This is a genomic window from Mesorhizobium sp. M0663, assembly GCF_040320585.1.
GTDB lineage: Bacteria > Pseudomonadota > Alphaproteobacteria > Rhizobiales > Rhizobiaceae > Mesorhizobium.
Window position 1 is genome coordinate 57,255 of the sequence record NZ_JAMYPX010000014.1, and the last position, 94,924, is coordinate 152,178.

92 protein-coding genes and 4 pseudogenes (1 of these 96 running past the window's edge) are annotated in these 94,924 nt (G+C 61.5%); 43 read left to right on the forward strand and 53 right to left on the reverse strand.

What is annotated here, in order from left to right; all coding sequences use genetic code 11:
- From cysN to NKI54_RS22295, 3 genes are all read left to right on the forward strand, one after another.
- On the forward strand, positions 1–1,808 hold the 3' portion of the coding sequence (gene cysN / locus NKI54_RS22285; RefSeq protein WP_352692413.1) for a sulfate adenylyltransferase subunit CysN. The gene continues 130 nt to the left of window position 1, outside the view; only the last 1,808 of its 1,938 coding nucleotides appear in the window; its start codon lies beyond the left edge, outside the window; it ends in the stop codon at positions 1,806–1,808.
- Positions 1,809–1,818: 10 nt separating this feature from the next.
- A complete protein-coding gene (cysQ, locus tag NKI54_RS22290; protein ID WP_352692479.1) occupies positions 1,819–2,607 on the forward strand; it encodes a 3'(2'),5'-bisphosphate nucleotidase CysQ in 789 nt (262 codons plus the stop codon).
- Positions 2,608–2,914: 307 nt separating this feature from the next.
- Positions 2,915–3,139 (forward strand): hypothetical protein, encoded by a 225-nt coding sequence (locus NKI54_RS22295; protein ID WP_352692480.1) that lies wholly within the window; start codon positions 2,915–2,917, stop codon positions 3,137–3,139.
- Between the two features lie 98 nt (positions 3,140–3,237).
- On the opposite strand, the gene NKI54_RS22300 is transcribed toward NKI54_RS22295, so the two are convergent.
- Positions 3,238–4,824, reverse strand: coding sequence for an adenylate/guanylate cyclase domain-containing protein (locus tag NKI54_RS22300; RefSeq protein ID WP_352692414.1), 1,587 nt, complete (start codon positions 4,822–4,824; stop codon positions 3,238–3,240).
- A gap of 324 nt (positions 4,825–5,148) precedes the next feature.
- Between NKI54_RS22300 and NKI54_RS22305 the strand changes: the two are divergent.
- Together NKI54_RS22305 and NKI54_RS22310 are read left to right on the forward strand one after the other, a co-directional pair.
- Positions 5,149–5,333, forward strand: a pseudogene (locus tag NKI54_RS22305) (inositol monophosphatase family protein); the annotation flags it as partial.
- Positions 5,334–5,499: 166 nt separating this feature from the next.
- Positions 5,500–5,733, forward strand: a complete 234-nt coding sequence (locus NKI54_RS22310) for a DUF6429 family protein (RefSeq protein WP_352692415.1) — start codon at positions 5,500–5,502, stop codon at positions 5,731–5,733.
- Positions 5,734–6,033: 300 nt separating this feature from the next.
- Here NKI54_RS22310 and NKI54_RS22315 read toward each other — a convergent pair whose 3' ends face one another.
- Both NKI54_RS22315 and NKI54_RS22320 read right to left on the reverse strand, forming a co-directional pair.
- Positions 6,034–6,582: a class I SAM-dependent methyltransferase gene (locus tag NKI54_RS22315; protein WP_352692416.1), complete on the reverse strand. Its 549-nt coding sequence runs from the start codon at positions 6,580–6,582 to the stop codon at positions 6,034–6,036.
- Between the two features lie 124 nt (positions 6,583–6,706).
- Positions 6,707–7,537, reverse strand: coding sequence for a PA3715 family protein (locus NKI54_RS22320; RefSeq protein ID WP_352692417.1), 831 nt, complete (start codon positions 7,535–7,537; stop codon positions 6,707–6,709).
- 186 nt (positions 7,538–7,723) lie between these two features.
- Between NKI54_RS22320 and NKI54_RS22325 the strand changes: the two genes are divergently transcribed.
- Complete coding sequence (locus NKI54_RS22325; RefSeq protein ID WP_352692418.1) at positions 7,724–7,873, forward strand: hypothetical protein; 150 nt, start codon at positions 7,724–7,726, stop codon at positions 7,871–7,873.
- Between the two features lie 230 nt (positions 7,874–8,103).
- Here NKI54_RS22325 and NKI54_RS22330 read toward each other — a convergent pair whose 3' ends face one another.
- Complete coding sequence (locus tag NKI54_RS22330; protein WP_352692481.1) at positions 8,104–8,778, reverse strand: protein-L-isoaspartate(D-aspartate) O-methyltransferase; 675 nt, start codon at positions 8,776–8,778, stop codon at positions 8,104–8,106.
- Positions 8,779–9,346: 568 nt separating this feature from the next.
- Here NKI54_RS22330 and NKI54_RS22335 point away from each other — a divergent pair.
- Together NKI54_RS22335 and NKI54_RS22340 are read left to right on the forward strand one after the other, a co-directional pair.
- A complete protein-coding gene (locus tag NKI54_RS22335) occupies positions 9,347–9,736 on the forward strand; it encodes an antitoxin Xre/MbcA/ParS toxin-binding domain-containing protein (RefSeq protein ID WP_352692419.1) in 390 nt (129 codons plus the stop codon).
- The gene (locus NKI54_RS22340; RefSeq protein WP_352692420.1) at positions 9,733–10,251 is read left to right on the forward strand and encodes an RES family NAD+ phosphorylase; all 519 of its coding nucleotides are present in this window, start codon (positions 9,733–9,735) and stop codon (positions 10,249–10,251) included. Before NKI54_RS22335 ends, NKI54_RS22340 begins: the two co-directional genes overlap by 4 nt.
- A gap of 93 nt (positions 10,252–10,344) precedes the next feature.
- Here the strand turns inward: NKI54_RS22340 and NKI54_RS22345 are convergent.
- Positions 10,345–10,486 (reverse strand): annotated as a pseudogene (locus NKI54_RS22345) (integrase); the annotation flags it as partial.
- A gap of 74 nt (positions 10,487–10,560) precedes the next feature.
- Between NKI54_RS22345 and NKI54_RS22350 the strand changes: the two are divergent.
- Entirely contained in the window at positions 10,561–11,022 is a 462-nt protein-coding gene (locus tag NKI54_RS22350; protein WP_352692421.1) for an AI-2E family transporter, read from the forward strand.
- Positions 11,023–11,131: 109 nt separating this feature from the next.
- On the opposite strand, the gene NKI54_RS22355 is transcribed toward NKI54_RS22350, so the two are convergent.
- A complete protein-coding gene (locus NKI54_RS22355; protein ID WP_352692482.1) occupies positions 11,132–12,136 on the reverse strand; it encodes a Tim44 domain-containing protein in 1,005 nt (334 codons plus the stop codon).
- A 341-nt stretch (positions 12,137–12,477) separates the two neighbouring features.
- Here NKI54_RS22355 and NKI54_RS22360 point away from each other — a divergent pair, with 341 nt between their 5' ends.
- From NKI54_RS22360 to NKI54_RS22380, 5 genes are all read left to right on the forward strand, one after another.
- Positions 12,478–13,197: a FadR/GntR family transcriptional regulator gene (locus NKI54_RS22360; RefSeq protein WP_352692422.1), complete on the forward strand. Its 720-nt coding sequence runs from the start codon at positions 12,478–12,480 to the stop codon at positions 13,195–13,197.
- Positions 13,198–13,211: 14 nt separating this feature from the next.
- Positions 13,212–14,417 carry a mandelate racemase/muconate lactonizing enzyme family protein gene (locus NKI54_RS22365; RefSeq protein WP_352692423.1) on the forward strand — a complete coding sequence of 402 codons (1,206 nt, stop codon included), beginning with the start codon at positions 13,212–13,214 and terminating at the stop codon, positions 14,415–14,417.
- 39 nt (positions 14,418–14,456) lie between these two features.
- A complete protein-coding gene (locus NKI54_RS22370; RefSeq protein WP_352692424.1) occupies positions 14,457–15,440 on the forward strand; it encodes a sugar ABC transporter substrate-binding protein in 984 nt (327 codons plus the stop codon).
- Between the two features lie 197 nt (positions 15,441–15,637).
- Entirely contained in the window at positions 15,638–16,618 is a 981-nt protein-coding gene (locus NKI54_RS22375; RefSeq protein ID WP_023678771.1) for an ABC transporter permease, read from the forward strand.
- Positions 16,619–16,620: 2 nt separating this feature from the next.
- Positions 16,621–17,352, forward strand: a complete 732-nt coding sequence (locus tag NKI54_RS22380) for an ATP-binding cassette domain-containing protein (RefSeq protein WP_023678772.1) — start codon at positions 16,621–16,623, stop codon at positions 17,350–17,352.
- 52 nt (positions 17,353–17,404) lie between these two features.
- Here the strand turns inward: NKI54_RS22380 and NKI54_RS22385 are convergent, their stop codons facing one another.
- The 12 genes and pseudogenes from NKI54_RS22385 to NKI54_RS22440 form a co-directional block, all read right to left on the reverse strand.
- Entirely contained in the window at positions 17,405–18,403 is a 999-nt protein-coding gene (locus NKI54_RS22385; protein ID WP_198023607.1) for a sugar-binding transcriptional regulator, read from the reverse strand.
- Positions 18,404–18,500: 97 nt separating this feature from the next.
- A complete protein-coding gene (locus tag NKI54_RS22390; RefSeq protein ID WP_352692425.1) occupies positions 18,501–19,556 on the reverse strand; it encodes a hypothetical protein in 1,056 nt (351 codons plus the stop codon).
- The gene (locus NKI54_RS22395; protein WP_352692427.1) at positions 19,557–20,639 is read right to left on the reverse strand and encodes an ABC transporter ATP-binding protein; all 1,083 of its coding nucleotides are present in this window, start codon (positions 20,637–20,639) and stop codon (positions 19,557–19,559) included.
- A 77-nt stretch (positions 20,640–20,716) separates the two neighbouring features.
- Positions 20,717–22,042 (reverse strand): iron-containing alcohol dehydrogenase, encoded by a 1,326-nt coding sequence (locus tag NKI54_RS22400; RefSeq protein WP_352692428.1) that lies wholly within the window; start codon positions 22,040–22,042, stop codon positions 20,717–20,719.
- Positions 22,035–23,564, reverse strand: a complete 1,530-nt coding sequence (locus tag NKI54_RS22405; protein ID WP_352692429.1) for a xylulokinase — start codon at positions 23,562–23,564, stop codon at positions 22,035–22,037. The genes NKI54_RS22400 and NKI54_RS22405 overlap by 8 nt, the downstream gene beginning before the upstream one ends.
- 65 nt (positions 23,565–23,629) lie before the next feature.
- Positions 23,630–25,159 (reverse strand): ABC transporter substrate-binding protein, encoded by a 1,530-nt coding sequence (locus NKI54_RS22410; RefSeq protein ID WP_352692430.1) that lies wholly within the window; start codon positions 25,157–25,159, stop codon positions 23,630–23,632.
- 47 nt (positions 25,160–25,206) lie between these two features.
- A complete protein-coding gene (locus tag NKI54_RS22415; RefSeq protein WP_031212286.1) occupies positions 25,207–26,106 on the reverse strand; it encodes a carbohydrate ABC transporter permease in 900 nt (299 codons plus the stop codon).
- Positions 26,106–27,017 (reverse strand): carbohydrate ABC transporter permease, encoded by a 912-nt coding sequence (locus NKI54_RS22420; protein WP_023678780.1) that lies wholly within the window; start codon positions 27,015–27,017, stop codon positions 26,106–26,108. The genes NKI54_RS22415 and NKI54_RS22420 overlap by 1 nt, the downstream gene beginning before the upstream one ends.
- A gap of 347 nt (positions 27,018–27,364) precedes the next feature.
- On the reverse strand, positions 27,365–28,411 hold the full coding sequence (locus NKI54_RS22425) for an NAD(P)-dependent alcohol dehydrogenase (RefSeq protein ID WP_352692431.1): 1,047 nt from the start codon (positions 28,409–28,411) through the stop codon (positions 27,365–27,367).
- A 151-nt stretch (positions 28,412–28,562) separates the two neighbouring features.
- A pseudogene (locus tag NKI54_RS22430) lies at positions 28,563–29,100 on the reverse strand (SDR family NAD(P)-dependent oxidoreductase); the annotation flags it as partial.
- The gene (locus NKI54_RS22435; protein ID WP_352692433.1) at positions 29,101–29,940 is read right to left on the reverse strand and encodes a succinate dehydrogenase/fumarate reductase transmembrane subunit; all 840 of its coding nucleotides are present in this window, start codon (positions 29,938–29,940) and stop codon (positions 29,101–29,103) included.
- 424 nt (positions 29,941–30,364) lie between these two features.
- Positions 30,365–31,156, reverse strand: a complete 792-nt coding sequence (locus tag NKI54_RS22440; RefSeq protein ID WP_352692434.1) for a class I SAM-dependent methyltransferase — start codon at positions 31,154–31,156, stop codon at positions 30,365–30,367.
- A gap of 143 nt (positions 31,157–31,299) precedes the next feature.
- On the opposite strand from NKI54_RS22440, the gene NKI54_RS22445 reads away from it, so the two are divergent.
- From NKI54_RS22445 to NKI54_RS22455, 3 genes are read left to right on the forward strand one after another with little or no spacing between them, the layout of a single operon-like run.
- Positions 31,300–32,409, forward strand: coding sequence for an ABC transporter substrate-binding protein (locus NKI54_RS22445; protein WP_352692483.1), 1,110 nt, complete (start codon positions 31,300–31,302; stop codon positions 32,407–32,409).
- Complete coding sequence (locus tag NKI54_RS22450) at positions 32,399–33,478, forward strand: FecCD family ABC transporter permease (RefSeq protein ID WP_352692435.1); 1,080 nt, start codon at positions 32,399–32,401, stop codon at positions 33,476–33,478. The genes NKI54_RS22445 and NKI54_RS22450 overlap by 11 nt, the downstream gene beginning before the upstream one ends.
- Positions 33,472–34,311: an ABC transporter ATP-binding protein gene (locus NKI54_RS22455; protein ID WP_352692436.1), complete on the forward strand. Its 840-nt coding sequence runs from the start codon at positions 33,472–33,474 to the stop codon at positions 34,309–34,311. Before NKI54_RS22450 ends, NKI54_RS22455 begins: the two co-directional genes overlap by 7 nt.
- Positions 34,312–34,399: 88 nt before the next feature.
- Here NKI54_RS22455 and NKI54_RS22460 read toward each other — a convergent pair whose 3' ends face one another.
- Complete coding sequence (locus NKI54_RS22460) at positions 34,400–35,278, reverse strand: GNAT family N-acetyltransferase (RefSeq protein ID WP_352692437.1); 879 nt, start codon at positions 35,276–35,278, stop codon at positions 34,400–34,402.
- A gap of 242 nt (positions 35,279–35,520) precedes the next feature.
- Here NKI54_RS22460 and argE point away from each other — a divergent pair, with 242 nt between their 5' ends.
- The 5 genes from argE (at position 35,521) to NKI54_RS22485 (ending at position 40,664) form a co-directional block, all read left to right on the forward strand.
- Positions 35,521–36,645 carry an acetylornithine deacetylase gene (gene argE, locus NKI54_RS22465; protein ID WP_352692438.1) on the forward strand — a complete coding sequence of 375 codons (1,125 nt, stop codon included), beginning with the start codon at positions 35,521–35,523 and terminating at the stop codon, positions 36,643–36,645.
- A gap of 15 nt (positions 36,646–36,660) precedes the next feature.
- The gene (locus tag NKI54_RS22470) at positions 36,661–37,584 is read left to right on the forward strand and encodes a 2-hydroxyacid dehydrogenase (protein WP_352692439.1); all 924 of its coding nucleotides are present in this window, start codon (positions 36,661–36,663) and stop codon (positions 37,582–37,584) included.
- A gap of 14 nt (positions 37,585–37,598) precedes the next feature.
- Positions 37,599–37,955, forward strand: a complete 357-nt coding sequence (locus tag NKI54_RS22475; RefSeq protein WP_352692440.1) for a cupin domain-containing protein — start codon at positions 37,599–37,601, stop codon at positions 37,953–37,955.
- A 171-nt stretch (positions 37,956–38,126) separates the two neighbouring features.
- The gene (locus tag NKI54_RS22480) at positions 38,127–39,170 is read left to right on the forward strand and encodes a tartrate dehydrogenase (protein ID WP_352692441.1); all 1,044 of its coding nucleotides are present in this window, start codon (positions 38,127–38,129) and stop codon (positions 39,168–39,170) included.
- A gap of 18 nt (positions 39,171–39,188) precedes the next feature.
- Complete coding sequence (locus NKI54_RS22485; RefSeq protein ID WP_352692442.1) at positions 39,189–40,664, forward strand: NAD-dependent succinate-semialdehyde dehydrogenase; 1,476 nt, start codon at positions 39,189–39,191, stop codon at positions 40,662–40,664.
- A 157-nt stretch (positions 40,665–40,821) separates the two neighbouring features.
- Here the strand turns inward: NKI54_RS22485 and NKI54_RS22490 are convergent, their stop codons facing one another.
- Positions 40,822–41,511 (reverse strand): haloacid dehalogenase type II, encoded by a 690-nt coding sequence (locus NKI54_RS22490; protein ID WP_352692443.1) that lies wholly within the window; start codon positions 41,509–41,511, stop codon positions 40,822–40,824.
- 427 nt (positions 41,512–41,938) lie between these two features.
- On the opposite strand from NKI54_RS22490, the gene NKI54_RS22495 reads away from it, so the two are divergent.
- A complete protein-coding gene (locus NKI54_RS22495) occupies positions 41,939–43,315 on the forward strand; it encodes an aspartate aminotransferase family protein (protein WP_352692444.1) in 1,377 nt (458 codons plus the stop codon).
- A 309-nt stretch (positions 43,316–43,624) separates the two neighbouring features.
- Here the strand turns inward: NKI54_RS22495 and NKI54_RS22500 are convergent, their stop codons facing one another.
- The 3 genes from NKI54_RS22500 to NKI54_RS22510 form a co-directional block, all read right to left on the reverse strand.
- On the reverse strand, positions 43,625–44,101 hold the full coding sequence (locus NKI54_RS22500) for an Lrp/AsnC family transcriptional regulator (protein WP_023678802.1): 477 nt from the start codon (positions 44,099–44,101) through the stop codon (positions 43,625–43,627).
- A 10-nt stretch (positions 44,102–44,111) separates the two neighbouring features.
- Complete coding sequence (locus NKI54_RS22505; RefSeq protein WP_352692445.1) at positions 44,112–45,185, reverse strand: tartrate dehydrogenase; 1,074 nt, start codon at positions 45,183–45,185, stop codon at positions 44,112–44,114.
- A gap of 84 nt (positions 45,186–45,269) precedes the next feature.
- The gene (locus NKI54_RS22510; RefSeq protein ID WP_352692446.1) at positions 45,270–46,595 is read right to left on the reverse strand and encodes an NAD(P)/FAD-dependent oxidoreductase; all 1,326 of its coding nucleotides are present in this window, start codon (positions 46,593–46,595) and stop codon (positions 45,270–45,272) included.
- 157 nt (positions 46,596–46,752) lie between these two features.
- Between NKI54_RS22510 and NKI54_RS22515 the strand changes: the two genes are divergently transcribed.
- The 6 genes from NKI54_RS22515 to NKI54_RS22540 all read left to right on the forward strand — a co-directional run bounded on the left by NKI54_RS22515 (position 46,753) and on the right by NKI54_RS22540 (position 54,038).
- Positions 46,753–46,956, forward strand: a complete 204-nt coding sequence (locus NKI54_RS22515; RefSeq protein ID WP_352692447.1) for a hypothetical protein — start codon at positions 46,753–46,755, stop codon at positions 46,954–46,956.
- Positions 46,957–47,372: 416 nt separating this feature from the next.
- Complete coding sequence (locus NKI54_RS22520; RefSeq protein WP_352692448.1) at positions 47,373–49,037, forward strand: ABC transporter ATP-binding protein; 1,665 nt, start codon at positions 47,373–47,375, stop codon at positions 49,035–49,037.
- A gap of 23 nt (positions 49,038–49,060) precedes the next feature.
- Entirely contained in the window at positions 49,061–50,731 is a 1,671-nt protein-coding gene (locus NKI54_RS22525; RefSeq protein WP_352692449.1) for a peptide ABC transporter substrate-binding protein, read from the forward strand.
- 84 nt (positions 50,732–50,815) lie between these two features.
- Positions 50,816–51,766, forward strand: coding sequence for an ABC transporter permease (locus tag NKI54_RS22530; protein ID WP_352692450.1), 951 nt, complete (start codon positions 50,816–50,818; stop codon positions 51,764–51,766).
- Positions 51,767–51,798: 32 nt separating this feature from the next.
- A complete protein-coding gene (locus NKI54_RS22535) occupies positions 51,799–52,677 on the forward strand; it encodes an ABC transporter permease (RefSeq protein WP_023678809.1) in 879 nt (292 codons plus the stop codon).
- 29 nt (positions 52,678–52,706) lie between these two features.
- Complete coding sequence (locus NKI54_RS22540; protein WP_502898239.1) at positions 52,707–54,038, forward strand: NAD(P)/FAD-dependent oxidoreductase; 1,332 nt, start codon at positions 52,707–52,709, stop codon at positions 54,036–54,038.
- A gap of 146 nt (positions 54,039–54,184) precedes the next feature.
- Here NKI54_RS22540 and NKI54_RS22545 read toward each other — a convergent pair whose 3' ends face one another.
- On the reverse strand, positions 54,185–55,123 hold the full coding sequence (locus tag NKI54_RS22545; protein WP_352646227.1) for an ornithine cyclodeaminase family protein: 939 nt from the start codon (positions 55,121–55,123) through the stop codon (positions 54,185–54,187).
- Positions 55,124–55,177: 54 nt separating this feature from the next.
- On the opposite strand from NKI54_RS22545, the gene NKI54_RS22550 reads away from it, so the two are divergent.
- From NKI54_RS22550 to fghA, 5 genes are all read left to right on the forward strand, one after another.
- The gene (locus tag NKI54_RS22550; protein ID WP_352646225.1) at positions 55,178–56,215 is read left to right on the forward strand and encodes a GNAT family N-acetyltransferase; all 1,038 of its coding nucleotides are present in this window, start codon (positions 55,178–55,180) and stop codon (positions 56,213–56,215) included.
- 11 nt (positions 56,216–56,226) lie between these two features.
- A complete protein-coding gene (locus NKI54_RS22555) occupies positions 56,227–57,405 on the forward strand; it encodes an alanine racemase (protein WP_352646223.1) in 1,179 nt (392 codons plus the stop codon).
- A gap of 56 nt (positions 57,406–57,461) precedes the next feature.
- Positions 57,462–58,736, forward strand: a complete 1,275-nt coding sequence (locus NKI54_RS22560) for an NAD(P)/FAD-dependent oxidoreductase (RefSeq protein ID WP_352692452.1) — start codon at positions 57,462–57,464, stop codon at positions 58,734–58,736.
- On the forward strand, positions 58,733–60,187 hold the full coding sequence (locus tag NKI54_RS22565) for an aldehyde dehydrogenase family protein (RefSeq protein ID WP_352692453.1): 1,455 nt from the start codon (positions 58,733–58,735) through the stop codon (positions 60,185–60,187). The genes NKI54_RS22560 and NKI54_RS22565 overlap by 4 nt, the downstream gene beginning before the upstream one ends.
- Before the next feature lie 926 nt (positions 60,188–61,113).
- Positions 61,114–61,965, forward strand: a complete 852-nt coding sequence (gene fghA / locus NKI54_RS22570) for an S-formylglutathione hydrolase (RefSeq protein WP_352450659.1) — start codon at positions 61,114–61,116, stop codon at positions 61,963–61,965.
- Between the two features lie 21 nt (positions 61,966–61,986).
- On the opposite strand, the gene pqqE is transcribed toward fghA, so the two are convergent.
- The 8 genes from pqqE to NKI54_RS22610 all read right to left on the reverse strand — a co-directional run bounded on the left by pqqE (position 61,987) and on the right by NKI54_RS22610 (position 69,419).
- A complete protein-coding gene (gene pqqE / locus NKI54_RS22575) occupies positions 61,987–63,108 on the reverse strand; it encodes a pyrroloquinoline quinone biosynthesis protein PqqE (RefSeq protein WP_352692454.1) in 1,122 nt (373 codons plus the stop codon).
- Positions 63,105–63,401 (reverse strand): pyrroloquinoline quinone biosynthesis peptide chaperone PqqD, encoded by a 297-nt coding sequence (gene pqqD, locus NKI54_RS22580; RefSeq protein ID WP_352578031.1) that lies wholly within the window; start codon positions 63,399–63,401, stop codon positions 63,105–63,107. The genes pqqE and pqqD overlap by 4 nt, the downstream gene beginning before the upstream one ends.
- Entirely contained in the window at positions 63,398–64,156 is a 759-nt protein-coding gene (pqqC, locus tag NKI54_RS22585) for a pyrroloquinoline-quinone synthase PqqC (protein ID WP_352692455.1), read from the reverse strand. The genes pqqD and pqqC overlap by 4 nt, the downstream gene beginning before the upstream one ends.
- Positions 64,153–65,091 (reverse strand): pyrroloquinoline quinone biosynthesis protein PqqB, encoded by a 939-nt coding sequence (gene pqqB, locus NKI54_RS22590; protein WP_352692456.1) that lies wholly within the window; start codon positions 65,089–65,091, stop codon positions 64,153–64,155. The genes pqqC and pqqB overlap by 4 nt, the downstream gene beginning before the upstream one ends.
- A 411-nt stretch (positions 65,092–65,502) precedes the next feature.
- Positions 65,503–65,913 (reverse strand): rhodanese-like domain-containing protein, encoded by a 411-nt coding sequence (locus tag NKI54_RS22595; protein ID WP_352692457.1) that lies wholly within the window; start codon positions 65,911–65,913, stop codon positions 65,503–65,505.
- Positions 65,914–66,099: 186 nt separating this feature from the next.
- Positions 66,100–66,963, reverse strand: a complete 864-nt coding sequence (locus tag NKI54_RS22600; RefSeq protein ID WP_352692459.1) for a substrate-binding domain-containing protein — start codon at positions 66,961–66,963, stop codon at positions 66,100–66,102.
- 1 nt (position 66,964) lies between these two features.
- The gene (locus tag NKI54_RS22605; RefSeq protein ID WP_502898240.1) at positions 66,965–67,489 is read right to left on the reverse strand and encodes a c-type cytochrome, methanol metabolism-related; all 525 of its coding nucleotides are present in this window, start codon (positions 67,487–67,489) and stop codon (positions 66,965–66,967) included.
- Positions 67,490–67,643: 154 nt separating this feature from the next.
- On the reverse strand, positions 67,644–69,419 hold the full coding sequence (locus NKI54_RS22610; RefSeq protein WP_502898242.1) for a methanol/ethanol family PQQ-dependent dehydrogenase: 1,776 nt from the start codon (positions 69,417–69,419) through the stop codon (positions 67,644–67,646).
- 195 nt (positions 69,420–69,614) lie between these two features.
- On the opposite strand from NKI54_RS22610, the gene NKI54_RS22615 reads away from it, so the two are divergent.
- Complete coding sequence (locus NKI54_RS22615; protein WP_352683999.1) at positions 69,615–69,854, forward strand: hypothetical protein; 240 nt, start codon at positions 69,615–69,617, stop codon at positions 69,852–69,854.
- A 362-nt stretch (positions 69,855–70,216) separates the two neighbouring features.
- Positions 70,217–70,570, forward strand: a complete 354-nt coding sequence (locus NKI54_RS22620) for a hypothetical protein (RefSeq protein WP_352665692.1) — start codon at positions 70,217–70,219, stop codon at positions 70,568–70,570.
- Positions 70,571–70,674: 104 nt separating this feature from the next.
- On the opposite strand, the gene NKI54_RS22625 is transcribed toward NKI54_RS22620, so the two are convergent.
- From NKI54_RS22625 to NKI54_RS22640, 4 genes are read right to left on the reverse strand one after another with little or no spacing between them, the layout of a single operon-like run.
- Positions 70,675–71,415 carry an ABC transporter ATP-binding protein gene (locus NKI54_RS22625; RefSeq protein ID WP_352622942.1) on the reverse strand — a complete coding sequence of 247 codons (741 nt, stop codon included), beginning with the start codon at positions 71,413–71,415 and terminating at the stop codon, positions 70,675–70,677.
- On the reverse strand, positions 71,384–72,181 hold the full coding sequence (locus NKI54_RS22630) for an ABC transporter permease (protein ID WP_352455605.1): 798 nt from the start codon (positions 72,179–72,181) through the stop codon (positions 71,384–71,386). Before NKI54_RS22630 ends, NKI54_RS22625 begins: the two co-directional genes overlap by 32 nt.
- The gene (locus NKI54_RS22635; protein ID WP_352692461.1) at positions 72,178–73,164 is read right to left on the reverse strand and encodes an ABC transporter substrate-binding protein; all 987 of its coding nucleotides are present in this window, start codon (positions 73,162–73,164) and stop codon (positions 72,178–72,180) included. Before NKI54_RS22635 ends, NKI54_RS22630 begins: the two co-directional genes overlap by 4 nt.
- A 43-nt stretch (positions 73,165–73,207) precedes the next feature.
- Positions 73,208–73,417 (reverse strand): hypothetical protein, encoded by a 210-nt coding sequence (locus NKI54_RS22640; protein ID WP_352692462.1) that lies wholly within the window; start codon positions 73,415–73,417, stop codon positions 73,208–73,210.
- A 364-nt stretch (positions 73,418–73,781) separates the two neighbouring features.
- Between NKI54_RS22640 and NKI54_RS22645 the strand changes: the two genes are divergently transcribed.
- Complete coding sequence (locus NKI54_RS22645; RefSeq protein ID WP_352692463.1) at positions 73,782–74,162, forward strand: c-type cytochrome; 381 nt, start codon at positions 73,782–73,784, stop codon at positions 74,160–74,162.
- A gap of 59 nt (positions 74,163–74,221) precedes the next feature.
- Here NKI54_RS22645 and gph read toward each other — a convergent pair whose 3' ends face one another.
- The 10 genes from gph to NKI54_RS22695 form a co-directional block, all read right to left on the reverse strand.
- The gene (gene gph / locus NKI54_RS22650) at positions 74,222–74,923 is read right to left on the reverse strand and encodes a phosphoglycolate phosphatase (RefSeq protein ID WP_352692464.1); all 702 of its coding nucleotides are present in this window, start codon (positions 74,921–74,923) and stop codon (positions 74,222–74,224) included.
- Positions 74,920–75,477 carry a thioredoxin family protein gene (locus NKI54_RS22655; RefSeq protein WP_023678832.1) on the reverse strand — a complete coding sequence of 186 codons (558 nt, stop codon included), beginning with the start codon at positions 75,475–75,477 and terminating at the stop codon, positions 74,920–74,922. The genes gph and NKI54_RS22655 overlap by 4 nt, the downstream gene beginning before the upstream one ends.
- 40 nt (positions 75,478–75,517) lie before the next feature.
- Positions 75,518–76,204: a ribulose-phosphate 3-epimerase gene (gene rpe, locus NKI54_RS22660; protein WP_352692465.1), complete on the reverse strand. Its 687-nt coding sequence runs from the start codon at positions 76,202–76,204 to the stop codon at positions 75,518–75,520.
- Between the two features lie 62 nt (positions 76,205–76,266).
- On the reverse strand, positions 76,267–77,205 hold the full coding sequence (cbbX, locus tag NKI54_RS22665; protein WP_023678834.1) for a CbbX protein: 939 nt from the start codon (positions 77,203–77,205) through the stop codon (positions 76,267–76,269).
- A 7-nt stretch (positions 77,206–77,212) separates the two neighbouring features.
- A complete protein-coding gene (locus tag NKI54_RS22670) occupies positions 77,213–77,647 on the reverse strand; it encodes a ribulose bisphosphate carboxylase small subunit (RefSeq protein ID WP_352692466.1) in 435 nt (144 codons plus the stop codon).
- Between the two features lie 18 nt (positions 77,648–77,665).
- Entirely contained in the window at positions 77,666–79,159 is a 1,494-nt protein-coding gene (locus NKI54_RS22675) for a ribulose-bisphosphate carboxylase large subunit (protein ID WP_502898241.1), read from the reverse strand.
- 21 nt (positions 79,160–79,180) lie between these two features.
- Positions 79,181–80,260, reverse strand: coding sequence for a class II fructose-bisphosphate aldolase (gene fba / locus NKI54_RS22680; RefSeq protein WP_352455612.1), 1,080 nt, complete (start codon positions 80,258–80,260; stop codon positions 79,181–79,183).
- 10 nt (positions 80,261–80,270) lie between these two features.
- Positions 80,271–82,292 carry a transketolase gene (tkt, locus tag NKI54_RS22685; RefSeq protein ID WP_352692467.1) on the reverse strand — a complete coding sequence of 674 codons (2,022 nt, stop codon included), beginning with the start codon at positions 82,290–82,292 and terminating at the stop codon, positions 80,271–80,273.
- A gap of 10 nt (positions 82,293–82,302) precedes the next feature.
- A complete protein-coding gene (locus NKI54_RS22690; RefSeq protein WP_352692468.1) occupies positions 82,303–83,175 on the reverse strand; it encodes a phosphoribulokinase in 873 nt (290 codons plus the stop codon).
- A gap of 5 nt (positions 83,176–83,180) precedes the next feature.
- Positions 83,181–84,227, reverse strand: a complete 1,047-nt coding sequence (locus NKI54_RS22695; protein ID WP_352692469.1) for a class 1 fructose-bisphosphatase — start codon at positions 84,225–84,227, stop codon at positions 83,181–83,183.
- 123 nt (positions 84,228–84,350) lie between these two features.
- Between NKI54_RS22695 and NKI54_RS22700 the strand changes: the two genes are divergently transcribed.
- Entirely contained in the window at positions 84,351–85,310 is a 960-nt protein-coding gene (locus NKI54_RS22700) for a LysR family transcriptional regulator (protein ID WP_352692470.1), read from the forward strand.
- A gap of 223 nt (positions 85,311–85,533) precedes the next feature.
- Here NKI54_RS22700 and NKI54_RS22705 read toward each other — a convergent pair whose 3' ends face one another.
- Complete coding sequence (locus tag NKI54_RS22705; protein WP_352692471.1) at positions 85,534–85,992, reverse strand: nuclear transport factor 2 family protein; 459 nt, start codon at positions 85,990–85,992, stop codon at positions 85,534–85,536.
- Between the two features lie 111 nt (positions 85,993–86,103).
- Positions 86,104–86,466 (reverse strand): hypothetical protein, encoded by a 363-nt coding sequence (locus NKI54_RS22710; protein ID WP_352692472.1) that lies wholly within the window; start codon positions 86,464–86,466, stop codon positions 86,104–86,106.
- 79 nt (positions 86,467–86,545) lie between these two features.
- Between NKI54_RS22710 and NKI54_RS22715 the strand changes: the two genes are divergently transcribed.
- From NKI54_RS22715 to NKI54_RS22730, 4 genes are all read left to right on the forward strand, one after another.
- Entirely contained in the window at positions 86,546–87,124 is a 579-nt protein-coding gene (locus NKI54_RS22715) for a TetR/AcrR family transcriptional regulator (protein ID WP_352692473.1), read from the forward strand.
- A gap of 46 nt (positions 87,125–87,170) precedes the next feature.
- The gene (gene fabF / locus NKI54_RS22720) at positions 87,171–88,475 is read left to right on the forward strand and encodes a beta-ketoacyl-ACP synthase II (RefSeq protein WP_352692474.1); all 1,305 of its coding nucleotides are present in this window, start codon (positions 87,171–87,173) and stop codon (positions 88,473–88,475) included.
- Positions 88,476–88,541: 66 nt separating this feature from the next.
- Positions 88,542–89,357, forward strand: coding sequence for an oxidoreductase (locus tag NKI54_RS22725; RefSeq protein WP_352692475.1), 816 nt, complete (start codon positions 88,542–88,544; stop codon positions 89,355–89,357).
- Between the two features lie 295 nt (positions 89,358–89,652).
- Positions 89,653–89,853 carry a hypothetical protein gene (locus NKI54_RS22730; RefSeq protein ID WP_023678847.1) on the forward strand — a complete coding sequence of 67 codons (201 nt, stop codon included), beginning with the start codon at positions 89,653–89,655 and terminating at the stop codon, positions 89,851–89,853.
- Between the two features lie 27 nt (positions 89,854–89,880).
- Here NKI54_RS22730 and NKI54_RS22735 read toward each other — a convergent pair whose 3' ends face one another.
- From NKI54_RS22735 to NKI54_RS22755, 5 genes are all read right to left on the reverse strand, one after another.
- A complete protein-coding gene (locus tag NKI54_RS22735; protein WP_352458842.1) occupies positions 89,881–90,510 on the reverse strand; it encodes a hypothetical protein in 630 nt (209 codons plus the stop codon).
- On the reverse strand, positions 90,510–91,370 hold the full coding sequence (locus NKI54_RS22740; RefSeq protein ID WP_352458846.1) for a lanthanide ABC transporter permease protein PedC: 861 nt from the start codon (positions 91,368–91,370) through the stop codon (positions 90,510–90,512). The genes NKI54_RS22735 and NKI54_RS22740 overlap by 1 nt, the downstream gene beginning before the upstream one ends.
- Before the next feature lie 11 nt (positions 91,371–91,381).
- Positions 91,382–92,170, reverse strand: coding sequence for a lanthanide ABC transporter ATP-binding protein PedB/LutE (locus NKI54_RS22745; protein ID WP_031212311.1), 789 nt, complete (start codon positions 92,168–92,170; stop codon positions 91,382–91,384).
- Between the two features lie 98 nt (positions 92,171–92,268).
- On the reverse strand, positions 92,269–93,234 hold the full coding sequence (locus NKI54_RS22750; RefSeq protein WP_352541893.1) for a YVTN family beta-propeller repeat protein: 966 nt from the start codon (positions 93,232–93,234) through the stop codon (positions 92,269–92,271).
- A 21-nt stretch (positions 93,235–93,255) separates the two neighbouring features.
- Positions 93,256–94,506, reverse strand: a complete 1,251-nt coding sequence (locus NKI54_RS22755; protein WP_352692476.1) for a lanthanide ABC transporter ABC transporter substrate-binding protein PedA1 — start codon at positions 94,504–94,506, stop codon at positions 93,256–93,258.
- Positions 94,507–94,746: 240 nt separating this feature from the next.
- Between NKI54_RS22755 and NKI54_RS22760 the strand changes: the two are divergent.
- Positions 94,747–94,924, forward strand: a pseudogene (locus tag NKI54_RS22760) (alcohol dehydrogenase catalytic domain-containing protein); the annotation flags it as partial.

Consider the following 94,924-nt stretch of genomic DNA (forward strand, 5'->3'; position numbering starts at 1 on the left):
TCGGGCGCCTGCTTTCCGACACCAAGCAGATTTTCGAGGACCAGCTGGCCACGCTCGAGCGCGATTCGCGCAAGCACGGCACCACCGGCGACGACGTCGACTTCGCGCTGCTGGTCGACGGCCTCGAGGCCGAGCGCGAGCAAGGCATCACCATCGACGTCGCCTATCGCTTCTTCGCCACGCCAAAGCGCAAGTTCATCGTCGCCGACACGCCCGGCCACGAACAATACACGCGTAACATGGCGACAGGTGCATCGACGGCGGATCTCGCCATCGTACTGATCGATGCCCGCCAGGGCGTGCTGCGTCAGACCAGGCGGCATTCGATCATTGCCTCGCTGCTTGGCATCCGCCACATTGTGCTCGCCGTCAACAAGATCGATCTTGTCGGCTTCGACGAGGCGGTTTTTAAAAAGATCGTCGCGGATTACGCGCAATTCTCACGTGAGCTCGGCTTCCAGACAATCGTGCCCATTCCGATGTCGGCCCGCTATGGCGACAACGTTACCGGCCGTTCCGATAGGACGGACTGGTATTCCGGCCCGACGCTGATCGAACATCTCGAAACCGTCTCGGTCGACGAGGCCGCGGTCGAACTGCCATTCCGGTTTCCGGTCCAATATGTGAATCGGCCCAATCTCGATTTTCGCGGTTTCGCCGGCACCATAGCCTCCGGCTCGGTTGCGCCGGGCGACGAGGTGGTCGTCGCCAAATCCGGCAAATCCTCCCGTGTCAGGCGCATCGTCTCGCATGGCGGCGATCTTCAGCAGGCTATCGCCGGCCAGGCCATCACCCTTGTCCTCGACGACGAGGTGGAAGTCTCGCGCGGCAATATGCTGGTATCGCCGGCGGCGCGGCCGCAGGTCGCCGACCAGTTCGCCGCCAACATCGTCTGGTTCGACGAACATGCGCTGCTGCCTGGCCGCTCCTACATCCTGCGCACCGAGACCGACCAGACCAGCGCCACCGTCACCGACCTGAAATACCGCGTCAACGTCAACGACTTTGCCCATGAGGCGGCCAAGTCGCTTGAAATGAACGAAGTCGGCATCTGCAACATCTCGACGCGCTCGCCGATCGCCTTCGATCCGTTTGCCGAAAACCGCACCACCGGCGCCTTCATCCTGATCGACCGCATCACCAACGCCACGGTCGGCGCCGGCATGATCCTGCATTCGCTGCGCCGCGCCGAAAACATCCACTGGCAGTCGCTCGATGTCGGCAAGCGCGCGCGTGCCGATATGAAGAACCAGCGGCCGGCCGTGTTCTGGTTCACCGGGCTTTCGGGCTCGGGCAAGTCGACCATCGCCAATCTGTTTGAAAAGAAGCTCTTCGCCACTGGACGGCATACCTACATTCTGGATGGCGACAACGTCCGTCACGGACTCAACCGCGATCTCGGTTTCACCGACGCCGATCGTGTCGAAAACATTCGCCGCGTCGCCGAAGTGGCACGCCTGATGGCCGACGCCGGGCTGATCGTCATCGTGTCGTTCATCTCGCCGTTCAGCGCCGAGCGGCGCATGGCGCGCGAATTGATGGCCGACGGCGAATTCGTCGAGGTGTTTGTCGATACCCCCTTCGAGGAATGCGCCAGGCGCGATCCGAAGGGTCTCTATGCGCGGGCGTTGAACGGCGAGATCAAGAATTTCACCGGCGTCGATTCACCGTATGAGGTGCCGGAAAAGCCCGAAATCCATCTCAAGACCCTCGGCAGATCGGCCGGGGAGATGGTGGACGCCCTGGAACACTGGCTGAACGAGCGGGACATTGCCGAAGACCAATATGATAGCGGCGGCGGTATCTGACGACGAAGCGATGCTCGCCGTCTTCGAGCACCTTGCCTTGGCGGCAGGGCGCGAGGTGATGCGTGTCTTTCGTGTCGGCTGTGCGGTCGACAGCAAATCGGACAATTCGCCAGTGACGGAGGCGGATCGCGAGAGCGAAAAGATCATCCTTGCCGGGCTACGCGCCGCATTTCCAGAGATTCCATGCGTGGCAGAGGAGGAAGCCTCTGCCGGCATCATGGCGCCGGATCTCGGCGACGCCTTTTTCCTGATCGATCCGCTCGACGGCACCAAGGAGTTCGTCAACCGGCGGACCGATTTCACTGTCAACATCGCGCTGGTTCGCCATGGCGTGCCTGAGATCGGCGTCGTCTTCGCGCCTTGCACCGGCCGCTTCTTTTCCGGCCGGCCGGGCAAAGCGGAAGCGATCGCGATCAATGACGACTACGAGATCGTCGACCGCCAGCCGATTTCGGCAAGGGCCGGTATGGTGCCGCTGACCGTCGTTGCCAGCCGCTCCCACAACACGCCGGAAACCGAGGCCTATATCCGCGCGCTGGGCGCTGCGGAGATCGTTTCGGTCGGCTCCTCGCTGAAATTCTGCCTCGTCGCCGGCGCCGAGGCGGACGTCTATCCACGCTTCGGCCGCACCATGGAATGGGACACTGCCGCGGGTGACGCAGTGCTACGCGCTGCCGGCGGCATGACGCGCACGCTGGATGGTGCGCCGCTCGCCTACGGCAAGCGCAACCAGAGCGATGACGCGGATTTCGCCAACCCGCATTTCATCGCCAGCGGCAAGGTTGCTGGATTTGGCTAGACGGTGATTGCGCAGTTCCAGACCCGTACGAAAGTGCGGGTGTTGCAAGTGACTTATGCAAGCGACCTCAGATACTGCTCGAGATCTGTAAACACAGCGGTACGATCCCTATCCAGCCGACAGTTGGGTCGGCGTGGCCGATTCGCTTCGTGTCCGGTCGATGCTGCGGGGCCTTCACACGGGTGTATCCAAATTGCTGTATACCGAAACACTTGAACGGCTATACGAGCGAGTGATGGCGTTCCACATCTAAAATCCCGAGACCGACGCACTGGCCCGCCGGGTCGCCGCACTTAAGAGGACTGGTCTGACAGAGGCCGTCCATGCCGCGCTCAAGCATGAGCTTGAGCGCGAACAGGCTAGACCGTCCCTCGTAGAGATCGGCGTCAGATTCTGCCGTGATCTGCGAGCCCCCGGGGCAAGCCTGATCACGGCAGGCCCGCCGACAAGGCGTTTCGCGACAGCCTGTACGAGAATGACTGATGTTCATCGACGCCTCGGCCCTGACGGCGCTGATGACCAACGAGGATGATGCGCGCGAACGCCTGGCCGGGACCCGGCGCGGCTGAACGGTGTTGAACCGGACTTTACTTGGCTGGCCACGGTCCAGATTGGATCACGTTCAAGAACCTAAAATGCGGCGGGCTTGCTTCGGATGGTTAAGGCCAGGAGCGCCTCCGAAAGTCGTTTCTTCGCCCGCTCCACCCCGTTCTCGTCGATTGCCTCAACATCGAGGAACAAGTCGAGACCAGTCGCATGCTCGCTGATGACCTGAGGGCGCTGGGCGAGTTCACCCAGGAGGCCCTCGACTTCGTAGGGGACAACCTCCCGGCTGATCCCCTTCATGGCAATCGGGGCTAACGGACGCGCCCGGACAAGGTCGCGCACGAGCGCGTAAGTCTCATAGCTGAGGCAGATGCCGCCGGGCTCGGCAATCGATTGCAGCCGGGCCGCCAAGTTCGCTTCGGCTCCAATGATCGTGTAGTCCATCCGATCATCGGAACCGAAGTTCCCAACATTGCAATAGCCCGTGTTGATGCCCATGCGAGCTCGGAAGGGCCGTTCAACTCCGCGGTCATGCCACACCCTGTTCAACTGCTCCAGCCGACGCTGCATGTCGACAGCCATGCGCAAGCAGGCTCTCGCGTCTTCCTCGACGCCTTGTGTCTCGGGGTCTCCGAAGAACACAAGAAGCGCGTCGCCGATGAACTTGTCGACGGTGCCGCCGTGTTTGAGCGCGATCGTCGACATCTCGGTGAAGTACTCGTTGAGGAGAAGCGTCAGGTCCTCGGGCTGGAGCCGTTCCACGATCGCGGTGAAATCCTTGACGTCGGAGAAAAAGATCGTGAGCTTCTTGCGCTCGGTCGCGATGGTGACGTCCTTCTGGCCGCTGAAGATGCTTTTGTAGATTTGAGGCGAAAGATATTTGGCGATCTTCAATGAAATCGCGGCCAGGAAGTCGTTTGCCTCGGAAAGCTCCTTGTTGATGCCCTGAATCAACGCGGACTGCCGACGCTGCAGGAGAATGAACGTCAGGCCCGCCGCCGCCGCGAAACCGAAATATAGGAGCAGATACTTGAAGGTCAGCACGTTCGCGGCGATAGGCTGATTGACTGATATCTCCTGGATCCCTCGGACATCCCCTACCTTCCAGTCCGTCTTGGGGCTGTCCGGGTGTGAGTTATGGCAGGTCACGCACACTTGTCCCATTATGACAGGGGCCGCGGCGCGGACCTGCCGGTCAAACAGTGAACCCGAGACCTCGATGATCGGCTCCTTCGGGTTGGCGCGCAAAGCCAAGATTGCATTCCGCTCGAACGCATCGAGCTGGTGGGGCGCGCGACCTTTGAAAGGCAGATCCGAGACGAACCGATATTTGACCGACCCGTCATGAGCGCTGATGCGCTTGCCGAGTTCGATCGAGAGGGTTGCTGGAATAGGGATCGCGCCTGGCACGTCCCGGTAGTTGTGCGTCGCAGTCACAGCGCCGTTAGCTTGCAGCACGCGTCCCACGACGTCGCTGCCGTAGAATCCGCGCATTTCGTCGATGATGCGGCTGATTTCGCTGGCTTGCCTGCGCAGCATCCGTTCCGACAGGTCTCGGAGGTCGAGCCAGGCTGCGACGGGCAGACCGACAAGGCCGATGCCCACTGCCGCCACCAGGAGCGGTCCCATGGTGCGCTGCTGACGCGCAATCTGTTCACCCAGTCCAGCCATTGTGCAAGCGCCCGGCCGTCTTAGTATGTGAACTATAGCTCATTCCCGGCACGGTACCAGAGTCAGTCTTGGCTCGATGAAAACACGTCAGCCCTGCAATGACGGAACGACCTTGAGCGGTTGTCGCGAGGCCCCGACCCTCACAGCGGATTTCGCATTCTGGCGCTGGACGGGCAGTGAATCAGTGAAGGGATGTCGCAAAGTCGGTTGTGGCCCGGAATGCGCTCCGCGATTAACCGCTCAGGGGTCAAAAATTCACCTCTGGCAAGGTTGAGACTTCTGCGGTCGGAGAGCGGGTCGGAAAAGAAAGCGTCCCGCAAAACGTATCCGCGCTTCGGCCGCACTATGGAATGGGACCCTACGGCGGGTGACGTGGTACTGCGCGCTGCCGGCGGCATGACGCGTACGCTGGACGGTCAGCCGCTCGCCTGCAGCGCAACCAGAGCGACGACGAGGATTTCGCCAATCCGCATTTCATTGCCAGCGGCAACGCTGCTACGGCCGCTTAGGCATCATGATGAACTCCAATCCCGTTCCCGGCTCGTCGCCCCCCAATGACGCCGTCGCGGATGCGACGCCTGAGTGAGGCACTTGTTTTCAGGCGAACGCTCGTGGCAGGGAGCAACCATCCGGTGTGGATCGTGCAGCGGCGCTTTCGCGTGTTAAACTGCTTGCATGGAGATCGACACCGACAAGATCGACGATGCCGTTATGGGCCTGCTTTGGCTGACGCTGCATGAAGAGAGGCGCGCCTGGAAGGGGTTGGATTGGAATGCTCTGGATCGCTTGCACGAGAAGGGGCTGATCGCGAATCCGGCAAACAAGGCGAAGTCAGTGGTTCTGACAGATGAAGGACTGCGGCGTGGTGAGGAGCTATTCCGAACCCTGTTCACTCGCCCGGCGCCCTGAGCCAGAGCGCTGGACGGGCGCCTGCGAGCTGATAGCGCACATGGCTGAATTTCAACACCGGCGGCGCGCTGACCGCAGGCGGGACGGGCAGTGCTCTCGCCGTGGCGGCCAAACTCGTCTTCGTCACCTACGCCAACGGGCGCCAGTCTGTTAAGGCAGTGGCAGGGAACACCGCAGCCGCGACATGCTTCTCCCGGCGAATGGGCGTTCCCGGGCCGAGTTGCAGTCAGCAGCGGGTCGGCGCCGCTGCTGACACATGGGATGTTAGTGGGGCAGATTGCCACTGGCGATGCGAAATCTCTATGGCTGCGGATTTCCTAGGGTGGGTTTCTCAAGCACCAGCACATGACTACCAAGAGGCGACGTGTGAGTGCTCCTAACCTGGAAACCCTCGTCAGAAAGCGTGTCGATAAATTCGCCATCCGTTCCAGGCGGAACGCGGGCAACAACGTTTGAGGTGCGCCTCACAATATTGGAAAGCACCCTTCGCGCCTTGCCTGGGCCGATGTTGCGCTGCATGTGCTGGTAGACGGCCAGCAGCAGGACGATATCGTATTTCGGTAGAAGGATATTGCCGAGGCGCCGGCTGCCGAGGTTTAGGCGATCGAACCTGGCATGTACCGGGGAGCCACTCAATAACATTTTTGCAGTCTCGATATGCGGCTTGGCAATGTCGATCCCATGGATCGAGCTGGGTCTCAGCTTGGATATCTCATAGGCGACAACACCCATATTGCAGCCAACATCGAGAATGGATTTTCCGGCGTAGTCGACCTTTGCGGAGAATAGCCCGTCAAGTCTGTCGTCCCACGTTCCTGCAAAACCCCTTTTGAATCTTGACCACCACAAATCATCAGCTCCTTTGGGAAGAGCCCCCTTGAGCGCCTCCTACCACGAGAGAATTAATGGTCGATACCCATTCAACTGGAATTGATCACATTGACGAACCAAGGCAGGGATGTGTGCGGCGGCGTTACAACCCCATCACCTTGAGTGCCGCGGGAACCGGATAGCGGCTGCCGTCATAATGCAGCCGGTAGGTCCGCTTCACAGCCTTGCCGGGATGGGAATGGCATTCGCCATCCTTGTCGGGGGAGGGATTGTCGGTATCCGTCCGCTCGACCGCGGTGATATCGTGATAGCCATGATGGCGCGCCGGGCTCATCGCCAGGCTGACCTGGCTGGAATGAAACGATCCGGCGCAACTGGCATCGCTATCGCCGCCATGGCCGGCCACCACGAGGCCGTCGAGCACCAAGCGAAGCGCATCGTCGGCAAGGGCGTAGAGCCGCAGGTCGGTTTCAGTGAAGGGAGTGGCCTGCGAATGGTTTGCCATTTCGATGCGCAGGCCGAAGGCGGTGACCTCAGGGGCCAGTGCATAACGGCCGGTGTCGAATTCCACCTTCTCGATGACAATCGCGTCATCGGTCATCAGTCCAGGCTGGAGCAGGCGCTGGCGCACCCGCAGGCTCTTTCTATCGACGACCAGTAGCTCGATATCGCCGACATGCAGGTGGTCGCCGTTAGCCCTGTCAATCAGCGGCACTGCGACCAACAGCAGGTCGACATCGGCGGGCCAAATCTTGCAGACCAGGCCGAACGGCGCATCGCTCTCCGGGAGCGTTGAGGTGATGCTAGTATGAGGTTCAAGCGTGAACGAGGTGCCGTCGGCGCTCTTTCGGGCCTCGGGATAGGCCTGCTGCACCAGCGCGGCGGCATCGCCGCAATCGCCCGCCGCGGCCTTGGCGGGCGACAGGCCGGCGGAGGCCAGGCCGAGCAACAGGACAGGCAACACTATTCGCATGGAGTTTCTCGCCTCGCAGGGCCGGGTTAGGCCAGGGGCTTTCTACGCGAGATTGGTGGCGGCGCACAGTGCCGATCCAAGGCAAGCACCTGCCCCATTTGCAGATGGATGTTCGGAAGGGCGTCCCTACGCAGGAAGAGGCGGATATGCTGGCCTATGCCACGAGGCGCGCAAGGTGAACAGATCATGGCCTCGCTCGAGGCCGAGCAGAAGCAGAACGCGCTGGAGGGCGGCATTCATATCACCGGTAAGGCCGAGGCGCTCAAAAACCGAAATTTCAACATTCCCGTGGGTGTCGGTCCGGTTGCGCTGAACCTAGACCTTCCCGACAGATGATCCCGCGGTCAGCCTGAACTTTTCGGGTTATCCGGCACGGGAACGCTCTCGCTGCCCGATCGAATCCTGTCGCCCGACTCGAGCCTGAGTTCCGGTGAAGTCAACCGAGTGCGCTAGAGCCCCAGATCGGCGCCGAAGCCACGGTCGAGATTGCAAGGGCGAAGAAACGCGGAAGGCTGGCATCTGATTGACGGTCGGAAAAGCGCGGTCGCGCCAGTTGTCGCACCTCACTAGACGGTTTCGAGCCGGCTGAACCGAACCGGGATGAGTTTCCGGGTCTCGAGCTGCCCTGCCGCATCCTTGTCGATGACGGTCAGAAACTGTGCTTCTTTAGCTCCCAAAGGCAGAACCAGCCGTCCCCCCGGCTTGAGTTGCTTCAGGAAAGCGGGCGGTGTCTGCTCGGCCGCCGCCGTGACCAGGATCTTGTCGAATGGGGCGTGCTCGGGCCAGCCGCGAGACCCGTCTCCGACACGAATGCCGACATTGGATAAGCCTAGCTCCTGCAGGAGAGCCTCCGCACGGCTTACGAATTCCTCGATGATTTCTACGCTCCAAACCTGCCCGGCGAGTTCCGCGAGGATTGCGGTTTGATAGCCCAGGCCAGTGCCGATCTCGAGCACCGCCTCGTGCGGTTGGGGAGCAAGGAGATCGGTCATGAGAGCGACGATGAATGGCTGCGAGACGGTTTTATTGAAGCCGATCGGCAGCGGCATGTCCTGGTAGGCATAAGGTGCAACCGAGGCTGGCACGAAGAGATGCCGCGGCACTCGCCGCATCGCTGCCATCACCCGCTCATCGAGCGCCGCCTTGCCGAGTTCTTCGCTTGCAAGGTCGGTATGGATTGCAATCATCTCGACCATGTGCCTGCGTAGGACCGCGAGGTGCTCTTCGTTCATTGGCTTCATGACGGTGGGGCTTTCCTCAACCAGCTTGCTGCCGGTGAGTATTATATACTGTTCGTCACGGTAGCGCCCGCCATCGTTTCCATTACGGGTGCCCAGGGCAAGCGTGGGTGACCGTCTTGGCAGGCTATCGCCGGCGGCGACCCTGGAGCTTCTGGGCGCTATATCGCCATAGCGGTGTGTCCCCCATGCGGCTATCTCGCGCATCAGCTTCGCCAGCACCGGCCGGGAGGGCGAGGCGCCGGAGCCGTGCTCCTGGTGGACGAGGCGGCAGCCAGCCGCCTTGACCTCGTCGACTTGGGCGTCGGTCGCCCGATCCTCGGTCGAGACGCGGGGTTCGCCAATGGGCGGCCGATCGGGAGAACTGGACGTTGTGCGTGCATTTGGCCGGTTTCGGGGCCGTTTTTTGGGGTTTTTGTACACACAAGGAATGTGCCAGAACACGAACGTGTGAATGCGTCTGGTGAGGCCTCAACGACGTCTCATCAGCCAGCCGAGGCTTGTAATCCGTCGCTAATGCCATATCTTATGCACAAGAAATGTGTTTCTGGATATGGCAAGGGGGACAGGGATGATCCAAGCGTTGAAAGTTCCAGTTCAGAACGAACCGTTGGTGCTGTCCTATATGGATCGGGCTGGGAAGATCGCTGTCGCCCAGGTTGCGGATGGATTCGGTATGTCCAAAGGTCAGCTTGCCGAGACGGCGGGTCTTGCGCGGGAAACCCTCTATAGGGCTGAGCGTAGCCGTGCTGCAAAGACGCAAGGTCGCCTTCGTGAAATGCTTGAGATCATCAGCAGGGTGATCGACTGGGCTGGAGGCAAGGAGCAGGCGATGGCCTGGTACCGGGCCCAGCCGATACCGGCATTCGGCGGGCGGACGGCGGAAGCTCTGGTTAAGGAAGGCAAGGCCAGCGCGGTTCGCGACTACCTGGATCATGTCGCCGTTGGTGGCTTTTCTTGAGGTTTGCCGGAATTTGCCACCGCGCCCATGATCCGCGGTGGTCCTTCCAGCCTATCTCAGGCGACGGAGCGGCTATTCGGGGTGCCAGGTTCAACCCGAAAGGTGTGCGTACGCTTTATCTGGCGCTCGACATCATGACGGCCGTGAAGGAGGCCAATCAGGGTTTTGCAAATCGCATTCATCCCTGCGTGCTTTGCTCATACGAGATCGATTGCGATGACATTGTCGATCTGAGGACGGCGCAAGGCCAGGCCGACGCCGGGATCCGGTTCGAAGATATGGCTTGTGCCTGGATGGATTTTCTCGCAGATGGCAAACGGCCGTCGTCATGGAGCATCCATGACCGCTTCGTTGCTGAAGGGAAGTTCGGCATTCTCGTGCCCAGCTTCGCGCCAGGTGCCGGCACATCCGATCAGAACCTCGTGCTATGGAGTTGGGGGGAGGTGCTCCCGCACCAGGTCAAGGTGATCGATCCGGGACGCCGGCTGCCTCGAAACCACTTGTCCTGGAGCTAACGCCGAAAGGGTCGGATCGAATTGCGACTCAGGCGATTATCCGCGCCGCCCGCCCGAGCGTGCGTTCCGTCATTGTAGTAGTTCGAGGCCTGCTGCGGCGTGCGGTTTCGGTGAGATAGCCGGAGCGCAGGCTGTGGGCGGAGAAGGCTTGCGGATCGAGCCCGGCCTCGGCGATGCGCCGCTTCAGGATCAGATTGACGGCCTGCGGCGTCAGGGCGCGCGCTTCGAGATTGCCACAGTGTCGATGCCGCCAAACACGGCGCCTTCAGTGGTGCCGGCGAGACCGTCCATGCAACACTACTCGGCACCGTGTTCGTCGCCGCCGTCCAGGGAACATTGGCTGGCCTGATGTTCTGGTGGCTCGGCCTGCCGACGCCAATCTTTTGGGGCCTTGTCATGGGGCTTCTTGCCATCGTGCCTGTTCTCGGGGCATTTGTGATCTGGGTGCCCGCAGCGGTCTATCTCGCACTGCAGGGAGCTTGGGCCAGCGCGGCGATATTGACCGTCTGGGGCGGCGTCATCGTCGGCGGCATCGACAATCTGCTCTATCCGATGCTTGTCGGGAACCGGTTGCGCCTCCACACGGTGGTGGCCTTTATCGGCTCGGTCGGCGGCATCGTCCTGTTCGGAGCATCCGGCCTTGTCCTCGGCCCCGCGGTGATCGCCATCACCGTCAGCCTCATCGACGTGCTGAAGAATCGATTGACTGATCAGCTCGACACGGCGGCAACGCCGCCTACCGAGTTACCGCACCACTCAGTAACGGATTGACAAGTACAAGTACGTTGCATGACCGTGACCCTATCCAAGACCCAGCGCGCCGCAAAGGCGGGCTGGCTGTCCAGTGGTAGCGGGACCCCTTCAGTCGAGGCAATGCACATCAGCCAGGCTGCTGTATTGCGGCGAGTTTCCACTCACCGCCGTCCTGGCGCATGAAGGTCCACAGTTCGGTTGTCTCCGTCGGCCGATCGGCCTGGCCCTCAACGATCTTGCCGCTGATGCGATCGCGGGTCACGTCGCGAGATTCATAGCGCAAAGCAGCCGTCGCGTAGTCGCGATCACCCTCCCGCCAACTTTCCGCAATATCGGCCTCCAGCAGGCCCACATCCGATACCTCGTTCCTGAGGCCCTTTTTGGCGTTATCGGCAAGTTCCTCGGACAGATAGGACACCATCTCGGGCGTCACCAACCGGCGCAATGCAGCATGGTCCTCACGCCCGAATGCTTCCTGAACTTCCGTCAGCCGCTGTTGGAACGTGTCGAGATCGGTTTGGGTGAGTGTGATCTCATCGGAAGCACTGGCTTGGGAAGGATTGCCTTGGCTCGTTCCGCCATATCCTGACCCAATAGCCCGAATGGGGAACGCTGTGGCGTTGCTTGGCTCGGGCCGGGCTGCTGCGTTGCGCCCAAAGCTCGCTGTACCGCGCGAGACACCCGCCATAGCGGGCGCTGGGCTTTGCGCCGCCTGCGAGCGGAAAAAGCGGATCGCCAGCATGATCGCGCCGCCGAACAGCAGTACTTGGAGCAAAAGACCCAACATGCCGGCCAAGCCGCCGAACCCATGGCCCAGAAGAACGCCGATCAAACCGCCGAGAAGCAGCCCACGCATCATCGATCCGCCTAGACCGTTGAAGAAGCCCGGGCGCTGGAATGCCTGCGGCTGACGGGTCGCATTGTTCGTGGCCGCATTGGGCGTCATCGAGCGCTCGACCGGTGCGGCCGGTTGCGGCGCAACTCTGGTCGGCGGGACCGGCTGGAAAGTGCGCATGCCGCGACTGCCGAAGCTGCCGCCACGGCGCGCATCGGCGTGATCCACAGCGACTATGGAAAACGCCAGGAACAACCCCGCAAACAAAACTGCAAACCGTCCCCAACGCGAAATCAGCATAGGCAAATCCTCAAGCGATACCCTGTCCACCCATATGGGGTGCGTCGATCGAAATATCAGTGAATCGTCCGCCGAGATATTTCGGGCGGCATGGTCGGCCGCCCGCCGGTGTTCACGACGAGAAATCCAGCCCACCCAAGCGAGATGATCGCCTGTTCGATCCCGCAGGCGCCGCCCCGGCCGACCGGCCTCCGTCGCGTCAAGAGCATCGGTCATGCAAGCTCTGGTCACCAGTTCCCGGCGACGATGGCCACTGGATGTTGACATACAGCTTTGCTAAGTACTAACGGCACATCTAGAAAACCTGCCATACAGGTTTGCCTTGAACTGGAGATTGCGTGAGCACGGCCGTACCCGCAACACATTCCGACGCAGCGAGCCTGGTCAGCAATACGATCAGCGAGATCACGCGCCATATCCGCGCGAATGAGCTCGGGCCCGGCGACCGGCTGCCCAGCGAGGCCGCGCTTTCGAGACAATTGAGCGTCTCGCGTACCGTGGTTCGCGAGGCCTTCAGCTCGCTCGCCGCCATGCGGCTTATCGACCTGAGGGCGGGCAGACGGGCTACCGTCGCCGAGCTGGATTATGGCGCCATGTCACTGGTGATCGAGCATGGCGTCCACACCGAGCAGATCACGGTGCAGCAAATCTACGACGTGCGCCGCACGATTGAGACCCGCACCGCCATGCTGGCGGCCTTGCGCAGAACAGCCGACGAAGTGGAAAGGATCAGGACGCACGCGCTCGCCATGCGCGAGAATTTCCAGCGGCCGGAACAGGTCATGGAGCACGATCTCGCCTTTCACCTCGAAATCGCCAAGGCTGCGAAGAATCCGGTTTTCAGCCTCATCGTCGGCGCGTTCGAGCGCGTATCGCGGCAGACCTGGCCGATCGGCTGGCGGAGCCGCCCTTCGGATGCCAAGCAGTTGGAGATGATCCAGATCCATATCGACCTCGCCGAAGCAATCGAGACCGGTGATCCTCAGTCCGCTCGTGACCTGATGGCAAGGCATTTTGACGAGAGCGTCAAGGCCCTGCTGGCGGCCGGCATCGCCTGAGGAGCGAGGGCGCAATGAAGATCACGAAACTGGAAACGCTGCGGCTCAAGGAGCGGCCGAACCTTCTCTGGGTTCTGGTTCACTCGGACGAAGGTCTCGTCGGACTGGGCGAGACCTTCTTCATGGCTGAAACCGTCGAGACCTATCTGCACGAATACGTCGCGCCGTGCGTGATCGGGCGCGACCCCTTGCAGATCGACCTGCTTGCCACCGACCTCGTCGGCTATCTCGGTTTCCGATCGACGGGCGCGGAAGTCAGGGGCAACTCCGCTTTCGATATCGCGCTTTGGGATCTGTTCGGAAAGGCGACGGGTCAGCCGATCGCACAGCTCCTCGGCGGTTTCACACGGCACGAGATCAGGACCTACAACACCTGTGCCGGAACCGAATACATCAAGAAGGCCACCGGGCAGACGACGGCCAACTACGGGCTCGACAAGGCCGGCGACGCCTATGATGATCTGAACGGCTTCCTTCACTGCGCCGACGAACTGGCGCATTCGTTGTTGGAGGAAGGCATCACGGCCATGAAGATCTGGCCCTTCGACATGGCCGCCGAGAAAACGCGCGGCCAGTATATATCGCAGCCCGACTTGAATTCCGCGCTGGCGCCATTCGAGAAAATCCGCAATGCGGTCGGCGACAAGATGGACATCATGGTTGAATTCCATTCAATGTGGCAGCTGCTGCCGGCCATGCAGATCGCTCGCGAGCTTGCCCCCTACAAGACCTTCTGGCACGAAGATCCGATCAGGATGGACAGCCTGTCCAGCCTGAAACGCTATGCCGAGGCTTCGCTGGCGCCAATATCGGCCTCGGAAACGCTCGGTTCCCGGTGGGCCTTCCGCGACCTTCTCGAAACCGGAGCGGCCGGTGTCATCATGCTTGATATCAGCTGGTGCGGCGGGCTCTCGGAGGCGCGCAAGATCGCTGCCATGGCTGAAGCATGGCACCTGCCGGTCGCGCCACACGACTGCACCGGTCCAGTGGTGCTCGGCGCATCGACCCACCTGTCGCTGAATGCGCCGAACGCGCTTGTCCAGGAGAGTGTCAGGGCCTTTTACAAGACCTGGTACCGCGACCTTGTGACCGCTTTGCCGCAGGTGAAGAACGGCATGATCACCGTGCCTCCCGGACCGGGCCTCGGCATGGAACTGAACCCGGAGATCGATCGCGCCTTCACGGCGCTTCGACGGGTGACTGACGCATCTACTCTCTGAAAATGAACCTGAAGCAGCTTTCTACGGAGGAGGAGAACCATGAAGAAGCTACTTATCTCGGCAGCCTTGGGAGCAGTACTGGCTGGAGGCTCGGCAATCGGCTCACGCGCACAGGAGCCGATGAACATCGTCTTCACGCATCATTCGTCGGCGTCGAACCCGTTCTGGCAGGCGGTGAAGAAGGGGTTTGACGACGCCTGCGCCAAGATCCAAGCCAATTGCCAGATGGTCTTCACGCAGACCGAAGGCTCGATCGAGCAACAATCGGCCAACATGCAGGCGGCACTCGCGGCAAAACCGGACGCGCTGATCACCTCGATCGTCGACAACAATGCCTTCGACCAGATCATCGCCGACGCCCGCGCTGCCGGCGTCACGGTCATCGCGTCCAACGTCGACGACACCGAGGGTGCAGCCGGCAATGCCCGCCAGGCTTTCATCGGCCAGGGCTTCATTCCCGCCGGCTACGAACTCGGCAAGAAGATGTCCGAGTTCTTCCCCAAGGAAGGCAAGATCAGGGCGCTCGTCGGCGTCTCCGCGCCCGGTCAGAACTGGTCGGAACAGCGCGCTGCCGGCGTCATGAAGTTCCTTGAGGAATACAAGGCCGCGAATGCCGGACGCGAAGTGGTCATTGAACGGCTCGACACCGGCACAGATGGCGCCGTCGTCGCCGATCGTGTTGGCGCCTATCTGTCTGCCCACCCGGACACCACGGTGTATTTCGACACCGGCCTTTGGCATGCCTACGTGGCCCAGGTCCTGATCGATCGCGGCATCGAGCCGGGCAAGGTGCTGATGGGCGGCTTCGACATCGTCTCGGAAGTCCTGCAACAGATGGAAGCGGGTTACATCCAGGTCCAGGTCGACCAGCAGCCCTACATGCAGGGCTTCATGCCGGTGATGGAAGCCTATCTCGCCAAGACCGTCGGTCTGCTGCCGGCAGACATCGACACCGGCAAGGGCATCATCGTCAAGGAAGACGTGCCAAAGCTCAAGGAACTGGCCGCACAAGGCGTGCGGTAGGCGCGAAGCCGGCGTCCTCTCCTCGTTCTTTACGCGGAGAGGGCAAGGGGGAGGGCCAGGCAGCACGGCCCTGGGCGTTGGGTCCGTCCCATCCTCCAACGGCATCTCCCCCGTCAAAGGCGGTAGAAGACACACTGCCGCCATCCCCCTTGCCGATGCGACAAGCCAGCGCAAACAATCCCAAGCCGGAGCGAATGATGAAGCGCTTGATGAAGATTTATCTGGAGAAGCCGGAGCTTGCGGCGGTTGTGTTCCTGCTCCTCCTCCTCCTCGTCTTTCAGATCCGCTCGAACGGCGTATTTCTGAACACACAGAACGTGCGCGGAATGCTTGGGCTGCTGCCCGAAATGGGGCTGGTCGCGATCGGCGTGACCCTGCTGATGATATGCGGGGAGTTTGATCTTTCCGTAGGCTCGGTCTTTGCGCTGACCCCGATGACCATGGCGGTGATGCTGGCGGCAGGCGTGCCGTTCGCGCCGGCCTTTGCCGCCGGGCTCGCGATCGCCGCCCTGATTGGCTTCTTCAACGGGTTCATAACGATTCGTTTCGCGATACCAAGCTTCATCACCACGCTCGGCATGCTGTTCATCGCGCGTTCGCTGACAGTGGTAATCTCCGGTGGCTTCCCTCCTGTTATCCCAGCCAACGCTCTGCCCAAATGGCTGTTTACGATCTATGTGGGGCCGGGCGACCTCTTTCGCATGTCGTTCTTCTGGTTTGTCGCCGTGGCAATCCTGGCGACGGTGCTTCTGTCACGCACGAATTTCGGCAACTGGGTGCGCGCCACCGGCGGCTTTCTACCCGCCGCGCAATCGATGGGCATCCCGACGGCCCGGGTGAAGGTCGCCTGCTTCATGATCTGTTCGGTGCTCGCCGGCTTTGCCGGCACCATTCAGGTGATGCGGCTCGGCGCGCCGCTGCCTTCGATCGGCGAGGGGCTGGAGTTGCAAGCTGTGTCGGCTGCCGTCATCGGTGGCGCCTCGCTGGCTGGCGGCATCGGCACCATCTTCGGCGGCATCATCGGGGCTGCCCTGATCCGCGTCATCGACAACGGACTGGTGCTGAGCCAGGTTGACGCCAACTGGTTCAAGATGGCAATCGGCTTCCTGACTATCTTCGCGGTCGTCGTGAACGCCTGGCTTCGAAAGCGGGGCAGGGCAATGAAGGTGGAGACCTGATCATGGCGGCACCCATCATCGCGATCAAGGGACTCCAGAAATGGTATTCCGGCGTCCACGCCTTGAAGAACGTCACTCTGGACATTTATCCAGACGAGGCGCTGGGCCTCGTCGGCGACAACGGCGCCGGCAAATCGACGCTGATCAACATCTTGTCAGGCACCCAAAAGCCCGATGGCGGCGAGATCAGGATCGACGGTGAACCGGTCCGCTTCTCGAACCCGCGCGACGCCATGGATCGCGGCATCGAGACGATCTACCAGTACAATTCGATGGTCCCGACCATGACCATCGCCCGCAATGTTTTCATCGGACGCGAGCCGGTGAAGGGCTCGGTTTTCGGCATCGGCATCCTGGACCAGAAGCGCATGCGTGACGAAAGCGTCAAGGCGATCGCCGACGTCGATCTGCATCTGAGGTCGCCCGATGCGCTGGTCGGCGAACTGTCGGGCGGCCAGCGCCAAGGCGTCGCGATCGCCCGGGCCATGCACTTCAAGTCGAAAGTCATGATCCTCGACGAGCCGACCAATCATCTCTCGGTGAAGGAGACGCGAAAGGTGATCGGCTTCGTTCGCGCCCTCAAGGCCCAGAACATCACCAGCGTCTTCATCAGCCACAACATGCATCATGTTTTCGAATGCTGTGACCGGGTCGTGGCGATGGCGCGCGGCGAGATCGTTCTCGACAAGCGGATCGGCGAGACTTCGATCGAGGAAATCCACGAGGTTCTGTGACGCGAAGAAGCGATCACTCGCGAGCCGCTCTGCTGGTAGAGGTCAGTCTGCGCTACGGCTTTTCCGCAAGGATCGCCTCAGCGGTTTTCTCGTCGGTGATCAGCACATCGACGACTCCCAGACGCAACACGGCGCGCAGCACCGGAACCTTGTCGAGGCCGCCGGAGGGCAGAATCACAGTGTCGACGTCGCGCAGATGTTCGGGGGCGAGGCCGATGACACGGCTGTTTAGCGGGTGATCGACGAGTTGTCCGTCGGCGCCGATCCAGTGGCCGCAAATATCGCCGACGGCTCCGGCTTCGCGCAGCGATCTGAGATCATCGTCTCCTACCAGTCCGATCCGAAAGATGGTGGCGTCCTTGTGCACCGCGCCTACAGAAACGAAAGCGGCGTCAACGTCGCGGGCATGGGTGAAGGCGTCTTCCAGAATGGACTGGCGCATAAGCAGATCGCGCGTGGCCTCCGTATCCGTGAACACCGGTGCCGCGATGTAGAAGCATTCCGCATCGAAAAGCGCCGCGAGCCGCGAGGCGATTTCATAGATGTTGATCGCCGATCCACGCGTGAGCCCGCCGAGCAGGGAAACGACCGACATCCCTCTGACGGGGCGTACGGTCACTGACCGCAGACTAAGCTGGAGCGTCCGTCCCCATCCCACGCCCACCGATATCCCGTCACGGATTCTATGCGACAGGGCTTCACCGGCAGCGGCTGCGATGACCTGTGGCACCAGGGTAGGATCGGGCGGTGTCGGAACCACGATTGGGTCGGAAACGCCATAGGCGTCCCGCAGCCGGTTCTCCAGCTCGATGCAGTTCGCCACCTTGGAATTGATGCGAATCTGAACGATCCCCCGCTGACGGGCATGCGCCAGCATCCGGTTGACGCGAAGGCGTGTCAGGCCAAGAGACTTGGCGATTTGCGCCTGGGTGAGGTCACCGACATAAGCAAGCCAGGCGGCGCGCACGAGCAGCCCTTCCTCGCGATCGGACGTGACGGAACTCGTTACGGCTTGGCGGCCGTCGCGTTTCTTTCGTGCGGGTTTCTCCATCAGATCATCCTGTCCACTCCGCGGCAGCGGGTCCAGAGCGGCTCGGCGGAGCCATGTGCTCATCGATATGAGGCATCAATCGAGTTTCCCGGCTCCGCTAGCCTCGATGATAGCGGTCGAAGGACAAAACCAGCGGAGCATCATGGCAAATTGCGTCGATGATGGCAGTCGTCAGCGGCAGGCGATCGTGGGGAAGCACACCCCGGGCCATCATATTCTTCAAAGTCGGACCAAGGTCCAGCGCCAGTTGCGCGCCCTCGACCGTGTCCGAACTCATATGTTCGCGCTTCGCCACCGAATATGGCAGGCCGCGGCCGAGCAGGCGCCCCATGCGACCGTTACGGCCCGCCTGGCAGGTCACATAAAGATCGCCGGAGCCGGCCAGCCCCAGCACTGTTTCGACCTTTCCACCCAGAGCTTCGACCAGAATCGCCATCTCGGCGAGGGACTGCGAGAAAAGCGACGAGGCTAGGTTGTGCATGAGTGCGCCATTGGGCGCCTTGCCGTCGCGCTCGAGCAGCCCGACGGGAGCCCCAACGGCGAGTGTGTAGAAATTCTTGAAAGCGGCGCAGATCTCGACGCCGACGAGATCGGATGACGATCGCGCATGATAGAAAGGCGCGCGCAGAATGCGCGACGCCGCGGCGACCTGGTCGGGATCATGCCCGGCCACGATCACAGAGGTGTCGCGCTGCGCCGCCAGTTCGCCGGCAATGCACGGTCCGCCGACGGCCATCACCGGGACAGACAAGCCAGTGCGTTGCTCGATCTCGTGGGCAAGCAGATGTGGCAGGATTTCCACGCCTTCGTCGCTTGCTGCAAGTCCTTTCGTAATCATCAGTATCGGCACGGGCGACTTGATGCTTTCTGCAATGCGGTCGATCGCCCAAGGAATGCCGGCCGACGAGACGCCGAGTACAAGCAGATCGGGTCCATCGTTCATCGCCGCCCCGAATTCGGTCCAGGAACAGGCGGTTACCACATCAGGCAGAGTGATGTTGAGGCGTGGGTGATGACTTGTGCTGGCCACCGAGCCGACGATCTCCTCATCGAGATGGGTCCCGACAAGAGTGATGCGGTTACCAGCGTGAGCGGCCGGAAGCGTCATGGCAGAGCCCATGACGCCGGCGCCGAGGATGATGATCCGCGCCATTCAACTTCTTCCCTTGTCCAGCCGCTCGCCGCTGCCTTGGTCGAACAGGTGGATTCGCTCAGGCGCCGGCTCCAGATGAATCACAGCTCCAGGAGAGAGCTCCATGCGGTCATGCAGCACCGAGCAGATTGCGACGTTGCCCATGCTGGCAAAGATGTGGATTTCGGGGCCAGTCGGCTCGACAACCGCAATCCTCGCCGGAATGCCGCGCCCGTCGGCCACTGGTCGAAGATGTTCGGGGCGAATGCCGTAGATCACCTTTTGGCCGGGCCGGACCGCAGCCCCTGGCGGGAGCGGGAGGGATAGCTCGTCGGTCCGCACCACCCAGGCGTCGCGCTCGGAAGCCACCTCGCCATGGAACATGTTCATTGCGGGCGAGCCGATGAAAGAGGCGACGAAGAGGTTTGCCGGGCGATCGTAGACATCGAGCGGGCGCCCGATCTGCTCGATATGGCCGTCGCGCATGATGACGATGACATCGGCCATGGTCATGGCCTCGATCTGGTCATGCGTGACATAGACGGTGGTGGTCTTCAGCCGCTGGTGGAGTTCCTTGATTTCGGTGCGCATCTGCACCCGCAGCTTGGCATCGAGATTGGACAGCGGTTCGTCGAACAGGAACACAGTTGGGTCCCGCACGATGGCGCGGCCCATGGCGACGCGCTGCCGCTGACCGCCCGAAAGCTGGCGGGGGTACCGTTCCAGATAGGGGGTCAGATTGAGGATCGCCGCCGCCCATCCGACCTTCTGTTTGATTTCTTCGGTTGGGCGTTTCTTCAACTGCATGGAAAAGGCCATGTTGTCGAAGACGGTCATGTGCGCATAAAGCGCGTAATTCTGGAAGACCATCGCGATGTTGCGGTCTTTGGGATGGAGCGTGTTGACGACCCTGTCGCCTATGGCGATCTCACCGGATGTGATGGGCTCGAGACCGGCTATCATGCGCAACAGCGTGGACTTGCCGCAGCCGGACGGCCCCAACAGAACGACGAACTGGCCATCCTCGATCGAGAGATCGAGTCCATCGATAATCGAGAGGGCGCCATAGTCCTTCTTTATGTTGCTGATGGTGACAGACGCCATAAATTGCTACCCTTCGATTGCCCTTGCCGGTTGGATCGCATTTTCGCCATGCGAGCTATTGGCGATCGGATGCGCTCTCACCATTCGCTCTCCAGAAACTCTTCCAAGAGTCCCGCATCGGCGGCCAGATTGATGAAGGACCATCGACCGCGGATTTCCCGCGAATAGCGAACGGCGTCGTGCCAAAGCGCGCGCGGCAGGCCTAGTTCCGCGCCGGTGACCGGCCCTCCCGCAGCCTTGAGTGCTGCCTCCATGCGGGCGACCGGCATTGCCATGGGCCGAACCTCCTGGCGCAGCGCCGGCCAGATTTCCGCAAGCCTGCGGTTGAAGATTTCCGTCTGGCTGGCGTCGAGTGCCGTCTTCTTCGTCTCGGCAATGCAAAGTGGTCCAAGCTGCGCGCCATAGCGGGCCAGCATCGCCGCTTCGTCGATGGCGGTCGGCTTCACCTGCGGCGGCTCTTTCATGTCCAGCAGCCGCGCTTGCAGACGCGCCATGACCAGCGAGGCAACCCCAACCTGCTGGCCGTGCGTGGTGCCGGGATGATGGTCTTGCGCGAACATGTCGACCCAATGGGAAATCTGGTGCTCTCCCATGGACCCGGGATGGGAAACGCCGGCAAAGCACACGCCCATCGAGCACAGCGTCAGGACGCGCTGGAGATGCCCGACAGCGGTGACGTCATGCCTGGCAAGGCCAGGCGCATGGGCCAGCATCGGCTCCTCATCGCCCGCCTGCAGCAGGTAGGGCACCTCAGAATAGTAAGTGTCGAACAGCCGATGCGAAGCCCACCAGTCGATCTGGGCGGTGGAGCGGCAGAGGCTGTCGCCAAGCCCGGCGGCGCTGAGCCAGGCGGGCGCTGCGGCCGACACGCCAAGGTCCAGGAAGATGCCCCGGGGCGCGTGTGAGGGCAGCGAGATCTTGAGCCCGGAGGCCAAGGTCACCGACGCTGTCGAGGCGCCGTAGCCATTCATCGAGGCTGCCGTGCCGAAGACGGCATAGGGCCGCTCGTCGAGGAAGGTTGCATGCTTGCAGCTGTCGTTGAGGACACCCGACCCGACGGCCACGATCCCGTCGGCGTGACGCGTCTTCTCCCTGACCATCTGGATCGTTGCCTCATCGCAGTCGAGGCCTTCAGGCAGCACGATTTCGTCGATGTCGGCGATGGCACGCAGCGCCTTCGCGACGCGCCTGCCCATCACATCGACGGTGTTGATATCGGACACAACTGCGATGCGGCTGCCTAGCGCCAGGGGTGTAACGAGATCCGCCTCGCGGCCCTCCGTCGTCTCCAGCAATTCGATCGTCTGGAACGGCAGGTCCGCTGCCGCGCCTGTCTTGGGATCTGTCCAGCGTCCCGCGACAACGTCCTCGATCAACGCGTTCCAGTTGGTCGTTTCAGCCATGATCGGCCTCCATGAAGGCAGCGAGGCGCTGGTTCCAGGCTGAAAGCGTTGGCCAAAGATCGGCATGGATCGCAAGAAGTTCGGCGTAGAGCGCGGCCCGTTTCGTGTCCGGTTCGAAGGTTTTGGCCGGCTCGCTGGCCATTGCGAGCGACGCTTCGGCGATGGTGGAAAACCAGCCCACGCCCTTTGCCGCCGCCATCGCCGCGCCAAGCGAGGAGGCTTCGACGGTCGTCGAACGCTTTATGGGACGATCGAGTGCATCCGCCAGAATTTGCATCCACAGGTCGGACTTCGCTCCTCCGCCGATCGCTATGAACTGGTCGATGGTCTGGGCGGCAGCCGCAGCCGCCCGCTGACTTGTCGCGGCCTGATGCAGCGCTATGCCTTCCAGCACGGCGCGATAGATGTCGCCGCGGCGGCTGGAGCCCGAAAGCCCGGCAATCACACCACGGGCCGCACTATCCCAGTGTGGGTCCATGACGCCCTGCCAGTAGGGCAGGAGCATTATGCCGCCTGCGCCGATCGGGCTGGCAGCGGCTTCGGCCTCGAGCGTCTCCAGGGCATCATTTGCGCCATGCAGATCGACGCCAAGCATCTCGCGCGCCATCCAGTCGACGAGAAAAGTGCCGGCGCGAAGGCACGTCTCGTAGATATAGCCATCATCGGCGACCGCCGTTTCGGTGCGGAAGGCCTGGTCGTGGACGTAGTCCGTGCCGAAGCTGCCGGAGACGACCGCCGTGCCGAGGTTGATGTAAGCGCATCGCGGCTGCAACACACCCGCGCCCGTGCCGGCGCATTGACCGTCGCCGCCGCCGGCGACGATCGGCGTGCCTTCCCGCAAGCCCGTCAGCATGGCCGCTTCCGAAGTCAGTTGGCCCAGAACGGTGCCGGGCCGCGCCAGGTCCGGCATCATGCGCCGGGCGACGCCGGCTGCGTCCAGTATATCGTTCGACCAGTCCATAGCTCGCATATCGAGTATTCCCATCGGGTCCGCGGATGCGGTGGACGTCACCCACCGGCCGCTCAAGCGAAAGACCAGATAGCCGTGGACTTCGGCCATTCGCTCCACCCGGGCAAAAATCTCGGGCTCTTGCTCGCGGAACCAGATCATGCGGTAAAGGCAAGGAATAACGTCCAGCGGCTTGCCGGATATTGCGTGGACGCGTGTCGCGCCGAAACTCTGGCCGAAGCGCCGTGCTTTCCCACGGGCGCGCTCATCGAGCCAGAGCGTTGCGGGCCCGACCGCCTGGCCCTGCTCGTCGAAAAGGCCGAAGCTCTCGCGTTGGTTGGCAATCGCAAGGGCGGCAATGCGTCCCGGCGAAACTGTTGCCGCGACACCACGAAGCGCCGTGACCGTCGAGGCCCACCATTCGGCCGGATCCTGCTCGAAATAGCCCGAACGCGGGTTGGACATTGCAAGCGGTGCACGACCTTCGGCTACGGCCAGACCATTGCGGTCCCAGGCGATCGCCTTGGTTGCCGAGGTCGAGGAATCGATGCCGATGACGAGATCCGGAACCATTGCCGCCACATTACCAAACGGCGAGGGCGGCCGAAGCCGCCTTCGCCCAAATCACCGATTACCCGCTAAAGACCGGCGTCCTTGACTTTGCCGTCGACAATGCCGGCAATGGCATCCAGGCATGCCTTGGCATCACCGCCATAGTCTTGGCCCGTAAGCAACTTGCCGAGCTCAACCGGAATGTCGTTGTTCGATAGATCCGCCCAGATCGGCATGTCCGGCTCCGATCCCATCTGGTTGTCGATAGTGTATTTGATCGCGTCGAAATGGCGTGTCGTTCCGGGGCCGACAACGGCCTTCGCCTTGACCCGAGGATCTGTAAAAGAGGAATTGCGCATCGGCGAGGCGCCGCCGCCGAGCGTCGATACCCGCGCCATCACATCCTTCGAGCAGACCCACTGCATGAACAGCCATGCTGCTTCCTTGTTCTTGGAATACTGCGACAGCGAGATCGTCGAGCCGCCCTGGTGGCCGACGGCCGGGATTTCGTTGAAGCCGCAATCGGCGGCGGCGCGACGGCCAGGAACCTCCTTGGGCGCGGGCAGGGCCTCGAACAGGCCTTTGACCTTGGAATCATTGGCGTCGAAGCCGGGGAAATCCTCGCCCCAGGTGATTGCCATGGCGGCCTGACCCTGTGTCAACGCCTGCCCCTGACCGTCCCAGGTCCACGTCGTCGCCGAGGGCGGCGAGTTCTTGACCAGCTCCTGATAGAATTGCAGCCCGGCCACGCCGCGTTCGTCATTGCCGACAAACTTCTTGTCTTTGTTGAAGATCGAACCGCCATGGCCCCACAATGCGAAGGTCCAGTCGCATTCCAGCGAATAGTGGCCGGACTTCGCCTGGCACGCGGTGCCGAAGATGCCGTTGCTTTTTTCTGCCTCTGTGAGCGCCTGCACGGCCTTGAGGTAGGCGTCGAGGTCTGTCGGCAGCGCAATGTTGTGTTTGTCGAAAAGATCCTTGCGGTACATCAGGATGAAGATCGGAATATCGAATGGAATTCCGCACTGTTTGCCGTTGTACATGGCAATGCCGTCGACCAGCGGCTTGGAGAAATCGTCCCAGTCGAAGTTGGGCATCGCCAGTTCTTTGTTCTGGTCATAATACTCGCGCGGATCGACGACATCCTGGGCAAACGTCGCCATCCAGGACTGGTCGAGATAGTAGACGTCGTAGGTGCCCAGCTGGCCCTGTACGTCTTGCGTCGCCTTGGCGAGAACCTGCTCCAGCGGCACGATCTCGACTTCCACCTCAATGCCGGTTGCCTTGGTGAATTCACCCGCGACAAGCTGGTTGGCAACGATCGTTGGCGGCGTCGCTTCCGAGGTGTAGCGGATTTTGGTGCCGGCATATGGTTTGCCGACGTCGGCCAGCCACTTCAGCATATCGGCGTCCTGGGCGCGGGCTTCCTCAACCCCGAGGCCCAGCATCCCCCGACTGGTGCGGCCGCCACCTAGCATGGCTGATCCGAAGGCGGAAAAGCCGACACCAGCGAGCGCCATCTTCCTCATGAAGTCGCGTTTGGTTATCCGGCGCGCCGTAAAGTCATTGCAGGTATCGGCGACGAATGTCTTCTTGTCGTGTTCACTGAAGCTCATGATCGTTCCTCCATTGCGTTTTTGTCGTCGTTCTTCTCGTCTGCGCCTCACTCCTTCAGCGATCCGAGGGTGAGGCCGCGGACCAGATGCCGTTGAACCAGCAGGATAAAGATGAAGCTGGGTATGATCGCGGACGTGCCGAGCGCCGTGATGTAGCCCCACTCGGTCGCGGTCGAGGTGACAAAGGTCGAGATCTTCACCGGCACAGTGCGGATCGACGTTGTCAGGAACAGTGAGAGCAGAAACTCGGTCCACGAAAAGATGAAACACAGCACAGCCGTCGCAGCGATGCCGCCCTTGACCATGGGAAGGACGACGCGTCGAAACGTCTGCCAGCGCGTCGCGCCGTCGATCAGCGCCGCCTCATCGACCTCGCGCGGAACATCGTCGAAGAACGACTTCAAAAGCAAAACCGCCAGCGGCAGGTTAATCAAACTGTGAACGAGGATGAGCCCCGTATAAGTATCGCGCAAGCCGAGATCGCGGAACATGAAAACGATCGGAATGACGATCGCGATTGGCGGCATGAAGCGTTGCGAGAGAATCCAGAACAGGAAGGACTGCTGGCCGCTGAACTGCATTCGCGACAGGCAATAGGCGGCCAGCGTGGCGAGCAGCAGCGTCAGCGCCGTCGATCCGACGGCTATGATGGCGCTGTCGAGCAACGACTGGCGGGAATCGTAGGAACTGGCGCCCCCCTTGATGACCCCGGCCGCCTCGCCGCCCTGTTCCATGCCGATGTCGACGCGCGAAACGCCAAGCAGCGTCACACGGTAATTGTCCGGCGTCGGCGTGAAACCGGTGTAGACCGGTCCGCTGCGATCGAAGATCGCCGAATAGGGTTTGATGGACGACAGGGCCCACCACGCGATCGGGAACATGAAGATCGCCACCACCAGGACGGCAAGCACGTCACGGGCGATCGTTTGGGCGCGCGACGACTCCATCAGAACCTCACCTTGAACAGCCTGACGAAGAGGTTCGACACGACGATCAAGACGACGAGCACGATCAGCGACAGGGTCGCGGCATAGGGAAAGTCTCCGGTGAAGTAGATACGGCCAGCGTAGAATGAAAGCGTCTCGGTGGCCGTGCCAGGCCCGCCGGCGGTGATGATGTAGACGTAGTCGTAGATGCGAAAGAGATCGACGCCGCGGATCAGCACCGCGACCGCTATCACCTTGCGCAGCATCGGCAATGTGAGGCGCAAGAACGTCTGGATGCCGTTGGCACCGTCGATCGCCGCGGCCTCGAAAGGTTCCTTCGGCAGCGCCCTGAGCCCTGCCAGGATGATGAGCACCATGAACGGCGTCCACTGCCATATGTCTGCCAGCAGGATCGCCGCCAATGCGGTTCCGGGCTGCGTCAGGATCGGCTGTGCCGGCGAGATCAGGTCGAGGGCATAGAGGTAGAACGACAGGACACCGAAAGAACCGTCCTGCATCAGCAGGAACATCATTCCGGTCACCGCAGGCGGCACCACCAGCGGCAGTGTCATCAGCGCCCGGAGCACGCCGTAACCTTTGCGATCGGTGTCAAGCAGAAGCGCGATGAGGATGCCGAGCGCAAGCTGAACCGCAAGCGCGACGAAGGTGTAGATCAGCGTGGTTTCCAGCGAATGCCACATACGCGCATCCGAGAAGGCGCGCGTCCATTGGTGGAGCCCGGCGAAGTCGAGCTGCCGGGAGACGACATTGCGTTTGTGAAACGACAGCCAAACCGAATAGGCGAGGGGATAAATGCCGAAAACGAGAAGCATCACCGTGATCGGCGCGAGCCAGGGGAAAGGATGCTCGGCCGTCATGAACCGGGGCAGGGCCCATCTGGGCGTTTCGCGGGTCACGGTCACCGTGCTCACGCGCAAATCTCCGCTCGGTCACAGAGACGCATCGGCCTTCTCCCTATCGGCCAGATTGTGCCAACTTGAACTTTTGTAAGTTTGTTGTGCCTTTTGTTAAGAACGTGTCGGACGGCCGCCGATTTGTCAAGTGTCGGTTCCGTCAGGCTCAGGGGTTTTGGTCGTAGTCCCAGAGGATGCCGTGATCGCCGGGTACGGGGTTGTTTTTGGAGGGAGCGCCGCCGGCAAATGCCGTGTACCAGCATCAAAAGCGCTCAGGGCCGCCGTCAGCCAGCCTTGGCTGCCCAAGAAGCTACGCAACGCATTGAGGAGATCGGGAGGACAGCCCGGGGGCTTTGGAACTCGCCTTAATCCCGCAATCGGATCTGAAGCTTTACGTCCGCCGGCCGGGCTTCGACTGCGCGGTCGAAGGCGGTGATGGAATCTTCGAAGGGGAAGGTCGCCGAAATGAGTGGCTTTAGGTCGACCCGGCCCGACCCCATTAGCGCGATTGCCCGCTCATATTGGTGGGCATATCGGAACACAGTCTCGATGCGAACTTCCTTGGTCGAGGCGGTGGCGACATCGAATGCGATCGGCGCCACCGGCAGGCCGACCACCACCACCGTGCCGCCGGGCCGCGGCAGATCGAGCAGGGTCTCCCATGCCTTGGACGAGCCCGAGCATTCAAACACAACGTCGGCGCCCCAGCCATCGGTCAGGCGCTTTACCTCCGCCGCCAGGTTCTTGTCGCGGACGTTGATCGGGATCACGCCTTGATAGCCGCCGGCGATGTCGAGCTTGGGTTGGGCGAGATCTGCAACAACGGCGCGGGCGCAGCCGCCGGCGAGCGCCGCGATCGCCACCATCGTGCCGATCGGCCCTGCGCCAATCACCACCGCCGTGTCGCCCGGCGCGATCTTTGCTTTGGCAGCCGCCTGCATGCCGACAGCGAAGGGCTCCACCACGGCGCCTTCGGCGAAGCTGACATTGTCGGGCAGTTTGAAAGTGTAGTTGGCGGGGTGGACGACATAGGGCGTCAGCACGCCGTGGATCGGCGGCGTTGCCCAGAACCTGACCGCTGGATCGATGTTGTAGAGGCCGAGCCGGCTCGCCCGCGAATTGGGATCGGGGATACCCGGCTCCATGCAGACGCGGTCGCCGACCTTCAGATGCTCGACGCCTTCCCCCGTTTCGACGACGGTGCCGGCGGCTTCATGGCCCAAGACCATCGGCGCTTCGACCACGAAAGGGCCGATGCGGCCATGCGTGTAGTAGTGCACGTCGGAGCCGCAGATGCCCACCGTATGGATCTTGATGCGAACTTCGCCCGGGCCGACGGTCTGTGGCAGATCGATGTCACGCAGCTTGAGTTCGTGCTGGCGTTCGAGGACAAGGGCGCGCACGTTCGTCATCGACGTAGTCTCCTCTAAAGCTGATTGTAGGGGCCTTCGTGACCTTCCACGGGTATACACACCGTCCATTTCGCGGCAAGCGAAAGCGACCACCCGTCCGCAAACGAACATGTGAAGCACTGCGCTGCCCGGAGAAGATAGAGATCGGCTGCTATCCGTAGCGGGCGGCGGGAAGTTTGAGGGAAAGGTTAGGCATCATTATTCTCCGGGCGCCCTCGTATGGGTCCCAATCGGCCGCATCGGGGAGCGAGGAGATGGTGATCGATTCACCTTGGCCGAAACTTGCGAATGCAGCGTCGACCATTGCCTCTGCCTTCATGACGACTTCGCCGGGAAGATGGTCACGCGACATTCCGGCTGTTTCCCAGAATCGGCAGCCGTGGCCCCCGGAAGCACGGCTTGAACCCGGACGTTTCTCTCGCCGAGTTCCTTGTGAAGCGAGAGCCCAAGGGCAAGGACGAAAGCCTTTGAGGCGCCGTAGACTCCGTTCAGGATCTCCGGGTTATGGCCAGAACGGAAGCGAGGTTGATAATCGCCCCGCCACCCCTGCTCACGAGTGCTGGGGCAATGGCATAGGTGAACCGCATCAGTGCAACAACGTTCAGGGCGATGATGTCGTCCATCCGGTCCACATTTGACGCGAGCAGTGGCGCTGTGGCGCCGATAGACGCGATCGAGTGCAGGCGGGTTCAGTTGGTGCTGGTTGTGGCGGTGAACCCGCACTGCTTCTGTTCCATATCGATCTGCTTCGTGATGCGGACGGCGTTCTGTGCGTAGGCCTCCGTCACGGAGCCACTATTCACAGTCTTGGCCTTCAGCGGGCTCACGCCTGCACAGAGGTGGAAAACATGCGGCTCGGTGGACTTCGCGGCTCCGTTTTCGGGCGCGATCCAGTAGACGACATCCTGACCGGCGGGGTGGCTCGCGTCCCGCGTCGCCGCCGTCACGGCGGCGGTGTCCGTCGCGATCGCCTGCGCCTGAGCGGCGACATCGGGCGAACAGGCGGTGGTGGGCTGCCCCGACTTGATCTGGGCTGCGCATGCGTTCATATCCTGGGTGTACTGTTCGACCGACGGGGGTTTGAAACTGATCCCCATGACCGTCGCGAGCACGGCCAGCGCAGCGCCGACGCCGCCGGCAACCTTCTTGGTCCGCGGATCCATGTTTTTGTCGGTGAGGATCAGGAAAACCAGCGGGAGGAAGGCAATCAGTGTGATGATTGCGCCGAGCTGGTTTTGGAAGAAGAACCTGGCCGCGTCGGATGCACGAGCCGGATCGTGCCTGTTGGCCGCCTTCCATAGCAAGTTGCCGGCGATTGCGAAAATCGCGATGCCGACCAGAAGGCCGATGACCAGCGGCAGGTGTTCCTGGTCGAACTTGTTCTGGCGAAGCAGCATAATTCCGTAGATCTCGCCGCCAATGGCGACGACCCACGAGAGTGCGGCGAAAAGGCGAAGACGCGTGGCGGAGGACTTCTGGCCCTGCGTCGCTTGCCAATCCTTGGTAACGTCTGGCTTGTTGTCGGTCATTGACCAGATCCCCTGATATCGACACTTCTGCGGGCGGCGTTAGACCAGAAGGCGAACCCGCCCTGCGCAGCGTCATTGAACGAGCATCACCTGCCTCAGCGACACGGCGAAAATGTGAGCGCCACGGCAGGCCTCATCTCCATTCATAATTCATATTGCGCATGAGTGAATCCGTCCATACCCACGCAGGCAGACGCCTATGCGGCGATGGCTTCGTTCTTCTTAATCTCTGGCTCGAACTTGACGTAGCGGACTGACAACTTACGGCCCTATAAACGCGACGTAGAGTATCGGCTTGGCAAAGAAGCCTCCTGCGCACCTCCGACGTCGCATATCTGCGGTTCGGATGTCAGATGAAGAATGGCGCGGTGAGAGCCGATAATCGTCGATAGATGGGTTGTGGAAATCGTTAGAAATTTCCCAACTACGAGGCCGACTTGGTCGCGCAGATCGCGTAGCGATGCTGCGTCGAGCGTTCCAGCGCCCTGAGGAAGTTCATGTGCCGTGCCTGCGCGCGATGAATCGCGCCGAGCCGGGTGTCGACCACAGGCATCTCAAAGCCAGCCTCCACGAGAAGCGCGCAGACCTCGTCCGCTTTGGCGCCGTGCGAAAAGTGCAGCCGCGACAGGATGCTGCGATGGCGGTCCGCCATCACCTGATCCAGTCCGTGGACCGGCCCGACTGTCCGGCCAACGGCCCTTTCCAGGACTTGTCGCAGAGAGGTTACCCAGGTCTTACTGGCGAAATCACCATCAATGATCAGCAGCCGTCCGCCAGGCTTGAGCAGCGAGAACCATTCGGCGAATGCCGCTCGCGGATCCACCAACGTCCAGACGAGATGACGAGTGACGAGGACGTCATAGCTTTCTCCGTTTTCAAGGGTGCGCTCGGCGTCGCCGATCAGAAACCGGATGCCGCTTTCCCTCTGCATCGCCTTTGCACGCGCGCGGGCAAGCATAGTCTCTGACCAATCGAGCCCGGTCACGGCATAACCCAGGTCGTGCATGAGATGAGATACGACCCCAGTGCCGCAAGCGAGGTCGAGCGCGCGACGCCCATCCCCGCGCCCCAAGTGCTTGAGTATCAGCCTGTGCCAGGCCAAGCGTTCCCGCGGTGAGAAGATTTCATGCCCTACCGAAAGATCGAATGTTCCGGCGCGCGTCGACCAATAGTCGCGTATCTCGTCCCGCAGCGAATAATTGGGCTCGCCTGCCATTCCTGACCCCTTGTCGTCGTACCAGTCTGGAATGGCTCTAAAAGATATTTCTTGAGAATTGAAGTCATCTTTTATAAGGCACCTCTGGCTAATCCACTTCAAAAGAGGGCGCGATGAATTTTGGAAAGATCCCAGCACGGACGATGTCGGCCGTTATCGTCGCCCTGTCGATGACGCTGGCCGCCAGGGCCGAAATGGTTGCAGTGACTGACATCACGGGCCGCCAGGTCGAGGTGAACGTCCCGGTCGAGAAGGTAATCCTGGGTGAGGGCCGGCAGGTCTATCTCGTCGCGGCACTCGACACCGAGGATCCGTTCAAGCGCATCGCTGGCTGGCGCGAGGATTTCAGCCAAGCGGATCCGGACAATTACGCCGCCTATCTGGAAAAATTCCCCAGGATGGCGGAGATCCCGACTTTTGGCGGCTTCAAGGACGGTACTTTCGACGTCGAGCAGGCGGTGTCGCTCAAGCCCGACGTCATCCTGATGAATATCGAGTCGAAGCAGGCTACGGAAGACGGCAAGTATATCGAGAAGCTCGCCGCTGCCGGCATTCCGTTGGTCTATGTCGATTTCCGCGAGCGCCCCTTCACCAACACCGAACCCAGCATGCGCCTCTTTGGCAAGCTGTTCGGCAAGAAGGAGCGCGCCGAGGAATTCATCACCTGGCGCGCCGCCGAGATCGCGCGCGTTACCGATGTCATCGAGAAGGCCAAGCCGGAAAGGCCCAAGGTCTTCATCGAACGCGCCGGCGGCTATTCCGATGACTGCTGCATGAGCTTCGGCGACGACAATTTCGGCAAATTCGTCGAGATGGCAGGCGGCGACAACATCGCCAAGGACATCATCCCCGGCACGTTCGGCACGCTCAATCCCGAACAGATCATCGCATCCGACCCGGATCAGATCATCGTCACCGGCGGATGGTGGGAAGCCTATGTGCCGGGCGGTGCCTGGGTCGGCGTCGGGCCCGGCCGTGATCAGGCAGAGGCGCTGCGCAAGCTGAAGGCGCTGACCGAGCGGCCGGCGCTGACCGGCGTGAAGGCCGTCGAGGACGGCGCGGTGCATGCCATCTGGCATCAGTTCTACAACAGCCCCTATCAGTTCGTGGCCATCCAGCAGATGGCGAAGTGGCTGCATCCGGATCTTTTCGCCGATCTCGATCCCGAGGCGACCTTCAGGGAGTTGCACGAGAAATTCCTGCCCGTCGCATACCGGCCCGGCCACTGGGTCTCGCTGACCGATGTCGATTGAATCGACGGCCGTCAACACCGCGCTCGACAGCACCGATGGACGAGGGCGTTACCGCGCTCTCGTCTGGCGGCGGCAGTTGATCCTTGCCGGCCTCGGCGCTGCCCTGCTCTTCAGCCTGTGCGTCGACCTTGCGGTCGGTCCCGCCCGCTACGGACTTGGCGAGGTCGTGCGGGCACTTGTGTTCCCCGACACCGTGCCGCACCAGGTGCGCGTGGTGCTCTGGGAGATCCGCATGCCCGTAGCCCTGATGGCCATTGTCGTCGGGGCGGCGCTCGCCGTGGCCGGCGCGCAGATGCAGACTATCCTCAACAACCCGCTGGCGAGCCCCTTCACCCTCGGCATATCCGCCGCCGCGAGCTTCGGCGCCGCGCTTGCACTTGCCTTCGGGGTGAGGCTTCTTCCCGCCGCAGTCGAGTATGTAGTGCCGATCAACGCCTTCGTGATGGCGATGCTGGCGGCCTTCCTTATTCACGTGCTGAGCGTAAAGCGCGGCGTCAGCGCGGAGACCATCGTGCTGCTCGGCATCGCGCTGGTTTTCACCTTCAACGCGCTGCTCGCGCTCGTCCAGTTTTTCGCGCCGGCGGAAGCGCTGGCGGCGGTCGTCTTCTGGACAATGGGCAGCCTCACCAAGGCCACCTGGCCCAAGCTTGCAGTCACCACATTCATTCTTCTGGCAGTCTTACCCATTTTCGCGCGGCGCGCCTGGGCGCTGACGGCGTTGAGGCTCGGTGAGGACAAGGCGGCCAGCTTCGGCGTCAAAGTCGGTCGCCTGCGGCTCGAAACGCTCATCCTGGTGAGCCTCCTCGCCGCCATTCCCGTCGCCTTCGTCGGCACCATAGGTTTTATCGGTCTCGTAGGCCCGCACATTGCGCGCATGGTCATCGGCGAGGACCAACGCTTCTTCCTGCCCGCTTCGGCCCTTGCGGGCGCGCTCATCCTGTCGGCTAGCTCGGTCGTCAGCAAGTCGCTTATCCCTGGGACGGTCTTTCCGATCGGCATCGTCACCTCGCTGATCGGCATCCCGTTCTTCATCTCGCTCATCCTGTCCAGCACGAGGCGCTCATGGTGACGATCCGGCTCGAGGCGCTCGGCGCGCGCTACGGCACGAGCCTCCGGCTTCGCAATGTTACGACGCCTGCGTTCGAGGGCGGAGACATCGTGGCCGTGATCGGTCCGAATGCCGCCGGGAAGTCGACGCTCTTCAGGCGCATCGCCGGCCTCCTGGACGGACCGGGAGCAATGCATGTCGAGGGGGCCATTCGCGGGAAGAGTGGCATCTGCTACATGCCACAGGAAACGTCCGCCAACGCGGTGCTCACCGTCTATGAGTCAGTGTTGCTCGCCCGTAAGCAGGGTATGGGCTGGTCTGTGGGCGACGATGATCTGGCTCGCATCGATGAGACGCTGGCGGCGCTCGGCATCGCCGACATCGCTTTCCGCAACATTAGCGAGCTTTCCGGCGGCCAGCGGCAACTGGCCAGCCTGGCACAGACGCTGGTGCGCGAGCCGGAGATCCTGCTGATGGACGAACCGACATCAGCACTCGATCTGTCGCGGCAGGTGGAAGTGCTCGGCCTCGTGCGGGGACTTGCTCAGGCGCGAGGCATGGTCGTGCTGATCGCCCTGCACGACCTCAATCACGCCCTGCGCTTCAGCGATCAGACAATGGTCATCGCGGACGGCCGGCTGATCGCATGCGGGTCATCGCCGGACGTCATCACATCCGATCTGCTGCGGGACATTTATCACCTCAACGCCCGCATCGAGCCGTGCTCGCGCGGCATCGGCCATGTCATCGTGGATGGCGTGGCGGATGGGCGTCGGACGGCCATTATGTCGGCAGCGGAAACTGAATCCTGGATTAGGAGCAGATTCGAAGCGGCAGCCGTTCCGGCCGCGTGACGGCAACCGCATTATGCCGGTGGATCGACGCGCGCACTGATCGACCTGATTCTCTGACCGCTGGTTGAAGGCGACAGTATGCTTGCATTCAGCTCAAGGCGTGGCCGGCCAATCCATAGACCCAAGGCCCATTGTCTTGCCGGTTCAGGAAGCGGCGCCCTTTGGACATGGTCGTAACGGTCTCGGCAATGCCGAGGCCGCACTGCTGGAGAAACGCGGCAAACACGCCATCCTTCTCGCGGGTGTCGACGCGGGCGAATCGTCCTGCCAGTTCCTTCAGATGCACGGCTGTAAGATGGACTGCGTCGAGATCGTTTCGCGCGACCATGGGGCCGATCACGTGACCACGCCCGAACTCGCGACACATGGAATAGCCGACGATTTCGCCGCCGCGGCTCAAAGTGCAGATTGAGGCATCCGCTGCGAGCAACGCGAGCAGCCTCTCGCGGTTTATCCCTAACGCGCGCGTATCCAGCGGCGTGATGTCCTTAAGCCTGTCGCTCGACAGCGCCTGCAATTCACCGTTCAAGGCCGGCATAGCCGGGAGTGTTTGTGGGACCTCCCCCTGGCGCTGGTATACGATCGCCTCGGTCGTGAAGCCGAGTGAAACGTAGAGGGGGTAGGCAGCATGGGTCGCGTTGAGCGCCAAATTGCGATCGCCGCACTGCTCAAGGACTAGGTCCATGAGCCATCGGCCGCCTCCTTGCGCTTGTGTGCGTGGCGTTGTGATCACCAGGCCAATGGTGGCAAAGTCGTCCCCGTGGGGAAACCACATCGCGCTCCCGAAAACGCGTCCAATACCATCAACGGCAACAATGCCGCGGCCGGCACGGCGCAGAAAGTCCCAATCCTTCGGCCGGTGAGGCCAGCGGACTGAGATCGACAGCGCGTGCAGTAGCTTGACGTCGACATCATCAATGTCCCGCGCGACCAGTTCGAAGGATTTCAGGCGTACTGATCTCTGCATCTCAATCGATCCGCTTCTTCAACGAATGCGCAAGGCACGCGGTGTTGATCCTGTCATCGATCGCCATGTCGCGACATACCTCTTTTGCCGCAGCATTATACGGGAAAGCCAGCAGGTTTCGCTGGTTCGAGGTGCTTTTTCGCAATCTTCGGCCAAAGCACGACGCAATTCGGCAGGGAACACTGCTGCCTGCGGATAGGCTGGTTGTACCCGGTGATAGTGTGCAAGCAGAGCGGACCGCCATGAACGTGGAAGAAATCCTCGCGACCCTGGTTGCATTTCCCTCTGTTGTGGGCACGCCAAACGGCGCGATCGTCGATTGGATCCGCGACTATTGTCAGGCAGCCGGAGCCGAGGTGACGGTTCTCCCCGGTCCCGAGGGCGACCGGTCCAACCTTTTCCTCACGATCGGCCCGCGCCAGGGTCGGGGCTACATCATCTCCGGGCATATGGATGTCGTCCCGGCCGGCGAGCCGGAATGGAGCTCGGACCCGTTCGTTCTGCGCCGCGAGGGCGGCAGGCTTTACGGCCGCGGCACCTCCGACATGAAGGGCTTCCTCGCCTGCGCATTGGCGGCGCTCCCAGGACTTGCGGCGATGAACCTGCGGCAGCCAGTTCATCTCGCATTCTCATATGACGAAGAGGCGGGGTGCCGTGGTGTGCCGCATCTCCTAGCCGCGTTGCCGAGCTTATGCGAGAGGCCGCTTGGCGCGATTGTCGGCGAGCCGAGCCGGATGCAGCCTGTGCGCGCGCACAAGGGGAAGGCCGCCGCGCGGCTCGAGGTGATCGGGCGATCCGGCCATTCCTCACGCCCCGATCTCGGACTCAACGCCGTCCACGCCATGGCCGGCGTCATCGCGCACGCCGTGGCCTATGGCCGATCCCTCGCCGACGGGCCGCTCGATGACAATTTCGAGCCCCCGTATTCTTCCTTGCAGGTGGGCGTCATCGCCGGTGGACAGGCGGTCAACATCATCCCTGGCCACTGCACAGCCGATATCGAGGCGCGCGCCGTGCCCGGCGTTTCTCCAGCCTCCCTGCTTGAGCCGGTCAAGGCCCGGCTTTTCGCCCTGCGAGACAGCGGCTTCGATGTGGCGTGGCACGAGTTGAGCACCTATCCCGCCCTTGCGCCCGCCAACGGGAGCGAGCTAGCGGCCGTTCTGACGGAGCTGACGGGGCAGGAGCCGCTGACAGCTGTGAGTTACGGCACGGAGGCCGGACTTTATCAGCAGGCCGGCATCGATGCGGTCGTTTGCGGACCCGGCGACATCGGCCGTGCCCATCGTCCCGACGAATATATCGAGATTGGTGAACTCGCCGCTTGCCGGAAGATGATCGAGGGGCTCGGCGCGCGTCTTGCGGCCTGAAGGAAGGGCGGTCACATGGCGTTTCTTTTCAATTCCGATGCGGCGCGTGCTGCGGTCTTCCGCGAGATCTTTGCGCGCCAGCTCCCGGATCTGGAATTCGTCCATTCCGGGGACGAGATGGAGCCGGAGAAGGTGCGCTATCTCATCACCTGGACGGTGCCGGACGAGATCTCGCGCTACCGCAATCTGGAAGTGCTGTTTTCCATCGGAGCGGGCGTCGACCAGTTCAAGCAGGACGTGGTGCCAAGCCATGTGAAGCTTGTGCGCATGGTCGAGGACGGCATCATACGCATGATGCAGGAATACGTCGCGCTCGGCGTGTTGGCGCTCCATCGGGAGATGCCCGCCTATCTCGAGCAGCAGAAAAGATGCCTCTGGCAACCGATTGCCGCTCGACAGGCGGCCGAACGCCGGGTTGGCTTTCTCGGCCTTGGGATGCTGGCGCAGGCGGCTATCGAGCGCTTGAAGCCCTTCCGGTATCCGCTTGCCGGGTGGAGCCGCAGCGAAAAGCGGATCGAGGACGTCGCCTGTTTTCACGGCACGGACCAACTCGCGGGCTTTCTGAAGCAAACGGATATTCTCGTCTGCCTGCTTCCGCTCACGGAACAAACGCACGGCATGCTCGATGCAGGGTTCTTCGACTTACTGCCCGTCGGGGCGCAGCTGCTGCATGTCGGCAGGGGTCCGCAACTGGACCAGGCCGCGCTGATCAACGCGCTCGACACCGGTCACGTATCTGCGGCGATGCTTGATGTCACCGATCCAGAACCGCTCCCGGAAGACCATCCGCTGTGGTCGCATCCGAAGGTGATGATAACGCCGCACATCGCCTCGGTGACGCAACCGCATACGGCGGCACAATCCGTCGTTGACAACATCCGGCGCCACCGCGCCGGAGAAGAACTGATCGGCCTCGTCGATCGGACACTCGGCTACTAACCAGGAAACATCACATGTCACTTCTGATCACGATCGACACAGTTCCAGACTTCGCGCCGAAGGAGGCACTACCGGCTCCGGAGCGGCTCATTTCCGGCAATCCATCCTTCAAGACCTGGGCGCAGGATGCCTCGAAGGGAGAAAAGGTGCTCACCGGTGTCTGGGAGGCGACGCCCGGCGAGACGCATTCGATCAAGGGCACGATCTACGAGTTCTGCCTCATCGTTTCGGGTCTCGTCGAAATCGAGGAGAAGGGCGGTGAGACCAAGACCTACCGCGCCGGCGACAGTTTCGTGATGAAGCCTGGTTTCGTCGGCGTCTGGCGCACTATCGAGACCGTGCGCAAGATCTACGTCTGCGTCTATGACTGAGTTCAGTGCTTAAGGTCCGGCCGAATAGCGCGCGGCGGTTCCAGAACAATCGGCTTTTCAAGTTCCGCCTGACGCGATTCGACGCCGCCGGGCGGCTCATCCTCGACGGAAAATGCGGCAGGCGGTCGACTATTCTTCCGATGACGTTAGTGCGAATGAGGACCTCCATCAATGAAGACCTACAAGATAGCGCTCATCCCCGGCGACGGCATCGGCAAGGACGTCACGCAGGCGGCATGGCAGGTGCTGCAGGCGGCGGCTAAGCAGGGCGGTTTCGCCCTTGATGACACAAGATTCCCGTGGTCGTGCGCCCACTACCTGGAGACCGGTGCAATGATGCCGTCAGACGGCATCGAGACACTTCGAAAATTCGATGCTATCTATCTCGGCGCTGTGGGCTGGTCCGCGGAAGTGCCCGACTCAGTATCGCTTCACGGACTGCTCCTGCCGATCCGGAAAGGGTTCACGCAGTACGCCAACATACGACCGCACCGGCTGTTGCCGGGCGTTCAGGGGCCGCTCCGCTCCGATGGCTTCGATATCCTGTGCATCCGCGAGAATACGGAAGGCGAATATTCCGGCGCCGGTGGGCGCGTTCATTCCGGCACGGCCGATGAGGTCGCGGTAGAGACCGCGATCTTCACGCGTACGGGTGTCGAACGGATCATCCGTTTCGGTTTCGAACAGGCGCGGGCGCGTCGCAGGAAGCTCGCATCTGTCACCAAATCCAACGCGCAGAAACACTCTATGGTTTTCTGGGATGAGGTCACGCGCGAGGTGGCGAAAGACTATGCCGATGTGGAGGTCTCGCACTACCACATCGACGCCATTGCCGCCCGCATGGTCCTGGCGCCTGAAAGCCTCGACGTAATCGTCGCATCGAACCTTTTCGGCGACATCCTCACGGATATTGGAGCGGCCATTCAGGGCGGGCTGGGTTACGCCGCCTCCGCCAATATCAATCCCGATCGCAGCGCGCCTTCCATGTTCGAGCCGGTCCATGGTTCGGCGCCCGACATCGCGCATCTCGGTGTCGCCAATCCGATCGCCGCGATCTGGTCCGGTGCGATGATGCTCGAGCATCTGGGCGAGGGGCAGGCTGCGGCAGAAGTGATGTCGGCAATCGAGTCCGCAACCGGGCGGGGGATTGGCACGATCGCAGGCAAGGACAGGACTGAAACAATCACGCAGGCCGTGCTGGCACGATTGAGCTGAAAGGGCAGAGGAAAGACCATGAATGCGATGACGAAGATTGGCATGTTCAACGACTCCGACCTTTTCCGCCAGCAGGCGCTGATTGGCGGTGTCTGGCGGGATGGCGAAACGAAGGGCGTGGTCGATGTCATTGACCCTGCCAGCCAAAGTGTTCTCGGCACCGTTCCCGCAATGGGCGAGAACGAGACGAGAGCGGCAATCGATGCCGCGGCCGAGGCCTTCAAAAGCTGGAAGAAGAAGACCCATGCCGAGCGTGCAGGACTTCTGGAGCGCTGGCACGACCTCATTCGTCAGCACGAACAGGATCTCGCGCTCCTGCTGACGCTGGAACAGGGCAAGCCGCTTGCCGAGGCGGTGGCGGAAATCCGCTACGGCGCATCTTTTGTGAAATGGTTTGCGGAGGAGGCGCGCCGGATCGGTGGCTCGACCATTCCGTCACCCACGGCCGATCGCCGCATTCTGGTGCTGAAAGAACCCGTCGGCGTCTGCGCCATCATCACGCCGTGGAATTTCCCCAACGCGATGATCGCACGCAAAGTAGCACCGGCGCTGGCCGCAGGTTGTACGGTTGTCATCAAGCCGTCGGAATTTACGCCATTCTCGGCGCTGGCGCTCGGGGTTCTGGCGGAACGGGCAGGTATCCCTGCCGGCGTGATCAATATTGTGACCGGCATGCCCGTCGAAATCGGCAACGAACTGATGGCCAACGAGACGGTGCGCAAGATCTCGTTCACCGGTTCGACCCGCGTCGGTGCGCTGCTCATGCGTGGTGCGGCCGATAGTATCAAGCGGCTGAGCCTGGAGCTTGGCGGCAACGCACCCTTTATCGTCTTTGACGACGCCGATCTGGATAAGGCAGTTGAAGGGGTGATCGCATCCAAGTTCCGCAATGGCGGTCAAACCTGCGTCTGCGCGAACCGGATTCTTGTGCAGGAAGGCGTTTACGACGCTTTCGCCGAAAAGCTGAGCCGGCGCGTCACGCGGATGAAGGTTGGCGCAGGGACCGACGAGGGCACTGAGATCGGCCCGATGATCAACGCGGCCGCGATCGACAAGATCGAGCGTCACATCGCGGATGCACGGGCGAAAGGTGCGCAGATTATCGCCCAAAGCGAGACGATGCCGGAGGGTAAGCAATATGCACGGCCCGTCGTGCTGGGAGAAGCTACTACGGGGATGCTCCTGGCATCGGAAGAGACGTTCGGTCCGGTGGCGCCGCTTTTTCGCTTCGAGACGGAGGAAGAGGCCATCGCCATTGCGAACGGTACGCCGTTCGGCCTTGCCGCCTACTTCTACACCGACAACCTCAAGCGCTCATGGCGTGTTGCCGAGGCGCTGGAGTTCGGTATGGTCGGGCTCAACACAGGCATGATCTCGACCGAGGTTGCGCCTTTCGGCGGTGTCAAGCAGTCCGGAGTGGGGCGCGAAGGATCGCAGCTCGGCATCGAGGAATATCTCGAGGTCAAGGCGCTTCATGTTGGCGGGCTTAACTAGTTATCTTGCAAGCAGGTGGAAACACTTGCAGCCCCTAAAGCGTTGGAACAACAAAGAAAGGGGCGGTGAAAACCGCCCCTTTCTCTATTGCGACCAGTGAGCATTAACGTTTTTGGGAGCGCCTCAGTCTGGTGCGACTGCGCCAGCAAACAAACGTTCAGGCGAATTCCCGAACGGGCTCCAGTCCGACGGCGCCGGCCAGACCGCCGATATCCTTGATTTCGGTATATTCGTAGAAGGGGTTCGCAGGCTCGTGGCCGCGGTTCACCCAGACCTTGCTCTTGATACCGAGATCATAGGCGGTCATGAGATCGTAGCGAAATGAGGACGACACGTGCGTAATGTCCTCCGGGCCGCAGCCTAGTTTGTCGAACATATATTCGAAGCCCTTCATCTGCGGCTTGTAGGCGCCCGTCTCTTCGGCCGTGATGACCATGTGAAAGGGTGCGCCGAGTTTCTCCACGTTCGACATGATCAGGCTCTTCATGGAGTTCGACAGGATCACCAGCGGAATCTCCTTGGCGACCTTGGCCAGGCCCACCGGGACATCCGGGTGCGGACCCCATGTCGGCACTTCCGCATAGATGCGCTGGGCATCCTCGGGCCGGAATGCGACGCCGTTGCGCTTGCAGGTCCGTTCCACGGAATTGTGCACGATCTCGCTGTACGGCTTCCAGGCGCCAAGGACCTCATCGAGGCGATAGGCCGAGAAATCCTTGATGAACTGCGCCATCCCAGCTGGGGAGAGCTGCGCACCATATACGCGTCTCGCCGCGCCGGCCATGTCGAAGTTGGTCAGTGTACCGTAGCAGTCGAAGGTGATGTATTTCGGTCTGAACTGGGTCATGAGCGTCGATCCTTCCAATCCTGTCGGCACTGCGTGCCTTTAACAGCAAGGATCATAATGAGGACCGGAGAAGACTAGTCGCCGCATTCGATGCGCCCTGAAGCAGATTGTTTTGTATTGCGTGAGAGCTTTGGCAGAGAGTTGCGCCTGAGTTCGTTTCGAGCTTCGGCGGGCGCGCGATCTCTCAGCCGTGCGTGGCATAAGATGCGGTGCCAGCGGCAAAGGAAAGTCAAAACGCCTATCGCTCAGGTTCTGGTCGGGAGGAACTGCTGCCCGCGGCAGCCTATCTTGGACTTAGAGAATTCAGGCCCGGAATGAACCATGACCGCGCAGCAGATCATGCTGGAAAACGAGCTGAAGGACGAAACCACACCACACCGGACTTATGCTCTCGTCAGTCAGGCACTGCGCTGAATCGGAGGAAGAAATGCTGGCAAACTCACTGATCGAACTCGATCGCGCACATCTGGTTCACCCGTTTTCATGCTATCGGAGCCACGAGGAGACGGGCGTGCGGGTGCTCAAATCCGCCAAAGGCGCAACCGTGACCGATGCAAGCGGGAAAACCTTGCTGGACGGATTCGCCGGTCTATGGTGTGTAAACATCGGATACGGCCAGGAAAGCGTCGTTGAAGCAGCAGCAAAGCAGCTAAGAGAGCTTCCCTATGCGACGGGATATTTCGGACTGGGGTCCGAGCCTGCCATTCGCCTTGCTGCCAGGCTTGCCGAACTGGCGCCCGGCGATTTGAACCATGTCTATTTCACGCTTGGCGGCTCCGACGCAGTCGACAGTACGATCCGCTTCATTCGCTATTACTACCATGCCAAGGCTACGCCGCAAAAGGACCAGTTCATCTCGGTCGAGTATGGCTACCATGGATCCTCGACGGCAGGGTCAGGTCTGACCGCGATCCCGGCTTTCCACGCGGGTTTCGGCGTGCCTTACGACTGGCAGCACAAAATTCCTTCGCACTACGCCTATCGCAATCCGGTCGGTTCCGACCCGCAGGCGATCATCGCTGCATCGGTCGCGGCGCTGCGGGCCAAAATCGCGGAACTCGGCGCGGGCCGCGTTGCGGCCTTCTACGCCGAACCCATCCAGGGTTCGGGCGGTGTCCTCGTTCCACCGACAGGTTGGCTGAAGGCTCTGCACGCCGTGTGCAAGGAACACGACATTCTGTTCGTTGCCGACGAAGTCATCACTGCCTTTGGCCGTACCGGCCCGCTCTTCGCGTGTGAGGAAGACGAGGTCGTGCCGGATTTCATGACCACGGCGAAGGGACTGACCTCGGGCTACGTGCCGATGGGCGCCGTTTTTATGTCGGCCCAGGTGTACAATACGATCGCGGACGGAGCCGGCAAAGCGGCTGTCGGCCATGGCTATACTTATTCGGCCCATCCCGTTAGCGCGGCGGTCGGGCTCGAATGCCTGCGTCTTTATGAAGATGGCTTGCTCGAGAATGGGCGGAAGGCGGGCAAGCGCCTGATGCAAGGCCTTCGCTCGCTCGCCGACCACCCGCTGGTGGGCGACATTCGCGGTCGCGGCATGCTGGCAGCAATCGAGTTGGTCACCGACAAGGCACGCAAGACGCCGCTGCCGGTGGCGGCCGATCCGGGGCGCCGCATCTTCGAGCGCGCGTGGGCGAACGGCCTTGTCATCCGCGCCTTCAACAGCGGCATCCTCGGCTTTGCGCCGCCGCTCTGCTGCACCGAGGACGATATTGATGGAATCCTCGAACGTACCCGAATGACGCTGGATCAAACGCTCGAAGACAAGGACGTGCGGTCAGCGATGCAGGGATGATCATTGCCATCGCCGAAGCGACCTCGGTCAAATGCGGTAGACGCCTAATGCATGTCGCGCAAAAGTGTGCAGCGGTTTTGCGATAACGACATGCATCAAAACAAGAACCTAAAGCGCGTCGCATGAGGCCGGTCGAACGCGACGCGCTTTAGCGGCCCCGAAACAAATCCTCAGGTGATGCCGCCGTCTGCCAAGTGCCAAGCATTTGCCGGTATGTGGAATCGCTTGCCGTTGCACAAGCGCAGCGAAAACAGCAAGAGGGAACGCTGGCGCGCGGCTCTCCAGGTCCAAGACTGCGGAGCAGCTTTCTCATTTGTCGAAAATGATGTCGAGAGGCAAATGGGATTTCACGATCGGTGACTTCAGCACGACGAAGCTGAAATATTTGTCGATTCCGATATCCAATTCGATCATGCGCTCCATGATCGTCTGGTACTCGCTGATGCCCGCTGTGACAAACTTCACAAGATAGTCGTAGCCGCCTGAAACCAGATGGCATTCGATGACAGAATCGACTTTCTGAATTGCGGTGAGAAATCTCGCGAAGTCGTTCTGTTGATGGTGCTTGAGCGTGACTTCGGTGAAGATCGTTAGAGTCTGTCCGAGCTTGGACACATCGATCTGGGCGGAATAGCCGGTGATGAAGCCTTCCGCCTGAAGCTTCTTCACCCGCATCAGGCAAGGGCTCGGCGAAAGGTTGACCAGGTCGGCAAGCTCGACATTCGTGACCCGCCCGTTCTTTTGCAGTTGGGATAAGATCTTGATGTCGATCCTGTCGAGCTTCATTGGAAACCTGTCAGACGTTCGAACCGCGGATCGCCCGACAGACGGCGTCCGTCACCTCCTGCGTGGTCGCTGTCCCTCCTACGTCCGGCGTCAGCACGCCTTCACTCGTCACCGCTTCCACAGCGCTCATCAACCGCACGGCCGCTGCGCTCTCGCCCAGATGTTCGAGCATCTGGGCAGCGGTCCAGAAGGTGGCGACCGGGTTGGCAATACCTTTGCCGGCGATGTCGAATGCCGAGCCGTGAATTGGCTCGAACATCGAGGGATAGCGCCGCTCGGGATCAATGTTGGCGGTCGGTGCAACGCCGAGACTGCCCGCGAGCGCGCCTGCAAGGTCCGACAATATGTCGGCGTGAAGATTGGTGGCGACGATCGTATCGAGGCTCCGAGGTTTCAACGTCATACGCACTGTCATAGCATCGACTAGCATCTTGTCCCACGCGACGTCCGGGAATTCCCGCGCCACCTCGGCTGCGATTTCGTCCCACATTACCATGCCGTGACGCTGCGCGTTGGATTTCGTAACAACTGTCAGGAGCTTTCGTGGCCGTGACTGCGCCAGCCGGAATGCATAGCGCATGATGCGGGTGACGCCGACGCGCGTGAAGATCGCGACCTCGGTTCCGACCTCCTCGGGGAGTCCGCGATGGGCGCGGCCGCCGTGGCCCGAATACTCACCCTCGGAATTCTCCCGCACGATCACCCAATCCAGATCGCCAGGGCCAACGCCCGCCAGCGGCGAAACAATCCCGGGCAATATTCTTGTCGGCCGCACGTTCGCGTATTGATCAAAGCCTTGGCAAATCGGCAGCCGGAGGCCCCAGAGCGTGATATCGTCGGGCAGGTCGGGAGCGCCGACCGCGCCAAAGAAGATGGCGTCGAAGCGCTTCAGTTGCGCCACCCCATCTTCGGGCATCATCCGACCATGGGCCTTGTAATAGTCTGAGCCCCAGTCGAAGTGCCGGACGCGGAGCTTGAAGTCGCCGCAGCGCTGCTGCAGCACCTCAAGCGCCTGGAGACCTGCGGCAATCACCTCTGGGCCGATCCCGTCGGCAGGAATGGCGGCAATCTCATATTCGCGCATCGTCACTTCCCTGTTTTTTGGTGCTGGCCGCCTCGTGACCTCAATCTCGTGTGCGATCGATTGTATGTTGGCAAGACGGTCTTCTCAGAATTCAGCGACCTTGCCCCACGCAGCAGTCTTCAGGCGCTCGGGCCTATAAGGACGCGGATCGACGATAGGCTCGCTGCCTGTAATGATGTCGGCGATCATATGCCCCGCGCCGGGGCCGATCCCGAAGCCGTGACCGCTGAATCCCGCCGCCAGGATGAAGCCCGGAATCCCCTCCACTTCGCCGACTGCGGGAATGCCATCGGGTGTACTGTCGATATAACCCGCCCATACATCGGAGATCGCGACGCGTTGGAGTTCGGGGATCAATTCGCAGGCTCTTCGATATGTCAGCCGAATCTGTCCCATGTCGGGCTTCGGGTCGAGAATGCGGTTCCGTTCCATTGGCGTGATGTCGTCGAGGGCCCATTTGCGCAGGCTTTCATGGCCTTGACGCCAGCCCTCGAAGGCGCCCGGGGCGAGATTGCGCCAGCGGCGGGCGAACATAGGTACAAACTCGCGGCTGAACCTGAACTGCTGCAGCGTTGGATCGACACGCGCCCGCCCGCTGATCGCCAGCGCGTATCCACCGTTGCTGCGCCGCGTCAGAGAGACGCGCGTGGTATGCAGGGCATCCGGCAGGCTGTTTGCGCCGGGTGCCACGGCCAGAATGGACGAACGCACGGCAGCTTGCGGGAAACGCACACCAAGCTGGTTGCAGAAGGAAGAAGCCCACGCGCCCCCGGCCATGACAACAGTCTTTGTATGGATGGTGCCCGCTTCGGTCACCACAGCGCTCACCCGGCCGGCGCTCAATTCCAGCCCGCGCGCCGCGCAATGCTGATGTACGGTGCCGCCCGCCGCCATGATGCCGCGCGCCGCAACCGGCACTGCCTTGGAAGGGTCCGCCGTTCCGTCAGTTGGCGAGAACACGCCACCTTTCCATTTGCGGCCCGTCGCTTTGCCCCGTTCGGTGGCTTCTTCCGCGCTCAGCATGTGCGTGGTGATCCCGACCGTTCTCGCAAAATCGCGCCACTTCGCCCAGCCTGCCAGCTCATTTTCGTCTTGTGAGAGATAGAGGAGCCCGCAGCGGCGAAAGCCGGTGTCTTGGCCGGTCTCCTGTGCCACCTTGTCCCAGAGGTCGAGACTCTTGGTCGCCATCGGCAGCTCGCGCGCATCGCGGTTCTGCTGGCGGCACCAGCCCCAGTTGCGGCTGGACTGCTCGGCCGCGATGCGCCCCTTCTCGACCAGGGCGACCTTGAGGCCACGGCGCGCCAGATAGTATGCGCTGAACACGCCCACCACGCCGCCGCCGATAACGACGACGTCCGCCTCGCGAGGGAGGGAAGGGCTGCAGTCGATGTGCATGAGCGGCGCGGGCATGGATGGGACTCCGGTAATTTGAAGCATCCTAACCTGCCGCCCGCAGAGGCAGGCTGCCGGAGTTTGTGCCTGGACGGAATTTCCTGCGTTTAGCAGCCTCCAGGACAGGCAATTATTGCGCGAAAAGCTCGCTGCGAGCCAAGCAGGAGTACACTTCATGCAGTCGCGTCATCTGCGGTATGGGCGGCACACGGCGCAGTTGTCGACCTTGATCGGCAGCGCCTTGGCCGACATTGTGATGGGCCGCACGGTCACCAATCCGCTCGGCGGCATGGCCTGCACATGTGCCGATGTACACCGGAAAGCCTTGGTCCTATCCCTCTTGGGCGCGTATTGCCGGATGAAGGATATGGTTGCCTGATCCCGGTTTCCGCGCCGAAACGGGAACAGAGTGAAATGCCGAACTGGATGTTCTTTTCAGAAGTTCCTGCCGCGCGAGGGCCAAGTTTCGAAGACTCTGCGGAAACAGAACAGTCAAACTGGCTGGAAGAACGGAGCAACCCTTCCTTATGGTAGGCAGGCTCCAGAGGACATCCGACAGGCAGGGCTTGCCCCTTCGGAGAGTTCTCCAAGAAAAAAGGGAACAGAGTCCGGTACACGGACCGGATTTCATAAGGGAACCGCCAGGATGAGCAGAACCCGTCTCTCGCAGACTCAGCGCGCGAAGCGCCGAGAAGGCCAGACTACGGCCGCTACGGTGAGGCGCTTCTGCTCAAAGGGCGATGAAGCGGTCCGCAACAGGGTGGACGCGCTCGGTTGAAAGGGGAGGTGATCTCGATGGTCGCAAGCATCCAGGCTGTAGCCCCCCACGATGTGGCGCTTTCGGTGCGCGACCTCACGGTGAATTTGCCGCAAGGCATGGAACGGACCCATGCTGTCAAAGATATTTCCTTCGATCTGAAACGCGGCCAGATACTCTGCATCATAGGCGAGTCCGGATCGGGTAAGTCGGTCACGGCGAACGCGATCATGGGGCTACTGCCCAAGGTGATCCGCCTCTCATCGGGAATAATCCAGCTGGAGGGGATGAACATCGTCGGCATGTCGCCAGACAAGCTGCGCAATCTGCGTGGACGGGTCGTGTCGATGATCTTTCAGGACCCGCTCTCGGCGCTCAATCCCCTGATGACGGTGGGCGCGCAGATTGACGAGGTCATGGCAGCGCATGGCTTCGGCACGCCACAAACCTGTCGAAGCCGCGCAATCGAACTGCTCACTGAAGTAGGCCTGCCAGATCCCGAACTCATGTATTACCAGTACCCTTTCCGGCTTTCGGGCGGGCAGCGGCAGCGCGTCATGATCGCCATGGCCCTGGCGCTCGAGCCGACGGTGCTGATTGCGGATGAACCAACCACCGCGCTCGACGTCACCACCCAGGCTCAGATCCTGCAACTGATCCGTGACATTCAGCGGCGCAAGGGCATGAGCGTGATGTTCATCACCCACGATTTCGGCGTGGTGGCCGAGATCGCCGACAGCGTCGTGGTGATGGAAAAGGGCCATGTCGTCGAACAGGGCAGCGCCGAGCAGGTGCTGAAGTCGCCCAAGCACCCTTATACCCAGCGCCTGATTGCAGCCGTACCGCATTTGACCGGCGAAGATCGCCCTCGTCCGGAGGCTGCCAGCAAGGAGCCGATCCTGAAGGTTGAGGGTCTGGTGAAGACCTATCGCGGCGGCAGCGCGCTGTTCGGCGCGCAACGAGTTGTGACAGCGGTCAACGAGGTTTCGTTCGAACTGGCGCCCGGCCGCACGCTTGGGGTCGTAGGCGAGAGCGGTTCGGGGAAATCCTCGCTGGGCCGGCTGCTGATCAAGCTGCTGGACAATGACGGCGGCGGGATCTTGTTCGAGGGCTGTGACATAGCCAGGCTTTCCGAAGCGAAGTTCCGCCCGCTTCGACCGCGGATCCAGATGATCTTCCAGGATCCCTTCGCTTCTCTGAACCCACGCTCGACGGTCGGTCACATCATGACGGTAGGCCCGATGGCACACGGGATGCCTTATGTCCAAGCGCGCGATGAAGCGCGTGCGCTTCTGGCCCATGTCGGTCTCGATGCCGGCGCTTTTGGCCGCTACCCGCACGAGTTCTCGGGTGGGCAACGCCAGCGCATCGGCATCGCTCGTGCGCTGATGTTCAAGCCGAAGCTGTTGATTGCCGACGAGGCGGTCTCCGCACTCGACGTGTCGATCCAGGCGCAGATCCTGCAGCTTCTGGACCAGATCCAGCGCGAGACGGGCGTGTCGATGGTCTTCATCACGCACGACCTGCGCGTCGCCAGCCAGATCTGCGACGAAATCGCGGTGATGCAGAAGGGCCGGATCGTCGAGCGCGGACCGCCCTCGCAAATATTCCTGAACCCGCAAGCAGCCTACACGCGCCAACTGGTAGCGGCAATTCCAGGAGAGCGGCCGGGCAATGCCCGTTCAGTAGCAGCAAACGCATAAGCAATAACAAGAGAGGAACTACCATGACCAAAAATTCATCGACTACGTCCAACTACTCGAGGCGCGAAGCGCTGCGACTGATGGCGATAGGTGGGGCTGCAGGCCTCATCGCGCCCAATCTCTTGGGCAAGCCCGCCTTCGCCAAGACCCCTCCTGCAGGCCCGGCCGGTCGCGTCATCGTCGGCCTCTCCCAAGAGCCGACCGTGTTCAATCCGCTGATGGCGCATATCGAAGTCGATGACGCGGTCCATTTCTCGGTTTTCGACGCGCTGGTCCGCATGGATCCCCAAGGTGGCCTACATCCAAACCTCGCAGCCGAGGTGCCAAGCCAAAAGAACGGCGGCATTTCGGAGGACGGTCTCAACTGGCGCATTCGGTTGCGTGACAATGCCCGCTGGCACGACGGTGAGCCCTTCACGGCCGAGGACGTGAAATTCACCCTTGAACTCATCACGAACCCGAAGTTTCGCGCTTGGCGCACGAGCGGCCATTCGCTCGTGCAGGACATCACAGTGGTTTCGCCCACCGAGATCACATGGCGGATGAAGGAGGCTTTTGCGCCCTATCTTTCGTTCTTGGCCGAAACGTTCATCGTGCCCAAGCACATTCTGGAGAAAGAGGCCGATCCGAATACAGCCGCGTTCAACCAGGCGCCGGTCGGCACCGGCGCATTTAAATGGAGCGAGCGCGTCGCAGGTGATCACATCGAGCTCGTCGCCAATCCTGAGTACGCGGGCGAAGGCCCCTATGTCGAGCAGCTCATCTTCAAATACATCCCCGACATGACAGTGCTCTACACGCAATTCAAGAGCGGCGACGTGGACCTGGTCGATCAGTCGTACATCACCGCCGACCATTATACTGAAGCCCGCGAACTAGCAGACCGCGTGGTGACACTTGAGACCGGGTCATCCCTGGAGTCGATCTACCTCAATTTGGGCCGCCCGCAGTTCAAGGAGTTGGCAGTGCGCCAGGCGCTCTACGCCGCCTTGGATAGGAAAGCGATCGTCGACACGATCTATTACGGCGTGGGCACTCTCACCGAGACCTTCATGCCGAAGGAGTCCTACTACTACGACCCGAACCTGCCGGTTCAGGAGTTCAATCTGGACCGGGCGCGCCAAATCCTTGATGAGGCCGGCTGGGTGCCGGGGCCGGATGGAATCCGCGCCAAGGATGGGGTGCGACTGTCCTTCTCGAACTCGACAACTTCTGGCAACAACCTCCGCGAGCAGACGCAGCAGTTCCTGCAGCAGACGTTTGCCGAGATCGGCGTCGAGATGACGATCTCGAATTTGCCGGCTGCAGTCATGTGGGGCGAGTTCTGGCTGAAATCGCAATTCGACACCGCCATGGTGGGCGTCACCTATCTGATTGCCGCGGACCCCGACGCCACAAACCGGCTCCATACGAAGGCAATCGCCGCTCAAGGCGGACACGGTTCGAACACCGGGCAATATTCCAACCCTGAGGTCGATGCCCTGCTCGAAAAGGGCGCTCGCAGCTTCGATCCGGAAGAACGACGCGGGATCTATAATCGCGTGCAGGAAGTGGTGCGCCATGATCTGCCCTTCCTGCCGCTGTTCGCGTACACAATCGTCCTCGGGCGCAAGAAAGGGTTGGACGGCTTCGAGCCCAACGCCAACACCCGCACCGCGTCGTGGGATGCCGCAGCCTGGCAGTGGAAGGCCTAATCCACGCAGTTGCCGCCGCCCCGCCGATTCCGCCGCAGCGGCGGCAACAGACTAAAATCATCAACCCACAATGGAGGGACTCGAATGCGCGGCTTCCTGCTCAATCGCCTCTCGCAGAGCCTGGTGCTGCTTGTGATCGTTTCGATCATCGGCTTCGGCATTCTGAACCTCCTTCCCGGCGGCCCGCTGGCGCAATTCGGGCTCGATCCCGGAATGACCCAGCAGGATATCGAGCGTCTCAAGGGGCTGCTGGGCCTCGATCGACCCATATGGATCCAATATCTGGACTGGGCATGGCGGCTGGTGCGGGGCGACTGGGGTCACTCCTTCCGCGACGGAGCGCCGGTATTGGAGGTGATCGGCAGCCATCTCTTTGCCACGCTGCTGCTGATGGGGTCCTCAACCGCAATTGCGATCTCCATTGGCGCCTGGATTGGAATCCGAGGCGCCACGCGCCGCTACTCGCTGTTCGATTATCTTGCAACTGTCGGGGCCATGGTTGCGTTGTCGGTCCCCACCTTCTGGTTCGGACTCGTCGGCATCTACGTCTTTTCCCTGAAGTTGGGTTGGCTGCCTGCGGGTAATATGTCCGAGATCGGCGACGCCTCAATCCTGGGCTACCTCCACCATCTGATCCTGCCAAGTATCGTGCTGTCGCTGGTCCATGTCGCGATCTGGAGCCGCTACATGCGGACGGCCACTCTCGACGCCATTAGCCAGGACTTCGTCAAGACGGCTCGGGCCAAGGGGTTGAGTGAACGCCGGATTCTGATGAAGCATGTCGTCGGCAACGCACTTTTGCCGATGATTACCCTGGCCGGGATGCAGCTTCCCAGTGTCCTCACTGGCGCGCTCGTGACCGAAACCGTCCTTACCTGGCCAGGAATGGGACGGTTGTTCCTCGATAGCCTTGGTTACAGCGACTATCCGGTTGTGATGGGGCTGCTGATGTTCTCCGCCATCCTCGTTCTGCTTGGAAACCTGATCGCCGACATTGTCGTCGCTATTGTCGATCCGCGCATTCGTCTGGCTTGAGCGCGCAACTTCCCCGACAGGAGACAGCCGATATGACCGCTTTCACCGCAAATGCAGCTCCAAGCCGATGGAGAAACAACCGCGCGGCACGTCGTTTCATGCGTCATCGCTTGGCGCTGCTCGGGTTGGCGATGATCATCTTCCTGAGCCTCGCTTGCGTCCTCGGCCCCCATCTCCTGCCTTATGACTCACTGTATATCGATCTGCGGGCCCGCTTTGCCCCTCCGCTGACGGGCTACCACTTTCTAGGTACCGATCCGCTTGGCCGCGACGTGGCGGCAAGGCTTTTGATGGCGGGACGAATCTCGCTGCTGGTGGGTTTCTTTGCCATGGTTTTGTCGACACTCATCGGCACCCTGGTCGGCGTAATTGCCGGCTATCGCGGCGGCTGGGTCGGGGCCACGCTGATGCGCACGGTCGATGGATTCCTGTCATTCCCATCGATCTTTCTGCTGCTGGCGCTGGCTGCCGCACTGAAGCCCAGTCCTGTGATGATCACCGTCATTATCGCCCTCACCAGTTGGATGGAGGTTGCCCGCATAGTCGAAGCGGAAGTCCGCTCGTTACGCGAACGCGAGTTCGTCCTAGCCGGGCGAATGCTGGGATTGAGCGGCACCCACATCATGTTCCGCGAGATACTGCCCAACGCCATGGGGCCGATTATCGTCGCTTCCACCTTGACGGTCGCGCGCGCCATTCTCATGGAAGCCTACATCAGTTTCCTCGGCTACGGGATCCAGCCGCCACTGCCCAGCTGGGGCAACATGCTCAATGGCGCCCAGCAATATCTGGGCAGCGCACCTTGGCTGGCAATCATTCCCGGAGCTGCAATCACCATCGCGGTAACCAGTTTCAATTTCATCGGTGACGGGCTGCGTGATGCGCTCGACGTCCGAGACGACCACATCTGAAGTTTCACCGACCGTAGATTACCCCTGCAATGCAGCGAGAAGTCAGCCACGTGCAAGAGCCTCATATCGCCGACAAGAACACACCCTACTGGTGGGAAGCAGCGCCCGTCATGCCGCTGCCGCGGCAGCCAGTCGCAAAGAACCTTGACGTGGCAATTATCGGCGCCGGTTATGCCGGGCTTTCGGCCGGGCTTGCGCTGGCGCGCGAGGGACGCTCGGTCGCCGCTTTTGATGCGATGAATCCGGGCGAGGGTGCTTCCACGCGCAACGGCGGGATTACGAGCGGGACCATCCGGCCGGACCATGCCACGATCACCCGGCGCTTCGGTGAAGAGAAGGCCTTGGCGATCGAGGCCGAGGGCAAGGTCGCACGCGAATTCCTCTACGACTTCATCAAGACCGAAGGGCTCGACTGCGACTTCCGACTGGTTGGCCAATTCAAAGGCGCATTCGGATATGAACAGTATGAGAAGATGGCGCGCGGCGCCGAGACGCTGGCGAAGAAACTGGGAATCGAGTCCTACGCGGTTCCGCATGCCGAGCAGCGAAATTATATCGGCACCGACTTCTACCGCGGCGGAACCGTTCGGATGGACATTGGCGGGCTGCACCCCGCAAAATTCCATGCTGAGCTCCTGCGGGTGGCGCTCGCATCCGGGTTGACGGTTCATTCGCATACGGTGGTCAAGTCGATCGAGAGGAACGGTTCGGGCTTCCGGGTCGCGACTTCGGCAGGGACGGTGGACGCACGGCAGGTTCTGGTCTGCACCAACGGCTATACCGACGGCGCCGCTCCCTTCCTGCGCCGCCGCCTGGTTCCGGTCCGCAGCCGGATCATCGTCACCGAGGAACTTGCGCCCGATATCATGGCGCGGCTGATGCCGAAGCTGATGACGATCACCGAGAACCGGCAACTCGGTTTCTATTATCGCCCGTCGCCCGACGGGAAACGTATCCTGCTGGGGGGCCGTGACAGTTCCCGCGTCGGCGATCCGGCGGCGCCGAAACTTCTCCTTCGCAAGGGCCTGGTGAACCTCTTCCCGGAGTTGAAGAACGTGCGCCTTTCGCATTGCTGGTTCGGCAACGTGGCGATGAACCGAGACATGCTGCCCCGCATCTTCGAGAAGGACGGCGTGGTCTATGCAACTGGCTTCTGCGGTTCGGGCGTGGTCTGGGCGCCATGGATTGGCATGCGTGCGGCCCACAAGTTGATGGGGCATGGCGAGCAGTCGCGCACTGCGTTCGACTTTCGACCGCCTTCGGCCGTCCCGCTCTATCGTGGCAATCCGTGGTTCATGCCGGCGATTATCCAGGGCTATCGGTTGCAGGACCGTCTCGCCTTCTGGCGCGCCAGACGCTAGTCGCCGACATCGGGGGCGATCCGTGGTTCATGCGGGCAACCCTTTGGCGCGCCCGCCGCTGACACGACTGCAGGATCGCGCGGGGTCACCTTGTTGCCGGAGAGTGTCGAAAAATCCGTCGGGACTGGGGCCTGGTGCGAAACTGATCAGCGGTGGGACGCCTTTGCGCGGATCAGCGCGTCGGCCATGTAGAGGTCCTGCAGGGAGATGCCGGAACTGTCGAAGACCGTGATCTCATTGTCGAAGCGGCGTCCGGGCGCACGCCTTTCAATAACGTCGCCGATTGGTGTTACCACAAGCACGCCGACGTCGATCTCGTCGCGCACATATTGGAACTCGCCGATCTGGACGGACTGGGAAAGCAGATCACAAAACAGACGTGCCTTGGGAAATAATTCGCTCGGCAATTCGCGTTTACCCGGAGCATCCGACCCGATGCTGACGATATGGGTTCCGGGGCCCACCCAAGCGGCATCGAACAGCGGTTCGCGTGCGGGTGTCGCCGTCACCACGATGTCGGCCGTGCGCACGGCTTCTTCGGGCAAGGCAGCGCGCGCCTTCAGTCCCCTTTCGCCGATCTGATCGACAAAAGCGTCGCGCCGCGGCGAAGGCCGGGCCACGACCAGCACGGTTTCGATTGGGCGGATGCGTGCCAGCGCCATCACTTCGAAGCTCGCCTGGTTGCCGGCCCCGAAGATCGCCAGAACCTTGGCTTGCTTGCGCGCAAGAAGATCGGCCGCAACCGCGTCGGCGGCGGCCGTCCTGTAGGCGTTGACCTTCCCGGCCTCGACTACGGCGCCGAGCCGACCTGTATGCTGATCGAGCAGCACGATGGTCGAGTTGTGGCGGGGAAGGCCACGTGCCGAGTTGCCCGACCAGAAGGAGCCAATTTTCACGCCGGTCAGCTCGCCCGACGAACCGGATTTGATTGAGAAGGTATTGGTCACCTCCTGTGTGCGCCCGAGAACAGCCGGAAAGACCCAGCTCTGCCGCGATGCTGCCGCCACGAGAGCCTCGCGCGCCGCCTCGAAAGCAAGTTCATGCGTGACGAGGGCGGCTGACTCCTCTTCGCTGATGTAGATCATCCAAAATTCCTCCTGGGCATCGCCGATCGGGCAACCACGAAGCGGCGATTCAAGGTGCCAGGTATTCCTCGCCCGATTTGCACGATTTGGCATGCCGAGGAACTGCATAAAACGAATAATACCGCTGATTTGAAGGGGCAAAACAGCAGCGAAATCTGTCCGCCGGGCGCGACTCTAAGATCCGACTTCAATCCGACTCTGGATCAACTGACAGCGTTGCACCTTATGGCCTTTGAGCATGACAGAGATATCGTCAGCGCCCCGATCGAGCTGATGAAATTGGAAACCCGCCATTTGCCGAGCGCACTGAAGCTGTCGCAGGAGATGGCCTGGCCCTACCGTCAGGAGGATTGGGAATTTGCCCTGATGGTCGGCAATGGCCTGGTCCTTGAGCGGGCAGGACAGGTGATTGGCACGGCCATGTCCTGGAATTACGGACAGTCCTATGCCTCGGTCGGGATGATCATAGTTACTGGCTCCGCGCAAGGCGGTGGCAACGGCGCCCGGCTCTTTGATGGATTGCTTGAGGCGACACACGGTCGCAACCTGCTGCTCAACTCAACCGAAGAGGGGCTGGCGCTCTACAAGCGACGCGGCTTCACTGCATGGGGCACGGTGCTTCAGCACCAGGGCTCGCTGGCTGTCGCCGTGACGCGGAGTACCCGCGACGACATCCGTCAAGCGACAGCCTCTGACCTCGCGGCAATCCAGGCCTTCGACGAACGGGCCACGGGCATGCCCCGGCTGCCGATGGTGGCTGCGCTCGCCAATGTGGGCAACGCATTGGTCATTGAGCGCAGGGGACGGATTGCAGGCTACGCTGTCGCGAGGAGGTTTGGCCGCGGCTATGTCGTCGGCCCTTGTGCAGCCGAGAGCGACCACGACGCGCGGCTTCTGATCCTGGCCCAGCTTTCGAAGCTTCACAATCAATTCGTTCGCATCGACGTCTATGCCGAGGATGGATTGGGCGACTGGCTTGCGAGCCTTGGCCTGCAGCGGTCCGGCAGTGCGACCGCCATGGTCAAAGGACAACGACCCGTCGCCGAGGGGCCAGCCCATATGTATGCGTTGGCAAACCAGTCGTTCACTTAGGAAACGAGACTATGAATAAGATGGCGGCAAGCTTGGCGGTGAGCGAGACGGCTAGGACGATCGACGCCTTGGTCACCCCGACGCTGCTTCTAGACCGTGGCCGGCTCGAGCACAACATCAAGGGTCTGGCTGAGCGCGCCAGGAAGCTTGGCGTGGTGCTGCGCCCGCATATGAAGACGGCCAAGAGCATCGATGTCGCCCGATACGCGTTCCATCGCGAACGCGGTCCGATCACGGTCTCGACCATCGCCGAGGCGGAGTATTTCGCGGGCCATGGCTTTCGAGACATGACCTACGCGGTCGGCATCTCGCCGGCCTCGGCCAGGCGGGCCATGGAGCTTTGTCGCCGCACCGGCGCTGATGTGAAGCTGTTGCTCGATTCGGTCGGGCAGGCCGATGCCCTGGCCAGCGTCCGCCAAGCCACCGGTATGACCCCATCTGTTTTCATCGAACTGGACTGCGATGACCATCGCGGTGGCTTGAGGCCGGACGACCCGAAGTTGCTCGACGTGGCCGGCAGTGTCGTCGCGGCCAGTGCCAATCTCGTCGGCGTTCTCGCCCATGCAGGCGAATCCTATGGCTTGAACACGCCCGATGCGCTGGTCAAGGCAGGCGAGAACGAGCGTTCAGCCACGGTGCGCGCCGCTGAAATCCTGCGCGCCCATGGCCATGCCTGCCCGATCGTCAGCGTCGGCTCAACGCCGACAGCGCATTTCGCCAGCAATCTTGAGGGGGTCACGGAGCTGCGCGCCGGGGTCTACATGTTCTTCGACCTGGTCCAGCACGGCGTTGGGGTGTGCGAACTCGACGATATCGCGATTTCCGTATTGGCCACGGTGATCGGGTCCAAGCCGGAAAAGGGATGGGTGCTGGTCGATGCAGGGTGGATGGCGCTTTCGCGCGACCGGGGAACCGCAAACCAGCAGATCGACCGGGGTTACGGCGTAGTCTGCGACGAAAAGGGGCGGGTGCTTGAAGATGTGATCGTGGCCCAGGCCAGCCAGGAACACGGTATTCTCGCCATTCGTGCCGGCTCTGGAAAGTCCATGCCCGAGTTGCCGCTCGGGACTCGGGTCCGCATTCTGCCCAACCATGCGTGTGCGATGGCCGCCCAGCATGATTTCTACAGCGTTGTCAACGGGGACAGCCCCAAGATTGAAGCGCGTTGGGAGCGGATGCGCGGCTGGTAGGCGCGCGACTACGCTCGGATGTCGCCCCACTCAAATCAACACTGGTGGTCAAGAAAATGATGTTTACCTCTTACTGGCTGGATACGTCTCAGCCGTTCAATGAAGGGTCGTCCAAACCGCTCGAAGGCCACTACGACGTGGCGATTGTGGGCGGCGGCTTGACCGGCTCCTCCGCCGCGCTGGCCCTTGCCAAAAAGGGCGCCCGGGTTGCCCTGTTGGAGGCCGAAACGATCGGCAATGCCGCGTCCGGCCGCAATGGCGGCATGTGCAACAACGGCTTTGCCCAGAACTATGCAATCATGGCTGGCAAGCACGGCAAGCCGGCCGCAAATGCGCTCTACAAGGCTTTTGACGCCGGCGTCGATATGGTCGAGCGGCTGGTGCAGGAAGAGAAGATCGACTGCAGCTTCTCCCGCGTCGGCAAGCTCAAGCTTGCCGCCAAGCCCGAGCACTACGACATGCTGGCGCGCAGCCAGGAACTACTGGCTGCCAATGTCGATCCCGACACCAGGATGATCGCGCGCGAGGACCTGCGAACCGAAGTCGGCACCAACCGCTACCATGGCGGGCTGCTCTTTCCCAAGAGCGCGGGCATGCATGTCGGCCGGTTCGTCCGGGGCCTCGCGACCGCCGCTGCCCGGCGTGGCGCAGAGGTCCATGAACGCTCGCCCGTCATGGCGATGCGCAAGGTTTCAGGCGGGCATGAGGTAACGACGCCAAAGGGCAAGATCGTCGCGCGGCAGGTCCTGTTGGCAAGCGGCATTTCCCAGGTTGGCCCGCTCGGCTGGATCCGCCGGCGCATGATCCCGGTCGGCGCATTTCTGATCGTGACCGAGCCGCTGTCGCCCGACCACCTTAGGCGTCTCATGCCGACTGGGCGCATGGTCGTCGACACGCGCAATCTCGTTGTCTACTGGCGGCTCACGCCGGACAATCGCCTTTTGTTCGGCGGGAGGGCGCGCTTTGCCGTGTCCAACCCTCAATCCGACGAAAAAAGCGGCCGGATACTCAAGGCGGCGATGGTCGAGGTCTTTCCGGAACTGGCCGGCACCCGCATCGACTACTGCTGGGGCGGCATGGTCGATATGACCCGCGATCGCCTGCCGCGCGCCGGAGAGCGCGATGGCATCTATTACTCGATGGGCTATAGCGGACACGGGACCCAAATGTCGACGTTGATGGGCACCATCATGGCCGACGTCATGGACGGGCACCCCGAGCTCAATCCCTGGAAGGATTTCGACTGGCCAGCGATCCCCGGTTATTTCGGGCGCCCCTGGTTCCTGCCGATTCTCGGCGCCTATTACCGCATGAAGGACCTTGTAGGGTGATGACGCCCCTCGAACGCCTGGCCCGCAACGGCCACCTGGACAAGTTCTTCATCGACGGTCAATGGGTTGAGCCGAGCGGCACCGCGACGGGCGTCGTCGTCAATCCCGCCACAGAAGAGGTTGTGAGCCAGTTTCCGCTTGGAAATGGCGAGGACGTTGACGCGGCCGTTGCAGCGGCTCGCCGGGCATTCGCCACCTGGAGTCGGACCACGCCAGAAGACCGCGCGGGTCTGCTCGATCGCCTGCGAGCGCTGCTCGAGGCGCGCGGCGAACTGCTGGCTCAATGCCTGAGCCTCGAAATGGGCGCGGCGATCGGCTATGCGCGCAGCGCCCAGGTGCCGCTGGCGATCACGCATGTTAAGGTCGCTCGCGATGTGCTGACAGACTTTCGCTTCGTCAAGCAACGGGGGCAAACCGCCGTCACCCACGAACCGATCGGTGTCTGCGCCTTGATCACTCCGTGGAACTGGCCACTTTACCAGATCACCGCCAAGGTTTCGCCGGCGCTCGCTGCAGGCTGCACGATCGTGCTGAAGCCGAGTGAGCTTTCTCCCTTGGACGCCCTGCTATTCGCCGAGGCAATCGAGGAAGCCGGCTTCCCTGCTGGGGTTTTCAACCTCCTGCAAGGTGATGGTCCAGGCGTGGGTATGGGTCTCGCCTCCCATCCGGATGTCGACATGATCTCCATTACCGGGTCCACCCGCGCGGGCATTGCTGTGGCCCAGGCGGCGGCGACCACGGTCAAGCGTGTCGCGCAGGAGCTGGGCGGCAAGTCGCCGAACGTGATCCTGCCGGACGCAGATCTCGATCGCGCCGTTTCTCTGGGCGTAGCCGCCGCCTTCCGCAATCTCGGCCAGTCATGCAGCGCCCCGACGCGCATGATCGTGCCACGCTCGCTGCTCTCCGAGATCGAGGCAATCGCCAAAAGGGCAGCAGCCCAGATCGTCATTGGCGATCCGCTTTGCGAAGCCACAACTCATGGTGCAATCGCAAACCGTGCCCAATTCGACCGCATCCAAACCATGATCGGCGTCGGCATTTCTGAGGGCGCCAGGCTCCTCACCGGCGGACCGGGCCGTGCGCACGATCTGAACGTCGGGTTCTATGTGAGGCCGACCATCTTTTCCGACGTGCGCACAACCATGCGTATTGCCCAGGAAGAGGTCTTCGGGCCAGTTCTCTGCATCATCCCCTACGACACAATCGAGGAGGCCGTCACCATCGCCAACGACACGGTCTACGGTCTGGGGGCTCATGTGCAGGGCCAGGATGTGGACGCCGTCAGGGACGTGGCCTCGCGGATCCGCTCCGGTCAGGTGCATCTCAACTACCCGGCCTGGGATCCGCACGCCCCGTTTGGCGGTTTCAAGCAGTCCGGAAACGGACGCGAATATGGAATCGAGGGCATGTTGGAGTATCTCGAGGTAAAATCCATCCTCGGCTATTTCTAGGCGACATCTTCGCCCAGCGCAGGGGGCGCGCCCGTGGGCCGAGCCGAGCTCCTGGACCGGGCTCACATACGAACCTGGCAATTGCCCTCCGCAGCGTGCGGGCCATCTGCTGAGAAACCCGGTCGAGGCCCGGTAGGGAGGCTTGGTCGATCTAGAATGCCGTCGGAATTAGAGATGTTTGGCCGTCGCGGTCCAGCCGGCCGAGTCTGTACGTTCCGTACATCGAATTGAACACAACCGTGGATAGATTACCATCGCCCTGGGCCGCGTATGGGGAGGGTGGATGAGTAAGGTGAAAAGGGTCAGTCCGGTAGTAGAGCAAGCAATCGGCGCAGTCCTCAATAGGGAGGATCGTGGTGACACCATCTCGATCACAGCGACATTAAACGCAGCACGGCAAGCCGCCCCATATCTGGTCGCATCCGACGAAGAGCTAACCGAGGCGAGCGTCGAGGCAGCAACTGCCCTGGGCCTGTCCGTGGCTTTCGACGGTCGGGAATAGCCGTCGGTTCCACCAGTTCTTGCTCGGTACCCTGGCGCGCTTGCTGCGAGCCCACGCGATGACGCCTGCGTGCTCGTCCGCCATAGCCGCGTCGAAGCGGCTGTCGCCACTGAAAGCCATGGCAAGTGCATTTGCGCAGAGTTCGGCGTTCCGGAAGCATCGCCGATGCCTGCGCAGTGACTGCGTCCTTGTTATAGCCAGCATCGCCAACAGTCGCCCAGCCTGGAGCCCGTATGGCTTGCTGGGCAACGGTGCGCCAGCGAGTGGCCTCTCGCGCCTTGCTGCGCCAAGACGGTCGGCGACGGCAGGCCATCCCGGCTCCGATCAAGAGCCCCGCGCGCCAGCCGGCCCACCAAGGTTGCCGCGATCACCCTTGATGTCGTAGAGCCTACGGTCGGCGGTTAAAATTGGTGGAGAAGAATATATGCCAGAGCACCCGAAACTCGTCTCGACTGCCAAGTCGCATGGCGGCGCCCAGCATGTTTACTCTCATCTCTCAACGAGCTGCTCGTGCGAAATGACGTTTGCCATTTTCGTGCCTCCGCAGGCACGGGAAAGCCGTTGCCCCGTGGTGTGGTACCTCTCCGGACTCAGCTGCACCCATGCGAATGTAATGGAAAAAGGCGAATACAGACGTATTGCCGCCGAACTTGGCTTGATCGTTGTCTGTCCCGACACCAGCCCGCGTGGTGCCGACATTCCGGATGAAAAGGACAATTGGCAGTTCGGCAGCGGCGCCGGTTTCTACCTCGACGCGACGCAAGAGCCGTATGCCAAGAACTATCGCATGTATTCCTATATCGTCGAGGAGCTGCCAGCCGTGATCGGGCGCGAATTTCCCGCCGATATGGCGCGCCAGTCGATCTTCGGCCATTCGATGGGCGGGCATGGCGCGCTGACGATCGCACTGAACAATCCCGCGCGTTTCAGAAGTTGCTCGGCCTTTGCGCCGATCGTGCAGCCAAGCACAGCCGGCTGGTCGAAGCCGGCTTTCGAAAAATATCTCGGCCTGGATGAGGCCTCGTGGCGACGCTACGATGCCACTTCGCTCATCGAGGATGGACACCGTTTCCCGGAATTCCTGGTCGATCAGGGAACGTCAGACGGTTTCCTCCAGGAGGGCCTCAGGCCTTGGCTGCTCGAAGACGCCTGCTCCAAGGCAGGCATTCCGTTGAAATTGCGGATGCAGGACGAATACGATCACTCCTATTTTTTCATTTCGACATTCATGCATGACCATATGACGTGGCATGCCGAACGGCTTTCACGAGGGTAGGCCGTAGGAATAGGTCGGCAGTCAGGCGGGCTCGGTGACGACGCCGATGCGCCGGTAGACGAATGGTTCGTCCTTCGAAGGAACCGTCGCAGCGCGCTGGGCCTCGTCGATCAGCATTGCCATGCGCGCATGGATCGGCGATTTCGCGCAAGCCGGGTCCGTCGCGGCGGCATCGCCGGCGATTGCCATCGCCTGGCAGCGACAGCCGCCCCAGTCGATCTCGCGCCGCTCACAGTTGCGGCAGGGCTCCTGCATCCAGTCCGTGCCTCGAAAGGCATTAAATGCCGGGGAATCGGTCCAGATCGCGGCCAGGCTTCGTGATCCAAAACGCTCGAAGCCGAGCGACGGTATGGTCTGGGCGGCATGGCATGGCAGTACGGTGCCGTCTGGCGTAACCATGAAGGCGTCGCGCGCCCAGCCGCCCATGCACGGCTTGGGATAGATGGCGAAATAATCCGGCGTGACGAAATCGATGTTCATGATGCCGGTGAGCCGTTCGCGCGCCGCCGCGACGATCTCCGCCTGGCGGTCGACGGCAGCACGCTCGGGCATCAGTTGATCGCGATTGGTCAGCGCCCAGCCGGCGTACTGCACGTTGGCGATCTCGAGACGCTCCGCACCCAGCGAAAGGGCCAGATCGATGAATTCCGGTACCTCCTCGATATTGTGGCGATGGATCGGCGCGTTGATGGTAAGCGGCAAGCCGGCCGCGCGAGCGCGGCGTGCCGTTTCCAGCTTCTTTTCGTGGCTGCCCCTGTGATTGCCGATGCGCTCGGTGGTCGTCGGCCGTGCACCTTGAAAGCTCAGTTGCAGATGGTCGAGCCCGGCTTCGGCAAATGCCTCGATGCGGCCATCCGCAATGCCGACACCGGCGGTGATCAGGTTGGTGTAGACGTCGCGCGCCGAAAGCCCGGCGATCAATTGCTCGAGATCGCGACGCAGCGTCGGTTCACCGCCGGACAGATGCACCTGGAGAACGCCAAGGTCGGCCGCCTGCGAGAACAGGTCGAGCCAGCTCTGCGTGTCGAGTTCGCGATTGGCCTTCAGCAATTCGAGCGGATTGGAACAATAGGGGCATTGCAGCGGGCAGCGATGCGTCAGTTCCGCCAGCATGCCGATCGGGGGGAGAGGGGGCTCGCTCATAGCTTCACCAGCAGCTTGTCCGACCATTCCTGCAGGAAGGCGACGACATCGGCCGCCACAGCCTCCTGTTCGGCATCATAATCTGCGGCAAGGCCGGCAATGATGTGGCCGACCGTGGACCGTCCGTCGCAGCGGCGCAATATGTCGAGGCTGATCTCGTTTGGCCAGAACACCTTTTCGGGCGACAGCACGGCGAACGCCTGGCGCACGGGGTCATACTGTATGCGCACGTGCTTCGGCAGCGATGGAACCGACTGCAGCGACACCATGGCTCTTTCGCGCAGTGCCATCATTGGGCTGCCTCCGGACGGAAGGCGCCGGGCGGGATATTGCCCGGCTCGCCATAGGCGTGTTGAAGCGCGTCGAGCATGGCCCAGAGTATATCGCATTTGAACACCAGTGCATCGATCGCCTGCTGCCGGCGCTCCGCCGTGTCGGCATGTTCGAGCACATAGGCGAGCGCGAAGTCGGCGTCGCGCGAGGCCTGTTCGGGCCGTCGGGTGAAATAGGCCAGCGTGTCCTCGGTGATATAATCGTATCTGGCCAGCATCGCGGGTACCCGCTCGCCGATGATGAGCGGCGAGAACATCTCGGTCAGCGACGACGCGACCGCCTCCAGCAGGGTCCGGTTCGTGCAAAAGGAGAGGTAAGCGCCAACCGCAAAACGTGTCGCCGGCAGGGCCAGCCTCTCGCTCTTCACCGCGTCGGCATCGAGACCGAGCGAGGTCGCCAAGTGCAACCAGCGCGCAATACCGCCGCTCCAGCCGTCTTCGCCGTCATGATCCTCGATGCGTTTGCGCCAGGCGGCGCGAAACGCCGGATCCTCGGCATGCGCGAGGATCATGGCATCCTTGCGCGGAATGACAGCCTGATAGCAATAGCGGTTCAGCGCCCAGGCCTGCATCTCGGTCCTCGACAGCGCACCGCTGGTCATCCTGTGATGGAAAGGATGGTGGTTGTGATAGCGCTCGGCACCGACCTGCCGCAGCACGGCTTCGAGCTCGCTTGAGGACAGGCCGTTGCTGGCTGCGTCGTGGAAATCACTCAAAGGTCCATCTCCATCCCGTCGCGGGCCACTTCCCAGCCAGCCGCTTCGACTGCTGCATGCTCGGCAGAATTCTCGTCCAGAACAGGATTGGTGTTGTTGATGTGGACGAAGACACGGCGGCCGATCCTCACATCGGCCAAGCCGGCGATCGACCCCGCGTCTCCCGACATTGCCAGATGCCCCATGCGCGCACCGGTCTTTTGGCCGACGCCGGCAGCAATCATCTCGTCGTCGGTGAAGACCGTGCCGTCGAACAGAAGGCATTCGGCATCGGCTAGACGCGTGCGCAGGGTCGCATCGATGCGGGCGCAGCCGGGGATGTAGAAGACGGAGCCGCGACTGCCGGCACCGGCGATACGGACGCCGATCGTGTCGCCGGCATCGGAGCTGAAATTGGCATCCGGCTGGCCTCTTTCTTCGAGATAGAGGGCTATCTTCCCGGGCACGGGAAAGCTCTCGACAGCCACCCCGGTGTCGTGGCCGTCTGCGTCGCAGATCGACAGTTCTTGAGCCGGCGGCAAGATGCGTCGCGGCACGAGCGCCGGATCGAGGACATTGAAAATCGAATTCGCCTTCAGCGTCGCCAGAACCTGTGTCGTTGCATAGATAGCGAAAGGCTGCCGCTCACGCAGGCTGAGCAGGCCGGCCACGTGATCGACATCGGCATTGGTCAGCACCACCGCGCGAATAGGTGTCGAGCGCAGCGGCGCATCGTGCGCGGGCTGCAATTCAGGCGTTGCCGCGATCTGCTGGCGAATGTCGGGCGAGGCGTTGAACAGAACCCAGCCGAGTCCATCCGCCGACGCGGCGACACTCGATTGGGTTCGTGAATGCACGCCAGCTACCCCGGTGCGAGCCGCACGGCTCAGACGATAATTGCAGTTCCATTGCGGAAAGCCGCCGCCGGCCGCCGATCCGATGATTCTCAAGCGCATGAAAACGCCCGCCCCGCGGCTTCTCTGACCAGCAGCCAATTTGCAGCCGCAAAAAACGGCCCGCCGGCTTTGCGCGCCTCAAACTCTTTCACGAAAATCCCATACGGCAAGGGGATGCGTGCCCCTGTTGTCAGGGACACGCACCTCTGCGGCCTACTTCTTGGGAGTAATTTCAGCAGGCAGATACCGCGAAATTTCAAAGCCCGCAGCAACCTGACACATGGTCGGTTTTGTCCAGCTCTTCTTCATAACATTTCTCCTCTTCTACCAGCCCGAAGGGGCCGATGCTGTCATTAGTCAACCATTGCAGGGCACCGAAACAATGGCTCGTCCATCACGTTTCAAAATGGACAAATGAATCATTAGGTTTTTAAAAGTCGAAAAAAGATCGAAAGTAGCTGTGGTCTTCCTTTAATTGTTCATCGCGTAGGGTTTCTTCTCCTCCAGCGGAAGACTCGCACCTTCCCAGCCATCCGCGCCGAGCGGATACCATATCACTGAACTGTAGCCCCACTCGACTGCCCGTTTCGCGGCATTCCACGACATCCAGCAATTCGTCATGCAATAGAACAGAATCGCGCGCGATTTGTCGGTGCCGGCCGCGGCTGCGAGGCCTTGGCGAAAGTAGTTGGCGGTCTTCTCCGAAATAGCGCCGTATCCCACGTTGGCCAGCCATATGCTGCCTGGAATGTCCTTTCTGACCTTGTCTCTCCATATCGTTCCTGCCGGCAGATTGGTCGGCTTCGGCGTGTCCGGCATCACGTCGAAGAAGACTGCCTTTTTCCCTCGCCACAGCGCTTCCGCCTCTTCCGTGGTCACCACTGTCGCACCCTGCAGCGTGTCTCGGCACGGGTGCCCGGTATTCGTCCAGCCGATAGCCGGCGGGCTCGTCAACCCCGCCTGCCCATGCCGGCTCCCTAATGCGCAGGAGGCCCACCGTGAGCAGCAAAACCGCTTCCTTTCCTTTCATCGCCTGCCACATTCTGGCCTCTGCCGGGCCCGTCCCAACTATTGCGTGATCGGATTGTCATGCTCGTCGATCAGCGGCACGTTGTAGCTGAGCAGGATCTTGATGATCTCCGCCTGGTTTTCCCTGATCACCCGGTTGAGCGTCCGCTTCCATTCCTGGTCGGACGGGCGTACGCCCATGGTGATGCGATAAGACATGCGCGAGCCGGTTTTTTCCTTCAGCAGCGGAACGATCGTGACGTCGGCTCCGAGTTCCCTGGCATAGTAGCCCGCCATCGGGCCCCACAGGACCGCCGCGTCGATCTTGCCGGCGAGCATGTCCTTGATCATGACCTCCCCCATGGAAGGGGTGACGCGCGTATCCACCGCCAGCGGGTAGATCTTGGCGGTCCGCAGAAGCTTGTTGGCGGCCATGTTGGCGGTTGGCGGCGTGCTTTCGACGACGCCGATTCTCTTGCCGGAAAGTTTCGGATCTTCGATCGTCTCGACGCCTTCCATGCCGTTGCCTTTCGGGTAGACGAGCACATAGGCGGAGCGGTAGTAGGCATTGGTGTTCTGCACCAGTTCATCACCTTGGGCGTAGCCCATGATGATGTCGCATCGGTTGGCCCCAAGCGTGTTGCGCACAAAGCCGGTGACAGTGGGAAACCACGTGTAAGCGACTGATTTCCGCCCCGTCTTCTTGGCAACCAGTTCAGCCAGCTTGTTTTCGAAGCCTTGGCCGTTCTTGTCGGTAAAGGGCATGTTCGAGGGATCTGCGCAGACGCGCAGAATGTCGGGATCGACCAGTTCGCCCGCAGCGCCAAGCCCGGCATTTTGTGCCAGAACATTCGACGGCAGCAAGGCGAGCGCGCCGAGGATCGGCAGAACGACGCGCAGCTTCGATGCAGTGCAGCCGGTCATATCATCCACCCATGCAGGATGCTTCGGCATCCTTGGCTGCCTGAGCCTTGTTTTCGTGCTTGGGCGGCCTGCCGCGGGGTGCCGCGCCATCTGCGCGCGCGCGCAGATAGACGTAGAGATCGTCCAGGTAACAATAGACGTTCTTGTTGTCGCCAAAGGCAGGCATGACGTTTTCCTTGCCGCCGCCGACATTCTTGCGGCCCTCGGCGACGATCGACAGGAACGTGGCGTAATCCATGCTCTTCAGGCTATTAGCCAGGGCAGGCGCATAGCTCGAACCTGTGGCGTCCTGTCCGTGACAGACATGGCAATCTGAGTGATACCGGCGGTACCCGCTGAAGGTGTACCAATCGACGGTTCCGTTTTCGATCTTGTAGGTCGGATTTCCGTCCGCATCTAAATATTTGCCTCCTTCTTGCTTCACCGCCTTGGCTTTCTCCATGCTGTCTTCGGCCCGTACCAGACTTGAGCTGGCCAGAGGCAGCAGGACTAGCGCGAGAGCGGAAACTGCAATGCGAACGATCATTCAGGCTCTTCCTTCGTTTGCCAGAAACCTGGCTGCCGTCGTGCAGCGGCATTGATCGGAGTTGGGTGCGCGGCGCAATCGAGAGCCCGGTTCCCGGCTTCCCGGTGACCCGGGCTCTCGTTTTCGAACCTAGCCGTAAGGCTCTTCCCGGTTATCAGTCCGGGAGGCCGAAGACGGTGAGCTGCCCGCCCAGTGTCGTATAGTCGGCAAGTGCCGCGTAACCGCCGACGGCACCCAGACCAGCGGTTCCAACGACCGCGGTCTGGTCGCCCTGCGCACGGCCCTGATCGACGGCGCCATGCCAGGCAGCGGCGTTGTCGGGCGAAAGCAGCCCTCCTGCCAGACCGATACCGGCCCATCCACCGACGCCGGACAGAACGGCGACGTACTGCTTGCCGTCATGCTCATAGGTCGTGATGTTGCCGATGATGCCGGACGGGGTCTTGAACTTGTAGAGTTCCTTGCCGTCCTTATCGACCGCCTTGATGTAGCCTTCGAGGGTACCGTAGAAGACGACGTCGCCATCTGTCGCCAATGCGCCCGACCACACCGAGAACTGCTCGGGCTTCGACCAGACGATCTCACCCTTGGCTGCATCCCAGGCAATGAAGTTGCCCATGTTACCGTCACCGCCAGGCGCCGCATACATCGACACGGTGGCGCCCACATAGGGCTGACCGGCGGTGTAGCTCACTTTGTAAGGCTCATAGTCCATGCAGACATGGTTGGTCGGCACGTAGAACAACCCGGTCTTCGGCGAGTAGGCGGCCGGCTGCTGGTCCTTGGTTCCAAGCGCGGCCGGGCAGATACCGGTCGAGTTGGTGTCTTCGCCGTTCTGCTGGGTCGAATACTTGGCGACGACCTGCGGGCGGCCATACTGGTCGCTCTTGGGATCCATGTTGACTTCCGTCGCCCAGTTCACTGCCGGATCGTATTTCTTGGCGACGAGAAGTTCGCCGGTGGCTCGATCCATTGTGTAGGCAAAGCCGTTGCGGTCGAAATGCACCAGCACGTCGTGCTTGGCGCCGTTGACCTCCATGCCATCGACGAGAATCATCTCGTTGATGCCGTCATAGTCCCACTCATCATGCGGGGTCATTTGGTAGAGCCATTTGGCAACACCGGTATCCGCATCGCGAGCCATGATTGTCATGGACCAGCGATTGTCGCCTGGGCGCTGGACCGGGTTCCACGTCGAGGGATTGCCGGTGCCGTAATAGACCAGGTTCAGCTTGGGATCATAGGAATACCATCCCCATGTCGTGCCGCCGCCCGTCTTCCACTGTTCGCCTTCCCAGGTGTTCGTGCCGGAATCCTTTCCGACAGGCTTGCCGAGATGGGTCGTCTTCTCGGGATCGAGAAGGGTGTCTGCATCAGGACCTTCCGAATAGGCTTTCCAGGCGAGCTTGCCGTCTTTCAGATTGTAGGCGGCCAGCCAGCCGCGAACACCGAATTCAGCACCGGAGACGCCCACGAGCACCTTGTCCTTGATGACTACGGGTGCCGACGTGCCGGATTCGCCCTTTCCGCCGTCGGTCTGGTCTCCGTTCTTGACAGACCAGACGACCTTGCCGGTCTTGGCATCGAGCGCGACGACGGTGGTGTCGGCCTGATTGAGAATGATCTTGCCGTCGCCATAGGCAACACCGCGATTGACCGTGTCGCAGCACATGATCGGAATGACGTTCGTGTCCTGCTTGGGCTCGTATTTCCACAGGATCTTGCCGTCATTCTTGAGGTCCAGAGCATAGACGTTGTTTGGGAAAGGCGTGTGGACATACATCACGTCGCCGATGACCAGCGGCCCGCCTTCGTGACCGCGCAGCACGCCGGTGGAAAAGCTCCATTTGACCTGCAGGTTCTTCACATTGTCGGCAGTGATCTGGTTGAGTTTGGAATAGCGGGTGTTGGCGTAGTCACCCGTCTGCATCGCCCAGTTCTTCGCATCCGATGCGAGCTTTGCAAGGTCTTCATTGGCCGAAGCCGTATAGGCAGCGCCGAGCGATAAAAACGCCGCGGTCGTCAGAATGTAAGTAGTTTTCGCAAGTACACGCATCCAAAATCCTCCCGGGTTCGCAGTGAAGAATCGACCGTCAAGCCCCACAAGGGCTTGCCCAAGCAATTCATGTTGGGAAGTTATTTTCCGGCAGCTGTCACGACCTACCCCGAAGCAGAGGGCACCGTTACCGCCCGCCCCCCTTGGTCTTCGAAAGACTGCCGCCGCTCCCTGATGACGGTGGCGCTCTTGAAGCCGGAAACAGGAAAAAGCTATGTCATCGTAAAAGGGCAGGCAAGCAAAAACCTACAATGGGTCGCTGCGCTGCAATATCGATTATGGTGCGATGCGATATTCAGAAACAATTAAAATAAGCACCGAGTGAAAAACTAATAAGAGGATGACCGTCAGCCGCGATATATATAGCAACCATATTGTTTCCGTATTCTCGAGGTGATACACATTTGACTTTATTTCGATATATTCTGCGGGGCACCTCCGAGTAAGTATGCGTGCGTCTCGCTGGTTGCCGATAGTGAGCGAAGCATGAAATGAACGCGTGAAGGAGGGTGCGCAGCGGGTCATGAAGCTGGCTCTTGTCGGTCGATAGGGCATTCCTCCTTTGGTCCTATATGCAGGCCATGGGAGCTTGACTGGCTTTGCGGCACGTCGCCAATTGGAGCGATGATCCCGTCTGGATGCATGGTGTCCAGGCCAACTGGAGGTTCCTCATGATAAGGTCTGTTGGATCTCTCACCTTGCCGGTGGCCTTTGCGACCACGCTGGCCTTTGCGAACTCGGCCAACGCCGCGGGAGACTACCCGACGGCAACGATTGCCGACTACGTGCTCGGCTGCATGCAAACAAATGGCCAGACACGTCAGGCGCTTGAAAGCTGTTCCTGCTCGATCGATGTTATCGCCTCGATCCTTCCTTACGATCACTATGAGAGGGCGGAGACCTTCAAAAGTATGTCGTTGACGACAGGGGAGGCGGCAGGGTTGTTTCGCGAAAGCGCGCCAGCGAAGGCGGCGCGCACGGAACTGAAACGCGCGCAGGCTGAAGCCGACGTACGTTGCTTTTAGTCAGGCGGAACAGGCACGCGTGGCCGTGCGCCTCACAGTCTCGCTGTTTTTATTGGCCATTGGCTGCGAAATACCTTGCAATCCGCATTCGAGCCGTAAGGCGATCAGGCCACACCCGGAAATTTTTGCTGGAATGACCGCAAAAGGTCGCTCATCACCTGTGGATTGCGATGTTGTCGCGGCAATCTTACGTCGAACATGCCGAGCACGTGGGCTGGGCGCTGCGCAAGCACGATGATGCGGTCCGACAGCATCAGTGCCTCGCGCAGATTGTGCGTTACCATCAAGGCGGTCGTAGGCCGCGCTGACCAGACGGTCAAAAGCAATTGCCGAAGCCGCTCGGCGGTCTGTTCGTCGAGGGAGGCAAAGGGTTCGTCCAGGAAAAGTACCGCCGGTTCGGTGGCGAAGGCCCTGGCAAGCGCTGCCCTGCGCGCAAGGCCGAGCGAAAGCTCCGCCGGATAGAGCGAGCGCATGCCGGCGAGGCCGAGAGTGTCAAACAGCTCGTCGAGACTCTTCGCTCTTAGGCTTTTCGGCAGCGCCAGCCTGACATTCTGCTCCACCGTCCGCCATGGCAGCAAAGTAGGCTCCTGGAACACGGCGGCGATGCGGTTCGAGCCGCCTTGCGGCAGTTGGAAAGAGCCGGAAAAGTCTTTGTCCAGTCCAAGCAGGATGCGCAACGTCGTGGTCTTGCCGCAGCCCGACGGCCCAAACAGGCAAGCGAATTCGCCCGGCCGGACCTCGAAGGACAGACCCTGAAGCGCCGTGATCGACACACCTTGCGCGGACCTGAAGGTCTTTTCGGCGATGTCGACCCTAAGCGGGACGGCGGCGCCAACGGGTTGCATGTCGTTCAATGGGCTGCACCAGGAGAAGTTCGATGACAAGCATCACCGCCACGAAAGCCAGCGTGTAGGCAAGAATAGCGGCGACGTCGAAGAGCTGGAAATAGAGATAGATCTGGAAACCGACGCCATTGGAGCGGCCGAGCAGTTCGACCACCAGGACGATCTTCCATATGAGGGCGATGCCGGACCGCGAGGCCGCGGCAAAATAGGGCTGCAGTTGCGGCAGCAGGACATGGCGGATGCGCTCGAGTGGGGCGAAGCGGTAGACGGCGGCCATTTCGGCATAACGCGGATCAAACGCCCTGGCGCCTTCGCGCATCGTCACCACGACATTCGGGATCTTGTTCACGGCAACTGCGCCAATCGCCGCCGCCTCGTTGAGGCCGAACCAGATATAGGCGAGCACGATGACCACCAGCGCGGGAATGTTGAGAAACAGGACCACCCACGGACTGAAGAACCGGTCCGCACCGCGGTAGCTGCCGAGGATGACGCCGATGACCGAGCCGATAATCATTGCGACGACGTACGCCGCAGCAACTCGTCCGAGCGTGGCGCCAAGATGATAAAAAAGGTCACCGCTCGCCGCTTCCCTGAGCAGTACCTGCCAGACCTTCCCTGGTGGGGGGAAAGCACGGCTTTGCCACAGATGAGCCGCGAGGCCCCACAGCAGGCAAAGTCCAATCAGGGAAACCGTTACCGTCAGCGCTGGCGTCAGCGGCGTCGCAAAGCCGGATCGACCCGACTTGTCTTCCGTTGCGGTCATTTCGCGAGTTCCGGCCAGAACGTGCCGGGCGCCATCTCGGGCGCCCTGCCAACCAGCTTCTCGCCGCCTATCGCGGCCAGCACGTGATAGAGTTTGCCCGCATCGACCGCTTCTTCGGCGACCGGCCGTCTTGGGATGCCCTGGCGATAGCGGTCGCGCAGTTTTTCCAGCTCCTTGCCTTCTGCGCGAATGAGTGGCGCCATGCGCAGCCATTCATCATCGGATTTGGCTAGCAAGTCCTTGGCCTGCTTGGATGCCTTGACGAAGCCCCGGGCGGCATCCGGATTGTCGTTCGCCCATTGGTCGTGGAAGACGTAGCCGAGTGCCGACACGGGGCCCGAGGCACCAAGCGCTTTCGTCGCGTCATCCGCACCGATCAACCGACGAAAGCCATTGGCCTCGAGCCGGGCGCAGAAATGCCAGAAATTGAGCACGGCATCGAGTTCGCCTTGCATTGCCTTTTCAGAAATCAGCGGCGGCGCGCCAAAGACGACGTCACAGGCTGTCGGCAGGTCGAGGCCGTGATCGCGTCTGGCCAGCGCCTGGACCAGTAGCCAGCTCTTGTCGAGCGGGCCGCCGGCGACACCGATTTTCTTTTCCTTGAGGTCGGCGAGCGTCCGGATCGGCGATTCCTCCTTCACCATGATTGCCCCCACGGCGGTCGAATAAGGGGCCAATGTAAGGTCGCCGCCCTCGGAGCGCTGGCGCGAGACCCACAGCCAGTCGGTCACGATCATGTCGATCGCGCCGGCCAGCAGCGCGACGTTGGTCGCATCCTCCCCGGCGAAGTAGACAATTTCCAGATCGATCCTGTTGGCCTCGTCGAGCTTGTGGCGTTTCAACGTATCGAGTTCCCAACTCACGGTGCCGAACTTCAGGACACCAATTCGGACCTTAGCGGCCGCAAAGACGGCAACCGGCTTTGAGGCGAGGATGGTCCCCAGAGCCGCCAAGCGCAGCGTCGTGCGCCGCGAAATCATCATGGCGTCTCCTCTTTTAGGGTCGTCGACGAACCAGGAATGTCGATCAAATCGCTCGTTCCCTGCTCGGAACGGCATATTTCCAGCGCACGACCTTGAGACTCGGATGTTCCTGAGACCATTTTGCGATCTCGGCGGGCGCCAGGAACATGCATTGGAACAGAGAGCCGCGGCTCTCGAAATAGAGATGTTCATCTCGGCAATTGCCCGGATTGGCGCTAAGGCACACCGTTAATATGAGATCGACCATGTCCATTTGGCACTTATCGTCGCCTGCGCGGCGAACTCTCCAGAGTTCGTGCTTTGGAGTTGCGCGGATTCCTGAAGGTGCCCAAACAGCAAACCGGTTGGAGTGAGGCTACGCGTTCGGCCAACAGGCGTCAATGATGTGGACCGCGTGTCGCTACACACCTCCCTTCGCGCAGTCGGGAAACGAAACAGGACCTTTGTACGATTGACTTCCTTCATCGGCAGTCTAGCTTTTCGAGGCGTGCAGGTGCTGCCAGTCCGGGGAGGAAGGACGAATAGTTCGCTCTCCCGCTTAAACACGAATGCCGGCGATCAAGGCATCGACACGCGTAAAGTGTCCAGGGCACTCACACGATCAATGAGGAAATGCCATGCGCGCAGTCGCATTTTTCGCCGCCGTGTCCGTCACCACCTTTGTCACTACCCAGTCTCAGGCACAGGATGCCGCGGCGGGTGAGAAGGTCTTCGCCAAATGCAAGGTCTGCCACGTCGCAGACAAGGACCAGAACAAGGTCGGTCCGTCCTTGAACGGCGTTATCGGCCGAACGGCCGGGACGCATCCGGGGTTCAGCTATTCCAAGGCCATGACCGAGGCCGGCAAGTCCGGCGTCAAATGGGATGAGGCCACGCTGACGACCTACCTTCGCGATCCCAAGGCGATGGTCAAAGGAACCAAGATGGCGTTTGTCGGCCTCAAGAAAGACGAGGACATCGCCAACGTCATTGCTTATCTGAAACAATTCTCAAAATAACGCGGTACTGCCGGCCGTTGGACTGCGCTCGGCCGGCGTTGGCTGGGCTGCGCTTGGGGTCACGCAGCGTCTTGCAGCCTCTGCATCGCGGACGGCAGATCGAACAGGCTGTCGCAAACGAGGTCGGCGCCAAGCTCTTCAACGGGAATTTGGCTGTATCCGCCACGCAGCAGAATGACTGCCATGCCGGCGGCGCGGGCGGCGGCCACGTCGGCGCTGCTGTCTCCGACCATCAGCGTGTCACGAGGTTCGACCTGAAGCAGGTCGAGCGCCAGCAATAGCGCGTCTGGCGCCGGTTTCAAGTATGTCACCGCGTCTCCGCCGACGATCGCGCCGAGATATTCCGTCAGCCGAAAATGCAGCAGGATTTCGCGAGCCGCCAGTTGCGGCTTGTTGGTCACCACGGCCATGGCTATTCCGCTCAAATGCAAGTGCGTGAGAACCTCCCTGACGCCAGGCATCAGCCTCGTGCGGCCGGTCAGATGCCTGCGATAGATCGGCGCCATGACCCGGTTGGCCTCATCGAGCGCGATGCCGAGGAGCGGCGTGCCGGAAGCCGCGAAGGCTCGTTCGACCAGTTTCCTGATGCCGCCGCCGATCATGGCCTTGACCTGATCCAGCCGCAGCGGCGGCAGATCGCGTCCGGCCAGCAATTCGTTGACGGCGGCCGCTATATCAGGCGCCGAATCGACCAGTGTGCCGTCGAGATCGAACAGGATCGCCTTGGGCGAGCGAAACGGCCTGCCTGCGCCGACGTTCATGCAGCATCCTTCCACTTGATCGAACAGCCGATCGAAGCGATCTGGTCAAGCGGTCCGTCGCCGGTTCGGGCAACCTGCTTCATCGCCTCGAACAGGTCGCGCCTCAGCCCGAGCAATTCGGCGTCGCGTCGCGACGCGTCCAGCCGGCCGCGATATTGCAGCGTCAACTCGCTGTTGAGCCCGAAGAAATCCGGGGTGCAAACGGCTCCGTAGGCACGCGCCACCGTCTGGTGCTCGTCATGGAGATAGGGGAAAGTGAAGCCGTTCGTCCTGGCAAAGAGCTTCATATTGTCGAAGGAATCATCTGGATAGGCGTCGCTATCGTTGGAGTTGATCGCGACAAAGCCGATGCCTTCGGCCTTGAGGTCATTGGCGTCGCGCACCATCCGTGAAATCACCGCCTTCACATAGGGGCAGTGGTTGCAGATGAAGGCCACCACCAGCCCGTTCGGGCCGGCGTGGCTTAAGATCGAATGCGATGTGCCGTCGACGCCGGGCAAAACGGCGTCAATGGCTCGCCAGCCGAAATCGCAGACAGGTGGGATTGCCGCCAAGATTTCCTCCGATGAAATGTTTGCCCTCCGATGAAACGGTTTACGCCGCTTTCCGGATCGCCCCGTCGGCCGCCTGCCTGATGGTGCCGATATTGGCGCGATAGGCCGCCTCGGTGCCGCCCTTAAAGATGGCCGAGCCGGCGACCAGCACATTGGCACCGGCCGCGGTGACCAGCGGAGCGGTTTCGGGCGTGACGCCGCCGTCGATCTCTATGTCGATCGGACGATGGCCGACCAGGGCCTTGACCCGCCTGACCTTGTCGACGACCGCCGCAATGAAGGCCTGGCCGCCGAAGCCCGGATTGACCGTCATCAGAAGCACCAGATCGAGCCGGTCAAGTACATATTCGATGACGCTTTCCGGCGTTGACGGGTTCAGCGACACGCCGGCCTTCTTGCCGAGATTTCTGATTGCCTGCAGCGAACGGTCGAGATGCGGTCCGGCCTCGGCATGCACCGTAATGATGTCGCAGCCGGCATCGGCGAAGGCGCCGAGATAGGCGTCGGCCGGCGCGATCATCAGGTGGCAATCGAAGACCTTGTCCGTTCGATTACGGATCGCCTTGACCACCGGCGGACCGAAGGTGATGTTGGGCACGAAATGGCCATCCATCACATCGAGATGGATCCAATCGGCACCCGCCCGGACGACCGCTTCGACCTCGTCGCCGAGCCGCGAGAAGTCCGCGGAAAGCACCGAGGGCGCGATGATTGTCTTGCTATCCATGGTCGTCGGCTCCCATTCTGTCGTCCGTTTCCGGTCGCTGCACACCAACCGCCGTCATCTTGTCAGCGCGCCTTCGTCTCCGGTTCGCCTTCGAGCTTACCTTCCGCGAACACGCGGCTGCCGCGAATATCGGATTCCTCGATGGTGATAAGATCGATTTTCGTCAACGCCCGGTCGCGCGATGCGAAAAGCCGGCTGGCCTGGCGAAGCCGCGCCCGGTCGAGGCTATTGCGAACGGAGCGGGCGTTGGAGAAATGCGGCAGCCGCATGCGGATCGGGAGATACTCTTCGAGCGCCTTGGCCGCCGCTTCGCTGAGACGGTAATTCTGTTCCGCCAGCATGATCTCGGCGATTGATTTGAGTTCGCTGACGCCGTAGTCCGGAAAATCGAGGTGATGGGCGATGCGCGAGCGCATGCCGGGATTGCTGTCGAAGAAGCGGTCCATCTTGTCCTTGTAGCCGGCAAGAATCACAACCAGATCGTCACGGTTGTTTTCCATGCATTGCAGCAGGATTTCGATCGATTCCTGGCCGTAGTCGCGTTCGTTCTCGGGCTTGTAGAGATAGTAGGCCTCGTCGATGAAAAGCACCCCGCCCATGGCGCGCTTGATCACTTCGCGGGTTTTGGGCGCGGTGTGGCCCACATACTGGCCGACGAGATCGTCGCGCGTCACCGCGACCATGTGCCCTTCGCGGACATAGCCAAGACGATGCAGGATTTCGGCCATTCTGAGCGCCACGGTGGTCTTTCCGGTACCGGGATTTCCCGTAAAGTTCATGTGCAGCGTTGGTGCGCCAGAGATCAGCCCGAACTTGCGGCGAAGCCGGTCGACCAGGAGCAGCGCAGCGATCTCGCGGATGCGGTTCTTGATGGGCTTCAGGCCGACGAGTTCGCGGTCGAGCTTGTCCATCACCTCGTCGATGTTGGACGCCTCGAACTCGGCCTGTAGGTCAACCGATTCGCCCTGCGCGGCAGCGCTCTTTGCTATCGCGTCCAGCATGGTTCGCCTAGCTCCGTTCGCCTTCGGGCCTGTCGGTCGCATAAGGCACGATCGAATAGCCCTGACTGCGGCCGTCACGCTCTTGGCGCAGCAGCCGGAACCCGGGTTCATTGGGTGGCCGGTTGACGATGAATGACATGCGCGGTGCTTCCCAGCCCTTGGTCGAATCGAAGGCGGTGACCCGGACATACATTTTGGGCATGGCTTTCCGGCAATTGTTGACTTCAAGCAGGATGCCCGCCGGGTCCCTCAGGTCGAACATCGGGTTGCCGTACATTTCCCAATAGGTGTTTCGCGGATGTGGATCGTCCGTGTACTCGACGCTGACCGCCCAGTGGTTTTTCAGTGCGTATTTGATCTGCGCCGAAATCTGCTCATCGGTTAGCTCGGGCAGGAACGAAAACTGTCCCTGCGTGACCTTGTTTCCGGGATTGGTCATCATGGCGACGGTTCCTTTCGTCTAGAAGCTCGGCGTTGCGGTTGGCACAAAGTCGGCCGTGTCGGTCGATTCGTAGTTGAAGGTGACGTCCTTCCACGTCTCCAGGGCCGCCTTGAGCGGCGTGCACCATCTGGCCGCCTGTTCGAGGATTTTGGTCCCTTCGCGCAGATAGTCGCGGCCCTCGTTGCGGGCGAGGATCATCGCCTCCAACGCGACGCGATTGGCCGTCGCGCCGGCCTGGATGCCGTCCGGATGGCCGATCGTGCCGCCGCCGAACTGCAGGATGACGTCCTCGCCGAGATAATGGATCAACTGGTGCATCTGGCCGGCATGGATGCCACCGGAGGCGACGGGCATCACCTTGTTGAGCGAGGCCCAGTCCTGATCGAAGAACAGCCCGGTTTCGAGGTTCTGCGGCGTGCGCTCCTCGCGCAGCGAGTCATAAAACCCCTTGATCATAAGCGGGTCGCCTTCCAGCTTGCCGACCACCGTGCCGGCATGGATGTGATCGACGCCGGCCATCCGCATCCATTTGCAGATGACGCGAAAATTCATGCCGTGGTTCTTCTGGCGCGAATAGGTCGAGTTGCCGGCCCGATGCAGATGCAGGATCATGTCGTTGCGGCGTGCCCACTTGGCCATCGACTGGATCGCCGTGTAACCAATGACGAGGTCGATCATGACGATGCAGGAGCCAAGCTGTTTTGCAAATTCGGCGCGCTCGTACATGTCCTCCATCGTGCCGGCGGTGACGTTGAGATAATGGCCCTTGACTTCGCCGGTGGCGGCCGACGCCTTGTTCACTGCCTCCATGCAGTAGAGGAAACGGTCGCGCCAATGCATGAAGGGCTGTGAGTTGATGTTCTCGTCGTCCTTGACGAAATCGAGGCCACCCTTCAGCGCCTCGTAGACGACGCGGCCGTAGTTGCGGCCGGACAGGCCAAGCTTCGGCTTCGTCGTCGCGCCGAGCAGCGGCCGGCCGAACTTGTCGAGCCGCTCGCGTTCCACCACGATGCCGGTCGCCGGGCCCTGGAAGGTCTTGAGGTATGCCACCGGGATGCGCATGTCCTCGAGCCGCAAGGCCTTGACGGCCTTGAAGCCGAACACGTTGCCGATGATCGATGCAGTCAGGTTGGCGATGGAGCCGGGCTCGAACAGGTCGAGGTCGTAGGCGATATAGGCGAAGTACTGCTGCTCGATCCTGGTGCCTGGACCTGTGTTCGGCACCGGCTCGGATTTGAATGCCTTGGCGCGGTAGAGCTCGCAGGCGGTCAGCCTGTCGGTCCACACCACGGTCCATGTCGCGGTAGAGGATTCACCGGCGATGGCGGCGGCTGCCTCCTCGTGGTCGACGCCGGGCTGCGGCGTGATCCGAAACATGGCGATCAGGTCGGTCTCCTTGGGCCGGTAGTCCGGCTCCCAGTAGCCCATCTTCTTGTAGGGGATGACGCCCGACCTGTAGCGTTCCTTGCCTTCCTTGAGCGTGCCTGCTGAGGGCATGTCGATCTTGTTCATGGCAGGTCTCCTGTTTGCCGCTCAGGCGGCTTTCGCGGTTGCGATTTGGGGGTCGAGCTTTCCTGCGGCGTAACGTTTCGCCATCTCATCCATGGCGATCACCCTGATCTTCGACGCGTGGCCTGCGGTGCCGAAGCGTTCGAAGCGATCGCGGCACAGGTCGCGCAGGGCGTCCATGGCGGGTTTCAGGAATTTACGCGGATCGAATTCGCGCGGGTCCTCCGTCGCAACGCGGCGGAACTGCCCGGCCATGGCCATTCGGCAATCGGTGTCGATGTTGACCTTGCGCACGCCGTAGCGGATGCCGCGCTCGATTTCCTCGACCGGGACGCCAAAGGTCTGGGGCATCTCGCCGCCATAGTTGTTGATGATGTCCTGCAGTTCCTGCGGCACGGAGGAAGACCCGTGCATGACCAGATGCGTGTTGGGCAGCTTTTCGTGGATCGCCTCGATCACCTGCATGGCCAGGATGCCGCCGTCAGGCTTGCGGCTGAATTTATAGGCACCGTGTGAGGTACCGCAGGCGATCGCCAGCGCGTCGACCCGGGTGGCGGTCACGAAGTCGACCGCCTGGTCGGGATCGGTCAAAAGCTGGTCGTGGGAAAGCGCACCTTCAGCGCCGTGCCCGTCCTCGGCCTCGCCCTGGCCGGTTTCCAGCGAGCCGAGCACGCCAAGCTCGCCTTCGACTGAAGCGCCGACCCAATGCGCCATGCGTGCGACACGTTCGGTGATGGCGACGTTGTAATCGTAGCTCGCCGGCGTCTTGGCGTCCGCCATCAATGACCCGTCCATCATCACCGAGGTGAAGCCGTGGCGGATCGCGGACAGGCAGGTGGCCTCGTTGTTGCCGTGATCCTGATGGATGCATAGCGGAACGGCCGGATGGATTTCGGTCAACGCCTCCATCATCTTGGCCAGCATGATGTCATTGGCATAGGAACGGGCGCCGCGTGAGGCCTGGATGATAACCGGCGCATCGCATGCCCTGGCGGCCTCCATGATGGCGAGGCCCTGTTCCATGTTGTTGATGTTGAATGCCGGCACTCCGTAGCCGTGCTCGGCGGCATGGTCGAGAAGCTGGCGAAGGGTGATGCGGGCCATGGTCGTCCTCCTAGATAATGAGCTTCAGCGCCGCTGCCGCGACGGCTTCGGGCGTGATGTCGAAATGCCGGTAGAGATCCGGGGCAGGGGCGCTGGCGCCGAAACCGGCCATGCCGACGAAAGCGCCGGTGTCGCCGATCCAGCGGTCCCAGCCGAGCCGTGCTGCGGCTTCGATGGCAATGCGGGGCGCCGAGCCGAGGACGGCCTTGCGGGTGCCGGCGTCCTGCTCCTCGAAAAGCTCCCAGCACGGCATCGAGACAACCGCGGCGGCGACGCCGTGCTCGGTCTCCAGCCGTAGGGCGGCGGCAACCGCGATTTCGACCTCCGAGCCGGTGGCGATCAGCGTCACCGCGCGGTGCCCGGCTGGCTCGCGCAGGATGTAGGCGCCCCGGCTCGACCGGTTCTCGTCGCTGTGTGGCTCGCCGCTAGGTGCTTGGCGCAGCATCGGCAGGTTCTGGCGCGAGAGCACCAGCACGCTTGGCCGCTTCTCGCTTCTCAGCGCCAGTTCCCAGCACTCCGCCGTTTCGATGATGTCGGCCGGACGGAAGACGTTGAGGTTTGGCGTCGCCCGCAGCATCGCCAGGTGCTCGACCGGCTGGTGGGTCGGGCCGTCCTCGCCGAGACCAATGGAATCATGCGTCATCACATAGATGACGCGCTGGCCCATGAGCGCCGAGAGCCGCATCGCGCCGCGCGCGTAGTCGGCGAAGCACAGGAACGTGCCGCCATAAGGCACGAAGCCGCCATGCAGTGCGATGCCGTTCATGGCTGCCGCCATGCCGTGCTCGCGGATTCCATAGTGGATGTAGCGGCCGGCGTAGTCGCCCGGCGCGATGCGGTTCATACCCTTGGTGATCGTCAGGTTCGAATGCGTCAGATCGGCGGAGCCGCCGACGGTCAGTTCGGTTGCGCCATTGATCGCAGCGAGTGCCATTTCCGAGGCTTTTCGCGTTGCAACCTTGGTCGCCTTTCCGACATGCTCCTTGCGGAAAGCGCCGAGTGCTTCGAAGACCGCGTCGGGCAGGGCGCCGGCGACCGCGCTCTCGAAGGCCTGCCGCCGTGGTGAGGCGGCAAGCCGCTGCTCCCAGGCGCGGCGTGCCGCTTGACCGCGGCCGGCAATCTCGCGCCAGGCGAAAAGGATATCGTCCGGCACCTCGAACGGCGCGAAGGTCCAGCCGATGTTTTCGCGCGTCGCGGCGATCTCCGCATCGCCCAGCGGCGCGCCATGCGTCTTTTCCGAACCGCCCAGATTGGGCGCTCCCTTGCCGATCACCGTGCGGCAGGCGATCAGAGACGGCTGGTCCGATTGCTGCGCCGCTTCGATTGCCGCCGCAACGGTTTCGGGGTCGTGGCCGTTCACCGACTGGACATGCCATCCAGCGGCTTTGAACCGCGCCGGCTGGTCCATCGATGTCGACAGGGAAGTGGGCCCGTCGATCGAGATCGCATTGTCGTCCCAAAAGACGATCAGCCGGGAGAGCTTCAGGTGACCGGCAAGATCGATCGCCTCGTGGCTGATGCCTTCCTGCAGGCAGCCGTCGCCGGCGATCGCGTAGGTGAAATGGTCGACGAGATCGGCGCCGTGGCGGGCCGCAAGCATGCGCTCCGCCAGCGCCATGCCGACAGCGGTCGAAATGCCTTGTCCAAGCGGGCCGGTCGTCGTCTCGATGCCAAGCGCATGGCCATATTCCGGATGTCCGGCGGTGCGGCTGCCCAGCTGGCGAAACCGCTGCAATTCTTCGATAGGCATGTCTTCAAAGCCTAGCAGGTAATGCAGCGCATACTGCAGCATCGAGCCGTGCCCGGCCGACAGCACGAAGCGGTCGCGATCGGGCCAGTTGGGGGCCGACGGATCGATATTGATGAAGCGGCTGAACAGCACCGTTGCGACATCGGCCATGCCCATCGGCATGCCCGGATGACCGGAATTGGCCTTTTGGACGCTGTCCATCGCCAGTGCGCGAATGGCGTTGGCCATGTCGCGCTCCGAGACGGCGGCGACGGGCTTCAGTGCTGCTGCCTGGCTGTTCATGGCGTCCTCCTCACGACACACGGTTCTTGCGTTCGATCAATTGCAGGATGAGCGGCGTCAGGATCAGCTGCATGGCAAGGTCGAGCTTGTTGCCGGGCACCACTATGGAATTCGGCCGCGACATGAACGAGTCGTGGATCATCGAAAGCAGGTAGGGGAAATCGATGCCGCGGGGATTGGCGAAGCGGATAACCAGCATCGATTCGTCGGGCGTCGGAATCCAGCGCGCGATGAATGGATTGGACGTGTCGACGATCGGCACGCGCTGGAAGTTGATGGCGGTCTGCGAAAACTGCGGGACGATGTAGCGGACATAGTCCGGCATGCGACGCAGGATTACGTCCATCACTGCCTCGGTGGAATAGCCGCGCGTTGCGCGGTCGCGATGGATCTTCTGGATCCATTCGAGATTTATGACCGGCACCACGCCGATCTTGAGATCCGCGTGCCTGGCCAGGTTGATCTTGTCGGTGACGACGCAGCCATGCAGGCCCTCGTAGAAGAGCAGGTCGCTCGGGGGAAATTCGCGCCATTCGGTGAAATGTCCCGGCGGCGTGCCGTACTGCTTCTCCTCATCCTCGTCATGGATGTATGTGCGGGTCTTTCCGGTTCCCCGGCGGCCATATTCCTCGAATACCTTTTCGAGGATTGCCAGTTCATTGGCCTCGGAGTGGAAGTGGGTGAAGTTCGGATTGCCCGCCTTTTCCTCCTCGGCCACTTTCGCCTTCATCGTGGCGCGGTCGTAGCGATGGAAAGCATCGCCTTCGATGAAGGCGGCCCCGATGTTCTCGCGCCGGAAGATCAGCTCGAAGATGCGCTTGACAGAGGTAGTGCCTGCGCCCGACGACCCGGTGATGGTAATGATGGGGTGCTTTGCCGACATGGTATTCAGGCCCTGAAAAGGCCGCGGCGGCTGAACAGCGGCGCGCGCTCGCCGATGGCGCTCGGCTCGGTGTGGTAGCGGGTGATGCGCGCGACTTCCCGCGCCGATCCGAAAACCATGGGCACGCGCTGGTGAAGGTTCTCTGGTTCGATTTCGAGGATGCGGGTGATCGTATCGGTGGCGGCACCGCCCGCCTGTTCGACGAGATAGGCGATCGGGTTTGCCTCATAGACGAGGCGCAGTCGCCCCTGGCGGTAAGTCTTGCGCTTATCGCCCGGATACAGGAATACGCCGCCGCGCATCAATATGCGGTAGCAGTCCGCAACCAGGGAGGCGATCCAGCGCATGTTGAAGTCCTTCTCACGTGGGCCTTCGGTACCTTCGAGGCAGTCGTCGATGTAGAGCCGCACCGCCTCGTCCCAATGCCGGTAGTTGGCGGCGTTGATGGCGAACTCCTGGGTACGCTGGGGGATGACCCGGCTCTCATAGGCCTGGACGAAGGTGCCGAGCCTGGTCGAGAGAACGAAGACATGGGTGCCGCTGCCGAGCGACAGAACCAGCGCCAGCTGCGGGCCGTAGATGAAGAAACCGGCACCCAGCTGGTTCACGCCTGCCTGCAAAAACGAGGCGGCCGGATTCCCATCCGGCGCGCCAATTGCAGGGAGGAGCGAGAAGACCGTTCCGATCGACACGTTGGTGTCGATGTTGGATGAGCCGTCGAGCGGGTCGATGGCGATGGCAAGAGGCGCTTGCCTGTCGAGCAGCACCGGCTGCTCCAGTTCCTCGGAAGCGTAGAGCGCGACCGGAGCGTGGCGCATGGCGTCGAGAAAGATATCATCGGCGAAGACATCGAGATCCTTCTGGATGTCGCCGTCAGCATTGGCGCCGCGGGTTCCGGCAAAGGCCGTGCCGAGCACCCCTTGATTGATGGTGTTGCGGATCGTGGTGGCCGCCTGCGTCAGCTGACGGATGGTCGCTACGACGGCGGAGCGCAGTTCGTCCGGCTCGCCAAGATAGGAGTTCAGAAAAGCGTCGAGCGTTGCCGCTGGCATCGTAACCTCCCGATCCAGCCGCCTCTCCTCGGGTCGGCCGGATTGGGAAAGGAGAACAAACGACGCTGGATAAGTAAAATTCAATAACTTTACTCAGGCAGTAAAAAAATTTTAGTATGCCATATGAGAAACCTCACGCTCAAGCAGTTCAAGACCGTTCAGGCAATCATTAGCCACGGAAAAATCGTCAGCGCGGCCAAAGTGTTAGGCCTGTCTCCTCCAGCGGTGACGATTCAGTTGCGGCAAGTTGAGGAAGAGTTCCAGCTGGCCTTGTTCGACCGGACGTCGGACGGCATGCGTCCCACTGCCGCAGGTCTGGCCTTCGTCGAGACGGCACAGGCCATCGAGGAGCGGCTTCGTCTGCTCGAAGACAAGATGGATGCGATCAAGGGCGTGCGCGCCGGCAGCTTGCGGCTCGGCGTCGTTTCCACGGCCAAATATTTCGCACCGCGGCTGATGGCCGCCTTCATGAAGGAACATCCCGATATCGACATGCGCCTTGCCATCGGCAACCGCGCCGAGACGATCGATAATCTGAAGAACCACGACATCGATATCGCGCTGATGGGACGCCCGGCGAAGGAAGTCCCGGTGCGTGCCTCGGTCTTCGGCGATCACCCGCTGGTCATCATCGCACCGCCCGACCACCCGCTGGCGTCGGCACGCGACATTTCCAAGGAGCGGATCGCCGAGGAGCATTTCCTCATTCGCGAGCCCGGCTCCGGAACGCGCATCTCGCTGGAAATATTTTTGAGCGACGTGCCTGGCCGCATCGACGATCTGGGCGTCGAGATGGGCTCGAACGAGACCATCAAGCAGGCGGTGATGGCCGGGCTCGGCATCGCGTTCATCTCTGCCCACACCATCGCTGCCGAAACCGAAGCCGGCCGGCTGGTCATCCTCGACGTCGTCGGCATGCCGATCCGCCGGCAATGGTTTTCGGTGATGCGCAGCGATCACGCGATCTCGCCGGCGATGGCGACCTTCCACGATTTTCTGATGCGCAAGGGCGCGATGTACCTGCCACTGTTCGGCAAGCTCTATCCGCACGAGGAACTGAACAGTAGAGGTCGCGCGAGTTAGGGCGCGCGGTCCAGGCAAACGCTTCAGATAAACGCTTCAGATAAACGATGGTGTGTATCAGCGGCTGATCGGCTGTGATCTCCAGACCGACGTCCACGAGCCGAGGATAGGGAGGCATCGCTGGTGGCACGCATTTGCGGAGCCGAGGCGACCGCCCTCCAAGCGCTGGCCCACGCGGTAGCGCCCCCGCGTACGGAACGGGTGGGCTCTGACTGAGCGTCTGCTAGCCTACAATTGGTTCGGCGACAGCTTCTTCGAGGCCAGCTGCCGCTTGGGCGGCAAGACCGCGGGCCGCTGCTTGTGAATCGTAAAATTCCTCAAGTGCATAGACTCTGCCCCACCGCAGGGTGAACACGTGGAGACCACGGTTGACGTACGACGCGTCGCCATTGAGCAGCGTTGCGGTACCGTCCCAATGGGCAAACACGGTGGTATGCCACGGCCAGCCCTTCACCCAGATGTGGTTGACCGTGAGATGGAGATTGGGCAGGACGCGGCCGAGGCGCTCAAACCAGCGGCGCATGGCTTCTTTGTCGTGGCGCTCACCACCAAGCGCGTGGGCGCCGGAAACGCGGTGATGGACATGCAGCGCGAGTGCCTTCACCGCCTCATCCCAGCGATGGTTGTTGACGTGGTCGAAGCTCTCTCGGATCGATTTCTCGACAAAATAACTGTATAGCATTTGACCTCTCCCCAAACTTATTCGATGGCGTGATCGAGGCACCGTGTGGCGAGCCGAGCGGACGCGAGAGCCCACGGCCAGCAGCACGCCGGCTGCGGTCTGAACTTCGGCTCAGCGTATTGTCGCGTCGGCTCGCAGATGCATGTCAGTCTCGGTCGAGACCGTCACCTCATCTCCGGACCTTGAGAACGCGTAGAGCGAGTCCTGGTGGCCCGGCATGGAAAATGCCACGGAGTCGTCGTCGGCGAGGCCCATGACGACGCGCAGCGGATCGCCCCCGGTCTTCAGCGCGAAGGTGGCGGTGACCTCCAGGAGGTCGCCGTCGACCGGGACGTAGTAGACCACCATGTCAAGGTGTCCCTCGTGCAGGCTGCCGCCCTCGATCGGGCGTCCGATGGTGGCCTCCCCGGCAAAAGCCGGGGCCGCAAGAAACAGCGCGGCCAGGAGCGATGCGCTCAAGGTTTTGCGGATCATTTCGTATCTCCTTTTTAGATTGCGTTCGAACTCTATATAGGCTATAGATTACGAACGCAATCTAAAAAAGAGGTCAACAATGCGCGTAAGTCGTACTCAGGCAGCGGAAAACCGAGAAAGCGTAATCAACGTGGCAAGCCGCCTTTTTCGGGAGCGCGGCTTTGATGGTATCGGCCTTAAGGATCTGATGAAGGGTGCCGGACTGACCCAAGGCGCGTTTTACAAGCAGTTCGCATCCAAGGACGACCTGGCGGCGCAGGCGTCCAGGCGGGCGATGGAGAGCGCCACCCGTCGATGGTCGGCCGCGACTGCGGCAAACCCTGATGATCCGCTTGGCGCGGTGATCGCGTTCTACCTCAGTATGGACCATCGCGGAGAAAAGATGGACGGCTGCCCGATCGTGGCGCTCGGCTCGGATGCCGCCAGACAGGGCAAGGACGTGAAAGCGCCGTTCGAAGCCGGGATCAAGGAGCATCTCGAGATCCTCGGCCGTTTCATTGCTGAGACCAGTGACGGGGAGTTCGACGGCAGGGCCATGGCAATTCTCTCGACGATGGTCGGTGCGCTGATGTTATCGCGCGTCATCAACGATCCTGACCTCGCGCAGGCCTTTCTGGATGCGGCGGCCAATCAAGTTCGTGAATCAGCCGGCACTTGAACGGCGTCGCGGCGCCTGCGGCGCGCCCAAACTGACAGGAAAATAGATGCGACGGATTGTTGTTACGGGCATGGGAGCGGTTACGCCCCTTGCTGCCGATGTTGAAACGTCCTGGTCGCGTCTCCTGGCCGGCCGCTCGGGCATCCGGAGGCTTGCGGATGATGTGGTGTGCGACCTGCCGGCGAAGGTCGGCGGGGTGGTGCCCTCCACAGAAGAAGATCCGGACGCTGGTTTCGATCCGGAAGCCATCCTTCCGCCGAAGGATCAGCGCAAGGGAGACCGGTTCATTCTCTTTGCGCTGGCCGCGGCACAAGAGGCGCTCGCCCAAGCAAGATGGGCCCCCGTCTCGGAAGCGGATCGCTTGCGCACGGCCACGATCATCGCCTCGGGCGTCGGCGGGTTCCCGGCCATAACCGAGGCGGTGCGCACGGTCGACCGGCGCGGCGTCCGCCGTCTATCACCTTTTACGGTGCCGTCCTTCCTGGTGAACCTCGCGGCAGGCCACGTCTCGATCCGCTATGGCTTCAAAGGTCCGCTCGGTGCACCCGTAACGGCGTGCGCGGCCGGCATTCAGGCGATCGGCGATGCGGCTCGCCTAATCCGCGCCAACGAGGCCGATATTGCCGTGTGCGGCGGGACGGAAGCATGCATGAATCTTGTCAGCCTCGGTGGGTTTGCGGCGGCACGCTCGCTTTCGACGTCCTTTAATCACCGTCCTGATGAGGCCTCCCGACCGTTCGACAAGTCGCGGGACGGCTTCGTCATGGGCGAAGGAGCCGGCATGCTGGTCATCGAGGAATTGAGCCACGCGCTGGCGCGCGGCGCAAGACCGCTGGCCGAGCTTGTCGGCTACGGCACGACGGCGGATGCTCATCACGTCACCTCCGGTCCCGAGGACGGCGACGGTGCGCGCCGGGCCATGGAGATCGCAATCGCCCAAGCAGGGATTTCGCCCCGCGAGGTTCGTCATCTCAATGCCCATGCGACCTCCACGCCGGTGGGCGACCTGGGTGAGATCGAAGCGATCAAGAGCGTGTTCGGGCGCGATTTCGCGATAGCTGTCAGTGCAACGAAATCGGCGACCGGACACCTGCTCGGAGCCGCCGGCGGGCTCGGAGCAATCTTCGCAATCCTGGCGCTCAGGGATCAGATGGCACCGCCGACCCTCAATCTGAGCGCTCCCGATCCGGCCGGCGACGGGATCGACTTCGTCGAAAACCGGGCTCGGCCGATGGCGATGGGCTATGCAATCTCCAATGGCTTCGGCTTCGGAGGCGTTAATGCCAGCGCGCTGTTCCGGCGCTGGACGGATCATCTGGCCGGCGCGAGTACCGGAGGCGCTCATGATTGACGCCTTTCGCTCCGACCTGTCGTGCTTCTCTCACGCCAATCCAAAACGAAGAAAGAAGTGACCTCCATGAACAAGACCAATCTAGGCGTCGCCCTGGTGACGGGGGCATCCAGCGGTATCGGGCACACAACGGCCAAAGCCCTGCAGAACGCGGGCTTTCGCGTGTTCGGAACCAGCCGTCGCGCGGTCGTCGACCGATCCGATGGCGTTACCATGCTGGCCTGTGACGTGACCGATGACACGTCCGTGGCGAAACTTGTCCAGGACGTGCTGGCCGAGACCGGGCGCATCGACCTGCTTGTCAATAATGCCGGCGTTGGCCTGCTTGGTGGCGCGGAGGAGTCCTCGATGGCCCAGGCCAAGTCGTTGTTTGACGTGAACGTCTTTGGCGTTATGCGAGTAACCAAAGCGGTGTTGCCGACAATGCGCCGCCAAGGCAAGGGCAGAATCGTCAATTTGAGCTCGGTGCAGGGGTTCATTCCAGCTCCCTATTTCGCGCTCTATTCGTCGACCAAGCATGCCGTTGAGGGCTACTCCGAATCGCTCGACCACGAACTGCGTACTTTCGGAATTCGCGTCGTGTTGGTGGAGCCCGCCTATACCCGCACCTCATTTGAAGAAAATCTTGCCAGGCCGGATCAGTTGCTTGACATCTATGACTCTGCGCGCGCTGGCATGAATGCAGTTGTACGGAAAGCGATGGAAAAAGGCGATGCGCCGGAAATGGTGGCCAGGACCGTTTTGGTGGCTGCGACCGATCCCGCTCCGAAGAGGCGCTATGCGGCTGGAAAAATGGCGCGCCAGGTCAGTTTCCTGCGCCGTTTCGTCCCCGCATCCGCTTTCGACAAGAGCCTGCGAAAGCAGAACGGACTGCCGGTCTGAGGTCGACAACAATGATATTCCTGTTTCGGTCGAGCCCATGCGAGAGCGCGTTCCAGGAGTTCACATTTTTTGGCACTGGCACAGCCGGACGCGCATCTTCGATGCGCGCGCGTCCGCGACCGAGCCCTGCGGTCGTTGGCGTTAGATTAGCGTCATGTTATATTGCGGCGCGAAAGAGCGGGGGCCACGTTCCTTTCACACCCGTAAGTGATCCGTATGTGCGATCCCTGCAGACTGGTCGGTATCACGGAAACTCCCGGGCATGGGGTTCGGGAATCGAAGGGGACAAGGGGTAATGCTCTACACGCTCGTTATGATGGTCTGCCTGACGGATGTGCCGCAGACCTGTGAACAACGCGAACAGATGGTGGATGGCCTGGCGATGAATCCCGGGACCGCCTTCATGCAGGCGCAATCGCTGGTAGCCCAGTGGATCGAGACGCATCCCGGTTATTTCGTTCAGCGCTGGCGCGTGCTGCCCGGCCGGGGATCGTGATATCCGCCGCGAAGATCGAATGAGGTTCTATTTCTTCGCGGCGAGCGTTTCCGAGACGGCCTTGGACAATTGATAAAGCCGCTGCTCGATTATCGTCGGCACTTCACAGACGTAGGTCAGTGATTGGACGCGTTCATTGAAAATTCGCGTTGCGAATTTCAGCTGTTCGGTTCGCCGATCGATCTCTTCGGGATCTGCATCCGGCTTTGCCCGCAATGCATCGACATCGGACGCTTCCTTGCGCAACGCGGCGGCCATTTCGAGCTGCTTGTGGGCGTAGCGGGAAATGCCGGAGATCACCTGCGAGCGCTCGGCGTCCAGGTGGTCGAACATGCCTTGCACCATCATCGCCATTTTGGGTGCAAGTTGCTCGGCCGGCAAGGAGGCCGCGAAATCCCTGATCTTCTTTTGAGCTTCCGCAATCGGCATCCGGCGAGCTGCCACTTCCTCGATCAGGGCGGAGATGGTGGGGTCCTTCGACCAGTCCTTCGCGGCTGAAGGAAGGTCCGGTCCGCTCCAGATCTGGCCGAGCGAGAGTTGCGGCACCTTGCGCTGCATGCAGGGCCAGTCTGGATCGGGGTTGGCTGCCATGGCGTTGACGCCCGGCGCGAGCATGGCGACCAGAGCCAGACCGCGAACATGGATCATTCGCGCCATCAGGCATTTCCTCCCGTGTCCTGTTTGCGGGTCATCAGGCCGCGCGAAGGGTCGTAGGCGATGATGGCGGCGGCAAGGAACAGCAGCGTGCAGCCGGCAACGACGCCCAGCGACAGCCAGTCAACCTGGCCGTAGAAGGCGAAGCGGATCAGTTCGACGGCGTAAGTAAATGGATTGGCGAGGCAGATTTTGTAGAGCAGGGGGCTAGCCTCCTGGATACGCCACAAGGGATAGAGTGCCGGAGAAGCGAAATAGCCGGGAAAGATGACGAAGTTCATGATGCCAGCGAAGTTTTCGAGCTGCTTGATCATTGAGGACAGAAGCATGCCGAGCGCGCACAGCATCATGCCTGACAGGAACAGCGCCGGCAGCACGGTGAGATAGCCAAGCGGCGGCGCCTTGACGCCCCAGAACCAGGCAACGATCAGGAACGCGTAGACCTGCGCGATCGACACGGCGACACCGGCGAGCATCTTCGAGATCAGTAAAAACCAACGCGGGAAGGGGCTGACCAGCAGGGTGCGCATGTTGCCCATTTCGCGATCATAGACCATCGACAGCGAAGACTGCATGCCCGAAAACAGCAGAATCATACCGCACAGGCCCGGCGTGATGTAGACCTCGTAGAGCACGTAGGTCTTGTAGGGCGGGATGATCGATACGCCGAGCACCTGCCGGAATCCGGCGGCAAAAATGAACAGCCAGACGAGCGGCCGAACCAGCGAGGATATAAAGCGCTCGCGCTGATGCAGGAAGCGCAGGCACTCCCGCACGACGATCCCTTTGAGGCAAACGAGGTAGTGGTGGAGCCCAAACTGTTCGAACTTCACCGGCGTGAGGGCGGCGACTTTTGCGGGCATTGCGGGAGCGCTCATGGCGACATCTCCGCGATGCCGCTTGTTTCGATGCGGTTGAGCCTGGAAAAGGCGTCGCGGATCGAACTGGCACCGCTCGTCGCAACGACATCGGCCACCTTACCCTTGGCAACCAGGTCGCCCTGCCGCAGCACGACGACGTGGTCGCCGTCTTCGACCTCATCGATCAGATGCGTCGCCCACAGCACACCGATGCCCTCGGTTTCGACGAGTTTGCGGATGGTGGCCAAAATGCCCGCACGCGACTGGATGTCGAGACCGACCGTCGCCTCGTCGAGCAGCAGCAGGGAAGGGCGGTGGAGCAGCGCCCGCGCGATCTCGATGCGCCGCATTTGGCCGCCGGAAAGACTGCGTGCCTTGTCATGCTGACGGCCCTGCATGTTGACTGTATCGAGCAGCGCGGCAATGCGCTGCCGGGCTTGGTGTCCGCCAATGCCATGCAGCGAGGCGTGGTAGGAGAGGTTCTGGTGGACGCTGAGGTCGAGGTCGAGCGTGCGTGCCTGGAATACGATGCCGACACGCCTGAGCGCTTCGCCCGAAGCGCGGCTGACGTCATGGCCGAAGATGCGGATCGATCCGCGGCGGGTGCCGTAAAGATGGCTGATCAGTGAGAACAAAGTTGTCTTGCCGGCCCCATTGAGGCCGAGCAGAACGGTGAAAGTTCCCGGCGCGATCGAGAACGAGACGTCCTGGAGCGCTCGCTTCGGACCATAGGAATGGCTGATGCCGGCAACATCGAGCGCTGCCACCTCCTCTCCAGCTCCGCTTGTCCTCACATGCTGCATGCCGCTGGCTCCTTCGGGGCGCGCTGGTCATCTAGTGCACTTGCAACATCCCCGCGGCAAATATTCATCACGTCGGCCTCCCTGATCATTGCTGCGGTCTAGTGGGGCGATATGGCCACGCCCCAAGGCTGCTGGCCCACCGTAACCGATTGAACCGGCTCGTCCGTCGCCGTGTCGATGAAGGTGATGTCGTTGGAATTGCCGTTGGTGGTGATCAGCGTCTTCTGATCGGGGGTGAAGTCGAGATGCCAGACGCGCTGGCCGACCAGGATGTATTTTTCCACCTCGTAGGTTTCGGTGTTGATGACGGCGACGTGGTTCGCTGGGCCGAGCGCGACATAGGCTTTCTTGCCGTCCGCGCTGATTGCGATGCCGACCGGCTGGATGGTTTCGGGCCGCAGTCCCGCAATCGCGAACTGGATCTTCTTCACCACCTCGCGTTTGAGACTGTCGATGACGCTGACGGTACCGCCGATTTCGGCACTGACCCAGATCTGTGATCCGTCGGGCTTGAATTGCGCAAAGCGCGGACGCGTGTCGACCAGGACGTTGTCGGTCACCTCATGGCTGTCGGTGTCGATGAAATGCGCCATGCTGGTGGTTTCGGAGGTGTTGACCATGGTTTTGCCATCGGGACTGACGGCCATGCCTTCAGGCTCCACCCCAACGGGAATCTCGGTCATGACCTGCTTGCTCTCGACGTTGATCGCGGTGACGAGATTGTCGTCCTCGTTGGCGACGTAGAGCGTCTTGCCGTCGGGCGAAAGCACGAACAGTTCGGGATCGGGGCCTGATGGCAGCGTGCCAACGATCTGCAGCGTCGCGGTATCGATGATTTCGATCGTATCGTCATCGCTGGCGCACAAATAGATGAACTTGCCGTCATGCGAGATGGTGATACCGCGCGGCCTCTGGCCGACTTCGACGGTCTTCACCACTTGCATCGTCGCCGTGTCGACGACCGTTATCGTATTGTCTTTCTCGTTGGAGACATAAACGGTGTAAGCCCACGCCGGATTGGCCATGAAGCCGAGAATGGCGAGTGCGCAAGCTCGTCTCTGCACGAAAATTCCTCCCGATTGGTTCTACTTAAGGACGCATCTCGTTTCCGGCTGATCGACGCCGAGCGTATCGAGCTCGGAGATTTGGTGAAGATAACCCTCCTGTGGCGATGTCGAGACCACGGATTTGGTGTCGCCGAGCAGGATTGGCTGGCGAAGCTGATGGTTCCACTTGCGGAAGGTCAGCTTCTGTCCTTTGAAGGCGGCGACCGAGAAATCGTCCGAGCGGATGTAGTCGCTGATCTTCTTCGGATCGTCGCCATTGGTCCGTGTGCTGGCTTCGCCCACCGCCCGCACCGCCGTCCAGGCCGACATATCCTTGGACAGCATTCGCCGGCCGGTCGTCTTCAGGAAACGGCTTTGCATTTGAATGCCACCCCATTGCTCGCTCGCGGGATGCCAGGACGATGCGACAAGACCGGCCGTGCCAGCGACCAGCCGCGGTGTCCAGGTGCGGTAGGGCACATAGGTTCCGAACACCTCGCTCTCATCGGCGACAAGCACCACGTCATGCTCCGGCAGATCCTGCGTGAACACGGAAATCTGCTGCTGTATCTGCGTGGCGCCGGTGTCGGTGCGGCGCGCCGTGCCAGTGTCTTTGAACTCCTTCTCGGCGACGATCTGACCGCCGAAGCGAGCCGCCGCGCGGCGCAACGCGGCCGCATAGAGATGATCCCGCTCATGCGAACCATAGAGCAGCACCCAATTCGGCCATTTCTTTATCACGAGATACTGCGCCAGCGCGTCAGCCAGCATGCTTCGTGTCGGCGCCACATGGAAAATGTTTATGCGGCAGTCTTCCTCGCGCAGGCTGTCGTCTGTGGCACCGACATTGAAGACCAGAACGCCCTTGTCGCGGGCGATGTCGGCGATCGACAGCAATTGCCTGGCCGAGAGGTCAGCGACAACATAGCGGTCACCTTTGGCAATCAGATCGTTGAACGCCTGAACCGCGTCGCCGTCCGGCTTGACCTCGGCTATGTCGAGGCTGAATTTCTGGCTGAGGAACTTTCCTGTCGTGTTGTTATCGCCGATCGCCACATTGGCGCCGGCGACACCTTCGTCGCGTGGCGGCAGGTCCAGCAGGGAAAGCGCCAGTTGCGGCGCGTAGGCCCGCAAATAACCTATTCTGATTTCGGTTATCTTTCTTTCCGGCCTGTCGGCTGCGACCGGTTGCTTGCCCGTCACTTCCTGGGCCATCACGCCTGTAACGTTGGCGGTCTGGAAAAAAAAGCACAAAAAGGCCGCGAGAGTGCCTGGCACCGCGCTCGTCATCGATAAAACTGCCCATTCTTGCACTAAAGTCCGATTGTTCCCGGACCAGCGCGAATTCAAGGTGCCCACAATGAGCTTAGCGGACGCCACAAGATTTATCAAAGCCGTGCAAGTGGACTTACGTGTCTGCTTTAGTCCTATGCCTTTTCGAGGATACGGCGATGAATGAGCGTGTTGCGGTCTCATCCGCAGCAATGGCGGAATGAGAAACTCTATGGGTCGTCATGGGAGGATTGCCTGATGAAAACGCGCGCCGCTGTCGCCGTTGCCGCCGGAAAGCCGCTGGAGATCATGGAGGTCGACCTCGAAGGTCCGCGTGATGGCGAGGTGCTGGTCGAGATCAAGGCAACCGGCATCTGCCACACCGACGAGTTCACGCTGTCGGGCGCCGACCCGGAAGGCCTGTTTCCGGCGATCC

Bases quoted from the DNA above. Each gene is read 5' to 3' on its own strand.
- NKI54_RS22635 (WP_352692461.1), bottom strand. From the start codon at position 73,164: ATGATGATTTCGCGGCGCACGACGCTGCGCTTGGCGGCTCTGGGGACC.
- gph (WP_352692464.1), bottom strand. From the start codon at position 74,923: ATGAACGTCGGCGCAGGCAGGCCGTTTCGCTCGCCCAAGGCGATCCTG.
- NKI54_RS22535 (WP_023678809.1), top strand. From the start codon at position 51,799: ATGACCGCTTTCACCGCAAATGCAGCTCCAAGCCGATGGAGAAACAAC.
- fghA (WP_352450659.1), top strand. From the start codon at position 61,114: ATGCCAGAGCACCCGAAACTCGTCTCGACTGCCAAGTCGCATGGCGGC.
- NKI54_RS22405 (WP_352692429.1), bottom strand. From the start codon at position 23,564: ATGGTTCCGGATCTCGTCATCGGCATCGATTCCTCGACCTCGGCAACC.
- NKI54_RS22475 (WP_352692440.1), top strand. From the start codon at position 37,599: ATGTCACTTCTGATCACGATCGACACAGTTCCAGACTTCGCGCCGAAG.
- rpe (WP_352692465.1), bottom strand. From the start codon at position 76,204: ATGGATAGCAAGACAATCATCGCGCCCTCGGTGCTTTCCGCGGACTTC.
- NKI54_RS22435 (WP_352692433.1), bottom strand. From the start codon at position 29,940: ATGACCGACAACAAGCCAGACGTTACCAAGGATTGGCAAGCGACGCAG.
- NKI54_RS22710 (WP_352692472.1), bottom strand. From the start codon at position 86,466: ATGATCCGCAAAACCTTGAGCGCATCGCTCCTGGCCGCGCTGTTTCTT.
- NKI54_RS22325 (WP_352692418.1), top strand. From the start codon at position 7,724: ATGGCCTCGCTCGAGGCCGAGCAGAAGCAGAACGCGCTGGAGGGCGGC.
- tkt (WP_352692467.1), bottom strand. From the start codon at position 82,292: ATGAACAGCCAGGCAGCAGCACTGAAGCCCGTCGCCGCCGTCTCGGAG.
- pqqD (WP_352578031.1), bottom strand. From the start codon at position 63,401: ATGATGGCACTGCGCGAAAGAGCCATGGTGTCGCTGCAGTCGGTTCCA.
- NKI54_RS22615 (WP_352683999.1), top strand. From the start codon at position 69,615: ATGTTGGGAAGTTATTTTCCGGCAGCTGTCACGACCTACCCCGAAGCA.
- NKI54_RS22515 (WP_352692447.1), top strand. From the start codon at position 46,753: ATGCAGTCGCGTCATCTGCGGTATGGGCGGCACACGGCGCAGTTGTCG.
- NKI54_RS22400 (WP_352692428.1), bottom strand. From the start codon at position 22,042: ATGGCTGAAACGACCAACTGGAACGCGTTGATCGAGGACGTTGTCGCG.
- NKI54_RS22390 (WP_352692425.1), bottom strand. From the start codon at position 19,556: ATGGCGCGGATCATCATCCTCGGCGCCGGCGTCATGGGCTCTGCCATG.
- NKI54_RS22740 (WP_352458846.1), bottom strand. From the start codon at position 91,370: ATGCCCGCAAAAGTCGCCGCCCTCACGCCGGTGAAGTTCGAACAGTTT.
- NKI54_RS22555 (WP_352646223.1), top strand. From the start codon at position 56,227: ATGAATAAGATGGCGGCAAGCTTGGCGGTGAGCGAGACGGCTAGGACG.
- NKI54_RS22425 (WP_352692431.1), bottom strand. From the start codon at position 28,411: ATGACGAACGTGCGCGCCCTTGTCCTCGAACGCCAGCACGAACTCAAG.
- NKI54_RS22480 (WP_352692441.1), top strand. From the start codon at position 38,127: ATGAAGACCTACAAGATAGCGCTCATCCCCGGCGACGGCATCGGCAAG.
- NKI54_RS22540 (WP_502898239.1), top strand. From the start codon at position 52,707: ATGCAGCGAGAAGTCAGCCACGTGCAAGAGCCTCATATCGCCGACAAG.
- NKI54_RS22490 (WP_352692443.1), bottom strand. From the start codon at position 41,511: ATGACCCAGTTCAGACCGAAATACATCACCTTCGACTGCTACGGTACA.
- NKI54_RS22460 (WP_352692437.1), bottom strand. From the start codon at position 35,278: ATGCAGAGATCAGTACGCCTGAAATCCTTCGAACTGGTCGCGCGGGAC.
- NKI54_RS22500 (WP_023678802.1), bottom strand. From the start codon at position 44,101: ATGAAGCTCGACAGGATCGACATCAAGATCTTATCCCAACTGCAAAAG.
- cysQ (WP_352692479.1), top strand. From the start codon at position 1,819: ATGCTCGCCGTCTTCGAGCACCTTGCCTTGGCGGCAGGGCGCGAGGTG.
- NKI54_RS22600 (WP_352692459.1), bottom strand. From the start codon at position 66,963: ATGACCGGCTGCACTGCATCGAAGCTGCGCGTCGTTCTGCCGATCCTC.
- NKI54_RS22620 (WP_352665692.1), top strand. From the start codon at position 70,217: ATGATAAGGTCTGTTGGATCTCTCACCTTGCCGGTGGCCTTTGCGACC.
- NKI54_RS22745 (WP_031212311.1), bottom strand. From the start codon at position 92,170: ATGCAGCATGTGAGGACAAGCGGAGCTGGAGAGGAGGTGGCAGCGCTC.
- NKI54_RS22735 (WP_352458842.1), bottom strand. From the start codon at position 90,510: ATGGCGCGAATGATCCATGTTCGCGGTCTGGCTCTGGTCGCCATGCTC.
- NKI54_RS22375 (WP_023678771.1), top strand. From the start codon at position 15,638: ATGAAGCGCTTGATGAAGATTTATCTGGAGAAGCCGGAGCTTGCGGCG.
- NKI54_RS22455 (WP_352692436.1), top strand. From the start codon at position 33,472: ATGGTGACGATCCGGCTCGAGGCGCTCGGCGCGCGCTACGGCACGAGC.
- pqqB (WP_352692456.1), bottom strand. From the start codon at position 65,091: ATGCGCTTGAGAATCATCGGATCGGCGGCCGGCGGCGGCTTTCCGCAA.
- NKI54_RS22725 (WP_352692475.1), top strand. From the start codon at position 88,542: ATGAACAAGACCAATCTAGGCGTCGCCCTGGTGACGGGGGCATCCAGC.
- NKI54_RS22495 (WP_352692444.1), top strand. From the start codon at position 41,939: ATGCTGGCAAACTCACTGATCGAACTCGATCGCGCACATCTGGTTCAC.
- fabF (WP_352692474.1), top strand. From the start codon at position 87,171: ATGCGACGGATTGTTGTTACGGGCATGGGAGCGGTTACGCCCCTTGCT.
- NKI54_RS22645 (WP_352692463.1), top strand. From the start codon at position 73,782: ATGCGCGCAGTCGCATTTTTCGCCGCCGTGTCCGTCACCACCTTTGTC.
- NKI54_RS22320 (WP_352692417.1), bottom strand. From the start codon at position 7,537: ATGCGAATAGTGTTGCCTGTCCTGTTGCTCGGCCTGGCCTCCGCCGGC.
- NKI54_RS22505 (WP_352692445.1), bottom strand. From the start codon at position 45,185: ATGCGCGAATATGAGATTGCCGCCATTCCTGCCGACGGGATCGGCCCA.
- NKI54_RS22705 (WP_352692471.1), bottom strand. From the start codon at position 85,992: ATGCTATACAGTTATTTTGTCGAGAAATCGATCCGAGAGAGCTTCGAC.
- NKI54_RS22510 (WP_352692446.1), bottom strand. From the start codon at position 46,595: ATGCCCGCGCCGCTCATGCACATCGACTGCAGCCCTTCCCTCCCTCGC.
- pqqE (WP_352692454.1), bottom strand. From the start codon at position 63,108: ATGAGCGAGCCCCCTCTCCCCCCGATCGGCATGCTGGCGGAACTGACG.
- NKI54_RS22630 (WP_352455605.1), bottom strand. From the start codon at position 72,181: ATGACCGCAACGGAAGACAAGTCGGGTCGATCCGGCTTTGCGACGCCG.
- NKI54_RS22520 (WP_352692448.1), top strand. From the start codon at position 47,373: ATGGTCGCAAGCATCCAGGCTGTAGCCCCCCACGATGTGGCGCTTTCG.
- NKI54_RS22530 (WP_352692450.1), top strand. From the start codon at position 50,816: ATGCGCGGCTTCCTGCTCAATCGCCTCTCGCAGAGCCTGGTGCTGCTT.
- argE (WP_352692438.1), top strand. From the start codon at position 35,521: ATGAACGTGGAAGAAATCCTCGCGACCCTGGTTGCATTTCCCTCTGTT.
- NKI54_RS22395 (WP_352692427.1), bottom strand. From the start codon at position 20,639: ATGGCGTCTGTCACCATCAGCAACATAAAGAAGGACTATGGCGCCCTC.
- NKI54_RS22675 (WP_502898241.1), bottom strand. From the start codon at position 79,159: ATGAACAAGATCGACATGCCCTCAGCAGGCACGCTCAAGGAAGGCAAG.
- NKI54_RS22330 (WP_352692481.1), bottom strand. From the start codon at position 8,778: ATGAAGCCAATGAACGAAGAGCACCTCGCGGTCCTACGCAGGCACATG.
- NKI54_RS22450 (WP_352692435.1), top strand. From the start codon at position 32,399: ATGTCGATTGAATCGACGGCCGTCAACACCGCGCTCGACAGCACCGAT.
- NKI54_RS22365 (WP_352692423.1), top strand. From the start codon at position 13,212: ATGAAGATCACGAAACTGGAAACGCTGCGGCTCAAGGAGCGGCCGAAC.
- NKI54_RS22335 (WP_352692419.1), top strand. From the start codon at position 9,347: ATGATCCAAGCGTTGAAAGTTCCAGTTCAGAACGAACCGTTGGTGCTG.
- NKI54_RS22380 (WP_023678772.1), top strand. From the start codon at position 16,621: ATGGCGGCACCCATCATCGCGATCAAGGGACTCCAGAAATGGTATTCC.
- NKI54_RS22385 (WP_198023607.1), bottom strand. From the start codon at position 18,403: ATGGAGAAACCCGCACGAAAGAAACGCGACGGCCGCCAAGCCGTAACG.
- NKI54_RS22640 (WP_352692462.1), bottom strand. From the start codon at position 73,417: ATGGACATGGTCGATCTCATATTAACGGTGTGCCTTAGCGCCAATCCG.
- NKI54_RS22485 (WP_352692442.1), top strand. From the start codon at position 39,189: ATGAATGCGATGACGAAGATTGGCATGTTCAACGACTCCGACCTTTTC.
- NKI54_RS22610 (WP_502898242.1), bottom strand. From the start codon at position 69,419: ATGCAGACGGGTGACTACGCCAACACCCGCTATTCCAAACTCAACCAG.
- NKI54_RS22670 (WP_352692466.1), bottom strand. From the start codon at position 77,647: ATGATGACCAATCCCGGAAACAAGGTCACGCAGGGACAGTTTTCGTTC.
- NKI54_RS22715 (WP_352692473.1), top strand. From the start codon at position 86,546: ATGCGCGTAAGTCGTACTCAGGCAGCGGAAAACCGAGAAAGCGTAATC.
- NKI54_RS22560 (WP_352692452.1), top strand. From the start codon at position 57,462: ATGATGTTTACCTCTTACTGGCTGGATACGTCTCAGCCGTTCAATGAA.
- NKI54_RS22410 (WP_352692430.1), bottom strand. From the start codon at position 25,159: ATGAGCTTCAGTGAACACGACAAGAAGACATTCGTCGCCGATACCTGC.
- NKI54_RS22310 (WP_352692415.1), top strand. From the start codon at position 5,500: ATGGAGATCGACACCGACAAGATCGACGATGCCGTTATGGGCCTGCTT.
- NKI54_RS22700 (WP_352692470.1), top strand. From the start codon at position 84,351: ATGAGAAACCTCACGCTCAAGCAGTTCAAGACCGTTCAGGCAATCATT.
- NKI54_RS22440 (WP_352692434.1), bottom strand. From the start codon at position 31,156: ATGGCAGGCGAGCCCAATTATTCGCTGCGGGACGAGATACGCGACTAT.
- fba (WP_352455612.1), bottom strand. From the start codon at position 80,260: ATGGCCCGCATCACCCTTCGCCAGCTTCTCGACCATGCCGCCGAGCAC.
- NKI54_RS22370 (WP_352692424.1), top strand. From the start codon at position 14,457: ATGAAGAAGCTACTTATCTCGGCAGCCTTGGGAGCAGTACTGGCTGGA.
- NKI54_RS22525 (WP_352692449.1), top strand. From the start codon at position 49,061: ATGACCAAAAATTCATCGACTACGTCCAACTACTCGAGGCGCGAAGCG.
- NKI54_RS22415 (WP_031212286.1), bottom strand. From the start codon at position 26,106: ATGGAGTCGTCGCGCGCCCAAACGATCGCCCGTGACGTGCTTGCCGTC.
- NKI54_RS22300 (WP_352692414.1), bottom strand. From the start codon at position 4,824: ATGGCTGGACTGGGTGAACAGATTGCGCGTCAGCAGCGCACCATGGGA.
- NKI54_RS22625 (WP_352622942.1), bottom strand. From the start codon at position 71,415: ATGCAACCCGTTGGCGCCGCCGTCCCGCTTAGGGTCGACATCGCCGAA.
- NKI54_RS22545 (WP_352646227.1), bottom strand. From the start codon at position 55,123: ATGATCTACATCAGCGAAGAGGAGTCAGCCGCCCTCGTCACGCATGAA.
- NKI54_RS22695 (WP_352692469.1), bottom strand. From the start codon at position 84,227: ATGCCAGCGGCAACGCTCGACGCTTTTCTGAACTCCTATCTTGGCGAG.
- NKI54_RS22605 (WP_502898240.1), bottom strand. From the start codon at position 67,489: ATGATCGTTCGCATTGCAGTTTCCGCTCTCGCGCTAGTCCTGCTGCCT.
- NKI54_RS22730 (WP_023678847.1), top strand. From the start codon at position 89,653: ATGCTCTACACGCTCGTTATGATGGTCTGCCTGACGGATGTGCCGCAG.
- NKI54_RS22470 (WP_352692439.1), top strand. From the start codon at position 36,661: ATGGCGTTTCTTTTCAATTCCGATGCGGCGCGTGCTGCGGTCTTCCGC.
- cbbX (WP_023678834.1), bottom strand. From the start codon at position 77,205: ATGCTGGACGCGATAGCAAAGAGCGCTGCCGCGCAGGGCGAATCGGTT.
- NKI54_RS22445 (WP_352692483.1), top strand. From the start codon at position 31,300: ATGTCGGCCGTTATCGTCGCCCTGTCGATGACGCTGGCCGCCAGGGCC.
- NKI54_RS22755 (WP_352692476.1), bottom strand. From the start codon at position 94,506: ATGACGAGCGCGGTGCCAGGCACTCTCGCGGCCTTTTTGTGCTTTTTT.
- NKI54_RS22690 (WP_352692468.1), bottom strand. From the start codon at position 83,175: ATGTCGGCAAAGCACCCCATCATTACCATCACCGGGTCGTCGGGCGCA.